A 111,371-nucleotide genomic window follows, 5' to 3' on the forward strand; every position below is an offset into this window, starting at 1 on the left:
TGCACCGGCCCAGGCCACCACCGGGGTGGCGAGCAGCAGCTGGATCCAGTTCGAGACCTGGGGCGCGATCAGGTGGTCGAGGCCGAACACATGGCCGCCCATCTCCAGCACCAGCACCGGCAAGGCCAATACCAGCCCGATCCAGAAGCGCCGGGTCATGTCCTTCAGCTCCTCGGAGGGCCCGGTATCGGCGGTGACCGTCTCGGGCTCCAGGGCCATGCCGCAGATGGGGCAGTCCCCCGGCCCCTCCTGGCGGATCTCCGGGTGCATGGGGCAGGTGAAGATCGTGCCGGGTGGCGCCGGCTCGGCGGGGCTGTCGTCGCCCTGGTCGCCCTGCAGGTAGGCGTCAGGATCCCCTTCGAACTTGTGCCGGCACCTGGCGGAGCAGAAGTACCAGGTCTTTCCCCCGTGGGAGGCGCGGTGTTCGGTCCGGTGGGGATCGACCTTCATCCCGCAGACGGGATCGGTCACCTCGTGGGCGTGCTGCTGGGTCATGCTCCCTCCTCCTTGCGGTGACTTCCCTTCGCGTCATGCGAAGGGGTGTGGTGTTCGTTGTCCTGCGCGGGCCGCCGGGCAAGGAACGCGTATTCCGCCACCAGGATGACGGCCATCGCGGCGGCGGCAACGTACAGCACCAGCGGGTCGGTAGTGGCCTTGACCCAGAGGAAGCCAGCCAACACCACCAGGTCGAGGGCGATCGCGGTCAACAGGATGGCCGGCCGGGCCTTCACCTCCTCGCGCAGATGGCGCAGCACCCCCCAGTGGATGGCGATGTCCATGACCAGATAGAAGATGATGCCCAGGGCGGCGATGCGGCTCAGATCAAAAAATGCCGTCAACAGCAGGCCGAGCACGATCGTGTAGACCAGGGTGTGCTTCTGGATGCTGCCCGGCATATGGAAATGACGATGGGGCACCAGCTGCATCTCGGTCAGCATCGCCAGCATCCGCGACACCGCGAACACGCTGGCGATGATACCGCCGGCCGTGGCCAGCATGGCGAGCAGGACGGTGAACCAGACGGCGGCCTCCCCCAGGGCGGGGCGAGCGGCCGCGGCCAGCGAGTAATCCTGCGTCGCGATGATCTCGGCGAGCGACAGGTTGCTGGCGACGGCGAGGCCCACCAGCGCATAGATCACCACGCACAGGGCGATCGAGACGATGATGGCCCGGCCGACGTTACGGTGCGGGTCGCGGATCTCGGCGCCGCTGTTGGTGATGGTGGTGAAGCCCTTGAAGGCCAGGATGCCGAGCGCGGTGGCCCCCAGGAACCCGGAGACGCTGGGCGCCGGCGCCTCGGCCGTCGCCCGGATGCCGAGGGAGTCGGCCACCAGCACCCCCACCACGCCGAACAGGATGATGCCACCGATCTTGATGCCCCCCAGCACCGACGCGACGCCCTGGATCAGCTTGTTGGCGGAGAGGTTGATCAGGAAGGCGGCGATCAGCAGGCCCACCCCCAGCGACGGCACCCACAGCGACCGGTTGACGCCATCGAACAGCTCCAGGGTGTAGGAGCCGAAGGTTCTCGCCAGGAAGCTCTGGGCGATCACCATGGAGAAGTACATCAGCAGCGCATGGAAGGCGGTGGGCAGCCTGGGCCCGTAAGCCTTGTGGAGGTACATGCCGATGCCGCCGGCGGACGGGTAGGCGTTGGACAGCTTGACGTAGGAGTAGGCGCTGAAGCCGACGATCATCGCCGCCGAGAGGAAGGCCAGGGGGAACAGCTCGCCGGTCATCTCGGCCATCTGGCCGGTCAGCGCGAAGATGCCGGCGCCGATCATCACCCCGGTTCCCAGGGCGATGGCCCCGGTGAGCGAGAGGCTGTCGGCCTGATACTCGGGCAATCTATCCATGCACACCTCATCTCGTCATGGGACGCGGCACCGCCCGCGTCCGAATGACCGGCGTGGCCGCCGACACGCCCGGGCGATGTTCCCACCTCGACATGCGGCACCTCTCATCATCGACGACCGGGGCTGCTTCGCGTCACAGGATGAGCGACTTCAGGGGCATCCACAGCCCCATGCCGATCATGACCAGGTTCTCGGTCAGCGAGACGAAACCCAGGGGAACGTTGCTGTTGCCGCCGACGCAGGCGCACTTCAGCTCGCGCTTGTCGAGATAGACGGCCTTGAAGACCGAGACGGCGCCCACCGTGCCGATGAACAGCGCCAGGGGGGCGGCGAGCCAGATCAAGGCGCCGGCCAGCATCAGCACCCCGGCCAGGGTCTCGGCGAAGGGGTAGACGTAGCCGTAGCGGACGTGGCGCTGGGCGAGCAGGTCGTAGTTGAGGAACATGGTGCTGAAGCTTTCGACGTCCTGCAGCTTCTGGAGCCCCAGCAGGGCCATGGCGGTGGCGACCGCATACTCCGGCATGCGCCCCGAGACGAGGGTGCCGTCGGCCGTCCAGCTCACCGCCAGGCCGATCAGCAGGGCGGTCACGAAGATGGCGATGACCGGCTGGTAGCTGGTCTCCTGCTCGCCGGGCACGCGCATGCCGAGATACTCGCGGACCTCCTCGTAGCCCCCCACCCGCGTCTCGCCGATGTAGACCTGGGGCGTGGTGTCGACGCCGGCCTCCTCCTTGAACGCCTCGATCGCCTCGCGCGAGTCGAGGGTATGGTCCTCGACCCGGTAGCCCTTGCGCTGGAGCAGGTCCAGGGTCTTCAGGCCGAACGGGCAGAGGTGCTCGTCGGTCTGCATGCGGTAGAGGCGCGCGGTCTCGTGCGTGGAAGACGATGCCGAAGTAGCGTGGCTCATGATCATCGGTCTCCTTGCCAACACGAAGTGCTCGACGGGGCGCGCTTCTCGCCGCCAGGGGGCACGACTCACCCCCGGCAAGAGCGGCGCCCGTCACGATACCCCCTAGCCTAGAACCCTTGTGTGACCCAAGGGTCAAGGCGGGGCGCGACGAGGCGGGTCACAGCAGCAGCCGGACCCCGGCGACGAGGCCGCTGTCCTCGGTGGCGTCGCCATCGGCCCGGGACAGGTCGGCGGTATCGCCGACCTGCTTCTCCCAGTAGGCCCCCAGGTAGGGCGTGACGCGGCGCGTCACCGCATAGCCCAGGCGCAGGCCGAGGCGCACCGAATTGAGCCCCTCGCCGACGCCGAATTCCTCGACCTCGCTGGCGGCCAGGAGGATCTCGGTGCGCGGCTGCAGGCTGAGGCGCTGGGTCAGGTGCAGGTCGTACTCACCCTCGAGGCTCGCCGAGAGATCGCCCGCGTCGCTGAGGCGCAGTGCCACGTCGGTCTCGATGCCGTAGGGCATCACCCCCTGCAGGCCGACCACGCCATAGCCGCGCTCGGCGTGGTCGTCCGAGACCACCCCGCCCTGATAGCCCAGGCCGCCCTGCAGCTCCCAGAAGTCGGCAATCAGCCGGCTGTAGCGCAGCTCCAGCGATTCGAATTCGGCATCCTCGCCGTCGCCCTGGACGTTCTCGCCCTCCGACTTGAGGTAGACCCGGTTGACGTCGCCGCCGTACCAGGCCTGCAGATCCCACACCAGGGCCTGCGGCCCCTCATCGGGCAGGGCATACTCGAGGCGGTCGACCAGCACCATGCCCAGGGGATGCTTGACCATGGGGGGCGGCCAGTCGGCGGGCGCGGCATAGCCATCCTCGGCCTGGGCGGCGGGCAGCGCCAGCAGGGCCAGGGCGCCGCCGGCCGCGATCATGACATGTCTGGTGTTCATGCGTTCTCCTTGCGAAACCTGATGGACGAGAGCGGGCTCACGAGACCTGGACGACCCGGAACATGCCGGCCTTCATGTGGTAGAGCAGGTGGCAGTGGAAGGCCCAGCTGCCCTCGGCATCGGCGGTGATCAGCGCCGAGACGCGCTCGCCGGGCTTGACGTTCAGGGTGTGCTTGCGGGGGATGAGCGCGCCGTGGCCGTTCTCGAGCTCCATCCACATGCCGTGGAGGTGGATCGGATGCTCCATCATGGTGTCGTTGACCAGGACCAGGCGCAGGCGCTCGCCGTGCCGGAAGTGCAGGGGCCCGGTCATCTCGCTGAAGGTCTTGCCGTCGAAGGACCAGATGTAGCGCTCCATGTTGCCGGTGAGGTGCAGCTCCAGCTCGCGCTCGGGCTCGCGGCGGTCCGGCCAGGGGGTGAAGGCCTTGAGATCGCCGTAGACCAGGGTGCGGCGCTCACCCGGCGTGATGCCGATGCCCGCCTGGCCATAGCGCGAGCCCGGCTGTGCCGTGCCGGCCGCCAGCAGGCCGTTGGCGCCCAGCCGGCGGCGCTCCCCGGCCATGCCCGCCATGGTGCCGTGATCCATGCCCGGCATGCCCTGGGCGCCGGCGGTGCCCGTGCCCGCCATGGCGCCGTGGTCCATCCCCGCCATGCCCTGGGGGCCGGCATCGCCCATGCCCGCCATGCCTTGGGGGCCGGTATCGCCCATGCCCGCCATGGCGCCGTGGTCCATCCCCGCCATCCCTTCGGCGTCAGAATCCTCCATGCCCGCCATGGCGCCATGATCCATGCCCGGCATGGCGTGGGCGCCCATCGCCTCCATGCCGCGATCGGCGATGGTGCGACGCTCGGGGAGTGGCGCGCTCATGCCTTCGCGAGGCGCCAGGGTGGCGCGGGCGTAGCCGCTGCGATCCATGGTCTCGGCGAAGATGGTGTAGGCCGTGTCGTCCTCGGGGGCGACCAGCACGTCGTAGGTCTCGGCCACGGCGATGCGGAACTCGTCGACGGGGACCGGCTGCACGGGCTGGCCGTCGGCCGCCACCACGGTCATCTTGAGCCCCGGGATGCGCACGTCGAAGTAGGACATCGCCGAGCCGTTGATCACCCGCAGGCGGATCCGCTCGCCGGCCTTGAACAGCGCCGTCCAGTTCTCCTCGGGGGCGTGCCCGTTGAGCAGGTAGCTGTAGGTGCTGCCGGTGACGTCGGCGATGTCGCGGGAGCTCATGCGCATCTTCGCCCACATGCTGCGCATCTCGGCGGTGGCGGCGAAGCCCTGCTCGCGCACATCGGCGAAGAAGTCGGCGACGGTGCGCTCCTGGTCGTTGTAGTAGCCCTCGGCGGTCTTGAGGTTGCGAAAGACCGTCATCGGATCCTCGAAGGTCCAGTCGGTAAGCAGCAGCACGTGCTCGCGGTCGTAGCGGAACGGCTCGCGCTTCGCGGCATCGATGATCAGCGGACCGGCATGGCCTAGCTGCTCCTGCAGGCCGGAGTGGCTGTGGTACCAGTAGGTGCCGTTCTGGCGTACCGGGAAGCGGTAGGTGAAGGTCTCGCCGGGGGCGATGCCGGCGAAGCTCACCCCCGGGACGCCGTCCATGCCGGGCGGCAGGATCAGGCCGTGCCAGTGGATGGAGGTGGGCTCCTCGAGCAGGTTGGTGACCTTGAGCACCGCCTCCTGCCCCTCCCGGAGGCGGATCAGCGGCCCGGGACTGGTGCCGTTGATGGTCATCGGCCGGGCCGAGCGGCCGTCGATCGGCAGCGTCTCCTGGCGGATGGCCAGCGCCACCTCGGGCCCCTCCTCCGCGCCCTGGGCATAGACGCTGCTGCGCCCCCAGGGGTCGGCCCAGCTGGGGCCAACCCCCAGGGCGGCGGCCGAGCCCAGGCCCAGCGCCGCCCCGCCCTTGAGGATCTGCCGACGCGTCAGCGGGTGATGGATGACTCCGGAACCTGGCATGGGGGGAACTCCCGTCGATGGTTGATGCCGCCATCCTGACGGGCCAAGCTGAATCGCCGCTGAATCGCGCGCGACGAGACGATCAGGGCAGGCTCGCCTCGAGCGGCACCCTGATCGTCACGCGCAGCCCGCCCAGGGGGCTCGGCGCGAAGTCGACCCGCCCCGCGTAGCGGGCCAGCAGCTGGTGCAGGATCGAGAGCCCCAGGCCGTAGCCGGGACGGCGCTCGTCCAGGCGGGTGCCGCGCTGCCCCAGGCGCGCCATGTCCGCCTCGGCCACCCCCGGTCCGTCGTCCTCGACGCGCAGGGTGAGGCCCTGCGCCAGGCACAGCCGGCAGTGGACCTCGCCGGCGGCCCACTTGCCGGCGTTGTCCAGCACGATGCCGAGCATCTCGGAGAGGTCCTGGGATTCGATCGGGACGCGAAGATCCCGCTGGGCGGGCAGGTGCAGGTCGAAGCGCGTGTCGGGATAGAGGGTGCGGAACATCTCGACCAGCCGCGTGCCGTCGCGGCGAAGCTCGGCCATCTGCCCGGCCTGGGGGCCGGCGATTCGCGCGCGGCGCAGCTCGGCATCCAGCTGGCCGTGCACCGCCTCGAGCCGCTCCACCATCCGCCGGCGACGGGTGGCGTCGATGGGGCGCGCGCCGCGCAACACCTGGGTGACCGCCGCCAGCGGCGTCTTGAGCGCGTGGGAGAGGTTGGCCACCGAGTCGCGGGAGCGCTGCAGGCGGGAGTCGATCTCGTCCATGAAGTGGTTGAGCTGGACGACCAGGCCGTCCAGCTCGGAGGGCACGTCCGGGGAGAGTCGCTCGCGCTCGCCGCAGCGCAGCTCCCCCAGCTGGTCGCGCAGCCGCGTGAGGGGGATCAGCCCCCGATTGACCGCCAGCAGGTTGAGCGCCACCAGCATCACCAGCACCGCCGCGGCGATGCCGCCGACCCACCAATGCAGCCGGTGGAGGCCCGCCTCGACCTGGGAGAAGTCCTCGCCGATCAGCAGCACGCCGGGCTCGCCGTCGAGCATGAACGCCTGACGATGGACCAGCAGGTGCTGGCCATCCTCCCGCACCTCGACCAGGCGCCTGGTCGAGGTCTCGAGCAGCGGCTCCAGCGCCGCCTGCCAGTGCGGGTCGGAGGCCGACAGCTCGTCACCGAGGCGCAGCACGTAGAGGTGGTGGAAGACCTGGAAGCCGCGACTGGCCGACTCCAGCACGCCGGCAATGCCGCGCTCCTCGCGGCGCAGCTGCTCGATGGCGTGGGCCGCCTCGCGCTCCAGGCGTGCGCCGAGGAAGTCGCGGGCCAGGTCGTTGAGCAGGATGCCGTGGAGCAGCCAGGTCATCCCGGTCACCACCAGGGCGATGCCCGAAAGCCAGGCGAGCAGCCGAACGCGCAGGCTGCGTCGATCAACGCGCCACGAAGACATAGCCCTGGCCGCGTCGGGTCTGGATGATCGCCTTGCCGAGGTAGCGCCGCAGCCGCGCGATGTAGACCTCGATGAGGTTGGGTGCCGCGGCGTCCTGCTCCAGGGCGTAGAGCTGATGGAGCAGCTGCTCCTTGGAGAGCACCCGCCCGGGGTGGTGCATGAAGTAGCGCAGCAGCAGGAACTCGGTGCCGGTGAGCGACTGCCAGGGGCCGTCGTCGAGGCGCACGCAGCGATTCGCCTCGTCCAGCGAGACGCCGCTCTGGGTCAGTTGCTGGGAGAGTCGCCCCGACTTGCGGCGCAGCAGCGCCATGATCCGGGCGATGAGCTCGGCGTCGTGGAAGGGCTTGGTCAGGTAGTCGTCGGCGCCGCTCTCGAGGCCGATCACCTTGTCTTCCCAGGTGTCGCGGGCGGTGAGGATCAGCACCGGCAGGTCATGGCCGGTCTGGCGCCACTGCTTCAGCAGCGCCAGTCCCGAACCGTCCGGCAGGCCGAGATCGAGGATCGCGAGCTCGTACTGCTCGGTGGCCATGAGCGAGCCGGCCACGTGCAATGACGTGGCCAGATCCGTGCGATAACCGTTGTCCCTGAGGCACTCGACCAGGCTCTCGGCCAGCAGGTCGTCATCTTCGAGAAGCAACAGTTTCATGGATGGTGCATCACCCCTGGAGATCGATGTTACCCGACATGCCGGACTCGTAGTGGCCGGGGATGTTGCAGGCGTATTCGAGGCTATCCACATTCTGGGGGGCGGTCCAGACGAGTTCGGCGCTCTCTCCCGGGGCGAGGGTCACGGCGGGCATCTGGCCGCCGTGCTGTCCCTCGGCCATGTCGTGACCGCCATGCCCTTCGTGGCCATGGTCGCCGCTCATCTGCTGCATCATCTCGCGGTGAGCCGCCTGCGCCTCGGCGTCGCCGATCACGAACTCATGGGCTAGATTACCGGTGTTGGTGATCTCGAAGCGGATCGTGGCGCCGGGCGCCACGTCCAGCGATTCGGCGTCGAACCACATGTCGCCCGCCTCGAGGCGGATGGTGCGGTCGACCTCGGCGTCGCCGGCCGGCGCATGGGAACCACCGTGCTCGCCGGCGGCGAAGGCGGTGCTGGTGACGAGCCCCAGGGTCAGGGCTAGTAGCATCTTGCGCATCGCGGGTACCTCTCGCGTCGTATCGGGGAGTGTCCGTTGTACCCTAGCAACCTGAAACGAGACTGAAACCGGGTATCGACATCGGGCCCCCGCGAGGTCCTTGACCTCTGGGCGGCCCAAGGGTTGTAAGATCATAACGAAAGTTGCCAGCGTCTTCTCCTCGGGGGGAGTCGTCGTTCCTACCATACGCACGATGAGGAGAACGATCATGGTCAGATACCAGCGGGTCATCGCCATCGCCCTGGCAGCCGGCCTCGGCATCGCCGCCAGCGGCTCCGCTTCCGCTCACGGTACGTCTCAGGGTCACCTGGGCGCTGGCGGCATGATGGGCTATGGCCAACAGGGCGGCATGGGCCCCGGCATGATGGGCTACGGCCAGCAGGGCGGCATGGGCCCCGGCATGATGGGCTACGGCCAGCAGGGCGGCATGGGCCCCGGCATGATGGGCTATGGCCAGCAGGGCGGCATGGGCCCCGGCATGATGGGCTATGGCCAACAGGGCGGCATGGGCCCCGGCATGATGGGCTATGGCCAGCAGGGCGGCATGGGGCCCGGCATGATGGGCTATGGCCAGCAGGGCGGCATGGGGCCCGGCATGATGGGCTATGGCCAGCAGGGCGGCATGGGCCCCGGCATGATGGGCTACGGCCCGATGCAGGGGCTCGAACTCGAGCCAGAGCAGCGTCGCGAGATGCGTGAGCTGATGCAGCAGCATCGTCCCGCCCAGTTCGATCGCATGGGGCAGATGATGGACCTGCGCATGGCGCTGATGGAGGTGCTGCATGCCGAGGCGCCCGACCCCGACGAGGTCCAGTCGCTTCAGCGCCAGATGGCCGAGCTGCAGGGCGAGATGATGGCGGAGCGGGTGCGCCTGCACAATCGGCTGCAGGACCTGCTGACCGACGAGCAGCGCCAACAGTGGCGCCAGGGTGGCCTCAACCATCACTACCAGCCCTGACGCGAGGCCCGGCCCCGCCGGGCGATGCCCGCTCTCTTGCGCTGGATCAAGGTGGCGGATCGCCCGGTGGGCGCACAATGAGGCGGCCACCACGAGGTAATCCATGGCCGCACCGGCTCGACATCCGCAATCCCGACCCGGCCAACGCCTGCTGGCGCTGCTGCTCGCGGTGCTGCTGTCGGTGGCGAGCCTCTCGGGCCATGCGACGACGGACGCCTGCGCCAGCGACTGCGGGCTTCCCCAGGCCGAGATGCTGGCGGGGGGCGATCTGGATTGCGGCACCTGCGCGGCCGTGGCCACGGCGCCCGTCATGGCCGCCCTGCCGGCCGCCACGCCGCTCGACGCCGCCGGCCCGGCGCTGGTCGATCACGCGCCCCTGCCGGTCCGGCCCCCTCCCAGAGCCTGACGCGACCTCCGCCTTACCGGGGCGCCGGCCTGTCGCCCGCCACCGGACCCTTCCGCACTCTCGTCAGGAGTCACCTCATGATGACCACCGACTGCTTCGCCCTGATGGGCTCCATGGGCTGGATGGGCTGGCTGATGCCGCTCGCCGTCCTGCTGCTGCTGGGCCTCGGCATCGCGGCCCTCGCCAAGTACCTGTTCACGTCACGCCGTTCCCGTGAGGATCGCTCATGAGCCGCCACACCACGCCGCTGCTGCTGTCCGCCGCCCTGCTGCTGGGCGCCGGCAGCGCCCAGGCCGCCCTGCCGACCCAGGCCACCCTCTACAAGAACCCGCAGTGCGCCTGTTGCGACGGCTATGCCCGACACCTCGAGGCGCTGGGCGTCGAGGTCAGCGTGGTCGATGACCGGCCGCTCGGCCGGGTCAAGCAGGCCACCGGCGTCCCCTACGGGCTCGGCTCCTGCCACACCGTCAAGATGGGCGACTACGTGATCGAGGGTCACGTGCCGATGGCGGCCGTGGAGCGGCTGTTCGAGGAGCGCCCGGCGATCGACGGCATTGGCCTTTCGGGCATGCCCGTCGGCACCCCCGGCATGCCCGGCCCCCAGCGCTCGCCCTACGAGGTCTACCAGTTCACCGACCGCCAGGACGCGCCCTTCATGACGCTCTGACGCGGTCGTTCACGCCCCCCAACGAACTCGCCCCGGCAACTGCCGGGGCGAGTTCGTTGTCGCTTTCACCAGGGGCCTCAGGCCTCGACGGTGAGCCGCCGCCGGCGCCGGGCGCGCTGGATCATGCGGTAGCGCGAGCGGATCTCGTCACGCTCCATGTAGCAGCCCTGCAGCCAGCGGTGGCCGGTGCTGCCCTCGAAGGCGTCCCGAGCATGCAGCAGGCGGCGATTGTCGAAGATCACGAGATCCCCGGGGCGATAGGTGAAGCGGATCGCGAAGGCCGGGTCGCGCAGCAGGCGTTGCAGGGTCATCAGCGCCTCATAGGCCGGCTCGACGTCCTCGAAGGCGGTCTGCAGGGGCCCGCGCAGGAAGTCGGCGATGCGCACCTCGAGCAGCTCGCCCCGGTCGTCCAGGCGGATCATCGGCTCGAACCAGACATAGTCGGTGGTCGTGGCGGTGTTGGCATAGCACCAGCGCACCCGGGTCAGGGTCGACCAGGCATCGGGGTGCGCCTCGCGCAGGGCCTCGGCCACGGCGAAGCCGTCTAGCATCACCGCCTGGCCGCCTTCCACGCTGTTCTCCAGGCAGTGCAGCATCTGCAGGCCGGGATGGTATTCCCGGGTCGGCAGGTCGACGTGGGGCGGCAGGGCCAGGGAGGTATAGGCGTTGGAGTCCGGATCGGGCTTGGCCCTGACGTCGAACAGCTCGCCGAAGTTGGTGGGGCGCACCGGCCCGATGCGGCGGGCGATGGCCTCCAGCGAGCCGGGCTCGGTCGGCAGGTCGCGCAGCCGCACCAGCCCCTTGCCGAGCCCGCTCGCAAGCGCCGGGGCGAGGATCGCCTCCTCGGCCTCGCTTCCGGGCTCGCTCTCGAGAAGGCCGGCGGCGGAGAGGGTGTCCGGGGCGGCCCCGGGGCCGCCTCGCCAGTGGGTCACCGGCACCAGCGGCGCCTCGGGGTCGTCGCGGTTGTCGTAGTCGTGGGCGCGCAGCCAGCCGGGATGGAAGCGCAGGCGACGATCCTCAGGGGCGAAGGTCACGCACAGTGCGCCGCTGTCGTCGACCTCGGCGACCTCGACCTCCGGCCAGGCCGGCAGGGTGGAGAGGTCCAGGATGCGCTCCCGGGTCGCCGGGTTGACGGTGGTGTCGTCGGCGGCGTTTTCGCGCAGCCAGATGCTGTGGAAGCGGCTGACCCGGCCGTCGCGCCAGCGCACCCTGACCTGCCGGGGGGTGGCGCTGACCTCGGTGATGTCGACCTCGACCGGCCAGGCATCATAATCGGGAGTGAGCGGTAGCGTGGTCATGCCATGGGCTCCTGGTGGAATGGAGAAGCGGTCCAGGGCCGGCCCGCGCCATCGATGCCGCGGGCCGGGCGTCGCGATCCGGCGTGGCGGGGTCGCGCTATCCGCGCCGGGGAGGCAGGCCGATACGCCGGCCGGCGGCCTCTGGCCAGGCCCCGGCCTCGGCGGCCGGCAGGGCTGCGATGGCGGGCTCGATGGCCGACGGGAAGGGCGCCGGGCGCCCCGTGTCGCTGTCGATCCCCATCAGCATCTGCTCGCTGGTCGCCAGCAGGTTCCCCTCGAGGTCACGCATCTCGAAGAAGACATGCAGGCGCTTGGCATCGCGGTCCAGCAACGTCACCTCGACGCGAAGCGGCTGGCCCTCGTGGGCTTCGCGCCGGTAGCCGAGGTGGGTCTCGAGGGTGTAGAGGGTATAGCCATGGCGCGCCCGGCCGGCCTCGTCGAGGCCGATGCGCTCCATCAGCGCCTCCACGCCCAGGGAGAAGACCCGGGCGTACTCGGCGTCGTTCATGTGGCCGTTGTAGTCGACCCATTCCGGGGCGACGCGGGTCTCGAGCAGGGCCATCAGATGCGCCCCTCCAGGCCCTCGGCCTCGGGCCAGTACTTCTGCACCAGGTCGAGCAGCTCGACGAGGAAGTCGTCGCGGCGGCGATCGAGTTCGGCGACCGGACGGTCGGCGGCCTGGTACTCGCAGCCCTCGACCACCTTGTCGATGAGCTCATCGGTGAGCTCGGGGGCTTCCAGTTTCGTCCAGGGCAGCTTCAGCGCCGGGCCGAACTGCTCGAGCATGTGGCGCATGCCCTGCTCGCCGCCGGCCAGGTGGAAGGTCAGGAAGGTGCCCATCAGCGACCAGCGCAGGCCGCAGCCGTAGACCACCGCGGCATCGATCTCCTCGGTGGTGGCCACGCCGTCGTTGACCAGATGCAGCGCCTCGCGCCACAGCGCCTCCATCAGGCGGTCGGCGATATGCCCCTCGATCTCGCGACGCACCACCAGCGGGCGCATCGCCAGGGCCTGGTAGAGGGCCTGGGCGGTCTCGGTATGGGCGGCCTCGGTGGCATCGCCGCCGACCAGCTCGACCAGCGGCAGCAGGTAGACCGGGTTGAAGGGGTGGGCGACGATCACCCGCCCTGGCGCCCGGGTGCAGTCCCGCTGCAGGTCGCTTGGCTTGAAGCCCGAGGTGGAGGAGCCGATGATCGTGCCGGGCGCGGCCGCGGCGTCCAGGGCGGCGAGGATCTCCTGCTTGAGCGGCAGGCGCTCGGGGACGTTCTCCTGGATCAGGTCGGCGCCCTCGACGGCGGCCTCCAGGCTCGCGACGAAGCGCAGCCGGTCGGGGCTCGCGCCCTCGGCCAGGCCCAGCCGCTCGAGGGAGCCCCAGGCGTTGTCGACGAAGGCGCGGGTGCGCGCGGAGGCCCCGGGGGCCGGGTCGAAGGCGACCACGTCCCAGCCGCGGGCCAGGGCCCGGGCGATCCAGCCGTTACCGATGACGCCGGTGCCGATGACGGTCAGCTGCTGGCTCATGCCTCACCTCCGGTGACGATCTGGCCGGCCTTGGGGTCGCGCAGCCCCAGGTACGCGCGGGTCTCGGCGGGGGTCATGATGCGCCCGCCGAGATTCTCGATGAGGGTGCCGGCCTTCTCGACCAGGCCGCCGTTGGTGGCGAGCACGCCCTTCTCGAGGTAGAGGTTGTCCTCCAGGCCGACCCGGGCGTGGCCGCCGAGCAGCATCGCCTGGGCGACCATGGGCATCTGGTGGCGACCGATGCCGAAGGCGGCCCAGTTGGCGTTCTCCGGCAGCTTGTTGCGCATGGCCAGCATGGTCTCGGTGTCGGCCTCGGCGCCCCAGGGGATGCCCAGGCAGAGCTGGTAGAGGGGGTCGCCGTCGAGCAGGCCTTCCTGCTGCAGCTGGCGGGCGAACCAGACGTGGCCCAGGTCGAAGCACTCGAGCTCGGGCTTCACGCCGGCAGCCTGTACCAGGCGGGCGTGCTCGCGCAGCCAGTCGGCGGTGTTGACGTAGACCATGTCGCCGAAGTTGAGGCTGCCGCAGTCCAGGGTGCAGAGCTCGGGCAGGAGCTCGCCCACCGGGGCATGGCGCTCGGCCGGGGTCTGGATGTCGGTGCCCGGGCCGCCGCGGGTCGGGTCCTCGGCGTCGGGGATCCAGTCGCCGCCGCCGCCGGCGGTGATGTTCATGACGATGTCGACGTCGGCCTCGCGCACGCGCTCCATCACCTCGCGGAAGTGCTCGGTGGAGTGGCTGATGCCGCCGGTCTCGGGGTCGCGCACGTGGATGTGGGCGACGCTGGCGCCGGCGCGGGCGGCCTCGATGCAGTTGTCGGCGATCTGCTGCGGCGTGACCGGGACATGGGGGTTCTTGCCGGCGGTGTCGCCGGCGCCGGTGACGGCGCAGGTCAGGATGAGGTTGCGGTTCATTATCGACCTCCAGGGTTCTGGGCTAGGAATGGCAACAGTGTGGGGGCATCCCGCCCGCTTGATTCGACGCAAAGCGACCCTCAATACACACAAAGCGACATTTCCGCCCCAAAATTCCCCGTTCGCCACGGAGCGGCGCCCCAAACTCGGCAGCTCACGCGCCCTCCCGTAGAATGGGCAGCGTCGCGACGGCGCGAGGGCGAACGACGATTCCCGCGGATCGCGGGCGGCCCAGCCCCGGCCATTCCCGACACCGAGCCACATCACCACGGAGCGCCGCATGGCAGCACGGAAAGGCCCCAAGTCCTACGTCGTCTGGGTCGGGCGACAGACCGGCATCTTCAGCACCTGGGACGAGTGCAGTCGCCAGGTGAAGGGCTATCCCAAGGCCCGCTACAAGTCCTTCCCCTCCCGCGAGGAGGCCGAGGCCGCCTTCGCCAAGGGGCCGGGCGGCGCCGCCCCGGCGCGCAAGCCCCGGACGGCGAGCGCGACCGGCACCAAGCCCGCGGCCTCACGCCGCCCCAAGGCGATGCCGGCCCAGGACGCGACGGACCAGCGCTTCGATATCGAGATCTACTGCGACGGGGCCTGTGAGCCCAACCCCGGCGATGCCGGCTCGGGCATGGTGGTCTACCGTGAGGGAGTCCTCGCCGAGCTGTGGTACGGGCTGCATACCCCCCGGGGAACCAACAACACCGCCGAGCTGAACGCCTTCCTGCAGGCGCTGCAGGTCGCCAGGAAGGAGGTCGCGCAGGGCGCGTCCGTTCGCATCCACTGCGACTCCACCTACACCATCAACGCCATCACCAAGTGGGCCGGCGGGTGGAAGAAACGCGGCTGGAAGAAGGCCGATGGCGAGCCGATCAAGAACCCGGAGATCATCCAGCCCACCCATGCGCTCTACGAGAGCCTCAAGTCGGCGATCACCATCGCCCACGTCAAGGGCCACGCCGGGGTCGAGGGCAATGAGCTCGCCGACCGGATGGCCATGTACGGCGCCGACCAGCGGGAGGGCGAGTTCACGCTCTACCGGGGCAGCTACCGCGTGGCCGAGGTCCTCAAGCTCAAGCGGGGCTGAGCATGTCTCGCCAGCGGCGGCGAGACGGCCAACGACATCAGGGAGAGGGGGGCATGCCGAGACATGCCAGGGCGTTGCCCAGCTCGTGCTCGATGGCGCGCCCGATGGACAGCAGCCTGGCATCCTGATCGGGCCCGGCCAGCACCTGCAGCCCCACCGGCATTCCGGCCGCATCCTTGCCCACCGGAAGTGACAGGGCGCACAGGCCCATGAAGTTACCCACCACCGTGTTGCGCAGGGCCTGCATGTTGGCGCGCGCATAGGCGCCCTCGGGCTCGAGGCTCTCGAGGGTGGGCGGCGTAATCGTCACCGTCGGGGTCAGCATGGCGTCGACACCGGCCAGGCGAGCGGCGGCGCTGGCCGACAGGGAGTCGATGACGCCACGCCGGCGCACGTATTCCCACCCGGGAATGGCATCGGCGGCGCTGACACGAGCCGCCACGTTGGGATCCAGCCGGGCGATCGCCTCGGGGAGCTCGGTGTTGAGGAAGGCCGCCAGTTCGATGGCCGCCAGCCCGCCCTGCTGGAACAGCTCGAACACCTCGTCAGTGCGCGGCAGCTCCAGGGAAACGATGCGCGCTCCTGCGGCTTCGAGCCGCCGGATCGCCATCTGCACGGCCTCGGCAATGCCCGGACTGCAGTCCTCCCAGAAATAGGCCTCCGGCACCCCGAGGGTCAGGTCGGCCAGGTCCGGGACGGCGGGCACGCCGGCATGACCCGGCGCCAGGAAAGGCTCCAGTGCCTGGAAGGCGAAGGCCAGGTCATCGACGCTGCGGGCCAGCAGCCCCGGGGTGTCGAGGGTAGGAGAGAGCGGCACGATCTGCGCCGTGGACCAGCGCCCGGCGGTCGTCTTGAGCCCCGCCACGCCGGTCATCGACGCGGGAACGCGCACCGACCCCGCCGTGTCACTGCCCAGTGCCAGGCTGGCGGTGCCACCGACCAGCGAGACGCCGGCGCCGGCGCTGGACCCGCCGGGCGTACGATGGTGGCTGGCGTCCCAGGGGTTGCGTGGGGTGCCCCAGTGCGCATTGGTGCCCAGGCCACCGAAGGCGAACTCCACCGTGTGCGTCTTGCCCATCACGCTGGGCAATTGGCGCAGCAGCGCCGAAACCATCGGACCGGGCGCTTCCCACTCGCGGGGCAGGCGCTGGGGAGAGCCGGCATAGGTGGGCAGGCCCGGTACCGCGTAGAGGTCCTTGATCGACACGGGCACGCCCATCAGCGGCCCGGTATCGCCACCGCTGTCTAGGACGGCATCGGTGGCCCGGGCCACCCTCAGGGCGGCATCGCCATTCCAGGTCAGGTAGGCATGGTCATGGGCACCACGACGGGCATGCTGCTCCATGGCGGCCTCGACCAGTTCGACGGCACTCAGCGAGCCGGCGCGCAGCCTCGCGTGCTGTTCGCTCAGGGGAAGGAGGATCGGGGAATGCGGCATGGCTGGGACCTCTGGATCGTTGTGGAGAATGCCTGCCGCCTCGGCGGCACTGTCAGGCCAGGAGTCGCGAGGCTGCCTCGGCCAGTGCACGGACAGCCACCTCGGCGTCCTCGCGCTCGATATGCTCGTCGGGGTGGTGGCTGATCCCGGCGCGACAGGGCGTGAACAGCATGGCGGTGGGACAGACGTGGGCGAGGTGTATCGCATCGTGGAAGGCCCCCGAGACCAGTTCCGGGACCTCGGGACAGACGCTGCCCGCGCTCTCGCGGAGCACTTCCAGCAGGCTGTCGGGAAAGGCCACCGGCGCTACCCGCGAGGTGACCGTCAGGTGGGCGTCGCAGCCGCTCCACTGGCGTCGGGCCAGGGCATGGAACCGGGCATCGAGGTCATCCAGCACGGCCTGTCGAGGATGGCGCAGATCGATGGTGAAGGTGGCCCGCTGCGCGATGGTGTTGACGGCATCGGGCCAGAGGGAAAAGGTGCCGATGGTGAAACGCAGGTCGTCGTCCTGCCCACTTGTCGCCGCTTTCAGCGCCGTCACCAGCTCATGGGCACCATCGAAGGCGTCACGGCGCGCCTGCCGCGGCGTGGTGCCGGCATGATTGGCCATCCCTTCCACCTCGATGCGATACCAGTTGACTCCCTGGATGCCGCTCACGATCCCCACGGGTTTGCCCAACTGTTCGAGTATCGGCCCCTGCTCGATGTGAAGCTCGAGAAAGGCGTGCGGTTCAAAGGGGGCCGGACGGTACTCGAGCCCCTTGTCCTCGAGCAGGGTCAGGCATTCCTGGAGGGCATCACCGAAGCGCACGCCGTCGCCGTCCAGGGCGGCCAAGATATCCTCATATTCCCGCTGCCCGGCGAACCAGGAAGATCCCGAGGCACCCGGCGCAAAGCGCGCGCCCTCCTCGTTCGTCCAGGCAACCACCTCCAGCGGGCGGCGGTGGGCGATGCCCCGCTCGCTCAGCGTCCTGAGTATGGACAGCCCTGCCACGACGCCCAGGGCGCCGTCATGGGCCCCCGCCCGGGGCTGGCTGTCCATGTGGCTACCGATCAACAGCGGAGCGAGGGAGGCATCCTGCCCTTCGCGACGCAGGAAGAGATTGCCCAGGGCATCGTAGTGGACCCGACATCCCAGCGCGGCTCCCTGCTCGGCCAGCCACAGCCGGGCACGATTGTCCGCTTCATCCAGGGCCAGGCGGCGAATCCCCCTCGGCTCGAGGGCACCGATGGACGCCAGCGACTGGACATCATCCCAGAGGCGCTGCCCGTCCAGCGCTTCATGGAGATGCGCTATCTGTGTCATGACGCCTCCTCAGCGGTAGATCAGGTCAGGCAGAACGGTGCTGAACCAGGGAACGTAGGTAATGATGATCAGCGACAGCAGCATCAGGCCGATCAAGGGCAGACAGGCCTTGAACACTTCCGGCAATGTCATCTTGGAGATGGCCATCGCCACGAAGAGGTTGAGCCCCACCGGAGGAGTGATCATGCCGACCGAGAAGTTGATCAGCGTGATGACGCCGAAGTGGGTGGGATCCACGCCCACCTGGGCGGCAATGGGCTGCAGCAGCGGTGAAAGCACGATGATCGCCGAGGCACTGTCGAGGAAGAATCCGGCAATGATCATGACCACGTTGAACAGGGCCATGACCTGGATGGGATCCTCGGTCCAGGAGAGCACCTCACCCGCCAGCTGCGTCGGGGCCCCGGTGATGGCCAGCAGCCACGAGAACGCCGAGGCCCCGGCGGTGATCAACAGCAGGGTGGCGGACATCAGGCCGGCACTGTTCAGCGTGCTGAGCAGGTTGCGGAGGTGGATCTTGCGATAGACCACCATGCCGACGAACAGCCCATACATGCAGGCGACCGCGGCCGACTCGGTGGGCGTGAACACCCCGCTGTAGATCCCGCCCAGCAGGATGAAGGGTAATCCCAGCCCCCAGGCCGCCGCCTTGAAGGCCGCACCGATCTCGCGCAGCGACGGGAAGGAAGCGCGGCCGTACCCCTTGAAGTAGGCATAGACGATACAGTAGGCGATCAGGATCGAGGCGATCAGCAGCGCAGGCAACAGGCCTGCCGCGAAGAGGCGACCCACCGAGGTCCCGGTGACCGAGCCATAGATGATCAGGGCAATGCTGGGCGGCACGATGGGCCCCAGGGTCCCGGCCGTGGCGATCACCCCGATGGCGAAGCGCTTGTCGTAGCCGGCCGCCACCAGGGCGGGAAACATGATGCTGCCGATGGCCACTACCGTGGCGGGACTCGAGCCCGAGATGGAGCCGAAGAACAGGCAGGACAGGACCGTCGCCGCCGCCAGGCCGCCAGGCACCCAGCCGACCAGCGCCTTGGCGAGGTTGATCAGGCGATCCGACAGCCCACCGATGCGCATCAGCTCGGCCGCCAGGATGAAGAAGGGAATCGCCATCAGCGAGAAGTTGTTCATGCCCGAGAACATGCGCATCGGCACGATGATCGGGTCGGTGCTGCCGAAGAACTGGATGGCCAGAATCACGGAAAAGGCCAGTGCCGCAAAGATCGGCAGCCCCAGCAGCAGCACCGCGAAGAAGATGGGCAACAGGGCCGTAATCATGGAAATTCCTCGAGGTTGTCGCGTGGCGTGTCGGGACAGCCACTCACACCAGGTTGTCTTTTTCGGCAGCGAGCTCTTCCGCCATGCTGACGGGAGGCTTGTGCCAGACCTCGCGGATCAGCCAGCAGTAACGGATGATCAGCAATACCCCGGACAGACCGATCGGCAGGTATACCCAGGCCATGGGCATCCGCATCGCGGGCGACAGCATGCCGCGATCGAGGGTCAGGGAGAACAGCTGAAAGCCGAGGTAGGCCATCGAGGCGGCGAAGACGATACCGAGCGCCGCGGTCAGCAGATGCAGCCAACGGTTGACGGCGGGTGGCGCGAAGGCATTGAGCACGTCTACCGAGATATGGGCGCCGTGTCGGACCCCCATGCTGGCACCGACGAAGCTCATGCAGACGATGGAATAGATCACGACCTCTTCCGCCCAGGACAAGGAGCTGTTGAAGCCGTAGCGATAGATGACCTGGAAGGTAGTGATGATGGTCGCGATCGACATGAACGCGACCATCACCACCTTCTCCAAGCGGTCAATGAGCTTATTGAGCGCTTCGAGCATGGCTCAGTACTCGATACCGACTTCGTCGTAGACCTTGTGCAGGAGCTCCGGCGTCACGATCTCCGTGTACTCCTCATGCACCGGCATGCTGGCCTCGATGAACGCGGCCCTGGCCTCGTCGGTGATCTCGTTGATCGCGATCTCGCTCTCGATCTCCTCGAGAATCCGGCCCTCGTCCTGCAGGGTGAGCTCCCGTGAGGTATCGCGACCATTGTTGAAGGCCTCGGTCATGACCTGCTGCAGATCCTCGGGCAGGGAATCCCAGGCGCTCTGGTTCATCACCGCGGCGTAGGCATGGTAAGCGTGGTTGGTAAGGGACAGATAATCCTGAACTTCGTAGAAACGCATGGTGTAGATGTTGGCCAGCGGGTTTTCCTGACCTTCCACCACCCCTTGCTGCAGCCCGTTGTAGACCTCGGTGAAGGCCATCGCGGTGGCATTGGCGCCCAGGTTCTCGTAGGTCGAGATGATGATCGGGGCCTGCATCGTGCGCATGCGCACCTCTGCGAGGTCCTCGGGGGTCTCGATCGGACGGATGTTGTTGGTGATGTGACGGAAGCCGGCACCCCAGAAGTTCACGCCATACATGTTGTCGTCGTCGAGGGTATCCAGGATCTCGCGACCCACGTCGCCGTCCAGCACCTTGACCATGGTGTCGTAGTCCGGCAGCAGGAAGGGAAGATCGAGAATCTGCATGCGAGGCTCGAAGTTACCGAGTGTCGCGGTCGGCGGAATGCCGATGTCGACCAGGCCCATCTGGATCTGCTCGATGATCTCGACATCGCCGCCCACCTGAGCCGCAGGCAGCACCTCGATGCTGATGCGACCGTCGGACTTCTCCTCGACCTCTTCCTTGAAGCGCAGTGCCGCCTGTCCGTTGGGCGTTTCCTCGATCAGCACATGGGCGAAGGTGAAGTTGTAATCCGCCGCCTGGGCCTGGCTGATCCCGAAAGAAGCTGCCGCAATGGCGGCCGCCAGTGATACCTTGGTCAGTTTATTGGTCATTGTTACACCTGGTTATCATCGTGGTGCCAGGACGGGCCTGGCGTTCAAGGAACTGATGAAGGCCGGAACCTCTCATCAGGGGGAAAACATCGCCGGGGCGAAGAACGAGGCGATCTCCTCGCGGCTCGCCCCGGTGGAGAGCATCACCGCGAGCGTCAGGCGCGCCTTGCGAGCGCTTAGGTCGGGTGCCGCGATGGCGCCCTGCGCCTGGAGGCTCTCCAGGCTGCCCGGAAACTCGTAACAGGTATTGACCGGCCCCTCGTGGCAGACCGAAGCCACCACCACGGCCACGCCGGCCTCGGTGGCCTGACGGATGGCGTCGAGCCAGGTCGGGGGAACATGCCCCCTGCCCAGCCCCTCGATCACGATGCCCCGGGCACCGCCGGTGAAAGAGGAGGTGAGCAGTTCGGGGCTGGCGGCCAGGTAGGACGTCAGGATATCCACGCGGGGCAGGCTCTCACCCAGCGGGAGCGGTGCAGGTCGGCGGGGATGCTGGGCGAGGTGGACTCGCTGGCCGTCGATGTAGCCCAGTGGACCGGCGCCCGGGGCACCGAAGCCGTGCAACTGGTAGGTGTTGAGCTTTCGGACCTGCCGCGCGGCATAGAGTGACTGGTTGAAGACCACCGTAACGCCGACACCGGCCATGTCGGGGGCCGCCGCCACGGTGATGGCATCGGCCAGGTTACGGTAGGCATCGGTGCCGTCCTGATGAGGCGCCCGCTGGGCTCCAGTCACCACCAGGGCACAGCCGGATAGCGGCACCGTGATATCGAGGAAATGGGCCGTCTCTTCCAGGGTATCGGTGCCGTGGGTCACCACGATGCCACTCACCTCCGGCTGCTCCGCCAGTTGCCTGCACTGGCGCGAGATCCCCACCAGGTCGTCCAGCTCAATGGCATTGCTGGGTTTCTGCAGGACCGAGCGCACCTCCACCTCGACGTCCACCCCGCCCGAGCGTGGCGGCGTGATGGCCTCCAGCAGCGACTCTCCGGTCATCGCTCCCGAGATGTGGCGTCCCGCCGTCCCCAGCTTGCTGGCGATCGTGCCGCCGGTGGTCAGCACGATGACCCGTCGTTTCGTCATCTCAAAGCACCGTGTCCAGTTCTCCCGAGGCGAAATCTCCAGGGGAGCCGTCAGCCATCGCACCCATCTGCCGATGAGACATCTGATGTCTGACGTCTTGGGACATGCTAGACTCGTTTCAGAGCGACTTGCAAGTCTCGCTTGCCAACCAACCCGTCAACCACATACGAACTGGCTCACACGACCGAGGTCCGCACGCCAGCGACCCGCACGCTCGTCGGTCAGCGCCACACGGGATGCCCTTCATGAACACCCACCGCCAACCTCCTGTCGCCGCGATGGAAATGAGTCGATTCGGGGGAGCCATGGAACGCAGTTCCATCGCCTTCCAGATCCTGGAGCGGATCAAGACCGCCCTCATCCGCGGTGACCTCACGCCGGGGGACTACCTGCCCTCCGAAACCGAACTGACGCAGAGCCTGGGCATCGGCAAGTCCAGCGTTCGCGAAGCGATCAAGATGCTGCAGGCCATCGGCATCGTGGAAGTGCGTCGCGGACATGGCACGATCATCCGACGCGAACCTGGCGAGCCCCTGGTCGATCCGATGGCCTTCGGCATGATCCTGGCCCGCGGCATGACCCGGGATGTCCTGGAGTTTCGCCAGATGTTCGAGCCCGCCTACACCCTGCAGGCGATGGCCAATGCCACGGATGAGGACCATCGGCGAATCCAGCAGACCATCGATGACATGGCGACCGCCATCGCCAATGGGGAGCAGACGTCGCATCACGATGTTGCCTTCCATCGCGCCATCCTTACCGCCACCCACAACCCGATGACCATACGGGTGGGACAGACCCTGCTGGAGTTGATCGAGGCGGCACTGGAAACCTCCATGCAGACGGACCCGGATACCGCATTGAACGATCACCGGGCGATCTATGACGCCTTCGAGGCAGGCGATGCCGACGGCGTCCGACAGGCCATCGAGGAAAGCGCCAAGAGCTGGGAGACCAACCTCACCTACCGGGACAAGGCCTGACGGCGAGAGCCAGGCGAAGGCAGGAAGGCCAGGAGCATGAAAAAAGGGCTCACGACCGTGTCGTGAGCCCTTTCCGTGGAGGGCCGCCGGACGTGGATCCGGCGGTGCCTGGTCGGGCGGCGACCATGCCGCCCGACCGGGCGTGCGGACCTACTCGGCCGTCGCCAGCAGGCTGGCGTTGCCGCCCGCGGCGGTGGTGTCGATGCAGAGATGACGCTCCACCGCGTAGCGCTCCGGCGAGATGATCTGGGTCTCGAGCGGCACGATGGCACCGTCACGCTTGGCGAGCGCGATGCGCAGGTCGCGGGTCCAGTCGCTGGCACCGGCGGCCGCCACGGCCGCGATGCCATTGACCTGGGTCAGCGCCTCGGCCTCGATGCTGCCATCCAGTGCGGCGACGGGTGCCCCGGCACCTTTCATCTGCTGCACAGCCTGGGTCGCGCCGGGCGCCACGAGCACCGCCGGACAGCCGGCCCCGAGGGCCTGGACCGCCTGGGCAATGGCGATGTCCAGCGTCGGTCCAAGGCAGAGCACCGGGCCCTTGGGATACATCGCCAGCCGGTTGCTCTCGCCCGTCGGTCCCGGCAGGGTCTGCGGGGTCATGTCCAGGGCCGCGGCCTCGGCGAGTGCCTTGCGCACCACGCCGCCCTTGCCGCTCATCGCCTTGCGCAGCACCTCGACCCGATCGGGCCGTGCCGCCCAGTTGCGCGAATCCAGGCCGTCGATGGCCGACTGCAGCTCCTTGAGGGTCACGGACTTGCCCTGGGGGGCCTCGTGCTTCTCGGCCTTGGCGGTCCGGCGGAAGCGGGTGACATAGAGCGGCCCGCCGGCCTTGGGTCCAGTGCCCGAGAGCCCCTCGCCCCCGAAGGGCTGGGAGCCGACGATGGCGCCGATCTGGTTGCGATTGACGTAGACGTTGCCGACGTGGATGCGCTCGACGATCTGCTGGACGCGATCGTCGATCCGGGTGTGCAGGCCGAAGGTCAGCCCGTAGCCCCGGTCATTGATCGAATCCACCACCTTGTCGATGTCGCGCGCCTTGAAGGTGGCCACGTGCAGGACCGGACCGAAGATCTCGCGCTCGAGGTCCTCGATGCCGCCGACCTCGACCACGGCCGGGGTGACGAAGGTCCCGACGTCCGGTGCCGGCAGCTTCTTCAGCAGCTTGCCCGCCTTCTCCTGGGCCGCCACATAGGCTCCGATGTCGGATTGGGCCTCGGCGTCGATCACCGGCGAGACGTCGGTGTCGGTGTTCCACGGGTCGCCGATGACCAGCGCGTCCATCGCGCCATCGAGCATCGTCAGCAGCCGCTCGCGGGCCTCTTCCTGGACGTAGAGCATCCGCAGCGCCGAACAGCGCTGGCCGGCCGACTGGAAGGAGGAGATCAGGATGTCGCGCACCGCCTGCTCGGTCAGCGCGCTCGAGTCCACGATCATGGCGTTGAGACCGCCGGTCTCGGCGATCAGCACGGCATCCGGGCCGGCATTCTGCGCCAGGGCCTTGTTGATGATCTGCGCCACCTCGGTCGAGCCGGTGAAGCAGACCCCGGCGATCCGCGGGTCGCTGGTCAGCGGTCCGCCCACCGTCGGCCCGTCGCCCGGCAGCAGCTGCAGGGCCGCCTCCGGCAGGCCGGCCTCGCGCATCAGCTCGACGGCACGGGCGGCGATCATGGGCGTCTGCTCGGCGGGCTTGGCGAGCACCGCGTTGCCGGCCCCCAGCGCGGCCGCGATCTGGCCGGTGAAGATGGCCAGCGGGAAGTTCCACGGGCTGATGCAGACGAAGATGCCGCGCGCACTGCCGGGATCCTCCGCCTCCAGACGCTCGCACTCGTTGGCGTAGTAGCGCAGGAAGTCCACCGCCTCGCGCACCTCGGCGATGCCATCGAAGATCATCTTGCCGGCTTCGCGGGTGGTGATGACGGTCAGCTCGGCGATGTGCTCCTCGTAGAGGTCGGCGGTCCGGCGCAGCACCTCGGCTCGCTCGGCCACCGGCCGCGAAGACCAGTCGCTGAAGCCGTCCTCGGCGGCGTCGAGGGCGGCCTTCACCTCGTCCGGGGTCGCCTCATGCACCTTGCCGACCACGCGGGAGGTGTCGGCGGGCGACAGGGCATCACGCGCCGGGCCCTGCGGTGCCGGGCTGCCGGCGAGCATCGGCCCGGCCGTCCAGGTGGTGTCGGCGAACTTCTGGCGCGCCGCGATCAGCGGCTCGATGGAGGCCGGCTCGTTGATCCGGTAGCCGCGGGAGTTCTTGCGCTCGGGGGCGAAGAGGTCCTCAGGCTGGCGGATCGACGGGCTGGAGATGGCATCGCCCAGGCGCTGCATCTCGGCCACCGGATCCTTCGAGACCTCGCTGGCGGGAATCGTGTCATCCACCACCTGGTTCACGAAGGAGGAGTTCGCCCCGTTCTCGAGCAGGCGGCGCACCAGGTAGGCCAGCAAGTCACGGTGGGCGCCGACCGGGGCATAGATCCGGCAGTGGGAACCCTCGGACTGCTTGACGATGTGGTGCAGCGACTCGCCCATGCCGTGGAGGCGCTGGAACTCGTAGCTGTCCTTGTCGTCGCCGGCCATGGCGACGATGGCGGCACAGGTGTGCGCGTTGTGGGTGGCGAACTGCGGGTAGATGCGGTCGCGCCGGTCGAGCAACATCTGGGCGCAGGCCATGTAGCTGACGTCGGTGTTGACCTTGCGGGTGAACACCGGGAAGGTCTTGACGCCCATCTCCTGCGCCAGCTTGATCTCGGTATCCCAGTAGGCGCCCTTCACCAGTCGCACCATGATCTTGCGGTCGTACCGTTCGGCCATCTCGTGGAGGGCCTCGATCACCTGGGCGGCGCGGCGCCCATAGGCCTGCACCACGATCCCGAACCCGTCCCAACCGTCAAGGCTCGGATCGGACATCAGTTCCTCGATCACGTCGAGCGACAGGTCCAGCCGGTCCTGCTCCTCGGCATCGATGTTGAACCCGATGTTGGCCTGGGCAGCCTGCCTGACCAGCTCCCTGGCGCGAGGCAGGAGCTCGGACATCACCGTCTCGCGGTGGGTGTACTCGTAGCGCGGGTGCAGCGCCGAGAGCTTCACCGAGATGCCGGGGCTTCCGCGCACGTCGCCCTTGGCCTGCTTGGCGATGGCGCTGATCGCCTTGGCATAGGCCTCGTGATAGCGCACCGCATCCTCATCGGTCCGCGCGGCCTCGCCGAGCATGTCGTAGGAATAGGTGTAGCCCTTCTTCTCGAGCTCGCGGGCATTCTTCATGCCCTCCTCGATGGTCTGGCCGAGCACGAACTGGCGTCCGAGGATCTTCATCGACTGGCCGACCGCGGTGCGCACCACCGGCTCGCCCATGCGGCGCACCAGGCCGCGCAGCGCGCGCACCGGCCCCTTGGGATCGTCGTCCAGCACCTTCCCGGTCAGCATCAGCGCCCAGGTCGAGGCGTTGACCATCGACGACGAGGACTTGCCCAGGTGGGAACCCCAGTCGGACGGCTCGATCTTGTCGTGGATGAGATCGTCGATCGTTTCCGCATCGGGAACGCGCAGCAGGGCTTCTGCCAGGCACATCAGGCCGACGCCCTCGGCAGTGGACAGGCCGTACTCGGCCAGGAACGACTCCATCATGCTCGGCGAGGTTTCCTTGCGCACACGATCCACGTACTTGGCGCCGGCCGCCGCTACCTGTTCGCGCTCCTTCTCCGACAGCTTGAGACTCGCCACCAGCTCGCGCAGCACGTCGGCCTCGTTGGCCGAATAATGGGCGCGGATGCTCGCGCGTATCTCGCTCACGGCGCCTTGGCCTGGCATTGTTGCATCATTCACGGTTGATACTCCCTGCTACTCGAAATGCATGCCGGTGTCCGGCTCGGATGCTGTTGCTCTTGTCGAAAGCCACTTACCAAGGGTAGGCGTCCTGACTCAGGTTGCATAAGGTGCAGGAAGAAGAACAGGGAAACCTTTTAACGCTCTGGGACAAGGCGCAGCCCCCTGGTTCGGGCCAGGTGACCGATCAGTTTAGCTGACTACCCCACGATCCAGGCAGATCGCCGGCCTCTTCGGCCTGATGAACCTCTTCCCCCGCACCCTGGGCGGCATCTTCTCGGACCTCTTCGCCCGGCAGGCTGGCCTGAAGGGACGTGTGCGCTGGCTGTTCATCGCCATGCTCTGCGAGGGCATCGCCCTGATGTTCTTCTCGCAGATGCATGTGCTGGCCCTGGCCATCGGCATCATGCTGGTGTTCAGTCTCTTCGTGCAGATGGCCGAGGGTGCCACCTTCGGCGTGGTGCCCATCATCAACAAGCGGGCGCTGGGCGCCGTGGCCGGGATCGTCGGTGCCGGCGGAAATGCCGGCGCCGTAACCGCCGGTTTCGACGTCGTAGAACGGGTTACACCCCTCCTCCATGCTGGCTATATTAAGAAAGCATGAATGAGCGAAGGCGACCCACGTCGATTACAACAACGATCAGCGGCAAGGAGATCCCCGATGCGACACCTATTCACCCTGGTGTGCCTGACGGCGGGCCTGGTGGCGAGCGCGACCGGCGTCCAGGCACAGACAGAGCCCTCGTCCACCGACGAGGCGATCACTATCCAGTCGGGGCCACGCGTGGTCGGCGAGGTCTTCGAGTATGCCACCGGCGATACCACCTATGAGGGCTACCTGACCCGCAACGCCAACATCGACCGGCCGCAACCCGCGGTCCTGGTGGTACACGAGTGGTGGGGGCTGGACCGTTATGCCCGTGCCCGGGCCGATCAGCTGGCGGCGCTGGGCTTCGTGGCGCTGGCGGTGGACATGTACGGCGACGGCAAGCTGGCCGGCCACCCCGCCGAGGCCAAGGAGTTCTCAAGCCGGGTGATGCAGGACTGGCCGGCGACCCGGGCCAGGCTCGAGGCGGCGATGGGCAAGCTGGCCGAACACCCGGCGGTGGCCGCGGGCGGCATGGCGGCGATCGGCTACTGTTTCGGGGGCAGCGTGGTGATGAACATGGCACTGTCCGGCATGCCGCTCGAGGCCGCCATCAGCTTTCATGGGGTCCCCACGGTAGCGGTGAAGATGCCTCAGGCCTTCGAGGGCAGCGTGCGCATCCACAACGGGGCCGACGACGGCTTCGTCGCCCGCGACGACCTGATAGCGATGGCCCATGCCCTCAAGGCTCAGGGCGCCGACGTCATAGTGACGAACTACCCCGGTGCCAAGCACGGCTTCACGAATCCCGAGGCCGATGCATTCGCCGCCCAGCATGACCTGCCGCTGGCCTACGATGCCGCCGCCGATGCCGCTTCCTGGCAGGCGGCGCTGCTGACCCTGGATGCCACCCTCAACGACCACGACTGAATCGGGCGTGATGCCCGGGCCGGCGCCTAACAGCACCGAGCATGACACCCCGAGGCGTCGCATCCCCCTTGCGGTGATACTCGTCGACGACATAGCGAAGGCGGTGAGGTAAGCAGAAGGCGACGAACCTGAGCCGGGTCGTCGGCACCACCTTGTCGAGCTGCTCGACGGAGAACACTGGCACCAGGCGCTGCAGGGTGGTCTTGCCCGAAGCATTGGTGCCACCGCGTTGGTGTGGGCGTTTCCGGACAGGCCGCCAGTTGGACTGACACATGAAAAAGGGCCTGCGACAGTGTCGCAGGCCCTTGAATTCGTGGCGCGCCCGGCAGGATTCGAACCTGCGACCCTCGGCTTCGGAGGCCGATACTCTATCCAACTGAGCTACGGGCGCCCATGCCTGGCGGCGTGGCGTCAGGCGGGCGCTATCCTACCCGCCTGCCCTGGCGCTGTCCAGCCAAGGGTGCCGGCCGGCCCCGGCCATGGTATGAGTCATGGGCATTTTCCAGGCGTTGGCGATGCCGGTATACTGTCATCCACTATATAAGCGCGCCGTGGCGTCCCCCCGGCTGACGCGATGCCGAGCGTGATTCCGATTACAGGACCGTCGAGAGGTGGTGAGAGTGAAATCCAGCAAGCTGATCATGGGGTGCCTGGTCACCCTGGGCCTGAGCGCAGGCATGGCCGTTGCACAGGACGACGCGGCGCGCGACGCCATCGCGGAACGCCTGAAGCCGGTGGGCGAACTCTGCCTGCAGGGCGAGGACTGCGGCACCGCCATGGCGGCCGCCAGCAGCGGCGGTGACTCCGGCGGCGGCGCCATCGATGGCGAGGGCATCTACAACAACGTCTGCATGGCCTGCCACGAGACCGGGGCCGCCGGCGCCCCGGTGCGTGGCGACGAGGCCGCCTGGAGCGAGCGAACCGGCAAGGGCTTCGAGACCCTGGTGAGCCACGCCATCAACGGCTTCAATGCCATGCCCGCCAAGGGCGGCAACCCCGGACTGTCCGACGAGGAAGTCCAGGCCGCGGTCGCCCACCTGGTGGATCCGGTCATGGACGTGCCGGCCCAGGAGAGCGGCAGTGACAGCGCCGAGGGTGGCGAGGCCATGGCCAGCGCCGAGCCCGCGACGGCCGGCATCGATGGCGAGGCGATCTACGGCTCCGTCTGCATGGCCTGCCATGACACCGGGGCCGCCGGCGCGCCGAAGAGGGGCGATGCCGAAGCCTGGGCGCCGCGACTGGAGAAGGGCACCGAGACCCTCTACAGCCACGCCATCAACGGCTTCAATGCCATGCCCGCCAAGGGCGGCAATCCGAACCTCTCCGATGCCGAGGTCCAGGCGGCGGTCGATCACCTGATCGGCAGCGTGCAGTAACGCCGCACCGCAGGACCAGGAACGGGGCGCTCAGGCGCCCCGTTCTCGTTGCGACCCTCCCCGACGCCTGCAGCCCAGTAGCGAGCCTTCAGGCCAATAGATAGCCTTCAGCCGAGTAGAGAGCGCAGCCCGGCAATGGCGTCCTGGCCTCGGGCCTGCTTCTTCTCCGGGTCCTCCCGGTCGGCCCGGCCCTCCCACTCGAGATCGCCTTCCGGCAGCTCGTCCAGGAAACGACTGGGCGTGCAGTCCATCAGCTCGCCGTAGGCCTTGCGCTGGCGGGCCAGGGTGAGGGTCAGGGTGCGCCGGGCCCGGGTGATGCCCACGTACGCCAGCCGGCGCTCCTCCTCCACGGTGCCCGCTTCCACGGCATTGCGGTGGGGCAGCAGATCCTCCTCCAGGCCCATCAGGTAGACGTGGGGAAACTCCAGCCCCTTGGAGGCGTGCATGGTCAGCAGCTGCACCCGGTCGGAGTCGTCCTCCTCGGCCTGCTGCTCGAGGATGTCGCGCAGCACCAGCCGGGAGATCGCCGCCTCCACGTCATCGGTCTCGGTATCCTCGCTGGCCGTGTCCTCGGGATCGCGATTCATGGACTTCTCGAGCTGGTCCACCAGCACCCAGACGTTGGCCATGCGGCGCTCGGCGATGGTCGGGGCGCTGGCGTTCTGGTAGAGCCAGGCCTCGTAGTCCATCTCGTGCAGCATGCCGCGGATGGCCTCGATGGCATCGCCCTGGTCCATGCGCCGGCGCACCCCGTCGATGAAGTGGGTGAAGCGCGACAGCCGCTCCATCGCCCGCTCCGGCAGCTGCTGCGCGAGCCCCAGCTCGTGGCAGGCGGCGAACAGCGAGATCGAGCGCCCGGTGGCCTGGTCGTTGGCATAGTTGGCCAGCTTCTCCAGGGTGCTCGGGCCGATCTCGCGCCGCGGCACGTTGACGATGCGCAGGAAGGCGTTGTCGTCGGCCGGGTTGATCAGCAGGCGCAGGTAGGCCATGGCGTCCTTGATCTCGTTGCGAGAGAAGAAGGAGGTGCCGCCGGAGAGCTTGTAGGGAATCTGGTAGTGCTGCAGCTTGAGCTCCAGCAGCCGGGCCTGGAAGTTGCCCCGGTAGAGCACCGCGAAGTCGCGCCACTCGGCACGCTCCTTGATGCGTCGCGTGAGGATCTCGCTGGCCACCCGCTCGGCCTCCGCCTCCTCGTGGCGGTTGACCACCACGCGGATCGCCGCCCCCTCGCCCATCTCCGACCACAGGGTCTTGTCGTAGACGTGGGGGTTGTTGCTGATCAGGGTGTTGGCGGCGCGCAGGATGGTGCCGGTGGAGCGGTAGTTCTGCTCGAGCTTGATCACCTTCAGGCGCGGGAAGTCCTCGCCCAGGGTGACCAGGTTCTCGGGGCGCGCGCCCCGCCAGGCATAGATCGACTGGTCGTCGTCGCCCACCACGGTGAAGGTCGACCGCTCGCCCATCAGCAGCCGGACCAGCAGGTACTGGCTGATGTTGGTGTCCTGGTACTCGTCCACCAGCATGTAGTGGATCTTGCGCCGCCAGCGGGCCAGCGCCTCGGGGTCGTCGCGCAGCAGCACCACCGGCAGCAGGATCAGGTCGTCGAAGTCCACGGCGTTGTAGGCCTTGAGGTGGCGCACGTAGGCTTCAAAGACCCGGGCGGCGTACTGCTCGTCGTCGTCCGCGGCATGGGAGAGCGCCTGGCCGGGCAGCACCAGGTCGTTCTTCCACTGGGAGATCTGGTGCTGCACCGCGTTGATCTGGTCGGCATCGACCTGGGCATCCTTGTTCATCAGGTCGCGCAGCAGCGCCTTGGCATCCTCCGGGTCGAACAGCGAGAACCCCGGCCGGTACCCGAGTGCCTTGAGCTCGCCGCGGATGATGTTGAGCCCGAGGGTGTGGAAGGTGGAGACGGTCAGCCCGTGCCCCTCCTTGCCCCTGAGCATGGTCCCCACCCGCTCCTTCATCTCCCGGGCGGCCTTGTTGGTGAAGGTCACGGCGGCGATGCGCCGGGCGCTCATGCCGCACTCCTGCACAAGGTAGGCGATCTTGGTGGTGATCACGCTGGTCTTGCCCGAGCCCGCCCCGGCGAGCACCAGACAGGGACCGTCGATGTAGCGCACGGCCTCCTGCTGGCGGGGGTTGAGGCCGGCGATCCGGCTGGCGATGGACATGGACATCAGGGGTTCCTCGCAGACGCGTGGGGGTCGGCCTCCGCGTGGCCGGACCCCGGATCGCCGGACCCCATGAACGAGAGCTGTCGCCAGGCCTCGAAGACCACCACCGCGCAGGCGTTGGAGAGGTTCAGGCTGCGGCTGCCCTCGCGCATGGGAATGCGCAGGCGCCGGGTCTCGGGCAGCGCATCGAGCATCGCCTGAGGCAGCCCGCGGGTCTCGGGGCCGAAGACCAGGGCGTCGCCCTCGCGATAGGCCGGCTCGTGATAACCGGTCCGCCCCCGGGTGGAGACGCCGAAGACCCGCGCAGGCGCCACGGCGGCGAGGAAGGCCGTCCAGTCCGCATGGACCCGCACCCGGGCCCATTCGTGGTAGTCGAGCCCGGCGCGCCGCAGGCGCTTGTCGTCCAGCGTGAAGCCGAGTGGCTCGATCAGGTGCAGCCGGAAGCCGGTGTTGGCGCACAGCCGGATCAGGTTGCCGGTATTGGGCGGAATCTCGGGCTGGTAGAGCACCACGTCAAGCATCAACGACTCCTGATAGGAAGGGCCCGCGACGCACTCGGGCCCCGTGCGGGGCCCGAGGGACGTTCGGCGGGTACAGGCGTCACGCCCTCGGCGCTCAGCCGGCTCGCACGCCGTAGCGGTCGCGGTAGGCGCGGATCGCCTCGGCATGGCCCTTAAGGGCCTCGCCGGCGTGCTCCTCGAGGTACTCGAGCACCAGGTCCAGGGTGACGATGCTGACCACCGGCATGCCATAGGTGGCTTCCACCTCCTGGATGGCGCTGCGCGGATCGTCCTCGTCACGGCCGCGCTCCTGGCGGTCCAGGGCGATCACCACGCCCGCCGCCCGGGCGCCAGCGCCCTCGATCAGGCCCATGACCTCGCGGATGGCGGTGCCGGCGGTGATCACGTCGTCGATGATCAGGATGCGCCCGGCGAGCTCGGCACCGACGATGTGGCCGCCCTCGCCGTGATCCTTGGCCTCCTTGCGATTGAACGCATAGGGCAGGTCGCGGTCATGATGGTCGGCCAGGGCCACGGCGGTGGTGGCGGCCAGCGGGATGCCCTTGTAGGCCGGGCCGAAGAGCACGTCGACCTCGAGGCCGCTGGCCTCGATGGCGCGGGCATAGAAGCGCCCCAGCCGGGCCAGGGCGCCGCCGGTCCGGAACAGGCCGGCGTTGAAGAAATAGGGACTGACGCGCCCGGACTTCAGGGTGAACTCGCCGAAGCTCAGCACGCCCTGCTCGATGGCGAACTCGATGAACTCCCGCTGGTAGGCTTGCATGCGCTGCGCGCCAGGCTGGTCCGCCACGGGGCCTCCTATTTAACGGTCAAGGGCCTTTATCACGTCTATCGACCGGGGCCATTTACCCAAACGTCGAAACGTCGGGTATCATACACGCGCGACGAAAAAGGGACCACGTATGAAAATCGCCACCATCAATGTCAACGGCATCCGCGAGGCCGTGGGTCGAGGCTTTCTCGACTGGCTGGCCAACCAGGACGCCGATGTCGTCTGCGTGCAGAACCTCAAGGCCAAGAGCTTCGAGCTGGACGATAGCATCCTCTACCCGGAAGGGTACGAGGGCTACTTCCTCGATGCGGAGCAGGACGGCTTCTCGGGGGTCGGCCTGTACTGCCGCAAGATCCCCAAGGCGATCATGTACGGCCTGGGATTTCCCCAGTGCGACCACGAGGCCCGCTTCCTGCAGGCCGACTACGACCGCTTCAGCATCGCCAGCTTCCTGATGCCCGACGGCAGCGACTATGCCGAGAAGCAGGCCTTCATGGCCCAGTACCAGGAGTACCTGTCGAAGATGGCCCGCAAGCGTCGCGAGTACATCATCTGCGGGACCTGGCACATCGCCCACAAGACGCTCGACCTGGAGAATTGGGCCGACAACCAGACCACGCCCGGCTTCAAGCCCGAGGAGCGTGCCTGGATGGACCAGGTGTTCGGTCCCACCGGCTTCATCGACACCTTCCGCGAGATCAACCGCGATGCCGGGGAATACACCTGGTGGCCGAAGCTCGACCAGGAGGTGCCGCGCTCCCGCCAGGAAGGCTGGCGCATCGACTACCAGATCGTCGGCCCCAACTTCCGTCGCCACGTGGTGGACGCCTGGATCGACTACGACGCGACCTTCTCGGAGTTCGCGCCGCTGATCGTCGAGTACGACCTGACGCTCTGATCACGCCCTACGTCGCCGTTCCGGCCCGCCCGGAACGCAACGCGCCGGCCCTCGGGCCGGCGCGTTGCGTTGTGGCATTCCTGATCAGGAAGGAACGATCCGCCGACAGGCCTCTCGGAGGCGCTGTGAACCCGTCCTTGGGCGCTACCAGCGCCCTGCTACGCTCTCGCGTCCCGCTCCGCTTGCAGGTCCGGGGCTGGCCATCCATGGCCAACCCGTTCGGAGCAGTGCTCCTCACCCCTGGCGCAGGACCTCTGATTCGGCCTGTCGTCGGCGCCCTTCGCCCCGGGAATCGGGCTCAGCCGCGAATGCCCAGCGCCTCGCGCTGATGGGCGAACAGCTCGCCGCCGGCCTTCTCGGCCAGGTCGAGCATGGCATCGAGCTCGGCACGACTGAAGGTGCCGGCCTCGGCGGTGCCCTGCACCTCGATCAGCCCGCCGCCCTCGGCCATCACCACGTTCATGTCAGTGTCGGCGCTCGAGTCCTCGGGGTAGTCCAGGTCGACCACCGGCATGCCCTTGAACAACCCCACCGAGACCGAGCTGACCAGCTGGTGGAAGGGGTCGCCCTTGATCTGCTTCTCGCGCTGCAGGTAGCGGATCGCGTCGATCAGCGCCACGCACCCGCCGGTGATGGAGGCGGTACGGGTGCCGCCATCGGCCTGGATGACGTCGCAGTCGACGGTGATGGTGAATTCGCCCAGCTTCTTCAGGTTCACCGCCGCCCTCAGCGAACGGCCGATCAGCCGCTGGATCTCCAGGGTACGGCCGCCCTGCTTGCCGCGGGTCGCCTCGCGGCTGCCGCGGGTGTGGGTGGCCCGGGGCAGCATGCCGTACTCCGCGGTCACCCAGCCCTGCTTCTTGCCGCGCAGCCAGCGCGGCACGCCGGCCTCGACGCTGGCGTTGCACAGCACCTTGGTATCACCGAACTCCACCAGCACCGAGCCCTCGGCGTGGCGCGTGTAGTCGCGGGTGATGCGGATCTCGCGGGACTGGTCGGGGGCGCGTCCGCTGGGACGCCGGATCTCCGAGGACATGGCACCTCTCTTGAATCGTGATGATGACGGGAAGACACCCGTGGAATGGCGGCCATTCTACACGGTCTCACGGGGGAATCGGTTACACTGCGACCCCCAGAGACATCACGGGTCATCGGGAGGCACCATGGTCCACAGCATGACCGCCTTTTCACGCCAGGATCGCGACACCGAAGCGGGCCGGCTGCAGCTCGAGCTGCGCTCGGTCAACCAGCGCTACCTGGAGCCCCACTTCCGCCTGCCCGAGACGCTGCGCGACCTGGAGCCACCGTTCCGCGAGGCCCTGCGCGCCCGCCTGGCCCGGGGCAAGGTCGAGTGCACCCTGCGCTTCGAGCCCAGCGGAGAGGAGGCCGAACCGGCCGTCGACCGAGCGCGCCTGGCGGCCCTGGCCGCGGCGCTGGAGGAGGTCCGCGACAGCGTGCCTGGCGCCGCCATGCCGGATGCCCTCAGCCTGCTCGGGCATCCGGGCGTGCTCGACCGTCGCGGCCCGGACATGGAGGCCGTCAAGCAACAGGCCCTGGCCCTGTTCCAGGCCGCCCTGGACGACCTGGTGGCCGGCCGGGCCCGGGAGGGCGAGAAGCTCGCCGCGCTGATTCGCGAGCGACTGTTCGCGGTGAACGAACAGGTGGCCGAGGTGCGTAGGCTGATGCCCCAGATCCTCGAGCGCCAGCGGGCCCAGCTGCTGGAGCGACTCGAGGCGATCCGCGCCGAGCTGGATCCCCAGCGGCTCGAGGCCGAGCTGGTAATGCTCGCCCAGAAGGCCGACGTCGACGAGGAACTCGATCGCCTGGCCACCCATGTCACCGAGGTGGAGCGCCAGCTCGGCCAGCCCGGCCCGGTGGGACGGCGCCTGGACTTCCTGATGCAGGAGCTCAATCGCGAGGCCAACACCCTGTCGTCCAAGTCGGTGGTGGCCGCCACCACCCGCTGTGCCGTGGAACTCAAGGTGCTGATCGAGCAGATGCGCGAGCAGATCCAGAACATCGAGTGACGACGGGTCTCGCCGAGCGCCGGGCCACCAGCCCGGCGTTGCGGATCATGCCGGCCGTGAAGCGCTCACCCCGTCGCCCCGCGACGCCTCATTCGCAGAAGGCTCACTAGCGAGGTGCCCGCCAGCAGGGCGACGAAGCCATGGAAGGACGGCGCCAGCAGGGTCAGCAGGTTGCTGGCGGCGAACACCACCATCAGGCTGATCAGCAGGCGACGACGGGGAATCCGTGCGCCGATTGCCGAGATCAACGGCGCACCGACCACCACCCCCAGGGCATAGGCGCTGATCGCCAGGCCCACGTCCTGGACCGCGATGTCGTAGTCATCCGCGATGCGCTGCATCAGGCCCATGATCACGAATTCGGTGGTGCCGATGGCGAAGCCCCCCAGCGCCAGGGCCTTCTCGGCCAGGCGGGGGTTCGGGGAAGGACGGGTCGAGTCCGTTGGCATGTCACGCTCCCTGGGACAATGGCGACGCCACCGCCCGGCGGTGCGAACGGGCGATGCGAAAAAAGGGGCGCCATTATTCCAGAGACCGGCCCGGGATGCGCGGACCGTTCCTCGAGGGGGCGGACGACGGCCGGGGCGGCTACAGCCGCGCCGTCATTCTGTGCGATACTCCGCCCCTTCCAGCCGACCACTCTCCGTTTCAACGTCAGGGACCGCCGCTCATGGCCCAAGGTACGCTCTTCATCGTTTCCGCTCCCTCCGGCGCCGGCAAGACCAGCCTGGTGCGCGAACTGATCGAAAGCCTCGACGGCATCCAGGTCTCGGTCTCGCACACCACCCGCGCGCGCCGCGACGGCGAGGTGGACGGCGTCAACTACCATTTCGTGGACGTGCCGGCCTTCGAGGCGATGGTCGAGCAGGGTGACTTCTTCGAGTATGCCCGGGTCTTCGACAACTACTACGGCACCTCACGCAGTGCCGTGCAGGCGATGCTCGCCGCCGGCCAGGACGTGATCCTGGAGATCGACTGGCAGGGCGCCCGCCAGGTGCGCGCGCAGCTGCCCGAGGCGGTCTCGGTGTTCATCCTCCCCCCTTCCCGGGAGGAGCTCGAGCGCCGTCTCTCCGGCCGCGGCACCGACGAGCATGCGGTGATCGCCCGCCGCATGCGCGACGCGGTGGACGAGATGACCCACCACGACGAGTACGACTACCTGGTGATCAACGACGACTTCACCACGGCCCTGCGCGAGCTGCAGTCGCTGGTCATCGCGCGACGCCTGACCCTGGAGCGGGTCAGCGAGCACCACGCCCCCCTGCTCGAGGCGCTGCTGGCCTGACCCTCGCAGCGGGTGCGCCTCGTGAATCCCGCGGCTGGCGCCCGTCCTGAGCCCGGGCGGCGGCGCTTGTCAGGGCAGCCGGGCGTCGAGTAATCTATCGGGTCTACCCAACGGTGGAATTCCCGGGGCGTTCCCACGCCGGCCGGGTCTTGCCCGTCGGTATCACCTTATTTCACTTCAGGAAGACATCCATGGCACGTGTCACCGTCGAAGACTGTCTCGAAAACGTCGAAAACCGCTTCAAGCTGGTGATGATCTCCACTCACCGTGCCCGCCAGCTGGCCCGTGGCTCCCGCGACGCCCTGCTGCCCTGGGAGAACGACAAGCCCACCGTGATGGCCCTGCGCGAGATTGCCGAAGGCAAGGTCGATGCCAGCGTGCTCGACGAGCCCATCGAGGCGGCCCCGGTGCGCGTGCGTCCTGAGTTCGAGCCGGGCAGCCATCCCGAGGAGTGATCCTGCCCTAACGGCGCAGGAGCGCCTTCTCTCTGGCCGAAGAGCCATCACGCAGCATTCAGGGCGCGCCGCATGTTCACCATCGATGACCTGGCCGACAGACTCGGCGGCTATCTTCCCAAGGACGAGATCCAGCAGGTCAAGCGCGCCTTCTACTATGCCGAGCAGGCCCACGACGGCCAGCGACGTCGTTCCGGCGAGCCCTATGTGACCCACCCGCTGGCCGTCGCCAATATCCTCGCCAACATGCACATGGACTACCAGAGCCTCATGGCCGCCATGCTGCATGACGTCATCGAGGACACCGGCGTCTCCAAGAAGGCCCTGGCCCGACAGTTCGGGGACCCCGTCGCCGAGCTGGTCGACGGCGTTTCCAAGCTGACCCAGATCACCTTCGAGGACAAGGCGGTCGCCCAGGCCGAGAACTTCCAGAAGATGGTGCTGGCGATGTCCCGGGACATCCGGGTGATCATCGTCAAGCTCGCCGACCGGCTGCACAACATGCGCACCCTGGGGGCCCTGCGTCCCGCGAAGAAGCGCCGCATCGCCCGCGAGACCCTGGAGATCTACGCCCGTATCGCCAGCCGGCTGGGCATCAACACCATCCGTGTCGAGCTCGAGGACCTCTCCTTCCAGGCCCTCTACCCGATGCGGGCCGAGCGCATCAAGCGCGCCGTATCCCGGGCCCGGGGCCATCGCCGCTCGACGATCCGCCAGCTCCAGACCAGCCTCCAGCAGAGCCTCGACGACGAGGGCCTGACGGGCACGGTGATCGGCCGCCAGAAGCACCTGCTGTCGATCTATCGCAAGATGCGCGACCAGCGGAAGTCCTTCGCCGAGATCATGGATGTCTTCGGCTTTCGCATCATCACCGAGGACGTCGACAGCTGCTACCGGATCCTCGGCGTGGTGCACAACCTCTACAAGCCGGTGCCGGGGCGCTTCAAGGACTACATCGCCATCCCCAAGGCCAACGGCTACCAGAGCCTGCACACCACCCTGTTCGGCCGGGGCGGCATGCCCATCGAGGTGCAGATCCGCACCCGCGAGATGGAGGCCCTGGCCAACAACGGTGTCGCCGCCCACTGGCTCTACAAGGCCGGCCAGACCGACCACCCCATCGCCCAGGGCAGCCATGCCAGGGCCCGCGCCTGGGTCAAGGGCCTGCTGGAGATGCAGCGCCACGCCGGGGATTCCCTGGAGTTCATCGAACACGTCAAGAACGACCTCTTCCCCGACGACATCTACGTCTTCACGCCCAAGGGCGACATCATGGAGCTGCCCCAGGGCGCCACGGTGATCGACTTCGCCTACAGCGTGCATACTGACATCGGCAACAGCTGCATCGCCTGTCGCATCGACCGCCACCTGGCGCCGCTCTCCACCCGGCTCGAGAGTGGCCAGACCCTGGAGATCATCACCTCTCCCGGGGCGCGGCCCAACCTGGCCTGGCTCAATTTCGTGATCACCGCCAAGGCCCGCTCGGCGATCCGCCACGCCCTCAAGCACCAGCAGCAGACCGAGGCGGTCCAGCTCGGCCGCCGCCTGCTCAACAAGGCCCTGGCGCCGTTCGAGACCAGCCTGGAGGAACTTCCCGAGGGCGTGCTCGACCGCCTGCTGGCAGAGCACTCGCTGACCCAGGAGGCGCCGCTGCTGGAATCCATCGGGCTGGGCACCCGCGTTGCCCATGTGGTGGCCCGGCGGCTGATCGGGCTGCAGCAGGGCGAACCCGACGCGCCGGCGGGGCAACCGCCGCGTGGCCAGGGGCCGATCGTGATCAACGGCGCCGAGGGCATGGTGATCAAGTTCGCGCGCTGCTGTCGCCCGCTGCCCGGCGACCCGGTGATCGGCCACCTCTCGGCGGGCAAGGGGATCGTGGTGCACCGCGCCGAGTGCCGCAACCTTGGCGAGCTGAGGAACGACCCGGACAAGCTGTTCGCACTCGAGTGGTCCGACGACATCGACGAGGACTTTCCCTCGGCCCTGCGCCTGGAGATGGAGACCCGCCGCGGCCTGGTGGCGGAGCTGGCCGCCCTGGTCACCGACGCCGGCGCCAACATCGAGCGCATCGACATCGAGGAGCGCGACGCACGGCTGTCGATCGTCAACCTGATCCTCGCGGTCCGCAACCGGGTCCACCTGGCGCGCATCATCAAGCGCCTGCGCAACCTGTCCCACGTAGGCCGCATCACCCGTCTCGGCAATTGACCCTCGCCGCCCCCGCCTGCCGCCGATGGCGGCGGGCGGGGCTCGTCCCGTTTCACGACGCACGACCTCAACAAGGAGAACCACCATGAGCAACAAGGCCGTGATCAACACCGACCAGGCGCCCTCCGCCATCGGCCCATACTCCCAGGCCATCAAGGCCGGCAACACCGTCTACATCTCCGGCCAGATCCCCCTGGACCCGGCCAGCATGGAGATCGTCTCCGACGACTTCGAGGCCCAGGCTCGCCAGGTCTTCAGCAACCTCAAGGCCGTCTGCGAGGAAGCCGCCGGCACCCTGCAGGACGTGGTCAAGCTCAACCTCTACCTGGTCGACCTGGAGCACTTCGCCGTGGTCAACAAGGTGATGGAGGAGGTCTTCCAGGCGCCCTACCCGGCCCGTGCCGCGGTGGGCGTGAAGGCCCTGCCGAAGGGCGCACAGGTCGAGGCTGAGGCGGTCATGATCATCGGCGACTGATCCCCCGCCATGCGCCTCTTCCTGGCCCTGGTCCCGCCGCCGGCCCTGCGCCGGCGGCTCGGCGAACTCGCCGAGCGGGCCTGGACCCGCTGTGGCGGGCGGCGCGTGCCCGATGACAGCCTGCACCTGACCCTGGCCTTCCTCGGCGAGGTCGACGAGGCCGGAGCGGACGAACTGATGACGTGGGTGGAGGAGCTGGAGGTTCCCGAGGGGGAATGGCGCCTGGACGCCTGGGGATGCTTCAGCCGTCCGGGCATCCTCTGGGTGGGCGGCCGGACGCCCGACAGGGCGCTGGTGGCGCTGCAGGCGTCGCTGTGGCATGAGCTGGAGGCGCGGGGATTCGGCCGCGGGCCGTCGCACTTCGTCCCGCATGTCACACTGCTGCGTCGCGCCCGTCGGCTGGAGACGCAGGGGCTGCCGCCGATCGACCTGACCTGGCGCCATGGACGCCTGGCGCTGCTGCGCTCCTTCACCGAGAACGACGGGGCCCGCTACGAGACCCTCGCCCGTTCGTCGACGACCTGATCGGGTCGTCCTTCCATCACGCCTTTTCGGGCAGGAAGCCCCCCGCCTGCAGCACCTGGGCATAGCCCTCCCGGAAGCTCGGGTAGCGGAAGCGATAGCCGCTCTCCAGCAGCCTGGCGTTGCTTAAGCGCTTGCTGGCCCGGCGACGCAGCGGGGACTGGATGGTCTCGGTGGCCTCGACCTTGAGCTGCTTCGCCAGCCAGACCATCACCTCGTTCAACGGCGCCGGTTCGCAGTCGCTGCCGAGATAGAGCGACGCGACAGGCTCGTCGGCCAGGGCCAGGCCGATCAGGTGGGCGAGCGCCCCGGCACAGTCGTCACGATGGATCCGGTTGGAGTACATGACGGGGCTGGCCGGCGCGATGCGGCCCTCGCCGACCTGGCGGATCAGGCGGTCGCGGCCGGGGCCGTAGATCCCCGAGAAGCGCACCACGGTGCCGGGCAGGTCGTGGTCGAGCAGCGCCTGCTCGGCCTCCCACATCAGCGTTCCCGAGAAACCGGACGGTTCGGCGGGGCTCGCCTCGTCGACCTCCTCGCCGTCCCGCTGGGCATAGACGCTGGTCGAGGAGACGAAGAACACGCGTCGGGGGGGCCTGTCGCGGCCGGAAAACTCCTGGAGCACCGCCTTCAGGCCATCGGGGTAGGCGGCGCGATAGGCCTCCTCCTCGAAGCGGTCGGCGCTGACCACATAGACCAGGGTATCGGCATCGGGAAGCCCGGTGAGCGTGGCCGGGTCAGCGAGGTCCACCGCGACGGCCTCGATGCCACTGCCTTCCAGGGCACGGATATTCCTGCGGGCCCCCACCACATGGTGCCCGGCCTCGAGCAGTTCGCGTCCCAGTGCCATGCCGATGTCGCCACAGCCGAGAATCAGTGTCGTCGTCTTCACCTTTCCCTCGCCCCCTGATAAAAAGTCCCTATTGGCATTATTCTGTCCCTTGATATCGGGCGAGATCGCCTGTGACCGTCACCCGCTTTGGAAGAGGATGCCTGCCGGCACCACCATGACTCTAACAGAACTCCGCTATATCGTGACACTGGCCCAGGAACGCCACTTCGGACGCGCGGCGGAGCGCTGCTTCGTCTCCCAGCCGACCCTGTCGGTGGCCGTCAAGAAGCTGGAGGAGGAGCTGGAGGTCGCGCTGTTCGAACGCTCGAAATCCACCGTGCAGGTCACCCCGATGGGGGAAAAGATCGTCGAGCAGGCCCAGCGCGTGCTGGAGCAGAGCAGCGTGATCAGGGAGCTCGCCTCGGCCGGCCGCGACCAGCTGGCCAGCCCCCTGCGCATCGGCGCCATCTACACCATCGGGCCCTACCTGTTCCCGCACCTGATTCCGGAACTCTCCCGTCAGGCGCCCCAGATGCCGCTCTACATCGAGGAGGGCTTCACCGGGAACCTGCGCCGCAAGCTGAGAAGCGGCGAGCTGGACGCCATCATCATCGCGCTGCCCTTCACCGAGACCGACGTGGTCACCAAGCCGCTCTACGAGGAGGCCTTCGAGGTGCTGCTGCCGGCCGACCACCGCTGGGCCGAGCGCGAGAGCATCGACAAGGAGGACCTGCTGGAGGAGCGCCTGCTGCTGCTCGGCGAGGGGCACTGCTTCCGCGACCAGATCCTCGAGGCCTGTCCGGCCATCAGCCACCAGCTCAACAGCCCCTCCAACACGCTCACCGCCGAGGGCGGCTCGCTTGAGACCATCCGCCACATGGTGGCCTCGAAACTCGGCATCACCGTGCTTCCGCGCTCGGCCATCGGTACCGTCCACTATGAGAGCGGCATGCTGATCAGCCGCCCCTTCACCGCCCCGGCTCCCTCGCGGACCGTGGCCATCGCCTGGCGCGCCAGCTTCCCGCGGCCCCGGGCCATCGATGCCGTCACCGACGCCATCGAGCGCTGCCGACAGGAAGAGCTCGACCCGGCATGAGCGCCGACGCGACGACCCTGGACGCCCCCGTCACGGACCTCAAGGGCGTCGGCGAGGCCCTGGCCGGGAAGCTGTCCCGGCTGGGCATCGAACGCGTCGCCGACCTGCTGTTCCACCTGCCGCTGCGCTACCAGGACCGCACCCGCATCACCCCCATCGCCACCCTGAGCGCCGGGCACGAGGCCGTGGTGGAGGGAGAGGTGGTGGCCGGCGAGGTGGTGCGCGGGCGTCGCCGCAGCCTGCTGGTCCGCCTGCGCGACGGCTCCGGGATCCTCAGCCTGCGCTTCTTCCATTTCTCCCCCGCCCAGCAGCAGCAGTTCCAGCCCGGGGCGCGGGTACGCGCCTTCGGCGAGGCCCGCGCCGGCGCCACCGGTCTCGAGCTTTACCATCCGGAATACCGCCTGCTGGGCGGAGGCGAGGCCCCGGTGGAGGACCACCTGACGCCCATCTACCCGGCGACCGAGGGCCTCCACCAGACCCGCCTGCGGGCCCTGATCGACCAGGCCCTGGCGCGACTGGACGCCGACCCGGACGCCCTGCCGGACGGCATTCCCGCCCCCCTGCGCCGCCGCTTCGACCTGCCCACGCTGCACCACTGCCTGGATACCCTGCACCGGCCGCCGCCGGAGGCCGACCCGGACGAGCTGGCCGCCGGGCGTCACCCGGCCAGGCGCCGCCTGGCCCTGGAGGAGCTGCTCGCGCATCGCCTCAGCCTCCAGGAGGTCCGGCTGCGCATCCAGGAGGACGGCGCCCCGGCGCTGCACGGCGGTCGAGGCCTGCAGGCCCGCTTCCTGACCCACCTGCCCTTCGCGCTGACCGGCGCCCAGCGCCGGGTCCTCGACGAGCTCGCCGCCGACCTGGCCCGGGAAGTGCCTATGCTGCGGCTCGTGCAGGGGGACGTGGGCTCGGGCAAGACCGTGGTCGCCGCCATGGCGGCCCTCTCGGCCATCGCCGCCGACTGCCAGGCGGCGATGATGGCCCCCACCGAGATCCTCGCCGAACAGCACTACCGCACCTTCAGCTCCTGGTTCGAGCCGCTGGGCATCGAGGTGGCCTGGCTGTCGGGCAAGCTCAAGGGCAAGGCGCGCCTGGACACCAAGGCGGCGATCAGCGATGGCCGCGCCCGCATGGTGGTGGGCACCCATGCGCTCTTCCAGGGCGACGTGCACTTCCAGCGTCTGGGGCTCGCCATCATCGACGAGCAGCATCGCTTCGGCGTCCACCAGCGGCTGGCGCTGCGCGAGAAGGGCGAGGCCGGCGGCCTGACCCCCCACCAGCTGGTAATGACCGCGACGCCGATCCCGCGCACCCTGGCCATGAGCGCCTACGCCGACCTGGACGTCTCGGTGATCGACGAGCTGCCGCCCGGCCGCACCCCGGTGAAGACGGTGGTGATGCCCGACGAGCGCCGCCCCGACGTGATGGCGCGCATTCGCCACGCCTGCGCCGAGGGGCGCCAGGCCTACTGGGTCTGCACCCTGATCGAGGAGTCCGAGGCGCTGCAGTGCCAGGCGGCCGAGGCCACCCGCGACGAACTGGTCGAGACCCTGCCGGAACTTTCCATCGGCCTGGTCCACGGCCGCATGAAGGCCGGCGAGAAGGCCGCGGTGATGGAGGCCTTCAAGGCCGGGGAACTGGATCTGCTGGTGGCCACCACGGTGATCGAGGTGGGGGTCGACGTGCCCAACGCCAGCCTGATGATCATCGAGAATCCCGAGCGGCTCGGCCTCTCGCAGCTTCACCAGCTGCGCGGGCGGGTGGGGCGCGGGGCCGTCGAGAGCTTCTGCGTGCTGCTCTACCATCCCCCGCTGTCGGCCCACTCCCGGGAGCGCCTGTCCGTGATGCGCGAGACCACCGACGGCTTTCGCATCGCCGAGAAGGACCTGGAGATCCGCGGCCCCGGCGAGGTGCTGGGCACCCGCCAGACCGGGCTCGCCCAGATGAAGGTGGCCGACCTGGAGCGCGACGCCGACCTGCTGGAGCGTGTCGCCCCCCTGGCCGAGGCACTGCTGGCCGACCATCCCGAGGCCAGCCGGCCGCTCATCCGTCGCTGGCTGGGCGAGGAAGCGGGTCGCTACGGGCAGGTGTGACAGCTGCAAGCTGCAAGCAAGATGGTGCGCCTGACTAAACCAAAAAGCCCCCGGAGAGCAGGGCCTTCGGGGGTTCCTTGTAACTTGCTGCTTTTCGCTTGTAACTGCCCGGAGGGCGCCTATAGGTGCTTCAGCAGCCTCTGCAGCTTCTGGAGGTCGCCGGAATCGCCGACCAGGCGCACCTTGCCGGCCATCATGCCGTCGAGGAAAGCCTGCTGGGTGGGCTTCTTGAGGACCTGGATCGCCGTGGCCTCGTCCTCGAAACGCAACTCGAGGTCAAGATCCACCGGCAGTCCGCTGCCCACCCGGATGCCCTGGGGCGACATGCGGTAGTGACGGGCAATGGTGAGATCCTCGGTGGCGATGCCCCAGTCCAGGCCGCGCATCTCGCCGAGCAGTTCGCGGAACCGCGCCTTGCGGCGCAGGGCACGCTTGAGCATCAGCCCGAGGAGCCACAGCATCAGTCGCAGCTTCATATCGGCTCCGCCGCTGAAGGAAAGGGAAGGAGAAGAGGCGGCCCGCGCAGGAGCGGGCCGCAGCGCCCTACTTGCCGACGGCGTCCTTGAGGCCCTTGCCTGGCTTGAAGGCGACGGTCTTGCTGGCCGGGATGGTCAGCGGCTTGCCGGTCTGGGGGTTCTTGCCGGTGCGCGCGGCTCGCTCGCGCACGGTGAAGGTGCCAAAGCCGATCAGCGAGACGTCCTGCCCCTGAGACACACTTCCGGTGATCTCATCGAGAATGACGTTGAGCACCTGGCTCGCCTTGTCCTTGGAAAGATCCGCACGATCGGCAATCGCCGCGGCGAGTTCTGGCTTGCGCATACAGCCCTCCTGGTATTGGCATCACGTATCCGGCGTTCATCGCCGGCAGTGTTGTTATGTCATACGATCTGTCATTGCAGCACTCGCCTGACGCCTATCACGATCATGACCGTTGGGTGAGGGAAGGGTCGATCCTGTGGAAGCTACAGGCGAATGATGCCGATCGGCATTGCCTCTGGCTCCGCGCTCCGATGACCGCGGGAGGCCCGTCGTTGACGTCACTAGCCTAGCAACGGGGGCGCGACTCGCGCCAGTTCGACTTTCCGACGGACGCAGCCCCCCGTCAACGCAAAGCCGATCAGCCGCCCCTCCTCGTCCTCGGCCAGCGCCGTCAGGTCACGCCCTTCGCCCTCGATCCGCCAGCGGGATGGCGAGCGGGCAGGGGGCAGGGCCACCACCGGCAGGAGGGGCGTCTTGACCAGCACCGGCCAGGGGCCGTAGGTCACCGCGGTGGGGGTGCCGGTCAGGGTCCGAGCCAGGGCCTTGGCGCTGGCCAGCAGCGGCTGGACATACATGGCATTGACCCCATCGACGCAGGCCACGTCGCCCAGGGCATGAATGCCGGGCGACGAGGTGGCCAGCCGGCGGTCGGTGTGAATGCCCGCCTCGCTGACCGCGAGCCCGGCCGACTCGGCCAGCGCCGTGCGAGGCGCGAGCCCCGTGGCCACCAGCACCAGGTCGGCCGAGAGCGACGAGCCGTCATCGAGCCCCACCGACACCCGTGAGCCCTCGGCCTCCAGGGTCGCCAGGGTCCGCCCGGCGTGCAGTGCCATGCCGGCCTCGCGGAAGGCCTCGCCCAGGGCGTGCCCCAGCGGCTCAGGCACCAGCCGCGGCAGGGGGGCCGGTTCCGGGGCCACCATCTCGACGGCATGGCCGCCCGCGGCGAGGTCGTTGGCGAACTCGCAGCCCACCAGGCCGATGCCGATGACCGCCACCCGCGCCGGCCGGCCCAGCGCCTCCAGGGCCGCATGGAAGGCCCGGTAGTCGTCCAGGTCGTTGACGCTGAAGACCCGGTCGGCCACGGCCTCGGGCACCGCGAAGGGCCTTGCCGGCGCCGCCCCGGTGGCCAGTACCAGCTCCCCCCAGGGCAGGGTCTCGGCCCCGATCGTCAGGGTCCGGGCCTCGGCGTCGATGGCCTCCACCCGGGTATGGGTGCGCACCACGGCGTCGAGATCATCGGCCACCTCGAGGGCCGAGCGGGCCGCCAGGCGCATTGGGGGGAGGCGCTTGGCGAAGCCGGTGGAGAGCAGCGGCTTGGAGTAGTCATCGCCGCTGTCGGCAGTGATCAGGGTCATCGGTCGCGTGCGGTCAAGCTGGCGCAGCTGGCGCAGCAGTCCGAGGCCCGCCATGCCGGAACCGATGATGGTCAGGGGTGCGGTCATGGGACTCCTTGAGGCAGGGGGCCGCGGCGGCCCGTCACGGGAAAGCGTGTCGACCCGACATGGTACACTAGCCGCCCCCGAAATCGACGCGGAGAGAGACGGTGAGCAACGGCCCGGGAAGCGATCCACGCTGGCGTCCCTTGGCGGCGGCGCGCCCCGCCATGACCCCCGAGTGGTGGCGCTGGGTCGCGTCACGCGACTCCCTCACGGCCCGCCTGGTCGCCGCCGGCGGCCACCGCGCCTTCCGGGTCCGCCTGCTGGACCAGCGCCTCGGCCGCCCGCGCCGCGACGAGGCCCTGGCCCTGGGGCTGCCCCTGGGCCGCCTGGCCTGGCTGCGCGAGGTGGCCCTGTGCCTGGACGAGCGCCCCTGGGTCATGGCGCGCTCGGTGGTGCCCCTGGACGGGCTGCACGGCCAGCGACTCGACCGGCTCGGCGAGCGCTCCCTGGGCAGCTGGCTGTTCCGCCAGCCCGACCTGGCCCGCGGGCCCCTCGAGGTCGCGGCCGACCCGGCCTTCTTCCCGGCGGCCAGCGGCCCCTGGGCACGCCGCTCGGTGTTCCGCCACCGGCGCTTCGCCGTGCTGGTCCAGGAGTGTTTCCTGGACACCATGACGGATGACCTCGGGCTGCCTTCACGCTAGGCTCTGCCGGCAAGCTTCCACATGCGAGAGAGCGAGATGGATCGATCCCTGATGCACCCCAGTGGCCTGGCCCGGGTGCCCGACTTCCTGCACCTGACCCGGCTGGACCGCCCCATCGGCACCTGGCTGCTGATGTGGCCGACCCTCTGGGCGCTGTGGGTCGCCGCCGAGGGCCTTCCCGGCCGCCGGGTGCTGCTGATCTTCGTCGCCGGGGTCTACCTGATGCGCGCCGCCGGCTGCGTGGTCAACGACTACGCCGACCGCCACTTCGACGGCCACGTCAAGCGCACCCGGAACCGTCCCCTGGCCACCGGCCGGATCAGCGAGGGGGAGGCCCAGGGGCTCTTCCTGATCCTGGTGATGGCCGCCTTCGTGCTGGTCTGCTTCACCAACCTCTTCACGGTGATGCTCTCGGTGGTGGGCGTGGTGCTGGCGGCCATCTACCCCTTCATGAAGCGCTATACCCACCTGCCCCAGGCCTTCCTCGGGGCGGCCTTCTCCTGGGCGATACCCATGGCCTTCGGGGCCGTGCTTGGCACGGTCCCGCCGGTGGCCTGGCTGCTGTTCACCGCCAACGTGGCCTGGACGGTGGCCTATGACACCGAATATGCCATGGTGGACCGCGACGACGACCTGAAGATCGGCATCAAGTCCACCGCGGTGCTGTTCGGCCACGCCGACCGGCTGATGATCGGCCTGCTGCAGGGCCTGACCCTGGGGCTGCTGGCCTGGGCCGGAGGGCTGCTCGCGCTGGGCGGCTTCTTCTGGCTGGGGCTGGCCGCCATGGCGGCGACCTTCGTGCACCAGCAGGTGCTGATCCGCCACCGCGACCGGGACCGCTGCTTCCAGGCCTTCCTCAACAACCACTGGTCGGGCCTGCTGGTCTTCGCCGGCATCGCGCTCTCGCTGTGGCCTGCCGTGAACGGGGGCTGATCGGGCGACAGGCCGAGGCTGTCACGCTATTGTCATCATGACGTGCTGTCATCGTCATCGATGTGCCATTGACCACGAGGCTCCGGGATGACCGCCAAGACCGTACTGATCGTCGACGACGAGGCGCCGATCCGCGAGATGATCGCGGTGGCGCTGGAGATGGCCGACTATCGCGTCCTTGAGGCGGACAATGCCCAGGCGGCCCATGCCATGGTGGTCGACCACCAGCCCGACCTGGTGCTGCTCGACTGGATGATGCCAGGGACCAGCGGCATCGAGCTGGCCCGTCGCCTGAAGCGCGACGAGGCCACCGCCGAGCTGCCGATCATCATGCTCACCGCCAAGGGCGAGGAGGACAACAAGATCCAGGGGCTGGAGGCCGGGGCGGACGACTACATCACCAAGCCCTTCTCGCCGCGGGAGCTGGTGGCGCGCCTCAAGGCCGTGCTGCGCCGCGCCACCCCCCAGGGCGTCGAGGACACGGTGGAGATCGACGGTCTGGTGCTCGACCCGATCAGCCACCGGGTCAGCATCGAGGGTCGCTCGCTGGAGATGGGCCCCACCGAGTATCGGCTGCTGCAGTTCTTCATGACCCACCAGGAGCGCGCCTACACTCGCGGCCAGCTGCTCGACCAGGTGTGGGGCGGCAATGTCTATGTCGAGGAGCGCACCGTGGACGTGCATATCCGCCGCCTGCGCAAGGCACTGGGCGAACCTCACCACCGGCTGATCCAGACCGTGCGCGGCACCGGCTACCGGTTCTCCACCAAGGGCTGATGTGAACCGTCTCTGGCGACGCGAGTTCTGGCGCCTGACGACCCTGGTCGTCGCCGGGGCCCTGGTCGGCTGGCCGTTCGCGGCCATCCCGACCGGCATCGCCGTCGGCCTCTCGCTCTGCCTGGCCTTCCACCTCTACCAGCTGCGCGCGCTCCACCAGTGGCTGACCCATCGCCCCCAGGAGGAGCCCCCCGCCACCAGCGGCCTGTGGGGCGAGCTGTTCGACCGCCTCTACCGCTACCAGAAGAGCCAGCGCCTCACCCAGCAGCGCCTGCGCTCGACGCTGCAGCGCATCCAGGAATCCTCGGAGGCGATGCGCGACAGCGTGGTGATGCTCGACCGCCATGGCGACCTGGAGTGGTGGAACAGCGCCGCCGAGCAGATGCTCGGCTTCCAGCCGCACCAGGACCGCGGCCAGCACATCACCAACCTGCTGCGCGCCCCGCGCTTCGTCGACTACTTCCACGGCCGCGACTACCGTGAGCCGCTGACCCTGCCCTCGCCCATCGACGAGTCGCGGATCCTGCAGTTCCAGATCACCCTCTATGGCGACGACGAGCGCCTGGTGATGGCGCGCGACATCACCCGCCTGCACCGCCTGGAGCAGATGCGCCGGGACTTCGTGGCCAACGTCTCCCACGAGCTGAGAACGCCGCTGACCGTGCTGGCCGGCTACCTGGAGACCTATGCGGACATGGCCGACCAGCTGCCGCCCCGCCTGGGCCGCGGAATGTCACAGATGCAGGCCCAGACCGAGCGCATGCAGAACCTGGTCAACGACCTGCTGCTGCTGTCGCGCCTGGAGATCGACCGGCCCAGCCGGGACGATGGCCCGCTGGACATGGCGGGGCTGCTCGAGGCCGTGCGCCGTGACGCCGAGGCGCTCTCCGGCGGGCGGCACGTCATCACCGTGGAGTGCGAGGCGCCCAAGGCCCTGATGGGCAGCGAGCAGGAGATCCGCAGCGCGCTCTCCAACCTGGCCTTCAACGCCGTGCGCTATGCCGGCGAGGGGCGCCATATCGTGCTGCGCTGGCGCCTGCGGGGAGACGGTGCCTGCCTGGAGGTGCAGGACGACGGCGAGGGCATCGACCCGGTGCACCTGCCGCGCCTCACCGAGCGCTTCTATCGGGTCGACAAGGGCCGCAGCACCGCCACCGGCGGCACCGGCCTGGGGCTCGCCATCGTCAAGCACGTGCTGCTGCGCCACGATGCGAGGCTGGAGATCGACTCCCGCCCCAGGCGGGGCGCCACCTTCCGCTGCGTCTTCCCCGCCGGCCGCCTGCGAGACACGACCGAGACGGCTCAGCGCGCCTGAGGCGACACCCCGTTGGGCAGGCCCCGGTAGTGGCGCTCCCACATCAGCACCGCGGCGGCCACGGCGCCGGGCAGCAGGAAAAGGTTGGCCAGCGGCAGCCAGGTGATCAGGGTCACCCAGCCCCCGTAGGTCAGGGTCGGCCAGCGGCGCGCGCGCAATCGGTCGCGCATGTCGCGGAAGCTGACCTTGTTGTTGTCCATGGGGTAGTCGAGGTAGGTGATCGCCATGATCCAGGCCGAGAAGAGCGCCCACAGCACAGGCGCCACCAGGTTGACCACCGGGATCCAGCTCAGCACGAAGAGCAGCGCCATGCGCGGCAGGATGTAGGCCAGCTTGACCATCTCGCGGCCCAGGGCGTCCACCGCGGTCTTCGCCAGGCCGCGGTCGTCCAGCGGCGGCCGCCCGGTCACCTCCACCTCGACCCGAGCCGCCAGGAAGCCGTAGAAGGGCGCGGCGATCAGGTGGGTCACCAGCGTGAAGGTGAAGAAGACGATCAGCACCAGGCTCACCACGAACAGCGGCCAGATGAGCCAGGAGAGCCAGGCGAGCCACTCGGGCACCATGGCCATCCAGCCGTCGAGCCAGCCGCCGAAATTCCCCACCACGTAGCCCAGCATGGCGCCGTAGACCAGCAGGTTGACGAGTATCGGCAGGAACACGTAGCGGCGCAGGCCGGGGGAGTAGACCAGGCGGGTCCCGCGGGTCAGCGCGGTGAAGGCATCGAGCATCCGGAAAGTCCTCATCATCACGTCACAGGCCGCCGCCCGAGGGGCGGCGGCCTGCGCATTGAGGGTCATGCGGGAATCCGGGTCAAGTCCTGCGCTCGAAGATGTCCTTGTCGAGGTCGCCGGGATCGGTATGACGGATGTCGAGCCCCTTGACCAGGTAGACGACGTACTCGGCCAGGTTGTTGGCATGGTCGCCGATGCGCTCCAGGGCACGCAGGATCCACATCACGCTGAGGATCGGGGAGATCGCGCGGGCATCCTCCATCATGAAGGTCATCAACGAACGCATGGCGCTGCCATACTCGTTGTCGACCTCGTCGTCCTCGTGTACCAGCTTGAGCGCCAGCTCGGTATCGAGGCGGGCGAAGGAGGTCAGGGCGTCGCGCACCATGCGGCGCACATGCTCGCTGATCATGCGCACCTCGACGAAGCCGCGATTGCCGCTGTCGGCCTCGATCAGGTCGATGGCGTTGCGCGCGATCTTGCTGGCCTCGTCGCCGATGCGCTCCAGGTCGGAGGCGGCGCGGATCACCGCCAGCACCAGGCGCAGATCCGAGGCGGTGGGCTGGCGCCGTGCCAGCACCTGGGTGCACTCCTCGTCGATCTTGATCTGCATGTCGTTGACGGCGCGGTCGTTGTCGACCACGCGCTGGCCCAGGTCCGAGTCCCTGTCGAGCAGGGCGCCCACGGCATCCTGGACCTGCTTCTCGACCAGGCCGCCCATGGCCATCAGGTGGGTCTTGAGCTCGTCGAGCTCCTGGTTGAACTGCCGCGAGATATGCTGGCTGTGGCTATCGCTGGTAATGTCCATGGGACCTCTCCTTGGGGCCGGCCGTCAGGCCATGCGCCCGGTGATGTAATTCTCGGTGCGCGCCAGGCGCGGGTTGGTGAACAGGGTGTCGGTGGGCGCATATTCGACCAGTTCGCCGTCCTGAAGGAAGGCGGTGTAGTCGGAGACCCGGGCCGCCTGCTGCATGTTGTGGGTGACCAGCACCAGGGTCAGGTGCGACTTCAGGTTACGGATCAGCTCCTCGATCTTCAGCGTGGAGATCGGATCCAGCGCCGAGGCCGGCTCGTCGAGCAGCAGCACCTCGGGGCCCACCGCCAGGGTGCGGGCGATCACCAGGCGCTGCTGCTGGCCGCCGGAAAGCGACCAGGCCGAGGCCCGCAGCCGGTCCTTGACCTCGTCCCACAGCGCCGCCGAGCGCAGTGCCCACTCGATGATGTCGTCGCGCTTTCGCTTGCTCAGGCCGCCCTGCAGGCGCAGCCCGAAGGCCACGTTGTCATGGATCGACATGGGGAAGGGGTTGGGGGCCTGGAACACCATCCCCACCCGCCGACGCAGTTCCGCCACGGCCACCTCGGGCGCATGGATGTCCTCGCCCTCGAGCAGCACCTCCCCCTCACGCACCACCTCGTCGTTGAGATCGTGGAGGCGATTGAGCACGCGCAGCAGGGTCGACTTGCCGCAGCCGGAAGGCCCGATGAAGGCGGTGACGCGATGCCGCGGCACCCTCAGCGTGAGATTGTTGAGCGCCGGCTTGTCGCCGTAGGCGAGACTCAGTCCCCGGATCGCCAGGCTGCTGGCCTCGGGGGGGAAGTCGATGAACGCCGCCGAATCGGGCGACGGTCGCTGGTCCTTCACGAGTGACATCGGGGCTCCCGGGTGACGCCACGCTACAGGGCTCATCGACGCATGAGCGCCCCGTGACGCGTACTCAGATGATGACGCAGAAATATTGCAGTCAGGTTAAGCACCAGGATCACCAGCACCAGCAGCAGCGCCGTGGCATAGACCAGCGGCATCGCGGCCTGGACATCCCCGCCGTGGAAGGCAGCATCGAAGATGTGGTAGCCGAGGTGCATGAACTTGCGTTCAAGATGCAGGAAGGGGAACTCAGCGTCCACCGGCACCTGGGGCGCCAGCTTGGCGACCCCCACCAGCATCAGCGGCGCGACCTCGCCGGCGGCCCGCGCCACGGCCAGGATCACCCCGGTGAGCATGGCCGGGGCGGCCATGGGCAGTACCACCCGGGACAGCATTTCCAGCCGGGTGGCCCCCAGCGCCAGGGCGCCCTCGCGCTGCTGGTCGGGTATCCGGGCCAGTCCCTCCTCGGTGGCCACGATCACCACCGGCAGGGTCAGCAGGGCCAGGGTCAGGGAGGCCCACAGCAGCCCGCCCGTGCCGAAGGTCGGCGAGGGCAGGGTCGCCTCGAAGAACCATTCGTCCAGGCGGCCGCCGATCCCGTAGACGAAGACCCCGAGGCCGAAGACGCCATAGACGATGGAGGGCACCCCGGCGAGGTTGCGCACGGCGATGCGCACCAGGCGCGTCAGCCGCCCCTGGTGGGCCACCTCGTTGAGGTAGATCGCCGCCAGCACGCCGAAGGGCGTCACCAGGACCGACATCAGCATGACCATCAGCACGGTGCCGAAGATCGCCGGCCAGACGCCACCGGCGGTATTGGCGGCCCGGGGGCCCTCGGAGAGGAAGCGCCAGACGCCCTCCCCCCAGGCGGCGAGCTTGTCGAGCGGCGACATGGCATTGGGACGCCGGGCGCTCAGCACCTGCTCCAGCGGGACCTCCAGCGTCTGGCCGCCGGCCGCGTCCAGCAACAGGCGCCCACCCTCCATGGCCGCCTGCAGCTCGCGGAGCCGGGCATTGGCCGCGGCGAGCCCGGGGCCCGCCCAGCCCTCGGCCTTGCGCCCCCCGGCCAGCGGCAGGATGACCTCCTCCCGCAGGGCATCGCGGGCCCGTCGCAGCGCGGCCAGCTCGGCGAGACGCGCCTCGAGGGCCACCCAGGCGGCCTCCCCCTCGACCCGCCGTCCCGGCTCGACCTCCACCGCCGCCAGGTGGCCGACTGCCTCCCCCCAGTGGCGTCGCTCCAGCACCACCAGGTCGCGGGGATGGCTCACCGCCTCGATGGCCGAGACCCTCACCCAGGCCCAGCGGGCGCCATCCAGGTCGCGGTTGCCGGTGCGATAGAGCCGCTCGACCCCCTCCCCCCGGGCGAGCGGCACCTCGCGGACCCGCTCTCCGGCCAGCTGCCGGCCATCCTCGAGCACCACGAGTTGCACGGGCGATGGCCAGAAGTGCCCCAGCCCGCGCACCGCCAGGAGCCCCAGCAGCGCCAGCAGGGCGACCAGCGAGAGCGCCACGCTGCCGGCGGCGAGCCAGGCCCCCGGCCCCTCGCCCCGTGGCAGGCGGAGCCGGCGTGACGACGCCACCCTCATGACCCACCTCTCATGCCCCACCCCCCAGGCGCCGGTAGCGGCGGCGCAGGCGCGTCCGCACCAGCTCGGCCAGGGTGTTGACGAGGAAGGTGAAGACGAACAGCAGCAGGGCCGCCAGCAGCAGCAGCTGGTAATGCACGCTCCCGGGACCGGCTTCCGGCAGTTCGATGGCGATGGTCGCCGCCATGGAGCGCAGGCCGTCGAGGGGGTTCAGGGTCATCAGGGCGGTGTTGCCGCTGGCCATCAACACGATCATGGTCTCGCCCACGGCCCGCCCAGCACCGATCATCACCGCCGAGAAGATCCCCGGCGACGCCGCGGGCAGGACCACCCGCCACAGGGTCTGCCAGCGGGTCGCGCCCAGCGCCTGGGCGCCTTCGGCCAGGCTCGCCGGCACCCCCGAGAGGGCATCCTCGGCCAGCGCGTAGACGCTGGGCATCACGGCGAAGCCCATGGCCATGCCGACGATCATGGCGTTGCGCACGGCGATATCGAGTCCCAGGCGAAGCTCCAGGAAGCGACGCAGGTCGCCGCCGAACCACGCCGCCTCGAGCCAGGGGGCGAGCCAGGACGCCGCGACCAGCACCAGCACCAGCCAGGGCATCAGCCACAGGCCGGCCCAGCTCAGGGGCAGGGTCCGCTGCGCGCCCGATGGGAGCCTGGCGCGCAAGCCGCCGGCCAGCAGCAGGCCCGGCACCAGCAGCACCAGGAAGGCGAAGACCTCGGCGAGATGACGCTCGACCCAGGGCGCCAGCACCAGGCCCGCGACGAAGCCGACGACCACCCCGGGCAACGCCTCCATCAGCTCCAGGGTCGGCTTCAGGCGAGTGCGCAGGCGCCGGGACATGAACAGCGAGGAGTGGGCGGCCGCGCCCAGCGCCAGGGGCACGGCGATCACCAGGGACCAGGCCGCCGCCTCCAGGGTGCCCCAGGCCAGGGGGACCAGGCTGATCCGCGGCACTTCGTCCGGGGTCAGGGTGGCCTCGGGCGCCCAGCGAAAGCGCTGGCCATCGACCGAGGCCTCGCCGGGCAGCCAGAGGGCCTCGGGGCTGACCGCGTCCACGCCCCCGGCGGGCCAGAACAGCGGAACCACCTCCACCGCCAGGAAGACCCCGATGGCCAGCAGCGCGGCGATCACGCCGAGCCCCCCTGCGGTGATCAAGGCGGTGGCCAGGCGGTCGCGCCCCTGACGCAGGCGGCGTCGCACGGCAGTCGGCGGGGAGGAATCGGGCATGACCGGACCTGTGGAAATCGGGTACTAACCGAATAGTACGACAAAGTGGTGACAGGCGGATGACAGCGTCAGCGGCCGGAAGCGTCCAGCGCCAGCTCGTCACGCTGGCGACGCCACTGCACCTCGGTCAGGGCGACGAAGCCGAGCTCCTCGACGATCGCCTGGCCCTCGGGAGACAGCACCAGGTCGAGGAAGGCGCGCTCGGGGGGCGGCAGCGACTCGCCGGGGGGCAGGTTGAGATAGAGGTAGAGGTCGCGGGATAGGGAATACTCGCCGCGTCGCACCGCCTCGGGCTCGGGGAAGTGGAGGGTGCCATCGTCGTCACGACGGGCCAGGGCCTTCACACCCGGGGTCAGGTGGTTGAGGCCGGCATAGCCGATGGCCCGGGGATCCTCCGACACCGCGGCGACCACGGCGGCGGATCCCGGGTGCTCGTTGACCGCCGGACGGAAGAGCCCCCCGCAGAGGGCGACTCGCCGGAACAGGCCGTGGGTGCCGGAGGCGGCATTGCGGCCGTGCAGGCGGATGCGTCCCTCGGGCCACGCGAGCCCCAGCTGTCGCCAGCGGCGGATCGCGTGCGGCGCCCCGCAGCGCCGCGAGTCGGAAAAGATGGCCTCCAGCTCGCGGCGCCCCAGGCCCTCGAGGGGATTGTCCCGATGGACCACGACCACCAGGGCGTCGCGGGCCACCGCGAGCTCCCGCGGGGGATAGCCGTGGCGCTCGATGAAGGCCCGACGTTCGGCCGCGTTCATGGGGCGCGACATAGGTCCCAGCCGGGTGGTCCCGGCCATCAGGGCTGGCGGCGCGCTGGCCGACCCGCTGGCCTGCAGCTGCAGCCGGATACCGGGATGTCGGCGAGCCAGCGCCTCTCCCCAGCGCAGCATCAATCCCGCCATGGTGTCGGACCCCACCGTCCCCAGGGTCCCGGCGATCTCCTGGGCCCTGGCCGGCGCCTGGGGCAGGCAGAGCCCGACCAGCAGCAGCCAGGGAACCAGCCAGCGGGGGAAGACGGCAGACATGACGGCTCCTCGAAGAAGGGAGATGAAGGAGGTTCGCGACTGGCGACGGGACATCGTGTCGCAGCGGTGGTGAAGGCATGGCCTCGACGTATACCATGAAGCACCGATGAAACCCCCACAACAACAACGCGAGTCGCTCAGGCTTCCATGACAGACATCGATGACACCCCCTCCCCCCAGGGTCGACTGACCCTGAAGCTGCTGGCCACTCGCCAGGATACCAACCTGCACGGCGACATCCCCGGCGGCTGGCTGGTCGCCCGCATGGACGAGGCCGCCGAGGTGGCCGCCGGCCGCGAGGCCCTCGGCCGCACGGCCAACGTCGCCATCGAGGCCATGGACTTCCTCTGCCCGGTTCGGGTGGGTTCCATGGTGAACATCTTCACCCGGGTCAGCGAGATCGGCCACAGCTCGATCAAGATCGATGTAGAGGTGTGGATCCGTGCCCCCCAGGAGCGGGATCACGACGAGCTGCACAAGGTCACCGAGGCACGCTTCGTGATGGTCGCCCTGGACGACAACGGGCGGATCCGTGGCGTGCGCCAGCACGACTGAGCCCCCGGCAGGACGCATGGCCGGAAAGCACATGGGCGCCCTCGCGGCGCCCATGTGCTTTCCGGGATTGATAGCTGCGCCGTCAGGCGTCGACCTTCTCCCGGGTCTTCAGGTAGGCGAACTCTCCCACGTCGGTGAATCGACGCACCTTCTGCTGGAAGGCGGTGTAGGAGTCATAGACCCGGCGCGACTCCTCGTCCTTCTCGACCTGCTCCTGCAGGACCTGCCGGGAGGCATCTTGGAGCGCCGACAGGACCTCGTCCGGGAAGGTGCGCAGCTGCACATCATGCTCGTCGACCAGGGTCTGGAGCGCCTCAGCGTTGCGCACGGCGAACTCGCTGATCATCGCCAGGTTGGAGGCTCTCGCCGCCTCGCTCACCACGGCCTTGAGGTCGTCGGGCAGGGCGTTCCAGGCATCCAGGTTGACGGTACCCTCGAGGATGGCGCTGGGCTCGTTCCAGGCCGAGGTGTAGTAGTACTTCGCCACCTGATGCAAGCCGAACGCCAAGTCGTTGTAGGGACCGACCCAGTCGGCCGCATCCAGCACACCGGTCTGCAGGGAGGTGAAGATCTCGGACCCGGGCGTGTTGACGGTGGTCACGCCGATGCGGTTCATCGCCTCGCCGGCGAGCCCCGGCAGGCGCAGCTTGAGGCCCTGCATGTCGTCCAGCGAGTTGATCTCCTTCTTGAACCAGCCGGCCATCTGGGTGCCGGTGTTTCCCACCGGGAAGGGCTTGAGGTTGTGCTGGGCGTAAACCTCGTCCCAGAGCTCCTGGCCGCCGCCGTAGTAGAGCCAGGCATTGGTCTCGGTGGTGTTCATGCCGAAGGGCACGGCGGTAAAGAACTGGGCGGCCAGGGTCTTGCCGCGCCAGTAGTAGGAGGCGGAGTGGCCCATCTCGGCGGTCCCCTCGCCCACGGCGTCGAACACCTCCAGGGCCGGCACCATCTCGCCGGCGCCATGCACGCGGATCTTCATGCGGCCGCCCGACATCCGCTCGATGCGCTCGGCGAAGTCGTTGGCGCCGGTGCCCAGCGCCGGGAAGTTCTTGGGCCAGGAGGTCACCATGTCCCAGGTGATGGTCTCCTGGGCGCTGGCCGTGGAGATGAAGGGGGCGGTGGCACCGGCGGCGGCGCCGGCGCTCAGGGTCTTGAGAAACTGGCGGCGTTGCATGTGAGCATGACTCCGTAAGGCGTGGTGATCCCGCGGATGGCGCGGGCCAAGGGCGTGTCCGCCCACGAGTATGCGTCACGGCTGAATTGCCCGGCAAGCGAGGCCGCCCGACGCCGCTGTCGGTCAGAGGGGCGTGAGCTTGGCAAAGCCCAGCACCAGCCACTTGTCGCCCTCACCCTCGAAACTGACCTGCACCCGGGCACGCTCCCCCTCCCCCTCGGCATTGAGGATCACCCCCTCGCCGAAGACCGGGTGGCTGACCCGCTGGCCCAGCGAGAGCGAGGGCAGGTCGCTGCCCCCGTCGACCGAGGTCTGCCGGGACAGGCCCGCGGCCGGGCGGGTGGTCACCGGCCGCGAGATCTGGCCGCGCAGCCGCACCTCCTCCAGGTACTCCTCCGGCAGCTCGCGCAGGAAGCGGGAGGGACGCTGGAAGGTCTCCTTGCCATGCAGCCGACGCAGCTCCGCGTGGGTCAGGTAGAGCTTGCGCATGGCGCGGGTCAGGCCCACGTAGCAGAGCCGCCGCTCCTCCTCCAGGCGCCCCGGCTCCTCCATGGACATCTTGTGGGGAAACAGGCCCTCCTCGACCCCGGCGATGAACACCACCGGGAACTCCAGCCCCTTGGCCGAGTGCAGCGTCATCAGCTGCACGCAGTCCTCGTACTCGTCGGCCTCGTGGTCGCCGGCATTGAGCGCCGCCTCGGAGAGGAAGGCCTCCAGGGCGGCGCCCCCCTCGCCGGCCTCGGGCGGCTCGAAGGTCTCGCCCTGGGTGAAGGCCCTGGCGGCGGTGACCAGCTCCTCGAGGTTCTCGACCCGCGCCTGGCCCTTCTCGCCCTTCTCGCTACGGTGGTGCTCGATCAGCCCGGAGGTCTCGATGACGTGGTCGATGATCTCGTGGAGCGCGAGACCGGCGGTGTCGTTGTCGAGCCGCTCGATCAGGTCGGCGAAGGCGCGCACCGCCGAGGCGGCGCGCCCCTTGAGCGAGGCATCCAGCAGGGCGTCGTGCAGCGCCTGCCACAGCGAGACGCCGGTCTCGCGCGCGCGGGTGCGCAGCACCTCCACGGTGCGGGTGCCGATGCCCCGGGCCGGCACGTTGATCACCCGCTCCAGGGAGGCGTCGTCGTCGCGGTTGAGCAGCAGGCGCAGGTAGGCCAGGGCGTTCTTGATCTCCAGGCGCTCGTAGAAGCGCTGGCCGCCGTAGATGCGGTAGGGCACCCCCTGGCGGATCAGGGTCTCCTCCAGCACCCGGGACTGGGCATTGGAGCGGTAGAGGATGGCCATCTCGCGCCGGTTGACCCCCTCCTCGACCTTCTCGCGGATGGTATCGACGATGAAGCGCGCCTCGTCCAGGTCGTTGAAGCCTGCATACACCGAGATCGGCTCCCCGCGGTGGCCGGCCGTCCACAGCTCCTTGCCCATGCGCTCGGTGTTGTGCCGGATCAGGGCATTGGCCGCGTCGAGTATGGCGCTGGTGGAGCGGTAGTTCTGCTCCAGGCGCACGGTCCTGGTGTCGGGGAACTCCTGCTCGAAGCGGCGGATGTTCTCGATGCGCGCCCCGCGCCAGCCGTAGATCGACTGGTCGTCGTCGCCGACCACGGTCATCGGGGTGGACATGCCCGTCAGCAGCTTGAGCCAGGCGTATTGCAGGGTATTGGTGTCCTGGAACTCGTCGACCAGCACATGACCGAAGCGCTCCCGGTAGTGGGCCAGCAGCGCCGGGTTGTCCCGCAGGAGCTCCAGGCTCCTGAGCAGCAGCTCGCCGAAGTCGACCAGCCCGCCGCGCTCGCAGGTGAGCTGGTAGCGCTCGTAGAGCTCGACCATCTGGGTCATGTAGGCATCGCCATGGGCATCGACCTGGTGCGGACGCAGCCCCTCCTCCTTGCAGCCCGAGATGAACGACTGCACCTGGCGCGGCGGGAAGCGCTCGTCGTCGATGCGGTGATCCTTGAGCAGCCGCTTGACCAGCCGCAGCTGGTCATCGCTGTCGATGATCTGGAAGTGCTGGGGAAGGCGCGCATCCTGCCAGTGAGTCCGCAGCAGGCGGTGAGCGATGGAGTGGAAGGTACCGACCCAGACATGGCGCAGCGAGATGCCGAGCAGGGCCTCGAGGCGGGTGCGCATCTCGCGGGCCGCCTTGTTGGTGAAGGTCACGGCGAGCAGCGCGTAGGGCGAGAGGCCCTCGGCCTGCATCAGCCAGGCGATGCGGTGGACCAGCACCCGGGTCTTGCCGGAACCGGCTCCGGCCAGCACCAGCAGGTTGCCCTGGGGGGCACTGACGGCCTCGCGCTGGGCCGGGTTCATGTGGTCGAGAATCGCCGTGACGTCGTCCATAGCGCAGGGAAAGCCGGGTCAAAAATGGAGGCCCAGCTTAGCATATCGGGGGTCGACTCAGGGCTTGCCGTCCTGCTCGGGGAAGCGCAGCGGGTTGAGGCTCTTCTTGACCTCCCGGAGCTGCTCGGCGAGCCGTGGGCCGCGGGTCTTGGCCACGCCCACCGCCAGCACGTCGATCAGCACCAGGTGGGCGATGCGCGAGCTCATGGGGGTATAGATCTCGGTGTCCTCGTGAACATCGATGTAGAGCGGCAGGGTGACTTCCTTGGCCAGCGGCGAGCCGCTGGGGCACAGCCCGATCACCGTCGCCCCGGCCTCGCGCGCCAGGCGCACGCTGGCCACCAGGGCCCGGGTGCGGCCGGTCTGGGAGATGGCCACCACCACGTCGCCCTCCTTGAGGGTCACCGCCGACATGTTCTGCATGTGCGGGTCGGTGTAGGCCGCGGTGGAGATCTGCAGGCGGAAGAACTTGTGCTGGGCATCGGCGGCCACGGCCCCCGAGGCGCCGAAGCCGTAGAACTCCACCCGGTTGGCCATGGCCAGGGCATTGATCGCCTGATTCAGCGCCTCGTTGTCGAGCCGGTCGCGCACCGACAGCAGGGTGCCCACGGTGGAATCGAAGATGCTATGGGAGAATTCCGCCACCGAGTCGCTGTCGTTCATCGAGAACTGGGCGAACTGGCTGCCGGAGGCCAGCATCTGCGCCAACTGGAGCTTGAAGTCCTGGAAGCCGTTGCAGCCCAGGGCACGGCAGAAGCGCACCACGGTCGGTTCGCTGACCTTGGCCTCGGTGGCCAGGTCGACGATGCGCATGTGGATCACTTCCTCGGGGTTGCGCAGCACGAAACGCGCGACCTTCTGCTCGGAGCGGCGGAAGTGCTCCATGCGACGTCTCATCTCATCGAAGAGGGCACGGCTCACGCAGGGACTCCTTGCTGGCGAGCCGCCACGCGACAGGGGCGGGGCGGCAAGACGTTGGGCGGGTTCATGCCCACAGTATGCCCCAAGCCGGGGGGCGATGCTCACCCGGCGAACGCGGGAGGCGAACGGCCAGGTCCCCGGGGGCAGCGTTGACGGGGCGTTGTGCACGCGCGGCACGCGCCGTCATCATTCTGTCAAGTGGGGTATAGTAAGACGTGCAGTGTCGCGCAGCGTCCTTGATGCCGGCACATTCACTGCAGAAAGGAGAGTCGATCATGCGTAATGTCGAACGGTTATCCTCCCTCAAGAGTGAACTCCTCGACATCTTCATGAGCATGGAAGTCGTCGAGCACGAGCAGCGTTCTCGCACCGCCGCCCAGCGCAACCTGCGCGCCCGTCGCGGCATCGAGCTGCACAACGAATTCAAGCGCCTGTCCCGGGACATCGCCCCGCTCCCCGAGGAGGAGCTGGTGGAGGACGAGATGCACTGACCTCCCGGCGCAGACCTCCTCTTAATACGCAGCGAGCCCCGCCAGGGCGGGGCTCGCAGGGGGCTCGACCCGCCACGAAAACGGGCGGGTGACCTCGCTCAGAGGCTGGAGACGAACACCGCGATCACGCCGATGGGCGCGATGAACCGCGACACCACGCTCCATACCATCGCCCCGGTCTCCCCGAGTCCCAGCTCGCGGCGGACGCTGTCGCGGTCCAGCACCCAGGCGACGAAGATGATCGCCATCAGGCCGGTCAGCGGCAGCAGGAACTTGCTGGTCACCGTATCGAGCAGATCGAAGATGTTCAGGCCGAAGACCAGCACATCCCCCCAGACGTTGAACGCCAGCAGCGCCGCGATGCCGAGCGCCCAGGTGGCCGCCCCGGCGACCAGGGTCGAGGCGATCCGCGACAGCGGGGTGCGCTCCTCGACGAACTCCACCACCGGCTCCAGCAGCGAGATCGCCGACGTCAGGGCGGCGAAGGTCAGCAGCAGGAAGAACATCAGGCTGAGGATGACGCCGCCGCCCATGTTGCCGAAGGCCAGCGGCAGGGTGACGAAGATCAGTCCCGGGCCGGAGCTCAGGTCGAGGCCGTTGGCGAAGACGATGGGGAAGATCGCCAGGCCGGACACCAGCGCCACCAGGGTGTCGAGGATGATCACGGTCCGCGCGGTCTTGAGCAGGTTGATCTCCTCGTTCAGGTAGGAGCCGTAGGCCATCATGATGCCCATGCCCAGGGAGAGGGTGAAGAAGGCCTGGCCCATGGCCGCCAGCACCACGCTGCCGTCCACCTTCCCGAAGTCGGGATTGAACATGAAGCCCAGGGCCTCGCCGAAGTAGCCGGTGGTCATGCCATAGCCGACCAGCACCACCAGCAGGACCCCCAATGCCGGCATCAGGCTGCGCACTGCACCCTCGAGCCCCTTGGTCACGCCGCGGGCCACGATGCCGATCACCAGCAGCATGAAGACGGAGTGTCCCGCCAGCAGCAGGCCGGGGCTCGCCAGCATGCCGGTGAAGAGCGCGCTGATGCCGTCGGCGTCCTGGCCGCTGAAGGCACCGGTGACCGAACTCAGGGTGTAGTAGAGCGACCAGCCGCCGATCACGCTGTAGAAGGAGAGGATCAGGAAGGCACCGAGGATGCCGCTGATGCCGACGATCATCCAGCTGCGGGAGGCACCGGCCGACCGGGCCAGGTCGGCCATGGAATTGGCCGGGTTCTTCTGCCCCCGACGGCCCACCAGCCATTCGGCGACCAGGATCGGCAGGCCGACCAGGCCGATGCAGAGCAGGTAGATGAGCACGAAGGCGGCGCCGCCGCTGTCGCCCACCATGTAGGGAAACTTCCAGATATTGCCCAGGCCGACCGCGGAACCCGTGGCCGCGAGGATGAAGGTCAGCCGGGAAGACCAGTGTGCATGTTGCGTGTTGGACATAAATCACCCTGATGGTACGTGTCGTCATCGATTGATCGAATGCGATGACGGCGTTGTGGTTGTAGTCGCCACGTCCACGGCCTCCCGGATCACGGGGTGCCGCTTTCAAGGGCAGTGCGAATGCCTGACAGGATCGCTGCCGGTACAACTCCCACGGGGCCTCGGCGAGGCGAACCGCGCAAACCTCATGAGGGATCACGACGAGGAATCACACAGGATAAGTGCGAAATCCCACAAGATCCGATGGCAAGTGACGATCGCCCCGTAAAAATATCCGATCATGCGCCTGCTGGCCAGTCATCCACGCAAAACCACAGGGCCGTCTCGCCGGCCGCCCTGGGCGGATCAGAACAGCGAGGCCTGGGACTGTCCGGGGAAGGCCTCGAGGGGCGGAAGTGAACAGCGTTCGACCAGCCGCGAATGCAGGCGCCGGGCGAGTTCGGGCGACTGGCGGTTATCGGGCGTGTGCACAAGGAGAAAAGGGGTTTTCCCCTGTTTTATCCACAGGCAGAGACGGTCGATCCAGGGGCCGAAATAGCGCTCGTTGACGGCATCGTCGACGTTCCCGATGAAGCGTATCAGCGGGCTGTCTCCCGTGGAAAGCACGTGTAACGGGAGTCTCGGCTTCTCGGCCTGGGCATGAGCCAGGCCGGCATGGTCACCGGGTGGCGTGGAGAAGAGGGGGCGCACATCGAGCATCACCCGGTTGGCGCCGTGAGTTATCAACAACCTGTTGAGGGCCGCCTCGGCCGATCCCTTGTGGAAGAATTCCCTGTGCCTGACCTCGACGGCGCAGGGAAGTCCTGTCGGCCATCGCCTCAGCAGCGCTTCCAGCCGCGGCAGTTCCTGTGGACCGAAATCCCGGGGCAACTGCACCATCATCGGTCCGAGCCGGTCATGCAGGGGCGACAACGCCTCGAGAAAGGCGTCGACGTCCGCCTCGATGCCGGCCAGGCGCTTGTCGTGGGTCAGGCTCGCCGGCAACTTGAAGCAGAACCGGAAGCCCGGCGGCGCCTGCCGCGACCAGGCGGCCACCGTCGATGGCCTGGGGACCCCACTGTAGAAGGTGGTGTTGCCCTCCACGGTGGAGAAGACCCGCGCATAGTCCGGCAGGCGCTCGCCCTGGCCGCCATGGGGCGGGTAGAGGCTACCGCGCCAGTCCTCGTTGGCCCACATGGCCAGCCCCAGGTACAGGGCGGCCGCTCGGGCAGGGGGTGGGGAGCAGGAATCGGTCAACGGTCCAGGCCTCTCGTCGACGCCAGCATGGTGGGGAGGGAGACGGATTATCCCGGTCTCCCCTGCCCGTGACCAGCCGGGCGTGGCGGGCACTCAAGGGCGTCGGGCGCAGGACAGGATATGTGACACGAAGTGGCGAACCTTGGCGAGTTCGCCGAGGGGTTCGGGATAGACCAGGTAATAGGCATCGGGCCCCCGGAGGACATGGGGCCAGGCGAGCCGCAGTCGCCCCGTGGCGAGCTCGTCCTCGACCAGGAAACGCGGCACCAGCGCCAGGCCGCCGCCCGCCATCACGGTGCGCAGCAGCATCTGGAAGGTCTCGAAGCGCGTGCCGTGATAGCTGCGATGGGTGGTGATGCCCTGCTCGGCAAACCAGCGGTGCCAGGCATCGGGCCGGGTGGAGAGATGCAGCAGGCGCGCCTCGATCAGATCCGTGGCCAGGGCCGGCCGCCGCCGATCAAGATAGTCCGGGGCTCCCACCGCGACCACCTCCTCGTCGAACAGCTTGTGGCATTCCAGGTTGGGCCAGCGGCCATGGCCATGAAAGAAGGCCACCTCGATGTCTTCCTGCTCGAGATCGAAGGCCTGGACCCGATCGGTGACGTTCAGGCTGATGCGCGGATGCGCCTCGAGGAAGGCTGGCAGGTGGGCCGTCAGCCAGGCGGTGCCGAAGGTCGGCAGGGTCGCCACCCGCAGCACCTCGCTATGCCCGCTGTAGGTCATGATGGTGTTCGCCGACATCTCGATCTGCGCCAGGATCTTGCGCACCTCGGTGAGGTACAGCGACCCCTCCGGGGTCAGGACCAGGCTGCGCCGCACGCGACGGAACAGGCGGTGCTGGAGGTAGCGTTCGAGCTGCGCGACCTGCTTGCTCACCGCACTCTGGGTCAGGCACAGCTCCTCGGCCGCCCGGGTGAAGCTCATGTGCCGGGCCGCCGCCTCGAAGCATTGCAGGGTGGTGGTCGAGGGGAGATGGCGTGCCGTCATGGCGCGGCGATTCCTGACGAAAGAAGCGATGCGGGCCCATCGCGACGCACGGGGGAAACATTCTTTAAGGGCATGATGTTGACGCTGACTCCCCTGACAATTGGCTCATTGAGCCCATATTCTGGCGCACCGGGGCGATCCACCCAACCCATGCATGAATCATTGGAATGTATAGCGCGTTTTTTTTCGTTTGTCGTCCCGCCGGGCAGATGGTTTGATCTGGCCATTTCGCCATCACCTGCCGCCGCCCGAGTCGGGGGTGCCCCCTGCCGATGGCAGGGGGTGGGACTGGTGATGCCGGCTACCCATGACGCCCAGGAGGCATGACGATGTCGAACACTTCCCTCGTTTCTCCCGACGAGATCCGCGACCGCTTCTCGACGGCCATGTCGGCCATGTACCAGGCCGAGGTGCCCCAGTACGAGACCCTGCTCGCGCTGGTGGCGCAGGTGAATCGCGAGACCCTCGAACGCGACCCGGCGCTGGCGGAGCGCCTCCGGGCCCATGATGAGCTGAATCGCCTCGGCGTCGAGCGTCACGGCGCCATCCGGGTGGGCACCGCGGACGAGCTCGCCATGCTGCGTCGGCTGTTCGCCGTCATGGGCATGCAACCGGTGGGGTACTACGACCTGTCACAGGCCGGCGTGCCGGTGCACTCCACGGCCTTTCGCCCCGTCGATGACGCGGCGCTGGCCCGCAACCCCTTCCGGGTCTTCACCTCGCTGCTGCGCCTGGAGCTGATCGAGCGTCCGGCGCTTCGCGAGCGGGCCGAGGCGATCCTGGCCGAGCGGGACATCTTCACTCCCGGCGCCCGAAAGCTGATCGCGCTCAGCGAAGCCCAGGGTGGCCTCGACGATGACCAGGCCGAGCGCTTCGTCAGCGAGGCGCTGGAGACCTTTCGCTGGCACCGCGACGCCACCGTGGACCTCGACACCTACGAGGCGCTGCACGCCGAGCACCGGCTGATCGCCGACGTGGTCTGCTTCCGCGGCCCCCACATCAACCACCTGACCCCGCGCACCCTGGACATCGACGAGGTCCAGGCGCGCATGCCGGCCGCCGGCATGAACGCCAAGGACGTCATCGAGGGACCGCCCCGTCGCGACTGCCCGATCCTGCTGCGCCAGACCAGCTTCAAGGCCCTCGAGGAGCCGACCCGTTTCAAGGGCGAGCGCCGGGGCACCCATACGGCCCGCTTCGGCGAGATCGAGCAGCGCGGCGTGGCCCTGACCGAGAAGGGCCGGGCGCTCTATGACCGCCTGCTCGGCGTCTCCCGGGAGAAGACCCACAGGCTCGCCAACGAGGCGCATCAGCGGGTGCTGGCCGAGGTCTTCGCCGCCTTTCCGGACAGCGAGGCGGTCCTGCGTCGCGAGGGGCTGGCCTTCTTCGAGTACCGGCTCACCGACGCCGGGCGCGCGGCCGAGGCCGGCCATGAGACCGATCTGGAGGCGCTGATCGAGCAGGGGCTGGTGACGGCCCGACCGATCACCTACGAGGACTTCCTGCCGGTCAGCGCGGCGGGCATCTTCCAGTCGAACCTGGGCGGAGCGCAGAACGACGCCTACGACGGCCAGGCCAACCGCGAGGCCTTCGAGTCCGCCCTGGGCGCCGCCGTCACCGACGAGTTCGCGCTCTATGCCGAGCGCGAGGCCGCCTCGAAGGAAAGGGTACTCAAGGCGCTGAGGCGCTGAGCCCTCACGAAAAGTGTTCCAACAGGAAGTCGATCAAGGCGCGCACCCGCCTGGACAGGAGGGTCGTCTCCGGCCGAACGAGGGAAATGGCAGTTCCATTATCCGTGTCACGATAGGCATCCAGCAGGGTGTGGAGCCGGCCGGCCGCGAGATCTTCCGCCACCATGTAGCAGGGCAGGCAGGCGATGCCCCGCCCATGCAGGCAGGCGGCATACAGGGTCTCCAGGGAGTTGGACAGGAAACCGGGATGCCCGCGGAGGCTCTCGCTTAGCCCCCACATGGAGACGCCCCGGGACAGGTTCAGGAACAGGCAGGTATGGTCCACCAGGTCGGCGGGCACAACCGGCCAGCCGTGTCGCGCCAGGTAGCCAGGCGCGGCGCAGATCAGCCGGGGGTGGGTGGTGAGCCTTCGGGCGATCAGGCCGGAATCGTTCAGGGAGGCACTGCGGACCGCCAGATCCATGCCCTCGTGCACCAGGTCGACGATCGCATCGGTGAGCGTCAGGTCGATCTCCACGGCCGGGTAGCGATCCATGAAGGCCAGCAGCAGCGGCATCAGTTGCTGCCTGCCGAGCGCCGTCGGCGCGGTGACCCGGATGCGCCCCCTGAGCTCCCCCATCCCCTCGACGATCTCCTCCTCCACGCGCCTGAGCCGGGCCAACAGCTCCCGGGTTTCGCTGGCGTAGGTCTCGCCGGCCTCGGTCAGGCGCATCTGTCGCGTGGAACGCAGGATCAAGGCAGTTCCCAGGCGCTGTTCCAGACGGGCAATGCGCTTGCTGACCGCCGAGTGGGTGATGCCCAGCTGGCGAGCGGCTCCCGAGAAGGTGCCTGCCTCCACGACCGCATGGAAGATGGCGAGTTCGGTGTCCGGTTTCATCTGTTCCATATGCTCACAGCTCCTGTGCCTCGGCAACGGATTATCAGCGATCGAGGCGACTGGCACGATAAGGGCAGTTTCTGAACGTCCAAGGAGTGCCGCATGACCGAGTCGAGCTTCTGCGCCGACACGGCGCCCGCAAACGATGCCGACATCCTCTTTACCCCCCTGACCCTACCCTGCGGCAGGGTACTGAAGAACCGCATCGCCAAGGCGGCGATGTCGGATTCCCTGGGGGATGGCACCGGCCACCCCACGGCCATCCAATGCAGGCTCTACCAGCGCTGGGCCGAAGGCGGGGTCGCCCTTTCCCTGATCGGTGAGGTGCAGGGCCGGCCCGATGTCGCCGAGAAGCCCGGCAACCTGGTCCTGAACGCCCAGTCGGACATGGAGAGATTCCAGCGGCTCGCGTGTTGCGGTAGCCAGAACGGTAGCGACCTGTGGCTGCAGCTGGGCCATGCGGGGGCGATGGCCTATCCGCCGACCAGCGTGCCCAAGGGCCCCAGTGCCCTCGATCTTCCCCGTCTCAGCTGTGAGGCCCTGAGCCTGGCCGAGATTCGCGCCCTGCCCTGCGAATTCGCCCACACGGCCCGCCTGGGCAAGGACGCCGGCTTCGGCGGCGTACAGATCCATGCAGCGCACGGCTTCCTGTTGAGCCAGTTCCTGTCGCCCCTGTTCAACAAGCGCGAAGACGCCTATGGCGGTTCGATCGACAACCGCCAGCGCTTGCTGATCGAGGTGATCCGGGCGGTGAGAGAAGCCGTGGGCCCGGCGTTTCCGGTCGCGGTCAAGCTCAATGCCACCGATCAGCTGGAAGGCGGCTTGACCCAGACGGATGCCCTCTCGGTGGTCGAGGCATTGGACCGGGAGCCCGTCGACCTGCTCGACATCAGCGGCGGCACCTACTTCCCAGGGGCGCGATCGGCCTCGGACGCGTCGGCGAGCGGGCCCTACTTCCTGGACTTCGCGCGGCAGGCTCGCGAGAGAACGTCGCTCCCCCTGATGCTGACCGGCGGCATCAAGACCCTGGCCCAGGCACGGGATGCCGTCGCCGAGGGCACCGTCGATCTCGTCGGCCTGGCGCGCGGCCTGGCGCTCGAGCCGGCCCTGCCCCACCGGTGGCGACACGGCCAATGCGCCACCCTGGTGTTCCCGCGCTTCGACACGGCTCCCGAGGGCGGCGTCACGGCCTGGTACACCCTGCGACTGACCCGGCTCGGTGAGGATCGGGACGCCGAATCGGCCAGCACCCTCGAAGCGGCGCTATCCGACTACGAGGCACGGGATCGGGCACGCACGACGACCTGGAACCGCCACTTCGCCTCTCCCTCCGACTGACGACAAGACGCCGGCGCCCCTCGCCGAACGGATCGACAAGGGGCGCCGGCGCTGAAGGGCCACTCACTGGCCTGCTCTCCATGGAGGAAAGCAGGCCGCTGGCCTTATTCCACCGTCACGGACTTGGCGAGGTTGCGCGGCTGGTCGACGTCGGTGCCCTTGAGAACCGCCACGTGGTAGCTGAGCAGCTGCAGCGGCACGGTGTAGAGGATCGGCGCCAGTGCCTCGTGGACATGGGGCAGGTGCAGGACATGCACCCCCTCCTCCTCGGCCAGCCCCACCTGCTCGTCGGCGAAGACGAACAGCTCGCCCCCGCGGGCCCGCACCTCCTGGAGGTTGGACTTGAGCTTGTCGAGCAGCTCGTCGTTGGGCGCCACCGAGATGACCGGCATCTCGCTGTCGACCAGCGCCAGGGGACCGTGCTTGAGCTCCCCCGCCGGGTAGGCCTCGGCGTGGATGTAGGAGATCTCCTTGAGCTTCAGCGCCCCCTCCAGGGCGATGGGGAAGTGGGCCCCGCGGCCCAGGAAGAGCGCATGGTGCTTCTCGGCGAAGGCCGTGCCGAGGGCCTCGATGGCCGGGTCCAGCTCGAGGACCCGCGCCACCAGCCCCGGCAGGCCGCGCAGGGCCTCGACCAGGGTCGCCTGTTCGCCGGCATCGAGGCCGCGGACCCGACCCAGCGCCAGGGTCAGCAGCATCAGGGCGGTGAGCTGGGTGGTGAAGGCCTTGGTGGAGGCCACGCCGATCTCGGGCCCGGCCTGGGTCATCAGGGTCAGGTCCGACTCGCGCACCAGGGAGCTGCCCGGCACGTTGCAGATCGCCAGGCTGGCCAGGTAGCCGCGTGCCCGCGCGAAACGCAGCGCCGCCAGGGTGTCGGCGGTCTCGCCGGACTGGGAGAGCGTCACGAACAGGGTGCCCTCGGGGACCACCACCTGGCGATAGCGATACTCCGAGGCGACCTCCACCTGCACCGGCACCCCGGTATAGCGCTCCAGCCAGTAACGGGCCACCATGCCCGCGTGGTAGCTGGTGCCGCAGGCCACGATATGGATCTGCTTCACCTGCCCGAACAGCGCCTCGGCGTCGGGGCCGAAGCTCTCCACCAGCACCGAGCGCTCGCCCAGGCGACCCTCCAGGGCGGCGGCGATCACCGCCGGCTGCTCGTGGATCTCCTTGAGCATGAAGTGGCGGTAGTCGCCCTTGCTGGCGGCCCCGTCGCCATGCTCGAAGGTCTGCACCTCACGCTCGACCGCGTACCCGTCGGCATCGACCACCTTGATCACCCCGCCGCGGGAGAGACGCACCGCGTCGCCCTCCTGCAGGTAGACGAAGCGGTCGGTGACCTGCAGGAGGGCCAGCGGGTCGGAGGCGAGGAAGGCCTCGTCGATCCCCACGCCCACCACCAGGGGGCTGCCCTTGCGCGCGCCGATGACCACGTCGGGCTCGTCGGCATGGATCACGCCCAGGGCATAGGCACCGTCGAGATGGGCCAGCACCCCCTGCACCGCGGTGAGCAGGTCGCCGACCCGGCGACTCTCCCGCTCCAGCAGGTGGGCGATCACCTCGGTATCGGTTTCCGAGGTGAAGACGTAGCCTTCCCCCTCGAGCTCCCGGCGCAGGGCCTCGTGGTTCTCGATGATGCCGTTGTGCACCACCGCCAGACGCTCGCCGGACTGGTGGGGGTGGGCATTCTGCTCGCTGGGGCGGCCATGGGTCGCCCAGCGGGTATGGGCAATGCCGCTGTGGCCCGGCAGCGGCTCGGCGGCGAGACGCTCCTCCAGGGCCGCCACCTTGCCCAGCGCCCGCTGGCGCTGCAGCTGCCCCTGGGGCGAGCGCACCGTCATCCCGGCGGAGTCATAGCCGCGGTACTCCAGGCGCTTCAGGCCCTCCAGCAGGATGCCCTGGACGTTGCGCTCGGCAACGGCACCGACGATTCCACACATACGAAGTCTCCTCAGGGTTCTTGGCGCTTGCTGGGCCGCGGCCAGTCGGGCTTGCTGATCTGGCGGCCGCGCGTGACCGCCAGGGCGTTATCGGGCACGTCCTTGGCGATGGTGGAGCCGGCGCCCACGGTGGCGCCGCGTCCCACGCTCACCGGCGCCACCAGGGCGGTGTTGGAGCCGATGAAGGCCCCGTCGGCGATGTCAGTATGGTGCTTGTTGGCGCCATCGTAGTTGCAGGTGATGGTGCCGGCGCCGACGTTGACGTCACGTCCCAGCCTCGCGTCGCCGACGTAGCTCAGGTGATTGATCTTGCTGCCCTCGCCCACCTCGGCGTTCTTGGTCTCGACGAAGTTCCCGACCCGGGCGCCCACTGCCAGCCGTGAGCCGGGCCGCAGCCGAGCGAAGGGCCCGATGCGGTTGCGGCCGGCCGCCACGGCGCCCTCGAGGACGCTATGGGCCTCGACCACCGTCTCGGCGCCGACATGGCTGTCGCGGATCACGCAGTGGGGACCGATCCGCACCCCCTCGCCTAGCTCCACGTCGCCCTCGAAGATGCAGCCCACGTCGATCTCGACGTCGTGGCCGCAGGTCAGGCGTCCCCGGACATCCAGGCGCGCCGGGTCGAGCAGCGCCACTCCCTGCTCCATCAGGCGTTCGGCGATGTCGTGCTGGAGGGCGCGCTCCAGGCGGGCCATCTGGGCCCGGTTGTTGACCCCCTCGACCTCCTGGGGGCGCGCCGGCTGGGCGGTGGCGATCCTCACGCCCTCGGCCGCGGCCATGGCGATGATGTCGGTGAGGTAGTACTCGCCCTGGGCGTTGTCGGCGGAGAGCCGGGGCAGCCAGCGGCGCAGCTGGGAGGCGGTCATGGCCATGATGCCGGTGTTGCATTCGCTCACGGCCCGCTCGGTCTCGGAGGCGTCCTTTTGCTCGACGATCGCCACCACCTCGCCGGCCTCGTTGCGCAGGATGCGCCCGTAGCCGGCCGGGTCGTCCAGGGTGACGGTGAGCAGGCCCAGGTGCTGCTCGTCGACCCGCGCCAGCAGATCGACCAGCGTCTCGCGGCGGATCAGCGGCACGTCGCCGTAGAGCACCAGCACCTTGCCCTCTCCGAGGCCATCCAGGGTCTGGGCCACGGCATGGCCGGTACCCCTCTGCTCGGCCTGCAGGGCGAAGCGCACCCGGCTCTCGGTCGGGGCCTCGGCCAGCGCCTCGCGCACAAGCTCGGCCCCATGGCCGACCACCACATGGGTGCGCTCGGCCTCGAGCCCCTCGGCGGTCTCGATCACGTGACGCACCATCGGCTTGCCGGCCAGTCGGTGCAGTACCTTGGGCAGGGTCGAGCGCATCCGGGTCCCCTGCCCGGCTGCCAGTATCACCACGTCGAGCGTCATCATGACTCCTTGTCCAGCATCATCTCATTTCCCCTATTCTAGGGGGCGTCCAGTATCCGCCGCCATGCCGGCCTCCGCGTCCTCGACCACCGTCACGCCCAGTTGGTCGAGGGTCGCGCGACCGAAGCGCTCGGCGAAGGCCGGGCTCGCAAGGCTCGCCCACCCTTCCCCCTGGCGCGCCAGCATCAGCACCGCGAGCCCGCGCTCCCGGGCCAGCGCCATGCCCTCCTCCTCGCCCAGCACCATCAGCGCCGTCGCCCAGGCATCGGCCCAGGCATCGGAGGGATGCACCACGGTCACCGAGGCGAGGCGATGCTCGATGGGGCGACCGGTGCGGGGGTCCAGGGTGTGGGAATAGCGCTGGCCGTCCTCCTCGAAGTAGTTGCGATAGTCGCCGGAGGTCGCCACCGCGATGTCCTCGAGGGCGAACACGTGCTGCGCCTCGGGCCGGCCGTCCCGGGGCACCTCGATGCCTATCCGCCAGGGCGCCGACTCGGCGTCCCGGTGGCCGCTCACCTTGATCTCGCCGCCCAGGTTGACCAGGTAGTCCTCAAGTCCCTGGCCATCGAGATAGGCGGCCACCCGATCGGTGGCATGCCCCTTGGCCACGCCGGAGAGGTCGACGAAGACGTCGCGCAGCCGTCGCGCCTTGCCCGCCTGGGCGTCAACCTCCAGGCTGTCCGGCCCGATCCTCGCCAGGCGTTCGGCCAGGACCGCGTCATCGGGCACCTCCCGGGGCCGGGCCTCGGGGCCGAAGCTCCACAGGTTGACCAGGTCGCCGATGGTCATGTCGAAGGCCCCGCCGCTGGCCTCGGCCACCGACTGGCCGCTGGCCAGCACCTCGATCAGCGGGTCGGAGAACGTCTGCCACTCCCCCGGGGGAGCCCGGTTGAGGGCCATGAGCTCCGAGTCATCGCGCCAGGTGGACATGGCGGCGTCCACCGCCTCGAGCTCGGCCAGGAATCCCTCTTCCAGGGCGTTGGCCTCGCCCTGGGTCAGGGGGTCGGCGATGCTCACCTGGTAGAAGGTGCCGAAGATCTCGCCCTCGAGGGTCACCGGGGAGTCCAGAGGGCGATCGCGCTCGGAACAGCCCGCCAGCATCAGGGCGAGCAGCAGGGACAGGAGAATCGGTCGCAGTACCGTCATGTCAGGCGCCTCCGAAGAGCCAGATCAGCGCGACACCCAGCACGAGGCGGTAGACCACGAAGGGCTGCATGCCGATCCGCTTGATGAAGGCCAGGAAGAAGTGGATGCACAGGTAGGCGCTGATGCCCGAGAGCAGGGCGCCGCCGGCCAGCGCCGCCCAGTCCACTGGCACCTTGGCTTCGAGGAGGTCCAGGGTCTTGAGGCCGCCGGCCAGGACGATGACCGGGATCGAGAGCAGGAAGGAGAAGCGTGCCGAGGCCTCACGGTTCAGGCCCAGCAGCAGCCCGGCCGTCATGGTGATACCGGACCGGGAAGTCCCCGGGATCAGCGCCAGAGCCTGGGCGAGGCCGATCCACAGGGCATCCCGCCAGGTCAGATGATATTCGTTGCGCGTGGCCCGACGGCGCCAGTCCGCGTAGGCCAGCAGCAGTCCGAAGACGATCAGGCCTCCAGCGATGACCATCGGCGAGCGCATGACCACCTCGATGGTGTCCTTGAAGGCGAGCCCCGCCAGCCCGACCGGGATGGTGGCCAGGATCACCCACCAGGCCAGGCGGGCCTCGTCGTCGGTCCCCCGCCCCGCCACGCTGCGACACCAGCTGGAGGTCATGCCCACCAGCTCATGGCGGAAGTAGAGCACCACCGCAGTCAGGCTGCCGATGTGCAGGGAAACGTCAAAGGCCAGCCCCTGGTCGTTCCAGTCGGTGAAGACCGGCACCAGGATCAGGTGGGCGGAACTGGAGATGGGCAGGAACTCGGTCAATCCCTGCACGATGGAGAGGACGAAGATCTGTAGCCAGTCCATGTAACGATCCGTTTGGAGTGGAAGGTGCCGGTGGGTGGAGGCCACAGAGGATACACATGCGTGGCCCGACTGTCCGTCTTTGACGGGTCGGGTCAGTTCACCGACAGCATGGCGGTGGCAAAGCCGAAGTAGATCAGCACCCCCGAGGCATCGATCAGGGTCGTGACCAGCGGGGCCGAGGCGGTGGCCGGATCCCAGCCCAGACGGTCGAGCACGAAGGGCAGGCACATGCCGAGCAGGCTGCCGAACAGCACGATGGCGATCATGCTCACCGCCACCACCATCGCCACCGTCTCGCCGGCCCGGATCATCCCGATGGGCGCCACCGCCAGGGCCATGGTCAGCCCCAGGGCGCCGGCCACCAGCAGTTCACGGCCCAGCAGCTTGCCCCAGTCCTTGATGCCCACGTCCCCGGTGGCCATGCCACGCACCATCAGGGTGGCCGCCTGGGCCCCGGCGTTGCCGCCGCTGCCGATCAGCAGCGGCAGGAAGAAGACCAGGGCCACCTGGGCGGCGATGGTCTCCTCGAAGTAGGCGATGCCGGCGCCGGAAAAGAGGTTGCCGAACACCAGCAGCACCAGCCAGGTCACCCGCTTGCGATAGAGGCTCCACAGCGGCACCCGGCTGACCCCGTCTTCCAGGGCGCCGATGGACATCCCCTTGTGGATATCCTCGGTGGCCTCGGACTCGACGACGTCCATGGCATCGTCGTGGGTGACGATGCCGACCAGGCGCTGCTCGGCGTCGAGCACGGGAAGGGCCAGCATGTCATAGCGAGCGACGATCCGCGCGACCTCCTCCTGGGGCACGTCCACCCTCGTGTGGATGACGTCATGGATCATCAGGTCGTCGACCCTGGCCCCGGGCCGGGCCACCATGAGCTGGCGCAGCGACATGGTGCCGGTGAGGCGGCCGTCGGGGTCGATGATATAGAGCTGATAGACCGTCTCGGCATCGGGAGCGGTCTGTCGCACCCGCATCATCGCCCGGGAGACCGTCATGCCGACGGGGATCGCCACATAGTCGGAGGTCATCAGGGCCCCGGCGGTCCCCTCCTCGTAGCTCGCCAGGCGCTTGAGCTCCTCCCGCTCCTGGTGGGCCATGCGCCTCAGCAGGGACTCGCGGCGATCGTCGCCCAGCGTCTTGAACAGGTCGGCCCGCTCGTCGGCCCCCATCTCCTCGAGCACCGACAGCAGGACCTCATCGTCCATCGCATCGGTGATCGCCAGCTGCTCGTCGCCCGGCAGGTGGCCGATCACGCTGGCACGCCGCTCCAGCGGCAACCGCGAGAGTAGCGCCAGGGCCCGGGGCAGCTCCTCGTCCTCCTCGATCAGCGTCTCGAGGATCTCGCCGATGTCCGCGGAGCGCAGCTCCGGCAGCAGGCTGCCCAGTCGCGCGTCGTCGTCCTCCAGGGCGGAGAGCAGCGTCGCCTTGTGGGCCTGGAGGGTATCGCTCAGTGACATGGGCACCTTCCCGTCGCGAGCCGGGGGACCGGACTCATGGACCGGCCGGGGAACGCTCGCGCTTCGATCGTCCAGACACGACGACGCCCCCCGGACAGGATCCAGGGGGCGTCGAGGTCAAGACACGGACCGGGTGTCAGCTCCGGCCGGACTTGCGACGCAGCTGCTGGATGGTACGCAGCTGTGCCATGGCTTCGGACAGTTCCGCGGCGGCATGGCTGTAGTCGAGTTCCGCGGACTTGTTGTCCATGTCCTTCAGCGCCTGCTGACGGGCCTCCTCGGCGGCCGCCTCGTCGAGGTCGTCGGCACGCACGGCGGTGTCAGCCAGCACGGTGACCACGTCGGGCTGCACCTCGAGGAAGCCGCCCGAGACGTAGAAGTGATCTTCCTCACCTCCGCCATGGACGATCCGGACCGGACCCGGCGACAGCTCGGTGAGCAGCGGCGTGTGCCCGGCCAGAATCCCGAGATCCCCCATGGCGCCAGCCGCCACGACCTGCTCGGCGGTACCGGAGTAGATCGAGGCCTCGGCGCTGACGATCTCGCACTTGAAGCTTTTCGTCATGATGACGTCTCCCAGGTGGAGCGATTACTTCATCTGGTTGGCTTTCTCGACGGCCTCGTCGATGGTGCCGACCATGTAGAAGGCCTGCTCGGGCAGCTCGTCATACTCGCCGTCGAGGATACCCTGGAAGCCACGGATGGTGTCCTTGAGGGACACGTACTTGCCGGGCGCCCCGGTGAAGACCTCAGCCACGAAGAACGGCTGCGACAGGAAGCGCTGGATCTTGCGCGCCCGGGACACGGCCAGCTTGTCCTCGTCAGACAGCTCGTCCATGCCCAGGATCGCGATGATGTCCTTGAGCTCCTTGTAGCGCTGCAGCACGTTCTGCACACCGCGAGCGGTGTTGTAGTGCTCCTCGCCGACGACCAGCGGGTCGAGCTGGCGAGAGGTGGAGTCCAGCGGGTCGATGGCCGGGTAGATGCCCAGCTCGGCGATCGAGCGCGCCAGTACCACGGTCGCATCGAGGTGCGAGAAGGTGGTCGCCGGAGACGGATCGGTCAGGTCATCCGCGGGCACGTAGACGGCCTGCACGGAGGTGATCGAGCCGGTCTTGGTGGAGGTGATGCGCTCCTGCAGGACACCCATCTCCTCGGCCAGGGTCGGCTGGTAGCCCACCGCGGACGGCATGCGACCCAGCAGGGCGGACACCTCGGTACCGGCCAGGGTGTAGCGGTAGATGTTGTCGACGAACAGCAGCACGTCACGGCCTTCATCGCGGAACTTCTCGGCGATGGTCAGGCCGGTCAGGGCAACGCGCAGGCGGTTCCCGGGCGGCTCGTTCATCTGACCGTAGACCAGCGACACCTTGTCGATGACGTTGGATTCGGTCATCTCGTGGTAGAAGTCGTTACCCTCACGGGTACGCTCACCCACGCCGGCGAACACGGAGTAGCCGCTGTGCTCGGTGGCGATGTTGCGGATGAGCTCCATCATGTTGACGGTCTTGCCCACGCCGGCGCCGCCGAACAGGCCGACCTTGCCGCCCTTGGCGAACGGGCACACCAGGTCGATGACCTTGATGCCGGTCTCCAGCAGCTCGCTGGAGGCCGCCTGGTCAGCGTAACCCGGGGCCTTGCGGTGGATGGGCATGCGCTCGGCCTCGCCGATCTCGCCCGCCTCGTCGATGGGCTCGCCCAGCACGTTCATGATGCGGCCCAGGGTCTCCTTGCCGACCGGCACGGAGATGGCGGCACCGGTGTTTTCGACCTCCAGGCCACGCTTGAGGCCCTCGGTGGTGCCCATGGCGATGGTGCGCACCACGCCGTCACCCAGCTGCTGCTGGGTCTCGAGAACGGTCCCGGTTTCCGAGACATTCAGCGCGTCGTAGACCTTGGGCACATCGTCCCGCGGAAACTCTACGTCAATCACCGCGCCGATGATTTGTACGATACGTCCGCTCATCTTGGTTCCTCTCAAATACCTGCAAATGAAACCTGCTTGCCGGGAGGGCTCTGCCCTCCCCGACGCTAAACGGCGGCGGCGCCACCGACGATCTCGGAGATTTCCTGGGTGATGGCCGCCTGACGGGCCTTGTTGTACACCAGCTCCAGGTCGTCGATCAGATTGCCGGCGTTGTCGGTGGCGCTCTTCATGGCGATCATGCGAGCGGCCTGCTCGCACGCCACGTTCTCGACCACCGCCTGATAGACCTGCGCCTCGACGAAACGCACGAGCAGGCTATCCAGCAGCGCCTTGGCATCCGGCTCATACAGGTAGTCCCAGCCACCGGGACGCTTGTTTTCCTCGTTGGACTCTTCCGCCCCCATCTCGGCCATGTCGGCCGACAGGGGCAGCAGCTGGCGAACCACCGGCTTCTGGGTCATGGTGTTGACGAACTCGTTGTACACCACGTAGAGGCGGTCCAGCTGGCCCTCGTCGTACGCATCCAGCATGACCTTCACGCTGCCGATCAGGTCGTCCGGATCCGGCGCCTCGCCCAGGCCGTTCTTGGCCGCGACCAGGTTGCCGCCGAACTTGCGGAAGAAGCTGGTGGCCTTGCTGCCCAGGGCACAGAAATCGAGTTCCGCGCCCTGGTCACGCTTGGCCTTGGCATCCTTCACCACGGACTTGAACAGGTTGACGTTGAGGCCACCGCACAGCCCGCGGTCGGAGGAGACCACGATGTAGCCGACCCGCTTGACCTCGCGCTCTTCCATCCACGGATGCCGGTATTCCGGGTTGGCATCGGCGACATGGCCCACGACGTTGCGGATCTGCTTGGCATAGGGCTGGCTGGCCTTCATCCGGTCCTGTGCCTTGCGCATCTTCGACGCAGCCACCATTTCCATGGCGCTGGTGATCTTCTGCGTGTTCTTGATGCTCCCGATCTGGGTGCGTATCTCTTTTGCAGCTGCCATAGCGATCTACCTTATCGTTCGTGGCCCTCAGAAAGCTCCAGGGCCCGCCCCGGAGGAGCGGGCCGTCGGCATTACCAGCTCTGAGTGGCCTTGAACTTCTCGAGACCGGTCTTGAGGCCTGACTTGATCTCGTCGCTGTAGTCGCCGGTCTGGTTGATCGTGTCGAGCAGATCGGCGTGCTCGGACTTCATGAAGTCCTGCAGCGCACGCTCGAAGGCCAGCACCTTGTTGACCTCGATATCCTCCAGGTAGCCCTCGTTGGCGGCATACAGGGAGATGGCCATCTCGGCCACGGACATCGGGGCATACTGGTTCTGCTTCATCAGCTCGGTGACGCGCTGACCGTGCTCCAGCTGCTTGCGCGTGGCCTCGTCCAGGTCGGAGGCGAACTGGGCGAAGGCCGCCAGCTCGCGGTACTGGGCCAGGGCCAGGCGCACGCTGCCGCCGAGCTTCTTGATAATCTTCGTCTGGGCCGAGCCGCCGACACGGGACACCGAGAGGCCGGCGTTGATGGCCGGACGGATGCCCGAGTTGAACAGGTCGGTCTCGAGGAAGATCTGACCGTCGGTGATGGAGATCACGTTGGTCGGCACGAAGGCGGAGACGTCGCCCCCCTGGGTCTCGATGATCGGCAGGGCCGTCAGCGAGCCGGTCTTGCCCTTCACCTCGCCGTTGGTGAACTTCTCGACGTAGTCGGGGTTCACGCGAGCGGCACGCTCGAGCAGGCGGGAGTGGAGGTAGAAGACGTCACCCGGGAAGGCTTCGCGACCCGGCGGACGACGCAGCAGCAGGGAGACCTGACGATAGGCCACGGCCTGCTTGGAGAGGTCGTCATAGACGATCAGGGCATCTTCGCCGCGATCGCGGAAGTACTCGCCCATGGTGCAGCCGGAGTAGGCGGCCAGGAACTGCATCGGGGCCGGGTCGGCAGCGCCGGCAGCAACCACGATGGTGTGTTCCATGGCGCCGTGCTCCTCGAGCTTGCGCACCACGTTGGCAATGGTCGACTGCTTCTGGCCGATGGCCACATAGACGCAGGTGACGCCCTTGCCTTTCTGGTTGATGATCGCGTCGATGGCGATGGCCGACTTGCCGATCTGGCGGTCGCCGATGATCAGCTCACGCTGGCCGCGGCCGATCGGCACCATGGCGTCGATGGACTTGAAACCGGTCTGGATCGGCTCGTCGACGGATTGGCGGGTGATGACGCCGGGGGCGACCTTTTCCACCGCGTCGGTCATCTTGGTGTTCAGATCACCCTTGCCGTCGATGGGGTTGCCCAGGGCATCGACCACGCGGCCGGCCAGTTCGGGACCCACCGGCACCTCGAGGATGCGCCCGGTACACTGGGCGGTCATGCCCTCTTCGAGCTGCAGGTAGTCACCGAGGACCACGGCGCCGACGTTGTCGCGCTCGAGGTTCAGCGTCATGCCGTAGATGCCGCCAGGGAACTCGATCATCTCGCCGAACATCGCGTCGGCCAGACCGTGGATCTGCACGATACCGTCAGACACGCTGACGATCGTTCCCTGATTGCGGGCTTCGGATGCGACATCCAGCTTCTCGATACGCTGCTTGATGATGTCGCTGATCTCGGAAGGATTCAGTTGCTGCATGCCATGTCCCTCAGACTCAGGCGGAAAGGGCCTCGTGGAGGCGGTTCAGTCTACCGCGTACCGAGCCGTCGATGACGGTGTCGCCGGCACGCAGGATGACGCCCCCCAGGAGGGTGGAATCCACCTGAGTGGTAATGGAGATTTCGCGGTTCAGACGCTTGGCCAGTGCACTCGCGAGCTTGTCCTGCTGCGCATCGTCCAGCGGGAAGGCGGAGACGATGTTCACGTCCATGCGCCTCTCCTGCTGGGCCTTGAGCAGCGCGAATTGCTCGGCAATGGCCGGCAGCGCCGACAGGCGGCCCTTCTGGCCGACGAGCCGCAGGAAGTTGCGGACGGCGTCGCTCACGGCGTCGCCACAGACGTCGACGACCACGTCGGCCTTCTGGTTGCTCGACAGGCGTGGGTTGCCGAGCACGCGGCTGTGCATGTCGTCGTCTTTGACGACAAGCGCCGCGGTCTCGAGCATCCCGGCCCAGTCATCCAGCGCCTTCTGCTCAACAGCGTACTCGAAGGCCGCCTTGGCGTAGGGTCGAGCGACGGTAGACGTTTCCGCCATGGGTCACCTCCTCAAAGCTCTTTGGCGAGTTTGTCGACGAGCTTGCCGTGCTGCTTCTCGTCGATGGAGGATTCCAGGATTCGCTCCGCACCCACGATGGCGAGTCGCGATACCTGTACACGCAGCTCTTCCTTCGCGCGGTTCACTTCCTGCTCAATCTCGGACTTGGCGTTGGTGATCATGCGCTCGCCTTCCTGGCGGGCCTGCTCACGTGCCTCGTCGATCATCTGGTTGGACCGCTTGTGGGCCTGCTCCAGGATTTCGGCCGCCTGCTCCTTGCTCTCACGCAGGGTCTCGTTGGCCTGCTCTTCGGCCAGTTCGAGATCGCGTGATGCACGGCTGGCAGCATCCAGGCCATCGGCGATCTTCTTCTGGCGTTCCTGCAGAGCCTGCATGACCGGAGGCCAGACAAACTTCATGCAGAACCAGACGAAGAACGCAAAGGCGATAGCCTGGCCGATCAGGGTTAGGTTCAGGTTCACGCCAGCACCTCTCGCGTCACAGGTTTGGGGTTATCGTCACGACGGGTCTTGCGACCGTCGCGAGTTAACCGACAAACGGGTTGGCGAAGGTGAAGAACAGCGCGATACCCACACCGATCATGGTCACGGCGTCCAGCAGGCCGGCGACGATGAACATCTTGACCTGCAGCATCGGGATCATTTCCGGCTGGCGTGCGGCGCCTTCCAGGAACTTGCCGCCCAGGATACCGAAGCCGATGGCGGTGCCGAGGGCACCCAGGCCGATCAGCAGGGACACGGCGATCGCGGTCAGACCCAGAACTTGTGCTTCCATGGTGGTTCTCCAGTTTCAGTCGAGTGGTTTAGTGGTTATGGGTTGATGGTCTATCGGGTTGAAAAGGTCAGTGCTTCTCCACCGCCATCGCCAGGTAGACGATGGTCAGCATCATGAAGATGAAGGCCTGCAGGGTGATGACCAGGATGTGGAACACCGCCCAGGTGAAGTGCAGCGGCAGCTGCCAGAGGCCGATCATCGCGATCAGGATGAAGATCAGCTCGCCGGCATAGAGGTTGCCGAAGAGACGCAGCGCCAGTGAAATCGGCTTGGCGATCAGCGTCACGGTCTCGAGCAGGAAGTTGACCGGCACGAACAGCGCCTGCACCAGCTTGTTCGGGGAGTTGAACGGGTGCAGGGTCAGCTCGCCGATGAAGCCCGAGAAGCCTTTCTCGCGCACAGTGTAGAAGATGATCAGGGCGAAGACGGACAGGGCCATGCCCAGCGTCGCGTTGACGTCAGTGGTCGGCACCACCTTGAAGTAGACGTGCGCGGGATCCGCGCCGAACATGGCGCCCACCTTCTGGGCCAGCATCGGCAGGAAGTCCACCGGCACCAGGTCCATCAGGTTCATCAGGAAGACCCAGCAGAAGATCGTCAGCGACAGCGGCGCGATCAGCTTGCTCTTGCCATGGAAGGTGTCCTTCACGGAGTTGTCGACGAACTCGACCATCAGCTCGACGAAGTTCTGCACCCCGCCCGGAATGCCGGTGGTCGCGGCCTTGCCGACCTTGCGGAAGAGCCACAGGAACAGCAGACCGAGGCCGATCGACCAGCCCAGGGTGTCGAGATGCAGCGCCCAGAACCCCATATCGGAGGCTTCCTGAGCGGAATGGGCGATGGACCAGCCGTTTTCCGGGTGGTACCCGAAGGTCAGGTTCTGCAGGTGGTGCTGGATGTACTCCGTGGGAGTCGGGTTGTTGCCTGCCATGAGCTGCCTCGATTTCAGGTGTGTGACGGACGCCGCATCAGCCAGGGACCCAGCCAGTGAGCGAACAGCGTCACCACGTATGCGCCAAAGAAGAAAGCGGGGTTTGAGGGGGGCACTGCGATGAACACCAGCGTGAACAATGCCGCCGTCAAACCGAACTTGCCAGCCTCCGCCTTGTAGAAGCTGTTGACGATCTGTTTCGTGTGCCGGGCGCCCTGGAAGCGGAACATGCGCCAGGCAAAGTAGGCATTGGGAAGGAAGGCTACCATCCCGCCCAGCACGACCGAGGTGGCGAGGGGCATTCCGCCATACCAGGCCCCCAGGCTCGTCATGAGGCTGACCGTGAACAGCTGAGCCAGCAGCAGATTCTGGAAGCGCGGACGCTTGATGCTGGCCGCCATCGGCTTACCCCTGAAGTTGCCTCGTCGGCGCCATGGCGCCCCGGTTTGCCTCGAGACCGACGCGGCAGCGCCAACGTACAGTCCGGCGCGATTATAGGGAAGCCCCACCCAGGCTTCAACCGACAAAGCCGCTATCGCGCACGATATCTCGTTGCTCTACGACTAAAAGTCGATAAATTCGGCCAATTTGTTTAGCGGGCTAAATGGAATTCCACCCCGCCCCTTTCCGGGGTCAGCGGATGTGTTCGAGTATCCCGTCAAGCTCATCGAGGCTCGCATAGCGGATCGTCACGCGCCCCTTGCCGCCCCGTCCGTGCTGGATCTTCACCGGGGCACCGAGCACCTCGGCGAGGCGGGTCTCGAGGCCGGCAACATCCGCGGAGGGCGCCTCCCGCTGGGGCTTCGCCGGCTCACCGCTGGCCAGTCGCTTGACCAACGCCTCGGTGTCGCGAACGGTGAGGTCCTTGTTGACCACCTCGTGGGCGGCCTTGCGCTGCCGGGCCCCCGACAGGGCCAGCAGCGCCCGGGCATGGCCCATGTCCAGGTCGCCGCGCTCGAGCAGGGTCTGCACCTCGGGATCCAGCGTCAGCAGGCGCAGCAGGTTGGCCACCTGGGCACGGGAGCGGCCCACCGCATCGGCGGTCTGCTGCTGGGTCAGCGAGAACTCCTCGAGCAGCCGCTTCAGGGCCATCGCCTCCTCGACGGGGTTGAGGTCCTCGCGCTGGATGTTCTCGATCAGCGCCAGCGCCAGCGCCACCTCGTCGCTCACCTCGCGGATCACCGCGGGGATCACGTCGAGTTCGGCCAGCTGGGCGGCCCGCCAGCGGCGTTCACCGGCGATGATCTCGTAGCGGGCCTCGCCGACGGGACGCACCACGATCGGCTGCATCACGCCCTGGGCACGGATGGAGTCGGCGAGTTCCTCGAGGGCCTCGGGCTGGATGTCCCGTCGCGGCTGGTATTTACCGCGGGAGAGCTGCCCCAGCGGCAGACGCTCGAGGCGTTCTTCGGGCGCGGCCGCCTGTGGCGCGATGCTCTCGACGCCCTCCGAGATATCGACCTCGGGCAGGTCCAGGCTTTCACGACGGCGGGCATTGGCACCGATCAGGGCATCCAGGCCGCGTCCCAGGGCGCGTTTACGCGTCATCGACATTCCCTCATCACTACCAGCGGGGTTCGGCGGCCGGCCTACAGCGACAGGCGCCGGATCAGTTCCTTGGCCAGCACCCGATGGGCCTGGCTGCCTCGCGAGAAACGCGCGTACTTGGTGACCGGGAGCCCGTGGCTGGGGGCCTCGGCGACCCGTACGTTGCGCGGGATGGTGGTCTTGAGCAGTGCGTCGCCGAAGTAGTCGCGCAACTGCTTGCTGACATCCCGGGTCAGGCTGTTGCGGGCATCGAACATGGTGCGCAGGATACCGTAGATCTCGATCTGCGGATTGACGCTATCCTTGATCTGCTCAACGGTATCGAGCAGCGCGGAGAGCCCTTCCAGGGCATAGAACTCGCACTGCAGCGGGATCAGCACGCCATCGGCTGCAGTCAGGGCGTTGACGGTGAGCATGTTCAGCGAGGGCGGGCAGTCGATCAGCACCACGTCGTACTCGCCGGCCACCTCCTCCAGGGCCTTGACCAGGCTGCGCTCCCTGCCCTCTTCGCCGTCGAGCAGTTCCACCTCGGCGGCCGTCAGGTCGCCATTGCCGGGCAGCAGCGCATAGCCGGCCTGGGGGCAGTCGAGGATCACCTCGGTGGGGGTCTTCTCGCCGAGCACCACGTCAAGCACGCTGCCGTCCAGGTCATGCTTGTCGGCACCGCTGCCCATGGTGGCATGCCCCTGGGGATCCAGGTCGACCAGCAGCACGCGGCGATCCAGGGCCGCGAGGCTGGCGGCAAGGTTGACGGCGGTGGTGGTCTTCCCCACGCCGCCCTTCTGGTTGGTCAAGGCAATGATCTTGGTCACGTGCAACTCCCTTGCTGGGGAAACAGACGCCTCAGGTACAGGCCTTGATGGGTTCCCGGTGCCGAAGGACCACGAGCTGACGGCTGCCGGTCTCGAACGGTACCGCGAGGTCGTGACGGGCCACCACGGCGATGTCCTCGGGGAGGCCGGCCAGTTCATCATCCACGGCGGGGCCCTTCATGGCCAGCCACTCGCCTTCCGGTGCCACCAGGCTCGAGGTCAGCGCGACGAAATCGCCCAGGCTCGAGAAGGCCCGCGAGATCACCTGCGGATAGCCCCCCGTCGCCGGGGCGAAGGCCTCGACCCGCGACTGCACCGGCGTGACGTTGGTCAGGCCGAGCTCCATCACGGCCTGGCGCTGGAAGCGCACCTTCTTGCCGTTGCTGTCGAGCAGCGTGACCGCAAGCGTCGGCTTGAGGATCGCCAGGACCAGGCCGGGAAGCCCCGGCCCCGAGCCCACGTCGAGCAGCGTCGGTCCCTTGACGAACGGCAGTACCGCGGCGCTGTCGAGGAGGTGGCGGGTGACCATCTCCTCTGGCGTGCGTATCGCGGTGAGGTTATAGGCGCGGTTCCACTTGTGCAACAGTCCCACCAGCGCCAGCAATCGACGACGCGCCTCGGCGTCCACGGGGATGCCGAGCGCCTCCAGGCCGCGGTCGAGGCGTGCCTCGACGGTGGACTCGACGACCGTCATGCGCTGGCCGTCCGGCTGTCGTCGAGCAGGCGCCGCTTCTTGAGGTGGATCAGCAGGATCGAGACCGCGGCCGGGGTGACGCCGGAGATGCGCGTGGCCTGGGCCAGGGTCTCGGGACGTGACTCCTCGAGCTTCTGGCGGATCTCGTTGGAGAGGCCCTCGACGCGCCCATAGTCCAGGTCGCTCGGCAGCGGGGTGGCCTCGTGACGCTTGAGCTTGTCGATCTCGTTCTGCTGACGATCGATGTATCCCTGGTACTTGGCCTGGATCTGCACCTGGTCGGCCACCGCCTCGTCCTCGACGGCGCTCCCCTCGATGCCGGGCAGGTCGGCGAGATCGCCATAGGTGAGCTCGGGCCGCTTGAGCAGGTCCATCAGGCTGTACTCGCGCGGCAGGGGGCTGCCGGTCCTGGCCTCGACCCGGGCGGCCGCGGGCGTCCCCGGCTGCACCCAGCTGGCCCGCAGACGGGCGCTCTCGCGCTCCACGGCGTCGCGCTTGGTGGCGAAGGCCGACCAGCGGGCGTCGTCCACCAGGCCGAGCTCGCGGCCGGTCTCGGTCAGACGCATGTCGGCGTTGTCCTCGCGCAGCAGCAGGCGATACTCGGCCCGCGAGGTGAACATGCGGTAGGGCTCCTTGGTGCCCAGGGTGATCAGGTCGTCCACCAGCACGCCGAGATAGGCCTCGTCACGACGGGGGGACCAGGCCTCCTGACCGCGGGCCCGACGAGCGGCGTTGAGGCCGGCCAGCAGGCCCTGGGCCCCGGCCTCCTCGTAGCCGGTCGTGCCGTTGATCTGGCCGGCGAAGAACAGGTTGTGGATGAACTTCGTCTCCAGCGAGTGCCTGAGGTCCCGGGGATCGAAGAAATCGTACTCGATGGCATAGCCCGGCCGGGTGATATGGGCGTTCTCGAAGCCCTTGATCGAGCGCACGACCTGCAGCTGCACGTCAAAGGGCAGCGAGGTGGAGATCCCGTTGGGATAGAGCTCGTGGGTATCCAGTCCCTCCGGCTCGACGAACACCTGGTGGCTGGCCTTGTCGGCGAAGCGGTGGACCTTGTCCTCGATGGACGGGCAGTAGCGCGGGCCAACCCCCTCGATCACGCCCGAATACATCGGCGAGCGATCGAGGTTGGCGTGGATGATCTCGTGGGTCCGCTCGTTGGTGTGCGCGATATGGCAACTCACCTGCCGGGGATGCATCTCGCGGCTGCCCAGGTAGGACATCACTGGGGTCGGGGTGTCACCGGGCTGCTCCTCGAGCGCCGCGAGGTCGATGCTGCGGGCATCGAGGCGAGGCGGGGTGCCGGTCTTGAGGCGATCGACCCGGAACGGCAGGGCCCGCAGCCGCTCGGCGAGCCCGTTGGAGGGCGGATCCCCGGCGCGTCCGCCACGGCTGGTGTCGAGGCCGATATGGATCACCCCGCCGAGGAAGGTGCCGGTGCACAAGACCACGGTCTCGCCGAGGAAGCGGATGCCCGTCTCGGTGACCACGCCGCGCACGGTATCGCCATCGACGATCAGATCGCCCGCCGCCTGTTGGAACAGCGTCAGATTGGCCTGGTTTTCCAGCATGCCGCGGATCGCCGCCTTGTAGCGGACCCGGTCGGCCTGAGCCCGTGTGGCACGCACAGCCGGACCCTTGCGGGCGTTGAGCACGCGGAACTGGATGCCACCGAGGTCGGTTGCCAGGCCCATGGCCCCCCCCAGGGCATCGATCTCCTTGACCAGATGGCTCTTGCCGATCCCGCCGATGGCGGGATTGCAGGACATCTGGCCCAGCGTCTCGATGTTGTGGGTCAGCAGCAGGGTCTGGCAGCCCATGCGGGCCGAGGCCAGGGCGGCCTCGGTGCCGGCATGGCCGCCGCCGATGACGATGACGTCAAAGCGGTCGGGATACTCCAAGGGTCACCTCTTGGCGCGGTGCGCCGATGTTGCAGTCAGGGGTGGAAATCAGCGGGCCAGTATAAACCCCCTGTGGGTAATCGTCAGGGTTTTCCACACCGGATTTTCCTTCCCGCTGTCCTTGGTTCCCTACCTAAACAATAAAACAGAATATAAAAGAGAAGTTCTGTTGTGGTTGTAACTACTGGTGTGGACATTTTCGGTGGATAAGGAAATTAACCTTATATCTTTCAGAATCTTGGGTTGTTGATCAATGGAAGGAGAAAGGCGTGACGTCCTGCGGACGAGGTGTCCGGAGGCTGTGGATGGAATGTCGGCTTGTCCACACGTTAAAACGGACACCGCTTTTCCACCGCTCCCTACCTGGCTTGTTACCGCGACTGTGAACAATCGGCCTAAGGACGTCCATCCCCCCGTGTGACGCAGGCTTCAGGCCGATCGGGGCCATGCCGCCGGGAATTCTGTCCACAGGAAAAAAAAGGCCCTGTCGATAACGACAGGGCCTTTTCCGAGCGGAGGAAGGAGGCGGGATTCAGTGCTTGAGGACCCGCGAGAGGAAGCTCTGGGTCCGTTCGTTCTGCGGAGAATCGAAGACCTTCTCGGGCGGGCCCTCCTCGGTGATCTCGCCCTTGTGAATGAAGATCACCCGGTCGGCGACCTCACGGGCGAAGCCCATCTCGTGGGTCACGATGATCATGGTCATGCCCTCCCGGGCCAGCTCGCGCATGGCGTCCAGGACCTCGCCGATCATCTCCGGGTCCAGGGCCGAGGTGGGCTCGTCGAACAGCATCAGACGCGGTTCCATGGCCAGTGCACGCGCCAGGGCCACCCGCTGCTGCTGGCCGCCGGAGAGCTGCCCGGGGTGCTTGGCGGCCTGGTCGCTGATGCCGACCCGCTCGAGCAGCCGTTCGGCGGTCTCGGTCGCATCGTCGCGGCTCCAGCCGCGCACCTTCATCGGGGCGAGGGTCACGTTGTCCAGCACGCTCAGGTGCGGAAAGAGGTTGAACTGCTGGAAAACCATGCCGACCTCGGTGCGGATCTTCTGCAGCGCCGCCGAGGCCTTGCCGTGGGGCACCAGCTGGCTGCCATCGACCTCCAGGTAGCCCTGCTGGAACTCCTCGAGGCCGTTGATGCAGCGGATCAGCGTCGACTTTCCCGAGCCGCTGGCGCCGATGATCACCACCACCTCGCCGGGCGAGACCGTCATTTCGATGTCCTTGAGGACGTGCAGGCTGCCGAAATGCTTGTTGACCTTGTCCATGCGCACGATGGGATCGACGCCGGACGTGGACTTGTCGTCTTTCATGTCGCGTGTTCCTTATTGTCCGACCAGGCCCTTGCGCTCCAGCTGGCGAAGCACGAACGAGAGGGTCAGGGTGATCGCCAGATAGAGCAGGGCGACCATCAGGTAGACCTCCAGGGCGGTGAAGGTGGTGGCGATGTAGACCTGCCCCTGGCGGACCAGCTCACCGACCCCGATCACCGAGAACAGCGAGGTGTCCTTGATGCTGATGATGCCCTGGTTGCCCAGGGACGGGATCATGCGCCGGAAGGCCTGGGGCCAGATGATGTAGCGGAAGGTCTGGCGACCGGACAGACCGAGCGACATGCCCGCCTCGCGCTGTCCGCGTTCGATGGACTGCACGCCGCCGCGCACGATCTCCGAGATGTAGGCGCCGGAGTTGACGGCAATGGCGGCGATGCCGGCCACCAGGGCGTTGATCGGACCGCCCAGCAGCTGCGGCAGGCCATAGAAGATGAACAGGACCTGCACCAGCACCGGGGTGCCGCGGAAGATCTCGATGTAGGCGACGGCGGGCACCCTCAGCCAGGCGGTGCGGCTGATGCGCAGCAGGCCGAAGAGGATGCCGATCAGGAAGCCGATGGCCAGCCCGCCGAAGGAGATCAGCAGGGTGTAGGGAATGCCCTTGAGCAGGAAGGGAATGGAGGCAAAGGCCGCCTGCCAGTCGAATTGGAAGGTGACGTCCACAAGGTTTCTCCGTCAAGACGCGGGGGATGACGACAGGGATGGATGTCGAGGCGCAACGCAACGGGGCCGGGCCACATGACCCGACCCCGTCAGCGGGAGCGGCCGAGCATCATTCGCCGCTGGCGCTACCGAACCACTTGGCGTGGATCTCGTCGTAGGTGCCGTCTGCCTTCATCTCGGCCAGGGCCTCGTTGACGGGCTCGACCCACTCGCTGCCCTTGACGAAGACGATGCCGTACTGCTGACCCTCGTAGAGGTCGCCCACGACCTTGACGCGGCCCTCGCCCTTGGTCTTGGAGAAGTAGCCGACGTTGGGCGCATCGTAGAAGACCGCGTCGACACTGCCGCCGAGCAGGGCCATGTACATGTCGCTGCTGCCCGGGTAGGGGGTGATGTCGGCGCTGTCGCCCAGGTTCTTCTCGAGGAAGTCGTAGCTGGTGGAGCCGACCTTGGTGCCGATCTTCTTGCCGTTCAGGTCCTCGAGCTCCTGGACGCTGTCGTCGTTGGCGCCGATCAGGATGCGCAGGCCGCTGTCGTAGTAGGGATCGGAGAAGTCGACGATCTCGGCGCGCTCGTCCGTGATGGTGATGCCGGCGATGGCGATGTCGACGTTGCCTGTCTGCACGGCGGGGATGATGCCGTTGAAGTCCATCGTGCGCAGGTTGTACTCGAAGCCGGCCCGCTCGGCGAGCTCGCTGATGATGTCCATGTCGAAGCCGACCATCTCGCCGGATTCCTGATCCATCATCTCGAAGGGCACGAAGCTCGGGTCGGTGACGACCTCGAGGACGTGGTCATCGGCGCTGGCCACGCCGGTGAGTCCCAGTCCGAGGGCGACGCTGGCGGCCAGGGTGGCGGTCTTCAGTTGATGTTTCATAGGATTGGATTCCCCGTGGAAGATTTTCTTGTGTTTCACGCCATCAACCATGGCGAGTTCCCGGGAAAGCGTCAAGTGAAGGGCTAGGTCGCCTTTGGCCGCTGAACCAACGCTTGCGGTCAGACCATGAAGGAGGCGCCGCACCCGCAGGTCGTGGTGGCGTTGGGGTTCTGCACCAGGAAGCGGGCCCCGGCCAGGCCTTCCTCGTAGTCGACGGTGGAGCCGACCAGGTACTGGTAGGAGAGTGGGTCCACCACCAGGGCCACCGAGCCGAACTCGACGAGGGTATCGTCCTCGGCGGTCTCCTCGGCGAAGTCGAAGCCGTACTGGAAGCCCGAGCAGCCCCCGCCGGTGACGTAGACCCGAAGCTTGAGCCGGGGGTTGCCCTGTTCCTCGATGAGCGCCGCGAGGCGGGCACGGGCGCCGTCGGAGAGCATCAAGGGGGTGGGAACGAAGGATTCGGCACCGCTCATGGGTGACCTCCCCTGGATCGATGAATGTCTGGCCAATGGGCGATTATCCACAATCCCCAGCAAAAGGGTCAACTTTTGCGGGGGCAGGGCGAGGAAACTCGGGCACAAGACTTCGCAAGGGCGCTGTGAATACTTCCCTGTACGCTACTTTTTCCTTCCCTGGAAAAAGACCCTTGCTGCGCCTTGCCCCCTTGATGGCCCATGGGGAGTGGCCGTCAGGGCATGATGGCCGGGGCGTCGAGGCCGGCGGTCTCGTCGAGGCCGAACATCAGGTTGAGGTTGTGCACGGCCTGGCCCGAGGCCCCCTTGACCAGGTTGTCGATCACCGCGAGCACGACCACGGTGTCGCCGTCCCCGGGACGGTGCACCGCCAGCCGGCAGAGGTTCGCGCCCTTGACGCTGCGCGTCTCGGGGTGGCTGCCCGCGGGCATCACGTCGACGAAGGGCTCGGCGGCGAAGCGGCGCTCGAAGAGGGCCTGGAGGTCGCCGGCATCCCCCGTCAGCCGTCCGTACAGGGTGGCGTGGATGCCGCGGATCATCGGCGTCAGGTGGGGCACGAAGGTCAACCCCACGGGAGATCCGGCGGCATCGCCGAGCCCCTGGCGGATCTCCGGCAGGTGACGGTGGCCCGAGGCGCCATATGCCTTCATGGACTCGCTGGCCTCCGCCAGCAGCGAGGGGACCTTGGCACCGCGCCCGGCGCCGGTGACGCCGGACTTGCAGTCGGCGATGAGCTGGTCGGCATCGATCAGGCCCGCCTCCAGCAGCGGCAGCAGCCCGAGTTGCACGGCGGTGGGATAGCAGCCGGGCACCGCGATCAGCCGGGCGTGGCGGATGCGTTCGCGATTGACCTCCGGCAGGCCGTAGACCGCCTCGTCGAGCAGCGCGGGGGCCCCGTGGGGCTGTCCGTACCACTGCGCCCACTCATCGGGGTCGCGCAGCCGGAAGTCGGCCGAGAGGTCGATGACCCGGGTGCCCCGCTCCAGCAGTTCGCCGGCCAGGGCGTGGGCCACGCCGTGGGGAGTGGCGAAGAAGACGGCGTCACAGCGCGACAGCCGGTCGGCATCGGGTTCGCTGAAGGCCAGGTCGTCGTAGTGGCCGCGCAGGTTGGGGTACAGCTCGCTGACGGCCATGCCTGCCTCGGAGCGGGAGGTGATGGCCTCCACCTCCACGTCCGGGTGACGGGCCAGCAGCCTGAGCAGTTCGACGCCGGTATATCCGGTGCCGCCGACGATTCCGACCTTGATCACGATGGCCTCCTGGGAACTTGACTGGGAAGTGAGGCGTTGGGACCTCTCTTGCCGGATATGATACACAAGAGGGGCAAGGCCTACCCAGCCGGGTGGGCCCCGATGCTCTGGTCGAACAGGAACGTCGCCGTGCCGCGCTTCTCGCTTCCCGACTTCAGCCTGGATAGCTTCCGTCGCCAGCTGGCCAATGTGGATGCCCTGCCCCAGCTGTGTGTGCTGGGCGTGGTGTCGGGGCTGATCACCGGCGGGCTGATGGTGACGTTTCGCCTGCTGCTCGCCCTCGGTGCCCTGGTCTTCATGCCCGACGGGAACCCCGAGGCCTTCGAGCAGCTCCCTCCCTGGGGACGCGCCCTGCTGCCGCTGCTGGCGGTGACCCTGATCGGCCTGTGGCTGTGGCGCCAGCCTCCTGCCAGCCGCAAGATCGGCGTGACCCACGTGATCGAGCGACTGACCTACCACCAGGGGCGCTTCCCGATGCGCAACTGGCTGACCCAGTGGTGGGTCGGACTGATCTCGGTGCTGGGCGGGCTCTCCGCCGGCCGCGAGGGACCGGCCATCCACCTCGGTGCCGCAGCCGTCAGCGGCCTCGGCCAGAAGCTCAAGCTTCCCCATAACAGCCTGCGGGTGCTGGTGGCCTGCGGCACCGCGGCCGCCATCTCGGCATCCTTTCATACCCCGGTTGCAGGGGTCATCTTCGCCATGGAAGTGGTGATGATGGAGTACACCATCGTCGGCTTCATGCCGGTGATCCTGGCCTCCACCATGGGCGCGGTGGTGGCCCAGCTGGTGTTCGGCACCGAGCGGGCCTTCCAGGCCTCCGACGTGGCGCTGGGCTCGCTGGTCAACCTGCCCTGGCTCGTGGTCAGCGCGCTGGTGATCGGACTGCTGGCCGGGCTCTTCGTGAGGGTGGCCCGCTTCGGGCCTCGCCTCGAACGCGTGCCCTGGGGCGTGCGCTTCGCCCTGGTGGGGGTCGTGGTGGGGGCCGTGGCCTGGTGGTACCCCCAGATACAGGGCATGGGCTACGATACCCTGGCGTTGACCCTGTCGGGGGGCCTGCCGCTGGACGTGCTGCTGGCGGTGGCCATCGGCAAGCTGCTGCTCACCGCCGGGGCCGTGGCCTGCGGCATCCCCGTGAGCATCATCGGGCCGGTGCTGGTGGCGGGGGCCGCCACCGGCACCCTGCTGGGCCTGCTTGGTGCCCACCTGATGCCGAGCCTGGCCGCCGGTCCCGAGGTCTACGGCATGCTCGGCATGGCGGCCATGATGGGGGCGGTGCTCCAGGCTCCCCTCGCCGCGCTGATGGCGCTGCTCGAGCTGACCAACAACCCCAACATCATCCTGCCGGGCATGCTGGCGGTGGTGGTGGCGGGACTGACCTCCCGCCAGCTGTGTCGTTGCGACGGCTTCTTCATCAGTGTCACCCGGCATGGCCTGCATCCGCTCCAGCAGCCGCTGATGCAGGCGCTGTCCCGGGTGTCGGTGCCGGCGGTCATGGAGCGCAATCTGGTGCGCACCTCGCGCATGGTGACCCGTGACCAGGCCAGCGCCCTGCTCGAGTCGAATCCCGCCTGGGTGCTGATCGAGCGCTCCGTCGCCGACAAGCCGCTGCTGGCGCTCAAGGCGGCCGACCTGGCACGCTGGCTGCTGGAGCATGATGAGGCGGATGCCGACGACAGCGCGTTGCTCGACCTGGTGGAGATCCCCGGCCAGCGCCTGGACATGGCGCCGATCCACCTGCAGGCGACGCTCACCGAGGCCTTCGATCGGCTCAACGACAAGGCGGTGGACGCCCTCTACGTGGAACACGGCCATCGGCCGAAGAACAAGCGGATTTCCGGTATCATCACCCGCGACGCCATCGAGCGTCACTACCGCTTTTCCGATTCACCCCACGGCTGAGGAGTCGTCATGTACCTGTGGATGAAGGCCCTGCACCTGGTGGCCATGGTGACCTGGTTCGCTGCCCTCTTCTATCTGCCGCGTCTCTATGTCTACCACGCCATGGCCCGTGACCGCGGCGAGCAGCAGGCGATCGACCACTTCCTCGTCATGGAGCGCAAGCTCTATCGCGGGATCATGACCCCGTCGATGATCGCCGTGCTGGTTTTCGGGGGTGCCATGCTGGTGCTCAATCCGGCCTGGCTCGCTCAGGGCTGGATCCATGCCAAGCTGGTGCTGGTGCTGCTGCTGGTGGGCTATCACCATGCCTGCCTGATCTATCTGAAGCAGTTCGCCGAGTCGCGCTGCCGACGGGGCCACGTCTTCTTCCGCTGGTTCAACGAGCTGCCGGTGATCGCCCTGCTGCTGATCATCTTCCTGGCCGTGCTGAAACCCTTCTGATGGCCGATACCGATGAACTGAGTCCCCACCTGCCAACGGTTCTGGTGCTGGCCGGGCATGATCCCACGGGAGGGGCCGGCCTGGTCGCCGACAGCGAGGCGGTGGCCGCCTGCGGTGGCTGGGCGTTGACCCTTCCCACGGCACTGACGGTGCAGAACTGTCGTGACGTGAGCGCGGTGCGCCCCGTCCCTGCCGATGACCTGCGTGCCATGGCGGCGGCCCTCGATGAGGTCGAGATCGCCGCCATCAAGATCGGGTTGATCCCCGATGGCGACGTGCTCGACGCCGTGGTGGACATCCTGCGTCGGCGCCCGGGCGTGCCGGTGGTGATGGATCCGGTGCTCCAGGCCGGTGGCGGCAGCGAGTTGTCCACAATCGAGCTGATCGATGGGATCCGCCATCATCTGCTTCCCCGTGTGGATATCCTGACGCCCAATCGTCGGGAGCTGGCAAGGCTGGCCGGGCCCGGCTGCGACGACGATACCGAGCGGGCGGTGACGCTGATGTCCCTGGGCTGCCAGGCGCTGCTGGTCACCGGCACCGACCATCCCGCGGCGCGGGTGCCGGCCGATCGCGTGGAGCACACCCTGCATGCCCCGGACACCAGCCGTCAGTGGACCTGGCCACGCCTCGAGGGTGTCTTCCATGGCTCGGGCTGCACCCTGGCAAGCGCCCTGGCATCGCGCCTGGCCGCGGGGGAGTCGCTGGTCGCGGCCTGCGAACAGGCCCAGGCCTTCACCTGGCAGGCGCTGGCCCACGGCTGGCAACCCGGGCAGGACCAGCGGCTTCCGCGTCGCCTCTGGCAGCTGCCGGCGCTGCCTGCCTTTCTTGTTTCCGACGTCGCGACAGGGCGGTGATGCCGGGACGGGCTGGTCATCGCTTCCCCGGCAGACGAGAATAGGGGCGAATCCGGCAGCCTGGCGGTCGCCTGTCGTTCGACGACGTTCACCGTTTCTTCACTGCCAGCCAAAAGGTTATCCAGAGAATTATCCACAGCCTGCCCGGAGGGGCAGGCATCAACAGGGCAAGAGGTTGACATGACCACATCCGCACAGCTCTTCGAACAGGCCTGCCGCCATATCCCGGGTGGAGTCAACTCGCCGGTTCGTGCCTTCAAGGGAATGGATCGTCCCCCGGTGTTCATGGAGCGTGCCAAGGGCCCCTATCTGTTCGATGTGGAAGGCAAGCGCTATGTCGATTACGTCGGCTCCTGGGGCCCCATGATCACCGGGCACGCCGACCCCGAGGTGCTGGGCGCGGTCCGCGAGCGACTCGATGCCGGCCTCTCCTTCGGCACGCCCACGGCCATCGAGACCACCATGGCCGACCTGATCTGCGAGATGATCCCCTCCATCGAGATGGTGCGCATGGTCAACTCCGGGACCGAGGCCACCATGTCGGCGGTCCGCCTGGCCCGGGGCTTCACCGGCCGCGACAAGATCGTCAAGTTCGAGGGCAACTACCACGGCCATACCGACTCGCTGCTGGTCAAGGCCGGCTCCGGGGCCCTGACCCACGGCGAGCCGAGCTCTCCCGGGGTGCCGGCCTCACTGGCCGAGCACACCGTGACGCTCTCCTACAACGATCCCGACGCCGTGGAGCAGTGCTTCGAGGAGATCGGCAGCGAGGTGGCCTGCATCATCGTCGAGCCGGTGGCCGGCAACATGAACTGCATCCCGCCCCAGCCGGGCTTCCTGGAGACCCTGCGCAAGGTCTGTGACCGGTTCGGCAGCCTGCTGATCTTCGATGAGGTGATGACCGGCTTCCGGGTCGCGTTGGGGGGCGCCCAGGCCCACTATGGCATCGAGCCGGACCTGACCTGCCTGGGCAAGATCGTCGGCGGCGGCATGCCGGTGGGCGCCTTCGGCGGGCGTCGCGAGATCATGGAGGTCGTCTCGCCGCTGGGCCCGGTCTATCAGGCCGGCACCCTCTCGGGCAATCCACTGGCCATGACGGCGGGCATCACCCTGCTCAACAAGTTGCGCCAGCCGGGCTTCCATGATGCCCTGGCACAGCGGGTCGAGACCCTCTGCCACGGGCTCCAGGAGCGCGCCGATGCCGCGGGTATCGACATGATCACCCAGCGTGCCGGGGGCATGTTCGGGATCTTCTTCACCGGCCAGAGCCGAGTCGACAACTTTGCCCAGGCCACCGCCTGCGACGGGGACGCCTTCCGCCGCTTCTTCTCGGCGATGCTCGACGAGGGGGTCTATCTGGCGCCGTCGGCCTTCGAGGCCGGCTTCATGTCCAGCGCCCATGCCCCGGAAGACATCCAGCTGACCCTGGATGGTGCCGAGAAAGCGTTCGTGGCGATGCAGCACGCCTGACCTCCCCATCCTCCACCACCCGGGAGACCCGAGATGAGCCAGAGACATGCGGAACACGAGGCCTCCTGCGAGGATGCCCTGCAACTGGAGGAGCTGGTCGACCGACTGGTGACCTTCCACGGCGAGGCCATCTGCGTGTCCTCTCGTGAGGACGTCGGCGTGGAGGTCTTCCGGGAAAGGATCGACGGGGAGGTGGCGGCGCTTGAGCCGTTGCTCACCGGAGAGGAAGACCGGCATCGGCTGTCCTCCCTTCGGCAGTGGCTCGATCAGGATATCCAGCGGCTGGCACCGGTCTTCCGGCAGCGTCGGGATCGACTGCTGTCGGCCAGCTGGGCGTCCGAGCATCCCCACAGCCGCCTGTGCGATCAGGGCCGCGTGTTGCTGTCCAATGCCATCGGCCGTGACCTCAAGGGGCCGGGGGGGCATGGCGTCCTCGATCCCGGCAATGATCTGGCCTCACTGCTGGTCGGGCTGGATTCGCGGGGCGAGACCGGCCTGGCCCGCCAGGCGCTTGATCGCTATCTCCGCCTGTCCGGTGACTACGCAATGGCCCGGCTGCTCTCGGTCTTTCGTGTGGTCGAGGCCCTGGAGGGCGCGCGCCGGGCCCTGGCCCGCCGTCTTGCGGCAGGCGAGGATGCGGAACGTCCGGCGCTGCTGGCCGAGACCATGCGGGCGTGCCATGAGCATCTGGCGCTTGCCGAGGCCTATGCCGAGTTCCGCTTTCCCCCGCTGGTGATCGGCATCGGCGTCTCGGGCAGCGGCAAGAGCCGTTTCACGCGGACCCTGGTCGGCAGACTGGGGGCCGTGCGGGTCTGCTCCGACGTGGAGCGGCGGCGGCTGCATGGACTCGATCCACAGGACCTGTCGACGCGACCGGCTGTGGATATCTTTACCCAGGATGCCACCGACCGTACCTACCATCGGCTGGCCGAATGTGCCGGCACCTTGCTGGAGGCCGGGTTTCCTGCCTGTGTCGACGGGACCTTCCTGAGGCGGTCACAGCGCGACCTGCTGCGCCAACAGGCCGAGGCCCGTGGCCTGCCGGTGCTGCTGATCAGTTTCGAGGCCGACGACGACACGCTGCGCCGACGCATCGAGAAGCGGGCGGGCCGGCAGGGGGTCGAGCCCCGGGAAAGCCTGGGGATCCTGGCGCGCCAGCAAGCCGATTTCGAGGCACTTGGTGACGAGGAGCGTCTGCACCTGCTGCACCTCGATACCACCGCGGACAATGCCGCCGAGACCTTGGCGGGCCTCATCCAGGAGCATGTGCGATTGACCTGACGAGACCGCTCAGGAGTGATTCGGGATGGGGTGTTGCGAGGGCTCCCGCTGGCGTCGCCCGACCAGCGGTGGCGGGGCGCCGAGATTCTGGCGGGCCCAGTTCACCGCCTGCAGGCGGTTGTGTACCTTGATCTTGCGGAAGATGTTGTAGAGGTGGGACTTGACGGTGTGTTCGCTGACGAACAGCTGGTCGGCGATCTCGATGTTCGAGGCCCCCGTGCCCAGCATGGCGATGATCTCCAGTTCCCGGTGCGTCAGGCCGCAGACCGGCCGGTAGGAGTTGAGCTGCTGGCGACGGAAGAACTGGATCATCCGGGTCATCAGCGAGCGAGACATCCACAGGTTACCTTCCAGCAGGATGCTCAGCCCCTTGCAGATCATCTCCAGCGAGTCGCTGCGATAGAAGACCCCCTGCAGGTTCATGGCCGACAGGACCTCGACGGCATGTTCCTCGTCCCGCAGGTTGAAGGCCGCCAGGGACATGTCGTTGGCCTCGGCCGCCTTGACATGCCACTGCTGCATGGTGGCCTCGTCGATGTGATCCGCATCGAGCAGGACCACGGTCGTCTCGGAATCCTTGCCCTTCCACTCCGTGGTCGGCGCAACGACTGAGACCTGGCAGTCGAGCTGCTGGTGAAGATAGTCGATGAAAAGTTGCGACTGCGGGTTACTGGCAGTCACCAGCAATACCAGGCTCTGTCCCTTATCCATGATCTCGATCCCCTGCAGAAGTGCTTGCCACGAATGTTCTGGTGAGGCAATCAGACGAATGTGGCATGCTCGCCACTCTGGTTCTCAGTCTTGGACATAATGTAAGTTTTAGTTACTAGCTTTTGGCTATTTCATTATCTCTTTTTATATTCTTTTTCGTGATGCCGTCGGGTCATTGTTGGCAATCAAAGGCTTGGCTCTGGAAAATGCCTCGACGCTGCGGCCTTCTGGAATGCCTTTCAAGGAAAATCAGCCTGAGACTTGTAGCGCCTTAATCGAGTTTTTAATGCATATTAATGATTTTTTTCATACTTAAGAATGTCACACGATCAGATCATGACCCGGTCGTTTCCCTGGCGGGATCGGGCTCGTAGAATGGGCACCCCCGTCGTCGTGGAGAATCAACAATGACCCCAGCCCTGCTGGTCCTGGCCAGTGGCAATGCCGGCAAGCTTCGCGAGTTTCACCAGCTGCTCGCTCCCCTGGGCATCGAGGTGCGCGCCCAGGCCGACTTCGCGGTGGCCGATGTCGAGGAGACCGGCCTGACCTTCGTCGAGAACGCCCTGCTCAAGGCCCGGGAGGCCAGTCGCCTCAGCGGCTTGCCTGCCCTGGCCGATGATTCGGGGCTGGAGGTGGATGCCCTGGAGGGGGCTCCCGGCATCCATTCGGCCCGCTATGCCGGCGAGCCCAGGAGCGATGCCCGCAACAACGCCCGGCTGCTCGATGCCCTGGCCGAGGTGCCGGAGGGACGCCGGAGCGCACGGTACTGGTGCGTGCTGGTCCTGCTCCGGCATGCCGAGGACCCCGTCCCGTTGATCGTCCAGCGCAGCTGGGAGGGCGAGATCCTGCAGGCGCCTCGCGGCGACGGCGGATTCGGCTACGATCCGCTGTTCTGGATACCCGAGCAACAGGCCACGGCCGCCGAGCTCAGTGCCGAGCAGAAGAACCGGCTCAGCCACCGGGGCCGGGCCCTGCAGGCGCTGGTCGCCGCCATGGGCCCGGGGCCCGGCCGGCCATGAGCGGATCCCTCCCCGCCTCGTCCGGCCTGCCGCCCCTGTCGCTCTACGTGCATGTGCCATGGTGCGTTCGCAAGTGCCCCTACTGCGACTTCAACTCCCATGGCGTCGGGCGCGGTGCCGACCTCCCCGAGGCCGCCTATCTCGAGGCCCTGGTGGCCGACCTCGAGGCCGACCTGCCGCTCGCCGCTGGGCGTGAGCTGGTCAGCGTCTTCATCGGCGGCGGCACCCCGAGCCTGATGTCGGCCGGCTTCTACGAGCGCCTGCTCCAGGCCGTGGCCAGCCGGCTGCCGATGGCCCGGGATATCGAGATCACCCTGGAGGCCAATCCCGGCACCCTGGAGCGGGGGCGTTTCGCCGGCTATCGGGCGGCGGGGATCAACCGGCTCTCGCTGGGGGTGCAGAGCTTCCAGGATGCACAGCTGTCATCCCTGGGACGCATCCACGGCGGAGACGATGCCCTGGCCGCCGTCGACGAGGCGCGTCGGGCCGGCTTCGACAACCTCAACCTCGACCTGATGCACGGGCTGCCCGGTCAGACACCGGCCCTGGCGCTGGCGGATCTGGACCAGGCCCTGGCCCTCTCCCCCGAACATCTCTCGTGGTACCAGCTGACCCTGGAACCCAACACCGAATTCCACTCCTTCCCTCCCGCCCTTCCGGAGGAGGAGGTGCTGTGGGATATCCAGGACGCCGGACATGAGCGCCTCGAGGCCGCCGGTCTCGAACGCTACGAGATATCCGCCTATGCCCGTCCCGGCCTGTCGTCACGCCACAACCTCAACTACTGGCGCTTCGGCGACTACCTGGGCATCGGGGCCGGTGCCCACGGCAAGCTCAGCGTGCCGGGCATCGAGGGCCTGGCGATCGAACGTCGCTGGAAATCACGGCTGCCCGAGGCCTACCTCCGACGGGCCAACGATCCCCGTGGCTTCGTTGCCGATCGTGCCGGCATCGAGCGGCGGGAACTGCCGCTCGAGTTCGCCATGAATGCCCTGCGCCTTGTCGAGGGGGTGCCCCTCTCGACATGGCAGGCCCACACGGGGCGCGACCCACGGGTACTGCTGTCGAGGCTGGTACCGGCTCGGGAAAAAGGACTTCTTGTGGAAGATGCCGACTGGCTTAGGGCATCACCTCAAGGTCTACTATTCTTGAACGAGTTGCTGGCAATGATCGACGATGTCGAGCCAGTGTAAGGATGATACTTGCCAACCCAAGGAGTAGAGCACGCGATGAGAAGATCAATTCGACTGGTTGCCCCGCTGGCCGCCGCCGCGCTGCTGGTGGGCTGTACCACCACCGATCCCTATAGCGGTGAGACACAGCGTAGCCAGACCGGGACGGGTGCCGCCATCGGCGCGGCCATCGGGGCCGCTGCCGGTGCACTCAGTGGTGACGGCAGCACCAGCCGGCGCGATCGCGCCCTGATCGGTGCCGCCGTGGGGGCGGCAGCCGGGGGTGGCATCGGCGCCTACATGGACAAGCAGGAAGAGCAGCTCCGCCAGGACATGCAGGGCACGGGGATCGGCGTGGATCGTCGTGGTGACGACATCGTGCTCAACATGCCGAGCCAGGTGACCTTCGGCTTCGATTCCAGCGACCTGACCATGAGTGCAAGCAATGCGCTCAACAATGTGGCCTCCGTGCTCCAGCAGTATCCGGACACGCGGGTGAACATTGCCGGTCACACCGACAGTACCGGCGACGCCGGCTACAACCAGCGGCTCTCCGAGCGGCGGGCCAATGCGGTAGGCAACTACCTGGCCCGGTCCGGCGTCTCGAGCGGTCGCCTCTACATGACCGGCTATGGCGAGAACCAGCCCATCGCCAGCAACGAGTCCGAGCAGGGACGTGCCCAGAACCGGCGTGTGGAGATCACCCTGACGCCGATCCAGGAGCGCTTCCAGCAGCAGTAACCCCTGGCGCCATGCCACCCGGGCCCGCCACTGTCCAAGTGGCGGGCCCTTTTTGTCTTGCCGACTCACGGATCCCCTTCCATGCTTTCCTATCAGCATGCCTACCATGCGGGCAATTTCGCCGACGTTCACAAGCATCTGACGCTTTTTGCCGTCATCGACCATCTGTTACGTAAGAAATCATCTGTTACGTATATGGACACCCATGCCGGTCGTGGCCTCTACCCCCTGGCGGCCGAGGAGACGTCGAGGCTGCAGGAGTACCGCGAAGGGGTCGCCCGGCTGTGGCAGGCCCGTGAGCGCCTGGGCGATGAGCCGCTGCTCGGCGACTGGCTGTCCGCTCTGGGGCGCGTCCAGTCCCGGGGAAGCGGGCTCGACCAGTACCCCGGTTCCCCCTGGTGGCTGTCGGACCGGTTGCGTCCGCAGGATCGGCTGATGCTCTTCGAACTCCATCCCGGCGAGCATGGCCATCTGGCCCGTCAGGCGCTGCCGGATAACGTGGAGCGCATCCATGGGGATGGGCTCCAGGGGCTGGTGAAGCGACTGCCGGTGCCCACGCCGCGTCTCTGCGTGCTGGTCGATCCCAGCTACGAGCGTAAGGCGGAGTACGTCGAGGTGGCCGAGGCCGTGCTCCAGGCCATGCGCAAGGCGCGCCACGCCGTGATGCTCGTCTGGTACCCCCTGTTGCCGGCGGGTCGCCATCTCGAGCTGCTGGAAGGGCTGCGGGAAGGGGGACTGCGCAAGATCTGGCGCAGCGAGCTGAGGCAGCGAGAGCCTGGGGGGGGCGAGCGCGGCATGTTCGGCAGTGGCATGCTGGTGATCAATCCGCCCTGGGGGCTCGATGAGCGCCTGGGGACCGCCATGGAGAGGATCCTGCCGATGTGGGGCGAGACCAGTCGCCACCGCGGCGACTGGTGGGTGGGCGAGTAGGGGGGCTGCCTGGCGGCCAATGCGGACGCTGCCGAGGATCCCGCACGGCGGCCATCGGGTGAGCCGGCGCTTCAGCGCCGACGGCTGGGGTGCCCTGACCGGGCAATGACGTTACTTGCCGATGCAGAAACTGCCAAAGATCTCCCCGGCAGCCATCGTGTGAGCCGGCGCTTCAGCGCCGACGGCTGGGGCGCTTAGTCCGGGCAATCGCGTTACTTGCCGATGCAGAAACTGCCGAAGATCTCCCCGGCAGCCATCGTGTGAGCCGGCGCTTCAGCGCCGACGGCTGGGGCGCCCAGTCCCAGCAATCGCGTTACTTGCCGATGCAGAAACTGCCGAAGATCTCGCCCAGCAGGTCGTCCGCGCTGAACTCGCCGGTGATCTCGCCGAGGGCCTGCTGGGCATCGCGCAGGTCCTCGGCCAGCAGCTCACCGGCACCGTGGCCGGCCAGCTGTGCCTCGCCGTTGCGCAGGGCGCTGTCGGCCCGGTCCAGCGCATCGAGATGGCGCCGACGGGCCGAGAAGCGGCCCTCGGTGGTGGCCGCGAAGCCCATCACCGACTTGAGGTGCTCCTTCAGGCTGTCGACTCCCGCGCCGCTCTTCGCCGACAGTCGGATCACCGGCCTCTCTGTGGAGGTGTCGAGGCCGGGGGATTCGTGGCTGGCGTCGATCTTGTTGCGCACCAGGGTCAGCCGCGAGGGATCCTGAAGGCGAGCGACGAACTCCGGCCAGATGGCCATGGGATCGATGGCGTCGGTGGTGGCGGCATCCACCATCAGCAGCACCCGGTCGGCCTTCTCGATCTCCTCCCAGGCACGCGCCACGCCGATCTTCTCCACGGCATCCGGGGTGTCGCGCAGGCCGGCGGTATCGATCACGTGAAGCGGCATGCCGTCCAGGTGGATGTGCTCGCGCAGCACGTCCCGGGTGGTGCCCTCGATGTCGGTGACGATGGCGGTGTCCTGTTCCGTCAGCGCGTTGAGCAGGCTCGACTTGCCGGCGTTGGGTCGCCCGGCGATCACCACGCTCATCCCTTCCCGCATCAGGGCGCCCTGGCCGGCGGCGGCCCGCACCTCGGCAAGGTCGCTCTGGATACCGGCCAGCTTGCCGGCCACGTGCCCGTCGGCGAGAAAGTCGATTTCCTCCTCGGGGAAGTCGATGGCCGCCTCCACGTACATGCGCAGCTCGATCAGCCGCTGGACCAGCGTCTCCACCCGGCGAGAGAACTCGCCCTGGAGGGAGCGCAGCGCGTTCTCGGCGGCGCCCCGGGAGCTGGCCTCGATCAGGTCGGCGATGGCCTCGGCCTGGGCCAGGTCCAGCTTGTCGTTGAGGAAGGCCCGCTCCGAGAACTCGCCGGGACGCGCGAGCCGGGCGCCGAGCTGCACGCACCGCTCGAGCAGCAGGTCCATGATCACCGGCCCCCCATGCCCCTGCAGTTCCAGCACGTCCTCTCCGGTGAAGGAGTGGGGGCCAGTGAAGAACAGCGCGATGCCCTCGTCGATGACCTCCCGTGCGCCCCGGAAGGGGCCGTAATGGGCCTGGCGAGGGGCAGGGCAGTGGCCGAGCACGGCCTCGGCGATCGTCTCGCACGCGGGCCCGGAGACGCGGATGATCCCCACGCCGCCGCGACCCGGCGGGGTGGCCAGGGCGGTGATGGTGTCCTGATCATGGAGGCTGGCAGTCATGGACGGATCCTGTGCTCGACGGTTTGGTGGAACGGGGACATTGTCCGGGGCGGGGGGCCTGAACACTAGCCCCCCAAACGCCAGACCCCCGCCGGGGCGGGGGTCTGTAGGCTCGGGAAGGGACCCGGCTACTTGGTCTTCATGCCCTTGCCGATACTCGGATCGGCCTCGATCCTGCGGGTGATGGTGTACTGCTGAATGATGGAGATGCAGTTGTTGACCACCCAGTAGATGACCAGGCCCGCCGGGAACCACAGGAAGAAGAAGGTGAAGACGATCGGCAGCATCTTCATGATCTTCGCCTGCATGGGGTCCGGAGGGGTCGGGTTGAGCATCTGCTGGACGAACATCGAGGCGCCCATCAGGATCGGCAGGATGAAGTACGGATCCTTCACCGACAGGTCCTGGATCCAGAACATGAAGGGCGCGTGGCGCAGCTCGACGGACTCCAGCAGCATCCAGTACAGGGCGATGAACACCGGCATCTGCACGAGGATCGGCAGGCAGCCTCCCAGAGGATTGATCTTCTCCTTCTGGTAGAACTTCATCATCTCCTGGGACATCTTCTGGCGGTCGTCGCCGAACTGCTCCTTGAGACGCTGCATTTCCGGGCCCAGCTTGCGCATGCGGGCCATGGACTTGTAGGCCTTGGCGGAGAGGGGCCACAGGGCCGCCTTCACCAGCATGGTCAGCAGGACGATGGACCAGCCCCAGTTGCCGATCAGGTCATGGATATGGTCGAGCAGCCAGAACAGCGGGTTGGCGATGAACCACAGCCAGCCGAAGTCCACTGTCAGCTCCAGGTTGGGTGCCACGGCCTCCAGTCGATCCTGGACCTTGGGGCCCATGTAGAGGGTCGCGGCCAGGGTCGCCTCGCCGTTGCCGGCCACGTTGCTGGTCGGGCCCGCGAAGGCGGCCACGTTGCGCCCCCGGCTATCGGTGGTGGCGTAGAAGAGGTTCTGCTGGTTCTGGGCCGGCACCCAGGCCGAGGTGAAGTAGTGCTGGATCATGGCGACCCAGCCGCCCTCGACGTCGCGGTTGTTGAAGGCGCCTTCCTGGATCTCCTCGAAGTCCACCTTCAGGTAGCGGTCCTCCGGGGTGGAGTAGGCGGCCCCCAGGTAGGAGCGCATGCCCATCTTCGGCCCGCTCGAGGGGTCGCTGCTGTTGTCCCGGGCCAGCTGGCCGATGAAGCGGGCCGTGACCGGCTCCTCGGTGTTGTTGGCCAGGAAGTACTCCACGTCGACCGCGTAGCTGTCCCGCTCGAAGGTGAGGCGCTTGATCACCTCCACCCCGTTGACCTCGGCGGTCATGTCGACCTCGAGCCGGTCGTCGTTCTCGCCCAGCCGGTAGTCGGTCGCCTCCGGGGTAAAGGTGATGCGACCCTCGTGGCCCTCGAGCTGGAGGCCCGAGCGTGCCACATAGCTGCGGGTCTCGCTGTCGGAGAGCAGCACGTAGGGGCGTTCGGAATCGAGGCTGAAGCGATGATCCGGCAGCGCCGCATAGACGATGTCACCGCCCTGAGGGTCGATGCGCACATCCAGCACGTCGGTCACCACGGCCACCAGGTCTCGGCTGCCCGTCGGGGCGTCGGCCTCACCGGGGATCCCGCCGGTCATGTCGTCCGCCGACGAGGCGGTGGCGGGGACCGAGAGGTCATCGCCGCCGGAGGCGGCCTGGCGGTTGCCGTCCGGGGCGCTGCTGGTCACGGCGGGAGCTTGCGGCTCAGGGGATACCTGTCCGTAGTCCTGATTCCACTGGACCATCAAGAGGTAGGCGAGTACCGCCAGGGGAATCAGCAGGAGTAGTCGTTTTACGTCCATGAGGAGTCTGCCCGATGGGTAGTGAACATTCCGATGGCGCAACGCAGGTCGCACGCCCGAGATACACGAAAGCCTGCCGTTGGCAGGCTGGATAACGCACACAGGCCGGTGGCATCCGACGCGTCGGCGTGAAGGGTCGCGGCGAGATGGGCGGTGCTCATGCTCATGCAGGCTCCGGGATACGCTGGCGCTCAGGGGGGCCGGTCATCATTCGCGGTGCGCGGCTGCGCTCCGCTTGCCGTGCATGTCCGACTCGCGGGTGGACTTGCCCACCTCGCGCTCAAGGCGACGCCACATCCCCTGGAGCTGGCGATGCACGGTGTCGTTGTCCAGTTCATGGACTCCCCGTCTTGCCAGTACCACGATATCCACGGCGGGAAGCTGGTGCTGTCGGAGCCGGATGGAGTCACGCACGAGGCGCTTGAGGCGATTGCGGTCGACGGCCCTGCGCACATTCTTCTTGCTGAAGATCAGGCCGAGACGCGGGTGGCCGAGCGCATTGGGCGAGGCCAGAGCCATCAGCCCCTTGCCATGGACCTTGTATGCAGCCGTTTCGAAGACACGTCGATAGTCCCCGGCAGTCAGCAGTCTCAGCTGCCGGGGATAGCCCTGACTGGACACGCGAGGGCCGCTATCAGGCGCTCAGGCGCTTGCGGCCCTTGGCACGGCGACGGGCCAGCACGGCACGACCGTTCTTGGTGGCCATGCGCGCACGGAAACCATGCACGCGCTTGCGCTTGAGGACGCTCGGTTGAAAAGTACGTTTCATAACTGGCTATTCCCACGTGGTTTTCTGAATGACTTGATCACTCGTAGACATCCGGATGCCGCAATCGGACCCGGGGTATTCGATTCAAGACCGGAAATTGTAGTGATTTGCGCCCCGGGGTGCAATTCTTACGTGCGCTCCGGCCCTCTTTGCGCCGCCGGCAAGGCGCGTGATCCTGGAGGCCAATGCCTCGAGGTCGTCACGGTCGCTCCCTTCCTGTGGTCACTATTGGGGATGAAGATTGTGGGCAACTCTTATTAATTGTTTATTATCAATGTTCTGAAGGTTAAATCTTGCTGTGGAAAAGGTGGGGGCGATGCGGAAAAGGGCCGGGTTCCCGTGGTGGTGTCCCTTCCGTTGCCCGACGGGCTCACCGCTTCGGGTCCACGCCGATGCCTCTCGGGTCATGACCAAGCGACGACTGATCAGGACAGGTTTTCCACAGGGTGAGGCGGCGGGGTGGTCATGTGGATAACCCGGAGCCCGAACGATACAATAGGCGGTCGTTTTCAATGCAAAGGTGAGGTCGCGTGTCACTGGCTCTATGGCAACAATGTCTGGATACCCTGCAGGATGAACTGAATTCACAGCAGTTCAATACCTGGATCCGTCCGCTGCAGGCGGAGGAAGGGGAATCCAACCAGTTGCGCCTGCTGGCGCCGAACCGCTTCGTGCGCGACTGGGTCAGTGACAAGTACGCCAAGCGGATCAGTGAACTGATGCGCGAGCTCTCGCCGGCCAAGCCGCCCAAGGTGGTGCTGACGGTGGGCAGTCGACGCGCCGCAGCGCCGAATCCGCAGCCCCGTGAGCTGGGCAACCCTGTCTCGGCCACCAAGCGGGCGCCAGCGGCACCGGCCGTCCAAGTGCCGCCCAGGGGCGACGTCGGGGACGAGCGCGAGATCGACCAGCTGCGGGAGGAGGGGGCCGACCAGCGCCGTGGCGAGCGCCAGGTGCAGGTGGAGGGCAGCCTCAAGCACAACAGCGGCCTCAATCCCAACTTCACCTTCGAGACCTTCGTCGAGGGCAAGTCCAACCAGCTGGCGCGCGCCGCCTCCCGCCAGGTCTCCGAGAACCCAGGCGGGGCATACAACCCGCTGTTTCTCTATGGCGGCGTCGGCCTGGGTAAGACCCACCTGATGCATGCCGTAGGCAACGCCCTGGCGACCCGTCGCGAGAATGCCCGCGTCGTCTACCTTCACTCGGAGCGCTTCGTGGCCGACATGGTCAAGGCGCTGCAGCTCAACGCGATCAACGATTTCAAGCGCTTCTATCGCAGCGTCGATGCCCTGCTGATCGACGACATCCAGTTCTTTGCCGGCAAGGAGCGCTCCCAGGAGGAGTTCTTCCACACCTTCAATGCGCTGCTCGAAGGCGGCCAGCAGATGATCCTGACGTCCGACCGATATCCCAAGGAAATCAGTGGGGTAGAGGAGCGATTGAAGTCCCGTTTCGGCTGGGGGTTGACGGTGGCCATCGAGCCGCCGGAGCTGGAGACCCGGGTGGCCATCCTGATGAAGAAGGCCGACCAGGCCAAGGTGGACCTGCCTCATGATGCCGCCTTCTTCATCGCCCAGAAGATCCGCTCCAACGTGCGCGAGCTGGAGGGGGCGCTGAAGAAGGTGATCGCCGATTCCCACTTCATGGGCAAAACGATCACCCAGGACTTCATCCGCGAGTCGCTCAAGGACCTGCTGGCGCTGCAGGACAAGCAGGTCGGGGTGGACAATATCCAGCGCACCGTGGCCGAGTATTACAAGATCAAGCTGTCCGACCTGCTCTCCAAGCGCCGCTCGCGGTCGGTGGCCCGCCCCCGCCAGGTGGCCATGGCGCTGGCCAAGGAACTGACCAATCACAGCCTGCCGGAGATCGGGGACGCCTTCGGCGGCCGCGATCACACCACGGTGCTGCATGCCTGCCGCAAGGTGAAGTCGCTGCAGGAGGAGAGCGCGGATATCCGCGAGGACTACAAGAATCTGCTGAGGCTGTTGACCAGCTGAACGGAACACCAGCGGTCGGGACGCCGGCCTCAATCCCTCCAGGACAAGTAGTGGAGTCGACATGAAATTTTCCATCTCCCGAGAAGCGCTGCTGCGCCCGCTGACGCTGGTTGCCGGCGTGGTGGAGCGTCGCCAGACCTTGCCGGTACTCTCCAACGTGCTGATCCAGGTCGATCAGGATCAGGTATCGCTCACCGGCACCGATCTCGAGGTCGAGCTGATCGGGCGCACCGCGGCCAGCCTGGTGGAGGAGCCGGGGTCCGCCACGGTGCCCGCTCGCAAGCTGATGGATATCTGCAAGTCCCTGCCGGACCAGTCGGAGATCCAGCTGTCCCTCGAAGAGGGGAGGGCCGTTCTCCGTAGTGGTCGGTCACGCTTCACCCTTTCGACCCTGCCGGTGGCGGAATTCCCTAACATCGAGGATGACCAGGGCAACGTGGAGCTCAGCCTGCCCCGGGGCACGCTCAAGCACCTGATCGACGCGACCTCCTTCGCCATGGCCCAGCAGGACGTGCGCTACTACCTCAACGGCATGCTGCTGGAGATGGGGACCAACCTGGTGCGCACGGTGGCCACCGACGGCCACCGCCTGGCCGTCTGCTCACGCTCCGCCGACATCCAGGTGGAGCCCTCCCAGAAGCTGATCGTGCCTCGCAAGGGGGTCATGGAGCTTGTCCGCCTGCTCGACGACGGTGACGAGCCCGTGAGCCTGACCCTCGGCGCCACCCACGTCCGTGCCCACACCGGTGACTTCACCTTCACCTCCAAGCTGGTGGACGGCAAGTTCCCCGACTACGAGCGGGTCGTGCCGCGCGGGGGCGACAAGGTCTTCATTGCCGACCGTGCGGAGCTCCGCCAGGTACTGTCGCGGACGGCCATCCTCTCCAACGAGAAGTACCGTGGCGTGCGCCTGAACCTCGAGGAGGGCAACCTGCGGGTGATGGCCAACAACCCCGAGCAGGAGGAGGCCGAGGAGAACGTGGCCATCGAATACAGTGGACCGGCCATGGAGATCGGCTTCAACGTCGGTTACCTCGTGGATGTGCTCAGCGTCCTTGACGAGGATCGGGTGCAGATGACCCTGGCCGATCCCAACAGCAGCGCGCTGATGGAAGAACCCGGTGGTGGCGACGCCATGTACGTCGTCATGCCCATGCGCCTCTGAGACACCGTCTGGCGGCACCCGAGAGGTGCCGCCGTGACGCTGTAGAACCTTCCTGATGTCTCTCGATCGCCTCACCTTCCACGGCCTGCGCAACCTGCAGGCCGTTGAGCTCGCGCCGGGGCCGCGTATCAATCTCCTGACCGGTGCCAATGGCAGTGGCAAGACCAGCCTGCTCGAGGGCATTCACGTCCTCGGGATGGGGCGCTCCTTTCGCGCGCGCCAGCTGCGTCATGCCATCGCCCACGACGCCGACGCCATGACGCTGCACGCTCGGCTCGTCGGCGAGCCGCCCGTGACCATCGGCGTGCGTCGTCATCGCGAGGGCGGTGAGCTGGAGATGCGCCTGTCCGGGGAGCGCCTCGATCGTGTCTCGCGTCTGGTGCAATGCCTCCCCCTGCAGCTGATCAACCCCGACGCCTTCCGCCTGC

Annotated in this window: 106 protein-coding genes, 1 tRNA gene and 2 pseudogenes (2 of these 109 running past the window's edge); 38 read left to right on the plus strand and 71 right to left on the minus strand. The window is 67.7% G+C overall.

The window, feature by feature from the left end:
* From BOX17_RS07485 to BOX17_RS07520, 8 genes are all read right to left on the minus strand, one after another.
* A protein-coding gene (locus BOX17_RS07485; RefSeq protein WP_071943217.1) for a heavy metal translocating P-type ATPase crosses the window boundary here: on the minus strand, positions 1-495 show its start. The gene continues 1,830 nt to the left of window position 1, outside the view; the window shows 495 of its 2,325 coding nt (coding positions 1-495); it begins with the start codon at positions 493-495; the stop codon falls past the left edge of the window.
* Entirely contained in the window at positions 492-1,856 is a 1,365-nt protein-coding gene (locus BOX17_RS07490; RefSeq protein WP_071943219.1) for an APC family permease, read from the minus strand. Before BOX17_RS07490 ends, BOX17_RS07485 begins: the two co-directional genes overlap by 4 nt.
* Positions 1,857-1,989: 133 nt before the next feature.
* A complete protein-coding gene (locus BOX17_RS07495; protein WP_071946744.1) occupies positions 1,990-2,763 on the minus strand; it encodes a glutaredoxin family protein in 774 nt (257 codons plus the stop codon).
* A 160-nt stretch (positions 2,764-2,923) separates the two neighbouring features.
* Positions 2,924-3,694 carry a copper resistance protein B gene (locus BOX17_RS07500; protein ID WP_071943221.1) on the minus strand — a complete coding sequence of 257 codons (771 nt, stop codon included), beginning with the start codon at positions 3,692-3,694 and terminating at the stop codon, positions 2,924-2,926.
* 37 nt (positions 3,695-3,731) lie between these two features.
* On the minus strand, positions 3,732-5,645 hold the full coding sequence (locus BOX17_RS07505) for a copper resistance system multicopper oxidase (protein WP_071943223.1): 1,914 nt from the start codon (positions 5,643-5,645) through the stop codon (positions 3,732-3,734).
* A gap of 82 nt (positions 5,646-5,727) precedes the next feature.
* The gene (locus BOX17_RS07510) at positions 5,728-7,062 is read right to left on the minus strand and encodes an ATP-binding protein (RefSeq protein ID WP_071943225.1); all 1,335 of its coding nucleotides are present in this window, start codon (positions 7,060-7,062) and stop codon (positions 5,728-5,730) included.
* A complete protein-coding gene (locus tag BOX17_RS07515; RefSeq protein ID WP_071943227.1) occupies positions 7,043-7,708 on the minus strand; it encodes a response regulator transcription factor in 666 nt (221 codons plus the stop codon). Before BOX17_RS07515 ends, BOX17_RS07510 begins: the two co-directional genes overlap by 20 nt.
* Before the next feature lie 10 nt (positions 7,709-7,718).
* Positions 7,719-8,207, minus strand: coding sequence for a cupredoxin domain-containing protein (locus BOX17_RS07520; RefSeq protein WP_071943229.1), 489 nt, complete (start codon positions 8,205-8,207; stop codon positions 7,719-7,721).
* Between the two features lie 208 nt (positions 8,208-8,415).
* Here BOX17_RS07520 and BOX17_RS07525 point away from each other — a divergent pair, with 208 nt between their 5' ends.
* From BOX17_RS07525 to BOX17_RS07535, 4 genes are all read left to right on the plus strand, one after another.
* Positions 8,416-9,165: a Spy/CpxP family protein refolding chaperone gene (locus BOX17_RS07525; protein WP_071943231.1), complete on the plus strand. Its 750-nt coding sequence runs from the start codon at positions 8,416-8,418 to the stop codon at positions 9,163-9,165.
* A gap of 103 nt (positions 9,166-9,268) precedes the next feature.
* Entirely contained in the window at positions 9,269-9,571 is a 303-nt protein-coding gene (locus BOX17_RS07530) for a hypothetical protein (RefSeq protein ID WP_071943233.1), read from the plus strand.
* A 77-nt stretch (positions 9,572-9,648) separates the two neighbouring features.
* The gene (locus BOX17_RS16960; protein ID WP_164508630.1) at positions 9,649-9,801 is read left to right on the plus strand and encodes a hypothetical protein; all 153 of its coding nucleotides are present in this window, start codon (positions 9,649-9,651) and stop codon (positions 9,799-9,801) included.
* The gene (locus tag BOX17_RS07535) at positions 9,798-10,238 is read left to right on the plus strand and encodes a DUF411 domain-containing protein (protein WP_071943235.1); all 441 of its coding nucleotides are present in this window, start codon (positions 9,798-9,800) and stop codon (positions 10,236-10,238) included. Before BOX17_RS16960 ends, BOX17_RS07535 begins: the two co-directional genes overlap by 4 nt.
* Before the next feature lie 77 nt (positions 10,239-10,315).
* Here BOX17_RS07535 and BOX17_RS07540 read toward each other — a convergent pair whose 3' ends face one another.
* The 4 genes from BOX17_RS07540 to BOX17_RS07555 all read right to left on the minus strand — a co-directional run bounded on the left by BOX17_RS07540 (position 10,316) and on the right by BOX17_RS07555 (position 13,962).
* Positions 10,316-11,536, minus strand: coding sequence for a TauD/TfdA family dioxygenase (locus tag BOX17_RS07540; RefSeq protein ID WP_071943237.1), 1,221 nt, complete (start codon positions 11,534-11,536; stop codon positions 10,316-10,318).
* 97 nt (positions 11,537-11,633) lie between these two features.
* Complete coding sequence (locus BOX17_RS07545; protein WP_071943239.1) at positions 11,634-12,098, minus strand: thioesterase family protein; 465 nt, start codon at positions 12,096-12,098, stop codon at positions 11,634-11,636.
* Positions 12,098-13,054: an L-carnitine dehydrogenase gene (locus BOX17_RS07550; protein ID WP_071943241.1), complete on the minus strand. Its 957-nt coding sequence runs from the start codon at positions 13,052-13,054 to the stop codon at positions 12,098-12,100. The genes BOX17_RS07545 and BOX17_RS07550 overlap by 1 nt, the downstream gene beginning before the upstream one ends.
* The gene (locus BOX17_RS07555) at positions 13,051-13,962 is read right to left on the minus strand and encodes a beta-keto acid cleavage family enzyme (RefSeq protein ID WP_071943243.1); all 912 of its coding nucleotides are present in this window, start codon (positions 13,960-13,962) and stop codon (positions 13,051-13,053) included. Before BOX17_RS07555 ends, BOX17_RS07550 begins: the two co-directional genes overlap by 4 nt.
* Positions 13,963-14,242: 280 nt before the next feature.
* Between BOX17_RS07555 and BOX17_RS07560 the strand changes: the two genes are divergently transcribed.
* On the plus strand, positions 14,243-15,040 hold the full coding sequence (locus BOX17_RS07560) for a ribonuclease H family protein (RefSeq protein WP_071943245.1): 798 nt from the start codon (positions 14,243-14,245) through the stop codon (positions 15,038-15,040).
* Between the two features lie 37 nt (positions 15,041-15,077).
* On the opposite strand, the gene BOX17_RS07565 is transcribed toward BOX17_RS07560, so the two are convergent.
* The 6 genes from BOX17_RS07565 to BOX17_RS07590 all read right to left on the minus strand — a co-directional run bounded on the left by BOX17_RS07565 (position 15,078) and on the right by BOX17_RS07590 (position 21,724).
* Positions 15,078-16,478 (minus strand): amidase, encoded by a 1,401-nt coding sequence (locus tag BOX17_RS07565; RefSeq protein WP_071943247.1) that lies wholly within the window; start codon positions 16,476-16,478, stop codon positions 15,078-15,080.
* Positions 16,479-16,530: 52 nt separating this feature from the next.
* Positions 16,531-17,784, minus strand: coding sequence for a M20 family metallo-hydrolase (locus BOX17_RS07570; RefSeq protein WP_071943249.1), 1,254 nt, complete (start codon positions 17,782-17,784; stop codon positions 16,531-16,533).
* 9 nt (positions 17,785-17,793) lie between these two features.
* Positions 17,794-19,071 carry a TRAP transporter large permease gene (locus BOX17_RS07575; RefSeq protein WP_071943251.1) on the minus strand — a complete coding sequence of 426 codons (1,278 nt, stop codon included), beginning with the start codon at positions 19,069-19,071 and terminating at the stop codon, positions 17,794-17,796.
* Between the two features lie 43 nt (positions 19,072-19,114).
* Positions 19,115-19,636, minus strand: coding sequence for a TRAP transporter small permease (locus tag BOX17_RS07580; protein ID WP_071943253.1), 522 nt, complete (start codon positions 19,634-19,636; stop codon positions 19,115-19,117).
* Between the two features lie 3 nt (positions 19,637-19,639).
* Entirely contained in the window at positions 19,640-20,641 is a 1,002-nt protein-coding gene (locus BOX17_RS07585) for a TRAP transporter substrate-binding protein (protein ID WP_071943255.1), read from the minus strand.
* 75 nt (positions 20,642-20,716) lie between these two features.
* Positions 20,717-21,724 (minus strand): asparaginase, encoded by a 1,008-nt coding sequence (locus tag BOX17_RS07590; protein ID WP_071943257.1) that lies wholly within the window; start codon positions 21,722-21,724, stop codon positions 20,717-20,719.
* 305 nt (positions 21,725-22,029) lie between these two features.
* Between BOX17_RS07590 and BOX17_RS07595 the strand changes: the two genes are divergently transcribed.
* A complete protein-coding gene (locus BOX17_RS07595) occupies positions 22,030-22,707 on the plus strand; it encodes a FadR/GntR family transcriptional regulator (RefSeq protein WP_244272265.1) in 678 nt (225 codons plus the stop codon).
* 150 nt (positions 22,708-22,857) lie between these two features.
* On the opposite strand, the gene putA is transcribed toward BOX17_RS07595, so the two are convergent.
* Entirely contained in the window at positions 22,858-26,508 is a 3,651-nt protein-coding gene (gene putA, locus BOX17_RS07600; protein WP_071943261.1) for a bifunctional proline dehydrogenase/L-glutamate gamma-semialdehyde dehydrogenase PutA, read from the minus strand.
* A 235-nt stretch (positions 26,509-26,743) separates the two neighbouring features.
* Between putA and BOX17_RS07605 the strand changes: the two are divergent.
* Positions 26,744-27,070, plus strand: a pseudogene (locus BOX17_RS07605) (MFS transporter); the annotation flags it as partial.
* Positions 27,071-27,184: 114 nt separating this feature from the next.
* On the plus strand, positions 27,185-28,039 hold the full coding sequence (locus BOX17_RS07610) for a dienelactone hydrolase family protein (RefSeq protein ID WP_071943263.1): 855 nt from the start codon (positions 27,185-27,187) through the stop codon (positions 28,037-28,039).
* Here BOX17_RS07610 and BOX17_RS17275 read toward each other — a convergent pair.
* Together BOX17_RS17275 and BOX17_RS07620 are read right to left on the minus strand one after the other, a co-directional pair.
* On the minus strand, positions 28,023-28,313 hold the full coding sequence (locus tag BOX17_RS17275; RefSeq protein ID WP_071943265.1) for an ATP-binding protein: 291 nt from the start codon (positions 28,311-28,313) through the stop codon (positions 28,023-28,025). The two genes, BOX17_RS07610 and BOX17_RS17275, sit on opposite strands and share 17 nt — an antisense overlap.
* A 40-nt stretch (positions 28,314-28,353) precedes the next feature.
* Positions 28,354-28,430: transfer RNA gene (locus tag BOX17_RS07620), tRNA-Arg, on the minus strand.
* A gap of 229 nt (positions 28,431-28,659) precedes the next feature.
* Between BOX17_RS07620 and BOX17_RS07625 the strand changes: the two genes are divergently transcribed.
* Positions 28,660-29,415 carry a c-type cytochrome gene (locus BOX17_RS07625; RefSeq protein WP_244272269.1) on the plus strand — a complete coding sequence of 252 codons (756 nt, stop codon included), beginning with the start codon at positions 28,660-28,662 and terminating at the stop codon, positions 29,413-29,415.
* Between the two features lie 107 nt (positions 29,416-29,522).
* Here the strand turns inward: BOX17_RS07625 and rep are convergent, their stop codons facing one another.
* The 3 genes from rep to pyrE all read right to left on the minus strand — a co-directional run bounded on the left by rep (position 29,523) and on the right by pyrE (position 32,867).
* The gene (gene rep, locus BOX17_RS07630; protein ID WP_071943267.1) at positions 29,523-31,589 is read right to left on the minus strand and encodes a DNA helicase Rep; all 2,067 of its coding nucleotides are present in this window, start codon (positions 31,587-31,589) and stop codon (positions 29,523-29,525) included.
* On the minus strand, positions 31,589-32,107 hold the full coding sequence (gene trmL, locus BOX17_RS07635) for a tRNA (uridine(34)/cytosine(34)/5-carboxymethylaminomethyluridine(34)-2'-O)-methyltransferase TrmL (protein ID WP_071943269.1): 519 nt from the start codon (positions 32,105-32,107) through the stop codon (positions 31,589-31,591). The genes rep and trmL overlap by 1 nt, the downstream gene beginning before the upstream one ends.
* A gap of 94 nt (positions 32,108-32,201) precedes the next feature.
* Positions 32,202-32,867 carry an orotate phosphoribosyltransferase gene (gene pyrE / locus BOX17_RS07640; protein ID WP_071943271.1) on the minus strand — a complete coding sequence of 222 codons (666 nt, stop codon included), beginning with the start codon at positions 32,865-32,867 and terminating at the stop codon, positions 32,202-32,204.
* Between the two features lie 139 nt (positions 32,868-33,006).
* On the opposite strand from pyrE, the gene BOX17_RS07645 reads away from it, so the two are divergent.
* A complete protein-coding gene (locus BOX17_RS07645) occupies positions 33,007-33,774 on the plus strand; it encodes an exodeoxyribonuclease III (RefSeq protein WP_071943273.1) in 768 nt (255 codons plus the stop codon).
* A 298-nt stretch (positions 33,775-34,072) separates the two neighbouring features.
* On the opposite strand, the gene rph is transcribed toward BOX17_RS07645, so the two are convergent.
* Positions 34,073-34,810 (minus strand): ribonuclease PH, encoded by a 738-nt coding sequence (rph, locus tag BOX17_RS07650; RefSeq protein ID WP_071943275.1) that lies wholly within the window; start codon positions 34,808-34,810, stop codon positions 34,073-34,075.
* 127 nt (positions 34,811-34,937) lie between these two features.
* Between rph and BOX17_RS07655 the strand changes: the two genes are divergently transcribed.
* Entirely contained in the window at positions 34,938-35,801 is an 864-nt protein-coding gene (locus tag BOX17_RS07655; protein ID WP_071943277.1) for a YicC/YloC family endoribonuclease, read from the plus strand.
* A gap of 116 nt (positions 35,802-35,917) precedes the next feature.
* On the opposite strand, the pseudogene BOX17_RS07660 reads toward BOX17_RS07655, so the two are convergent.
* Positions 35,918-36,250, minus strand: a pseudogene (locus BOX17_RS07660) (MFS transporter); the annotation flags it as partial.
* A 221-nt stretch (positions 36,251-36,471) separates the two neighbouring features.
* Between BOX17_RS07660 and gmk the strand changes: the two are divergent.
* From gmk to thpR, 5 genes are all read left to right on the plus strand, one after another.
* Positions 36,472-37,086 (plus strand): guanylate kinase, encoded by a 615-nt coding sequence (gmk, locus tag BOX17_RS07665; RefSeq protein ID WP_071943281.1) that lies wholly within the window; start codon positions 36,472-36,474, stop codon positions 37,084-37,086.
* Positions 37,087-37,277: 191 nt separating this feature from the next.
* Entirely contained in the window at positions 37,278-37,541 is a 264-nt protein-coding gene (rpoZ, locus tag BOX17_RS07670; protein WP_071943283.1) for a DNA-directed RNA polymerase subunit omega, read from the plus strand.
* Positions 37,542-37,613: 72 nt separating this feature from the next.
* The gene (locus BOX17_RS07675; RefSeq protein ID WP_071943285.1) at positions 37,614-39,749 is read left to right on the plus strand and encodes a RelA/SpoT family protein; all 2,136 of its coding nucleotides are present in this window, start codon (positions 37,614-37,616) and stop codon (positions 39,747-39,749) included.
* 85 nt (positions 39,750-39,834) lie between these two features.
* On the plus strand, positions 39,835-40,224 hold the full coding sequence (locus tag BOX17_RS07680; RefSeq protein WP_071943287.1) for a RidA family protein: 390 nt from the start codon (positions 39,835-39,837) through the stop codon (positions 40,222-40,224).
* A 9-nt stretch (positions 40,225-40,233) separates the two neighbouring features.
* Positions 40,234-40,749, plus strand: a complete 516-nt coding sequence (gene thpR / locus BOX17_RS07685; RefSeq protein ID WP_071943289.1) for an RNA 2',3'-cyclic phosphodiesterase — start codon at positions 40,234-40,236, stop codon at positions 40,747-40,749.
* A 16-nt stretch (positions 40,750-40,765) separates the two neighbouring features.
* On the opposite strand, the gene BOX17_RS07690 is transcribed toward thpR, so the two are convergent.
* On the minus strand, positions 40,766-41,638 hold the full coding sequence (locus BOX17_RS07690) for an SDR family oxidoreductase (RefSeq protein ID WP_071943291.1): 873 nt from the start codon (positions 41,636-41,638) through the stop codon (positions 40,766-40,768).
* A 115-nt stretch (positions 41,639-41,753) separates the two neighbouring features.
* Between BOX17_RS07690 and BOX17_RS07695 the strand changes: the two genes are divergently transcribed.
* Complete coding sequence (locus BOX17_RS07695) at positions 41,754-42,674, plus strand: hydrogen peroxide-inducible genes activator (RefSeq protein WP_071946748.1); 921 nt, start codon at positions 41,754-41,756, stop codon at positions 42,672-42,674.
* The gene (recG, locus tag BOX17_RS07700; RefSeq protein ID WP_071943293.1) at positions 42,671-44,764 is read left to right on the plus strand and encodes an ATP-dependent DNA helicase RecG; all 2,094 of its coding nucleotides are present in this window, start codon (positions 42,671-42,673) and stop codon (positions 44,762-44,764) included. Before BOX17_RS07695 ends, recG begins: the two co-directional genes overlap by 4 nt.
* A 119-nt stretch (positions 44,765-44,883) precedes the next feature.
* Here recG and BOX17_RS07705 read toward each other — a convergent pair whose 3' ends face one another.
* The 3 genes from BOX17_RS07705 to BOX17_RS07715 form a co-directional block, all read right to left on the minus strand.
* Positions 44,884-45,240 (minus strand): hypothetical protein, encoded by a 357-nt coding sequence (locus tag BOX17_RS07705; RefSeq protein WP_071943295.1) that lies wholly within the window; start codon positions 45,238-45,240, stop codon positions 44,884-44,886.
* A 67-nt stretch (positions 45,241-45,307) separates the two neighbouring features.
* On the minus strand, positions 45,308-45,583 hold the full coding sequence (locus BOX17_RS07710; protein WP_071943297.1) for an HU family DNA-binding protein: 276 nt from the start codon (positions 45,581-45,583) through the stop codon (positions 45,308-45,310).
* Positions 45,584-45,804: 221 nt separating this feature from the next.
* Positions 45,805-46,965, minus strand: a complete 1,161-nt coding sequence (locus tag BOX17_RS07715; RefSeq protein WP_071943299.1) for an FAD-dependent oxidoreductase — start codon at positions 46,963-46,965, stop codon at positions 45,805-45,807.
* Positions 46,966-47,126: 161 nt separating this feature from the next.
* Between BOX17_RS07715 and BOX17_RS07720 the strand changes: the two genes are divergently transcribed.
* From BOX17_RS07720 to phoR, 4 genes are all read left to right on the plus strand, one after another.
* Positions 47,127-47,603 carry a chorismate--pyruvate lyase family protein gene (locus BOX17_RS07720; RefSeq protein ID WP_083582219.1) on the plus strand — a complete coding sequence of 159 codons (477 nt, stop codon included), beginning with the start codon at positions 47,127-47,129 and terminating at the stop codon, positions 47,601-47,603.
* A gap of 36 nt (positions 47,604-47,639) precedes the next feature.
* A complete protein-coding gene (gene ubiA, locus BOX17_RS07725; protein WP_071943303.1) occupies positions 47,640-48,536 on the plus strand; it encodes a 4-hydroxybenzoate octaprenyltransferase in 897 nt (298 codons plus the stop codon).
* A gap of 87 nt (positions 48,537-48,623) precedes the next feature.
* Positions 48,624-49,313: a phosphate regulon transcriptional regulator PhoB gene (gene phoB / locus BOX17_RS07730; protein ID WP_071943305.1), complete on the plus strand. Its 690-nt coding sequence runs from the start codon at positions 48,624-48,626 to the stop codon at positions 49,311-49,313.
* Between the two features lies 1 nt (position 49,314).
* Positions 49,315-50,628, plus strand: coding sequence for a phosphate regulon sensor histidine kinase PhoR (gene phoR / locus BOX17_RS07735; protein ID WP_071943307.1), 1,314 nt, complete (start codon positions 49,315-49,317; stop codon positions 50,626-50,628).
* Here the strand turns inward: phoR and cysZ are convergent.
* The 6 genes from cysZ to BOX17_RS07765 form a co-directional block, all read right to left on the minus strand.
* Positions 50,616-51,356, minus strand: coding sequence for a sulfate transporter CysZ (gene cysZ / locus BOX17_RS07740; RefSeq protein WP_071946750.1), 741 nt, complete (start codon positions 51,354-51,356; stop codon positions 50,616-50,618). The two genes, phoR and cysZ, sit on opposite strands and share 13 nt — an antisense overlap.
* Positions 51,357-51,438: 82 nt before the next feature.
* Positions 51,439-52,167, minus strand: a complete 729-nt coding sequence (phoU, locus tag BOX17_RS07745; protein ID WP_071943309.1) for a phosphate signaling complex protein PhoU — start codon at positions 52,165-52,167, stop codon at positions 51,439-51,441.
* A 24-nt stretch (positions 52,168-52,191) separates the two neighbouring features.
* A complete protein-coding gene (gene pstB / locus BOX17_RS07750) occupies positions 52,192-53,010 on the minus strand; it encodes a phosphate ABC transporter ATP-binding protein PstB (RefSeq protein ID WP_083582111.1) in 819 nt (272 codons plus the stop codon).
* A gap of 32 nt (positions 53,011-53,042) precedes the next feature.
* On the minus strand, positions 53,043-54,590 hold the full coding sequence (gene pstA / locus BOX17_RS07755) for a phosphate ABC transporter permease PstA (RefSeq protein WP_071943311.1): 1,548 nt from the start codon (positions 54,588-54,590) through the stop codon (positions 53,043-53,045).
* A gap of 10 nt (positions 54,591-54,600) precedes the next feature.
* Positions 54,601-55,824, minus strand: a complete 1,224-nt coding sequence (locus BOX17_RS07760; protein WP_071943313.1) for an ABC transporter permease subunit — start codon at positions 55,822-55,824, stop codon at positions 54,601-54,603.
* Between the two features lie 68 nt (positions 55,825-55,892).
* A complete protein-coding gene (locus BOX17_RS07765) occupies positions 55,893-56,843 on the minus strand; it encodes a phosphate ABC transporter substrate-binding protein (RefSeq protein WP_071943315.1) in 951 nt (316 codons plus the stop codon).
* A gap of 147 nt (positions 56,844-56,990) precedes the next feature.
* Here BOX17_RS07765 and BOX17_RS07770 point away from each other — a divergent pair, with 147 nt between their 5' ends.
* Complete coding sequence (locus BOX17_RS07770; RefSeq protein WP_071943317.1) at positions 56,991-57,398, plus strand: acyl-CoA thioesterase; 408 nt, start codon at positions 56,991-56,993, stop codon at positions 57,396-57,398.
* An 82-nt stretch (positions 57,399-57,480) separates the two neighbouring features.
* On the opposite strand, the gene BOX17_RS07775 is transcribed toward BOX17_RS07770, so the two are convergent.
* From BOX17_RS07775 to hexR, 3 genes are all read right to left on the minus strand, one after another.
* Complete coding sequence (locus tag BOX17_RS07775; RefSeq protein WP_071943319.1) at positions 57,481-58,569, minus strand: TRAP transporter substrate-binding protein; 1,089 nt, start codon at positions 58,567-58,569, stop codon at positions 57,481-57,483.
* 123 nt (positions 58,570-58,692) lie between these two features.
* Positions 58,693-60,897 carry a DNA helicase II gene (gene uvrD / locus BOX17_RS07780; protein WP_071943321.1) on the minus strand — a complete coding sequence of 735 codons (2,205 nt, stop codon included), beginning with the start codon at positions 60,895-60,897 and terminating at the stop codon, positions 58,693-58,695.
* 57 nt (positions 60,898-60,954) lie between these two features.
* Complete coding sequence (gene hexR / locus BOX17_RS07785; RefSeq protein ID WP_071943323.1) at positions 60,955-61,818, minus strand: transcriptional regulator HexR; 864 nt, start codon at positions 61,816-61,818, stop codon at positions 60,955-60,957.
* 275 nt (positions 61,819-62,093) lie between these two features.
* On the opposite strand from hexR, the gene BOX17_RS07790 reads away from it, so the two are divergent.
* On the plus strand, positions 62,094-62,309 hold the full coding sequence (locus tag BOX17_RS07790; protein WP_071943325.1) for a PA3496 family putative envelope integrity protein: 216 nt from the start codon (positions 62,094-62,096) through the stop codon (positions 62,307-62,309).
* A gap of 98 nt (positions 62,310-62,407) precedes the next feature.
* On the opposite strand, the gene BOX17_RS07795 is transcribed toward BOX17_RS07790, so the two are convergent.
* The 3 genes from BOX17_RS07795 to BOX17_RS07805 form a co-directional block, all read right to left on the minus strand.
* A complete protein-coding gene (locus BOX17_RS07795; RefSeq protein WP_071943327.1) occupies positions 62,408-63,748 on the minus strand; it encodes a sodium-dependent transporter in 1,341 nt (446 codons plus the stop codon).
* A gap of 345 nt (positions 63,749-64,093) precedes the next feature.
* On the minus strand, positions 64,094-64,924 hold the full coding sequence (locus BOX17_RS07800; RefSeq protein WP_071943329.1) for a DUF72 domain-containing protein: 831 nt from the start codon (positions 64,922-64,924) through the stop codon (positions 64,094-64,096).
* 153 nt (positions 64,925-65,077) lie between these two features.
* On the minus strand, positions 65,078-65,971 hold the full coding sequence (locus BOX17_RS07805; RefSeq protein WP_071943331.1) for a LysR substrate-binding domain-containing protein: 894 nt from the start codon (positions 65,969-65,971) through the stop codon (positions 65,078-65,080).
* A 329-nt stretch (positions 65,972-66,300) separates the two neighbouring features.
* Between BOX17_RS07805 and hglS the strand changes: the two genes are divergently transcribed.
* Entirely contained in the window at positions 66,301-67,662 is a 1,362-nt protein-coding gene (gene hglS / locus BOX17_RS07810) for a 2-oxoadipate dioxygenase/decarboxylase HglS (protein WP_071943333.1), read from the plus strand.
* A 4-nt stretch (positions 67,663-67,666) separates the two neighbouring features.
* On the opposite strand, the gene BOX17_RS07815 is transcribed toward hglS, so the two are convergent.
* The gene (locus tag BOX17_RS07815) at positions 67,667-68,548 is read right to left on the minus strand and encodes a LysR family transcriptional regulator (RefSeq protein ID WP_244272271.1); all 882 of its coding nucleotides are present in this window, start codon (positions 68,546-68,548) and stop codon (positions 67,667-67,669) included.
* 93 nt (positions 68,549-68,641) lie between these two features.
* Here BOX17_RS07815 and BOX17_RS07820 point away from each other — a divergent pair, with 93 nt between their 5' ends.
* Positions 68,642-69,877, plus strand: coding sequence for an oxidoreductase (locus BOX17_RS07820; RefSeq protein WP_071943335.1), 1,236 nt, complete (start codon positions 68,642-68,644; stop codon positions 69,875-69,877).
* 104 nt (positions 69,878-69,981) lie between these two features.
* Here the strand turns inward: BOX17_RS07820 and glmS are convergent, their stop codons facing one another.
* From glmS to argC, 23 genes are all read right to left on the minus strand, one after another.
* Positions 69,982-71,817 (minus strand): glutamine--fructose-6-phosphate transaminase (isomerizing), encoded by a 1,836-nt coding sequence (gene glmS / locus BOX17_RS07825; RefSeq protein ID WP_071943337.1) that lies wholly within the window; start codon positions 71,815-71,817, stop codon positions 69,982-69,984.
* Between the two features lie 11 nt (positions 71,818-71,828).
* Positions 71,829-73,211 (minus strand): bifunctional UDP-N-acetylglucosamine diphosphorylase/glucosamine-1-phosphate N-acetyltransferase GlmU, encoded by a 1,383-nt coding sequence (gene glmU, locus BOX17_RS07830; protein ID WP_071943339.1) that lies wholly within the window; start codon positions 73,209-73,211, stop codon positions 71,829-71,831.
* 30 nt (positions 73,212-73,241) lie between these two features.
* Entirely contained in the window at positions 73,242-74,354 is a 1,113-nt protein-coding gene (locus BOX17_RS07835) for an FAD:protein FMN transferase (RefSeq protein ID WP_071943341.1), read from the minus strand.
* 1 nt (position 74,355) lies between these two features.
* Positions 74,356-75,159 carry an undecaprenyl-diphosphate phosphatase gene (locus tag BOX17_RS07840; protein ID WP_071943343.1) on the minus strand — a complete coding sequence of 268 codons (804 nt, stop codon included), beginning with the start codon at positions 75,157-75,159 and terminating at the stop codon, positions 74,356-74,358.
* A 92-nt stretch (positions 75,160-75,251) separates the two neighbouring features.
* Positions 75,252-76,622 carry a magnesium transporter gene (gene mgtE, locus BOX17_RS07845; RefSeq protein ID WP_071943345.1) on the minus strand — a complete coding sequence of 457 codons (1,371 nt, stop codon included), beginning with the start codon at positions 76,620-76,622 and terminating at the stop codon, positions 75,252-75,254.
* Between the two features lie 136 nt (positions 76,623-76,758).
* Positions 76,759-77,187 (minus strand): F0F1 ATP synthase subunit epsilon, encoded by a 429-nt coding sequence (locus tag BOX17_RS07850; RefSeq protein ID WP_071943347.1) that lies wholly within the window; start codon positions 77,185-77,187, stop codon positions 76,759-76,761.
* 24 nt (positions 77,188-77,211) lie between these two features.
* Positions 77,212-78,588, minus strand: a complete 1,377-nt coding sequence (gene atpD, locus BOX17_RS07855; protein WP_071943349.1) for a F0F1 ATP synthase subunit beta — start codon at positions 78,586-78,588, stop codon at positions 77,212-77,214.
* A 65-nt stretch (positions 78,589-78,653) separates the two neighbouring features.
* Complete coding sequence (atpG, locus tag BOX17_RS07860) at positions 78,654-79,544, minus strand: F0F1 ATP synthase subunit gamma (RefSeq protein ID WP_071943350.1); 891 nt, start codon at positions 79,542-79,544, stop codon at positions 78,654-78,656.
* Positions 79,545-79,615: 71 nt separating this feature from the next.
* On the minus strand, positions 79,616-81,160 hold the full coding sequence (atpA, locus tag BOX17_RS07865) for a F0F1 ATP synthase subunit alpha (protein ID WP_071943351.1): 1,545 nt from the start codon (positions 81,158-81,160) through the stop codon (positions 79,616-79,618).
* A 16-nt stretch (positions 81,161-81,176) separates the two neighbouring features.
* Positions 81,177-81,716 carry a F0F1 ATP synthase subunit delta gene (locus BOX17_RS07870; protein WP_071943352.1) on the minus strand — a complete coding sequence of 180 codons (540 nt, stop codon included), beginning with the start codon at positions 81,714-81,716 and terminating at the stop codon, positions 81,177-81,179.
* An 11-nt stretch (positions 81,717-81,727) separates the two neighbouring features.
* A complete protein-coding gene (locus BOX17_RS07875) occupies positions 81,728-82,198 on the minus strand; it encodes a F0F1 ATP synthase subunit B (protein WP_071943353.1) in 471 nt (156 codons plus the stop codon).
* A gap of 64 nt (positions 82,199-82,262) precedes the next feature.
* Positions 82,263-82,511, minus strand: a complete 249-nt coding sequence (gene atpE / locus BOX17_RS07880; RefSeq protein WP_071943354.1) for a F0F1 ATP synthase subunit C — start codon at positions 82,509-82,511, stop codon at positions 82,263-82,265.
* 67 nt (positions 82,512-82,578) lie between these two features.
* Positions 82,579-83,442 carry a F0F1 ATP synthase subunit A gene (gene atpB, locus BOX17_RS07885; RefSeq protein ID WP_071943355.1) on the minus strand — a complete coding sequence of 288 codons (864 nt, stop codon included), beginning with the start codon at positions 83,440-83,442 and terminating at the stop codon, positions 82,579-82,581.
* Positions 83,443-83,456: 14 nt separating this feature from the next.
* Positions 83,457-83,843 carry an ATP synthase subunit I gene (locus BOX17_RS07890; RefSeq protein ID WP_071943356.1) on the minus strand — a complete coding sequence of 129 codons (387 nt, stop codon included), beginning with the start codon at positions 83,841-83,843 and terminating at the stop codon, positions 83,457-83,459.
* A 232-nt stretch (positions 83,844-84,075) separates the two neighbouring features.
* Positions 84,076-84,990, minus strand: coding sequence for a ParB/RepB/Spo0J family partition protein (locus tag BOX17_RS07895; protein ID WP_071943357.1), 915 nt, complete (start codon positions 84,988-84,990; stop codon positions 84,076-84,078).
* A gap of 41 nt (positions 84,991-85,031) precedes the next feature.
* Positions 85,032-85,802, minus strand: coding sequence for a ParA family protein (locus BOX17_RS07900; RefSeq protein WP_071943359.1), 771 nt, complete (start codon positions 85,800-85,802; stop codon positions 85,032-85,034).
* A 31-nt stretch (positions 85,803-85,833) separates the two neighbouring features.
* Entirely contained in the window at positions 85,834-86,496 is a 663-nt protein-coding gene (gene rsmG / locus BOX17_RS07905; protein WP_071943361.1) for a 16S rRNA (guanine(527)-N(7))-methyltransferase RsmG, read from the minus strand.
* The gene (mnmG, locus tag BOX17_RS07910; RefSeq protein WP_071943363.1) at positions 86,493-88,397 is read right to left on the minus strand and encodes a tRNA uridine-5-carboxymethylaminomethyl(34) synthesis enzyme MnmG; all 1,905 of its coding nucleotides are present in this window, start codon (positions 88,395-88,397) and stop codon (positions 86,493-86,495) included. Before mnmG ends, rsmG begins: the two co-directional genes overlap by 4 nt.
* A gap of 532 nt (positions 88,398-88,929) precedes the next feature.
* Positions 88,930-89,703: an amino acid ABC transporter ATP-binding protein gene (locus BOX17_RS07915; protein WP_071943365.1), complete on the minus strand. Its 774-nt coding sequence runs from the start codon at positions 89,701-89,703 to the stop codon at positions 88,930-88,932.
* Between the two features lie 12 nt (positions 89,704-89,715).
* Positions 89,716-90,387 (minus strand): amino acid ABC transporter permease, encoded by a 672-nt coding sequence (locus tag BOX17_RS07920; RefSeq protein ID WP_071943367.1) that lies wholly within the window; start codon positions 90,385-90,387, stop codon positions 89,716-89,718.
* 109 nt (positions 90,388-90,496) lie between these two features.
* Complete coding sequence (locus BOX17_RS07925; RefSeq protein ID WP_071943369.1) at positions 90,497-91,264, minus strand: transporter substrate-binding domain-containing protein; 768 nt, start codon at positions 91,262-91,264, stop codon at positions 90,497-90,499.
* Positions 91,265-91,383: 119 nt separating this feature from the next.
* Positions 91,384-91,737, minus strand: coding sequence for an iron-sulfur cluster insertion protein ErpA (gene erpA / locus BOX17_RS07930; protein WP_071943371.1), 354 nt, complete (start codon positions 91,735-91,737; stop codon positions 91,384-91,386).
* A 215-nt stretch (positions 91,738-91,952) separates the two neighbouring features.
* Positions 91,953-92,987, minus strand: coding sequence for an N-acetyl-gamma-glutamyl-phosphate reductase (gene argC / locus BOX17_RS07935; protein ID WP_071943373.1), 1,035 nt, complete (start codon positions 92,985-92,987; stop codon positions 91,953-91,955).
* 129 nt (positions 92,988-93,116) lie between these two features.
* On the opposite strand from argC, the gene BOX17_RS07940 reads away from it, so the two are divergent.
* From BOX17_RS07940 to BOX17_RS07960, 5 genes are all read left to right on the plus strand, one after another.
* A complete protein-coding gene (locus BOX17_RS07940) occupies positions 93,117-94,886 on the plus strand; it encodes a chloride channel protein (RefSeq protein WP_071943375.1) in 1,770 nt (589 codons plus the stop codon).
* 9 nt (positions 94,887-94,895) lie between these two features.
* Positions 94,896-95,327: a protoporphyrinogen oxidase HemJ gene (hemJ, locus tag BOX17_RS07945; RefSeq protein WP_071943377.1), complete on the plus strand. Its 432-nt coding sequence runs from the start codon at positions 94,896-94,898 to the stop codon at positions 95,325-95,327.
* Positions 95,327-96,184 carry a bifunctional hydroxymethylpyrimidine kinase/phosphomethylpyrimidine kinase gene (gene thiD / locus BOX17_RS07950; protein ID WP_071943379.1) on the plus strand — a complete coding sequence of 286 codons (858 nt, stop codon included), beginning with the start codon at positions 95,327-95,329 and terminating at the stop codon, positions 96,182-96,184. Before hemJ ends, thiD begins: the two co-directional genes overlap by 1 nt.
* A 180-nt stretch (positions 96,185-96,364) precedes the next feature.
* Positions 96,365-97,654: a glutamate-1-semialdehyde 2,1-aminomutase gene (hemL, locus tag BOX17_RS07955; RefSeq protein WP_071943381.1), complete on the plus strand. Its 1,290-nt coding sequence runs from the start codon at positions 96,365-96,367 to the stop codon at positions 97,652-97,654.
* A 33-nt stretch (positions 97,655-97,687) separates the two neighbouring features.
* Positions 97,688-98,935 carry a P-loop nucleotide/nucleoside kinase family protein gene (locus BOX17_RS07960; protein WP_071943384.1) on the plus strand — a complete coding sequence of 416 codons (1,248 nt, stop codon included), beginning with the start codon at positions 97,688-97,690 and terminating at the stop codon, positions 98,933-98,935.
* A gap of 9 nt (positions 98,936-98,944) precedes the next feature.
* On the opposite strand, the gene BOX17_RS07965 is transcribed toward BOX17_RS07960, so the two are convergent.
* Positions 98,945-99,646: a LuxR C-terminal-related transcriptional regulator gene (locus tag BOX17_RS07965; RefSeq protein ID WP_071943386.1), complete on the minus strand. Its 702-nt coding sequence runs from the start codon at positions 99,644-99,646 to the stop codon at positions 98,945-98,947.
* Between the two features lie 407 nt (positions 99,647-100,053).
* Here BOX17_RS07965 and rdgB point away from each other — a divergent pair, with 407 nt between their 5' ends.
* The 4 genes from rdgB (at position 100,054) to BOX17_RS07985 (ending at position 103,508) form a co-directional block, all read left to right on the plus strand.
* Positions 100,054-100,665 (plus strand): RdgB/HAM1 family non-canonical purine NTP pyrophosphatase, encoded by a 612-nt coding sequence (gene rdgB / locus BOX17_RS07970; protein WP_071943388.1) that lies wholly within the window; start codon positions 100,054-100,056, stop codon positions 100,663-100,665.
* Positions 100,662-101,858 carry a radical SAM family heme chaperone HemW gene (gene hemW / locus BOX17_RS07975; RefSeq protein ID WP_071943390.1) on the plus strand — a complete coding sequence of 399 codons (1,197 nt, stop codon included), beginning with the start codon at positions 100,662-100,664 and terminating at the stop codon, positions 101,856-101,858. Before rdgB ends, hemW begins: the two co-directional genes overlap by 4 nt.
* A 36-nt stretch (positions 101,859-101,894) precedes the next feature.
* Positions 101,895-102,578, plus strand: a complete 684-nt coding sequence (locus BOX17_RS07980) for a YiaD family glycine zipper/OmpA-like lipoprotein (protein WP_071943392.1) — start codon at positions 101,895-101,897, stop codon at positions 102,576-102,578.
* A gap of 81 nt (positions 102,579-102,659) precedes the next feature.
* Positions 102,660-103,508, plus strand: coding sequence for a 23S rRNA (adenine(2030)-N(6))-methyltransferase RlmJ (locus BOX17_RS07985; protein ID WP_071943394.1), 849 nt, complete (start codon positions 102,660-102,662; stop codon positions 103,506-103,508).
* A gap of 313 nt (positions 103,509-103,821) precedes the next feature.
* On the opposite strand, the gene mnmE is transcribed toward BOX17_RS07985, so the two are convergent.
* The 4 genes from mnmE to rpmH form a co-directional block, all read right to left on the minus strand.
* A complete protein-coding gene (gene mnmE, locus BOX17_RS07990; protein ID WP_071943396.1) occupies positions 103,822-105,192 on the minus strand; it encodes a tRNA uridine-5-carboxymethylaminomethyl(34) synthesis GTPase MnmE in 1,371 nt (456 codons plus the stop codon).
* A 128-nt stretch (positions 105,193-105,320) separates the two neighbouring features.
* The gene (gene yidC / locus BOX17_RS07995; RefSeq protein ID WP_071943398.1) at positions 105,321-107,012 is read right to left on the minus strand and encodes a membrane protein insertase YidC; all 1,692 of its coding nucleotides are present in this window, start codon (positions 107,010-107,012) and stop codon (positions 105,321-105,323) included.
* Between the two features lie 207 nt (positions 107,013-107,219).
* Positions 107,220-107,633 carry a ribonuclease P protein component gene (gene rnpA / locus BOX17_RS08000; RefSeq protein WP_071943400.1) on the minus strand — a complete coding sequence of 138 codons (414 nt, stop codon included), beginning with the start codon at positions 107,631-107,633 and terminating at the stop codon, positions 107,220-107,222.
* A 13-nt stretch (positions 107,634-107,646) separates the two neighbouring features.
* Positions 107,647-107,781 (minus strand): 50S ribosomal protein L34, encoded by a 135-nt coding sequence (gene rpmH / locus BOX17_RS08005; RefSeq protein ID WP_010626003.1) that lies wholly within the window; start codon positions 107,779-107,781, stop codon positions 107,647-107,649.
* A gap of 530 nt (positions 107,782-108,311) precedes the next feature.
* Here rpmH and dnaA point away from each other — a divergent pair.
* The 3 genes from dnaA to recF all read left to right on the plus strand — a co-directional run.
* Complete coding sequence (dnaA, locus tag BOX17_RS08010; protein WP_071943402.1) at positions 108,312-109,778, plus strand: chromosomal replication initiator protein DnaA; 1,467 nt, start codon at positions 108,312-108,314, stop codon at positions 109,776-109,778.
* Between the two features lie 61 nt (positions 109,779-109,839).
* Positions 109,840-110,943, plus strand: a complete 1,104-nt coding sequence (dnaN, locus tag BOX17_RS08015; protein WP_071943404.1) for a DNA polymerase III subunit beta — start codon at positions 109,840-109,842, stop codon at positions 110,941-110,943.
* A gap of 55 nt (positions 110,944-110,998) precedes the next feature.
* Positions 110,999-111,371: the beginning of a DNA replication/repair protein RecF gene (gene recF, locus BOX17_RS08020; RefSeq protein WP_071943406.1), read on the plus strand. 743 nt of this gene lie beyond the right edge of the window; 373 of the gene's 1,116 nt are visible here — the first part of the coding sequence; it begins with the start codon at positions 110,999-111,001; its stop codon lies beyond the right edge, outside the window.

The sequence above is a fragment of the Halomonas aestuarii genome, assembly GCF_001886615.1.
Classification (GTDB): Bacteria; Pseudomonadota; Gammaproteobacteria; order Pseudomonadales; family Halomonadaceae; genus Halomonas; species Halomonas aestuarii.

What these genes read in the sequence shown, in the direction of transcription:
- BOX17_RS07490 (WP_071943219.1), bottom strand. Translation starts at nt 1,856, where the DNA reads ATGGATAGATTGCCCGAGTATCAGGCCGACAGCCTCTCGCTCACCGGG.
- BOX17_RS07495 (WP_071946744.1), bottom strand. Translation starts at nt 2,763, where the DNA reads ATGAGCCACGCTACTTCGGCATCGTCTTCCACGCACGAGACCGCGCGC.
- BOX17_RS07500 (WP_071943221.1), bottom strand. Translation starts at nt 3,694, where the DNA reads ATGAACACCAGACATGTCATGATCGCGGCCGGCGGCGCCCTGGCCCTG.
- BOX17_RS07505 (WP_071943223.1), bottom strand. Translation starts at nt 5,645, where the DNA reads ATGCCAGGTTCCGGAGTCATCCATCACCCGCTGACGCGTCGGCAGATC.
- BOX17_RS07510 (WP_071943225.1), bottom strand. Translation starts at nt 7,062, where the DNA reads ATGTCTTCGTGGCGCGTTGATCGACGCAGCCTGCGCGTTCGGCTGCTC.
- BOX17_RS07515 (WP_071943227.1), bottom strand. Translation starts at nt 7,708, where the DNA reads ATGAAACTGTTGCTTCTCGAAGATGACGACCTGCTGGCCGAGAGCCTG.
- BOX17_RS07520 (WP_071943229.1), bottom strand. Translation starts at nt 8,207, where the DNA reads ATGCGCAAGATGCTACTAGCCCTGACCCTGGGGCTCGTCACCAGCACC.
- BOX17_RS07525 (WP_071943231.1), top strand. Translation starts at nt 8,416, where the DNA reads ATGGTCAGATACCAGCGGGTCATCGCCATCGCCCTGGCAGCCGGCCTC.
- BOX17_RS07530 (WP_071943233.1), top strand. Translation starts at nt 9,269, where the DNA reads ATGGCCGCACCGGCTCGACATCCGCAATCCCGACCCGGCCAACGCCTG.
- BOX17_RS16960 (WP_164508630.1), top strand. Translation starts at nt 9,649, where the DNA reads ATGATGACCACCGACTGCTTCGCCCTGATGGGCTCCATGGGCTGGATG.
- BOX17_RS07535 (WP_071943235.1), top strand. Translation starts at nt 9,798, where the DNA reads ATGAGCCGCCACACCACGCCGCTGCTGCTGTCCGCCGCCCTGCTGCTG.
- BOX17_RS07540 (WP_071943237.1), bottom strand. Translation starts at nt 11,536, where the DNA reads ATGACCACGCTACCGCTCACTCCCGATTATGATGCCTGGCCGGTCGAG.
- BOX17_RS07545 (WP_071943239.1), bottom strand. Translation starts at nt 12,098, where the DNA reads ATGGCCCTGCTCGAGACCCGCGTCGCCCCGGAATGGGTCGACTACAAC.
- BOX17_RS07550 (WP_071943241.1), bottom strand. Translation starts at nt 13,054, where the DNA reads ATGAGCCAGCAGCTGACCGTCATCGGCACCGGCGTCATCGGTAACGGC.
- BOX17_RS07555 (WP_071943243.1), bottom strand. Translation starts at nt 13,962, where the DNA reads ATGAACCGCAACCTCATCCTGACCTGCGCCGTCACCGGCGCCGGCGAC.
- BOX17_RS07560 (WP_071943245.1), top strand. Translation starts at nt 14,243, where the DNA reads ATGGCAGCACGGAAAGGCCCCAAGTCCTACGTCGTCTGGGTCGGGCGA.
- BOX17_RS07565 (WP_071943247.1), bottom strand. Translation starts at nt 16,478, where the DNA reads ATGCCGCATTCCCCGATCCTCCTTCCCCTGAGCGAACAGCACGCGAGG.
- BOX17_RS07570 (WP_071943249.1), bottom strand. Translation starts at nt 17,784, where the DNA reads ATGACACAGATAGCGCATCTCCATGAAGCGCTGGACGGGCAGCGCCTC.
- BOX17_RS07575 (WP_071943251.1), bottom strand. Translation starts at nt 19,071, where the DNA reads ATGATTACGGCCCTGTTGCCCATCTTCTTCGCGGTGCTGCTGCTGGGG.
- BOX17_RS07580 (WP_071943253.1), bottom strand. Translation starts at nt 19,636, where the DNA reads ATGCTCGAAGCGCTCAATAAGCTCATTGACCGCTTGGAGAAGGTGGTG.
- BOX17_RS07585 (WP_071943255.1), bottom strand. Translation starts at nt 20,641, where the DNA reads ATGACCAATAAACTGACCAAGGTATCACTGGCGGCCGCCATTGCGGCA.
- BOX17_RS07590 (WP_071943257.1), bottom strand. Translation starts at nt 21,724, where the DNA reads ATGACGAAACGACGGGTCATCGTGCTGACCACCGGCGGCACGATCGCC.
- BOX17_RS07595 (WP_244272265.1), top strand. Translation starts at nt 22,030, where the DNA reads ATGGAACGCAGTTCCATCGCCTTCCAGATCCTGGAGCGGATCAAGACC.
- putA (WP_071943261.1), bottom strand. Translation starts at nt 26,508, where the DNA reads ATGCCAGGCCAAGGCGCCGTGAGCGAGATACGCGCGAGCATCCGCGCC.
- BOX17_RS07610 (WP_071943263.1), top strand. Translation starts at nt 27,185, where the DNA reads ATGCGACACCTATTCACCCTGGTGTGCCTGACGGCGGGCCTGGTGGCG.
- BOX17_RS17275 (WP_071943265.1), bottom strand. Translation starts at nt 28,313, where the DNA reads ATGTGTCAGTCCAACTGGCGGCCTGTCCGGAAACGCCCACACCAACGC.
- rep (WP_071943267.1), bottom strand. Translation starts at nt 31,589, where the DNA reads ATGTCCATGTCCATCGCCAGCCGGATCGCCGGCCTCAACCCCCGCCAG.
- trmL (WP_071943269.1), bottom strand. Translation starts at nt 32,107, where the DNA reads ATGCTTGACGTGGTGCTCTACCAGCCCGAGATTCCGCCCAATACCGGC.
- pyrE (WP_071943271.1), bottom strand. Translation starts at nt 32,867, where the DNA reads ATGCAAGCCTACCAGCGGGAGTTCATCGAGTTCGCCATCGAGCAGGGC.
- BOX17_RS07645 (WP_071943273.1), top strand. Translation starts at nt 33,007, where the DNA reads ATGAAAATCGCCACCATCAATGTCAACGGCATCCGCGAGGCCGTGGGT.
- rph (WP_071943275.1), bottom strand. Translation starts at nt 34,810, where the DNA reads ATGTCCTCGGAGATCCGGCGTCCCAGCGGACGCGCCCCCGACCAGTCC.
- BOX17_RS07655 (WP_071943277.1), top strand. Translation starts at nt 34,938, where the DNA reads ATGGTCCACAGCATGACCGCCTTTTCACGCCAGGATCGCGACACCGAA.
- gmk (WP_071943281.1), top strand. Translation starts at nt 36,472, where the DNA reads ATGGCCCAAGGTACGCTCTTCATCGTTTCCGCTCCCTCCGGCGCCGGC.
- rpoZ (WP_071943283.1), top strand. Translation starts at nt 37,278, where the DNA reads ATGGCACGTGTCACCGTCGAAGACTGTCTCGAAAACGTCGAAAACCGC.
- BOX17_RS07675 (WP_071943285.1), top strand. Translation starts at nt 37,614, where the DNA reads ATGTTCACCATCGATGACCTGGCCGACAGACTCGGCGGCTATCTTCCC.
- BOX17_RS07680 (WP_071943287.1), top strand. Translation starts at nt 39,835, where the DNA reads ATGAGCAACAAGGCCGTGATCAACACCGACCAGGCGCCCTCCGCCATC.
- thpR (WP_071943289.1), top strand. Translation starts at nt 40,234, where the DNA reads ATGCGCCTCTTCCTGGCCCTGGTCCCGCCGCCGGCCCTGCGCCGGCGG.
- BOX17_RS07695 (WP_071946748.1), top strand. Translation starts at nt 41,754, where the DNA reads ATGACTCTAACAGAACTCCGCTATATCGTGACACTGGCCCAGGAACGC.
- recG (WP_071943293.1), top strand. Translation starts at nt 42,671, where the DNA reads ATGAGCGCCGACGCGACGACCCTGGACGCCCCCGTCACGGACCTCAAG.
- BOX17_RS07705 (WP_071943295.1), bottom strand. Translation starts at nt 45,240, where the DNA reads ATGAAGCTGCGACTGATGCTGTGGCTCCTCGGGCTGATGCTCAAGCGT.
- BOX17_RS07710 (WP_071943297.1), bottom strand. Translation starts at nt 45,583, where the DNA reads ATGCGCAAGCCAGAACTCGCCGCGGCGATTGCCGATCGTGCGGATCTT.
- BOX17_RS07715 (WP_071943299.1), bottom strand. Translation starts at nt 46,965, where the DNA reads ATGACCGCACCCCTGACCATCATCGGTTCCGGCATGGCGGGCCTCGGA.
- BOX17_RS07720 (WP_083582219.1), top strand. Translation starts at nt 47,127, where the DNA reads ATGACCCCCGAGTGGTGGCGCTGGGTCGCGTCACGCGACTCCCTCACG.
- ubiA (WP_071943303.1), top strand. Translation starts at nt 47,640, where the DNA reads ATGGATCGATCCCTGATGCACCCCAGTGGCCTGGCCCGGGTGCCCGAC.
- phoB (WP_071943305.1), top strand. Translation starts at nt 48,624, where the DNA reads ATGACCGCCAAGACCGTACTGATCGTCGACGACGAGGCGCCGATCCGC.
- cysZ (WP_071946750.1), bottom strand. Translation starts at nt 51,356, where the DNA reads ATGCTCGATGCCTTCACCGCGCTGACCCGCGGGACCCGCCTGGTCTAC.
- phoU (WP_071943309.1), bottom strand. Translation starts at nt 52,167, where the DNA reads ATGGACATTACCAGCGATAGCCACAGCCAGCATATCTCGCGGCAGTTC.
- pstB (WP_083582111.1), bottom strand. Translation starts at nt 53,010, where the DNA reads ATGTCACTCGTGAAGGACCAGCGACCGTCGCCCGATTCGGCGGCGTTC.
- pstA (WP_071943311.1), bottom strand. Translation starts at nt 54,590, where the DNA reads ATGAGGGTGGCGTCGTCACGCCGGCTCCGCCTGCCACGGGGCGAGGGG.
- BOX17_RS07760 (WP_071943313.1), bottom strand. Translation starts at nt 55,824, where the DNA reads ATGCCCGATTCCTCCCCGCCGACTGCCGTGCGACGCCGCCTGCGTCAG.
- BOX17_RS07765 (WP_071943315.1), bottom strand. Translation starts at nt 56,843, where the DNA reads ATGTCTGCCGTCTTCCCCCGCTGGCTGGTTCCCTGGCTGCTGCTGGTC.
- BOX17_RS07770 (WP_071943317.1), top strand. Translation starts at nt 56,991, where the DNA reads ATGACAGACATCGATGACACCCCCTCCCCCCAGGGTCGACTGACCCTG.
- BOX17_RS07775 (WP_071943319.1), bottom strand. Translation starts at nt 58,569, where the DNA reads ATGCAACGCCGCCAGTTTCTCAAGACCCTGAGCGCCGGCGCCGCCGCC.
- uvrD (WP_071943321.1), bottom strand. Translation starts at nt 60,897, where the DNA reads ATGGACGACGTCACGGCGATTCTCGACCACATGAACCCGGCCCAGCGC.
- BOX17_RS07790 (WP_071943325.1), top strand. Translation starts at nt 62,094, where the DNA reads ATGCGTAATGTCGAACGGTTATCCTCCCTCAAGAGTGAACTCCTCGAC.
- BOX17_RS07795 (WP_071943327.1), bottom strand. Translation starts at nt 63,748, where the DNA reads ATGTCCAACACGCAACATGCACACTGGTCTTCCCGGCTGACCTTCATC.
- BOX17_RS07800 (WP_071943329.1), bottom strand. Translation starts at nt 64,924, where the DNA reads ATGTGGGCCAACGAGGACTGGCGCGGTAGCCTCTACCCGCCCCATGGC.
- BOX17_RS07805 (WP_071943331.1), bottom strand. Translation starts at nt 65,971, where the DNA reads ATGACGGCACGCCATCTCCCCTCGACCACCACCCTGCAATGCTTCGAG.
- hglS (WP_071943333.1), top strand. Translation starts at nt 66,301, where the DNA reads ATGTCGAACACTTCCCTCGTTTCTCCCGACGAGATCCGCGACCGCTTC.
- BOX17_RS07815 (WP_244272271.1), bottom strand. Translation starts at nt 68,548, where the DNA reads ATGGAACAGATGAAACCGGACACCGAACTCGCCATCTTCCATGCGGTC.
- BOX17_RS07820 (WP_071943335.1), top strand. Translation starts at nt 68,642, where the DNA reads ATGACCGAGTCGAGCTTCTGCGCCGACACGGCGCCCGCAAACGATGCC.
- glmS (WP_071943337.1), bottom strand. Translation starts at nt 71,817, where the DNA reads ATGTGTGGAATCGTCGGTGCCGTTGCCGAGCGCAACGTCCAGGGCATC.
- glmU (WP_071943339.1), bottom strand. Translation starts at nt 73,211, where the DNA reads ATGATGACGCTCGACGTGGTGATACTGGCAGCCGGGCAGGGGACCCGG.
- BOX17_RS07835 (WP_071943341.1), bottom strand. Translation starts at nt 74,354, where the DNA reads ATGACGGTACTGCGACCGATTCTCCTGTCCCTGCTGCTCGCCCTGATG.
- BOX17_RS07840 (WP_071943343.1), bottom strand. Translation starts at nt 75,159, where the DNA reads ATGGACTGGCTACAGATCTTCGTCCTCTCCATCGTGCAGGGATTGACC.
- mgtE (WP_071943345.1), bottom strand. Translation starts at nt 76,622, where the DNA reads ATGTCACTGAGCGATACCCTCCAGGCCCACAAGGCGACGCTGCTCTCC.
- BOX17_RS07850 (WP_071943347.1), bottom strand. Translation starts at nt 77,187, where the DNA reads ATGACGAAAAGCTTCAAGTGCGAGATCGTCAGCGCCGAGGCCTCGATC.
- atpD (WP_071943349.1), bottom strand. Translation starts at nt 78,588, where the DNA reads ATGAGCGGACGTATCGTACAAATCATCGGCGCGGTGATTGACGTAGAG.
- atpG (WP_071943350.1), bottom strand. Translation starts at nt 79,544, where the DNA reads ATGGCAGCTGCAAAAGAGATACGCACCCAGATCGGGAGCATCAAGAAC.
- atpA (WP_071943351.1), bottom strand. Translation starts at nt 81,160, where the DNA reads ATGCAGCAACTGAATCCTTCCGAGATCAGCGACATCATCAAGCAGCGT.
- BOX17_RS07870 (WP_071943352.1), bottom strand. Translation starts at nt 81,716, where the DNA reads ATGGCGGAAACGTCTACCGTCGCTCGACCCTACGCCAAGGCGGCCTTC.
- atpE (WP_071943354.1), bottom strand. Translation starts at nt 82,511, where the DNA reads ATGGAAGCACAAGTTCTGGGTCTGACCGCGATCGCCGTGTCCCTGCTG.
- atpB (WP_071943355.1), bottom strand. Translation starts at nt 83,442, where the DNA reads ATGGCAGGCAACAACCCGACTCCCACGGAGTACATCCAGCACCACCTG.
- BOX17_RS07890 (WP_071943356.1), bottom strand. Translation starts at nt 83,843, where the DNA reads ATGGCGGCCAGCATCAAGCGTCCGCGCTTCCAGAATCTGCTGCTGGCT.
- BOX17_RS07895 (WP_071943357.1), bottom strand. Translation starts at nt 84,990, where the DNA reads ATGACGCGTAAACGCGCCCTGGGACGCGGCCTGGATGCCCTGATCGGT.
- rsmG (WP_071943361.1), bottom strand. Translation starts at nt 86,496, where the DNA reads ATGACGGTCGTCGAGTCCACCGTCGAGGCACGCCTCGACCGCGGCCTG.
- BOX17_RS07915 (WP_071943365.1), bottom strand. Translation starts at nt 89,703, where the DNA reads ATGAAAGACGACAAGTCCACGTCCGGCGTCGATCCCATCGTGCGCATG.
- BOX17_RS07925 (WP_071943369.1), bottom strand. Translation starts at nt 91,264, where the DNA reads ATGAAACATCAACTGAAGACCGCCACCCTGGCCGCCAGCGTCGCCCTC.
- erpA (WP_071943371.1), bottom strand. Translation starts at nt 91,737, where the DNA reads ATGAGCGGTGCCGAATCCTTCGTTCCCACCCCCTTGATGCTCTCCGAC.
- hemJ (WP_071943377.1), top strand. Translation starts at nt 94,896, where the DNA reads ATGTACCTGTGGATGAAGGCCCTGCACCTGGTGGCCATGGTGACCTGG.
- thiD (WP_071943379.1), top strand. Translation starts at nt 95,327, where the DNA reads ATGGCCGATACCGATGAACTGAGTCCCCACCTGCCAACGGTTCTGGTG.
- hemL (WP_071943381.1), top strand. Translation starts at nt 96,365, where the DNA reads ATGACCACATCCGCACAGCTCTTCGAACAGGCCTGCCGCCATATCCCG.
- BOX17_RS07960 (WP_071943384.1), top strand. Translation starts at nt 97,688, where the DNA reads ATGAGCCAGAGACATGCGGAACACGAGGCCTCCTGCGAGGATGCCCTG.
- BOX17_RS07965 (WP_071943386.1), bottom strand. Translation starts at nt 99,646, where the DNA reads ATGGATAAGGGACAGAGCCTGGTATTGCTGGTGACTGCCAGTAACCCG.
- rdgB (WP_071943388.1), top strand. Translation starts at nt 100,054, where the DNA reads ATGACCCCAGCCCTGCTGGTCCTGGCCAGTGGCAATGCCGGCAAGCTT.
- hemW (WP_071943390.1), top strand. Translation starts at nt 100,662, where the DNA reads ATGAGCGGATCCCTCCCCGCCTCGTCCGGCCTGCCGCCCCTGTCGCTC.
- BOX17_RS07980 (WP_071943392.1), top strand. Translation starts at nt 101,895, where the DNA reads ATGAGAAGATCAATTCGACTGGTTGCCCCGCTGGCCGCCGCCGCGCTG.
- BOX17_RS07985 (WP_071943394.1), top strand. Translation starts at nt 102,660, where the DNA reads ATGCTTTCCTATCAGCATGCCTACCATGCGGGCAATTTCGCCGACGTT.
- mnmE (WP_071943396.1), bottom strand. Translation starts at nt 105,192, where the DNA reads ATGACTGCCAGCCTCCATGATCAGGACACCATCACCGCCCTGGCCACC.
- yidC (WP_071943398.1), bottom strand. Translation starts at nt 107,012, where the DNA reads ATGGACGTAAAACGACTACTCCTGCTGATTCCCCTGGCGGTACTCGCC.
- rpmH (WP_010626003.1), bottom strand. Translation starts at nt 107,781, where the DNA reads ATGAAACGTACTTTTCAACCGAGCGTCCTCAAGCGCAAGCGCGTGCAT.
- dnaN (WP_071943404.1), top strand. Translation starts at nt 109,840, where the DNA reads ATGAAATTTTCCATCTCCCGAGAAGCGCTGCTGCGCCCGCTGACGCTG.